At 56.9% G+C, this 111,618-nt stretch carries 117 protein-coding genes, 2 tRNA genes, 1 pseudogene and 1 riboswitch (1 of these 121 only partly in view); of the genes and pseudogenes, 90 read left to right on the forward strand and 30 right to left on the reverse strand.

Translation table 11 applies throughout. The features are described 5' to 3' along the window. Nucleotides 1–75 precede the first annotated feature (75 nt). Nucleotides 76–525: an NAD(P)H-dependent oxidoreductase gene (locus SHM7688_RS01205; RefSeq protein ID WP_058238208.1), complete on the reverse strand. Its 450-nt coding sequence runs from the start codon at nt 523–525 to the stop codon at nt 76–78. 236 nt (nt 526–761) lie between these two features. After that, nucleotides 762–989 carry a hypothetical protein gene (locus SHM7688_RS01210; RefSeq protein ID WP_058238209.1) on the reverse strand — a complete coding sequence of 76 codons (228 nt, stop codon included), beginning with the start codon at nt 987–989 and terminating at the stop codon, nt 762–764. A 191-nt stretch (nt 990–1,180) separates the two neighbouring features. Here SHM7688_RS01210 and SHM7688_RS01215 point away from each other — a divergent pair, with 191 nt between their 5' ends. Then, entirely contained in the window at nt 1,181–2,203 is a 1,023-nt protein-coding gene (locus tag SHM7688_RS01215; RefSeq protein ID WP_058238210.1) for an AraC family transcriptional regulator, read from the forward strand. Nucleotides 2,204–2,206: 3 nt separating this feature from the next. Here the strand turns inward: SHM7688_RS01215 and SHM7688_RS01220 are convergent, their stop codons facing one another. Both SHM7688_RS01220 and SHM7688_RS01225 read right to left on the reverse strand, forming a co-directional pair. Beyond that, entirely contained in the window at nt 2,207–2,869 is a 663-nt protein-coding gene (locus SHM7688_RS01220) for a hypothetical protein (RefSeq protein ID WP_058238211.1), read from the reverse strand. 47 nt (nt 2,870–2,916) lie between these two features. Further along, nucleotides 2,917–3,417 (reverse strand): Lrp/AsnC family transcriptional regulator, encoded by a 501-nt coding sequence (locus SHM7688_RS01225; protein WP_058238212.1) that lies wholly within the window; start codon nt 3,415–3,417, stop codon nt 2,917–2,919. A 217-nt stretch (nt 3,418–3,634) separates the two neighbouring features. Between SHM7688_RS01225 and trxB the strand changes: the two genes are divergently transcribed. From trxB to SHM7688_RS01240, 3 genes are all read left to right on the forward strand, one after another. After that, nucleotides 3,635–4,576: a thioredoxin-disulfide reductase gene (gene trxB / locus SHM7688_RS01230; protein WP_058238213.1), complete on the forward strand. Its 942-nt coding sequence runs from the start codon at nt 3,635–3,637 to the stop codon at nt 4,574–4,576. Nucleotides 4,577–4,762: 186 nt separating this feature from the next. Then, on the forward strand, nt 4,763–6,442 hold the full coding sequence (locus tag SHM7688_RS01235; protein ID WP_058238214.1) for an adenylate/guanylate cyclase domain-containing protein: 1,680 nt from the start codon (nt 4,763–4,765) through the stop codon (nt 6,440–6,442). Nucleotides 6,443–6,557: 115 nt separating this feature from the next. Beyond that, nucleotides 6,558–8,633 (forward strand): bifunctional sulfate adenylyltransferase/adenylylsulfate kinase, encoded by a 2,076-nt coding sequence (locus tag SHM7688_RS01240; protein WP_058238326.1) that lies wholly within the window; start codon nt 6,558–6,560, stop codon nt 8,631–8,633. A 129-nt stretch (nt 8,634–8,762) separates the two neighbouring features. Here SHM7688_RS01240 and SHM7688_RS01245 read toward each other — a convergent pair whose 3' ends face one another. Further along, nucleotides 8,763–9,263, reverse strand: coding sequence for a fasciclin domain-containing protein (locus tag SHM7688_RS01245; RefSeq protein ID WP_058238215.1), 501 nt, complete (start codon nt 9,261–9,263; stop codon nt 8,763–8,765). Nucleotides 9,264–9,606: 343 nt separating this feature from the next. On the opposite strand from SHM7688_RS01245, the gene SHM7688_RS01250 reads away from it, so the two are divergent. Both SHM7688_RS01250 and SHM7688_RS01255 read left to right on the forward strand, forming a co-directional pair. Further along, on the forward strand, nt 9,607–10,734 hold the full coding sequence (locus SHM7688_RS01250; protein ID WP_058238216.1) for a hypothetical protein: 1,128 nt from the start codon (nt 9,607–9,609) through the stop codon (nt 10,732–10,734). A gap of 92 nt (nt 10,735–10,826) precedes the next feature. Then, entirely contained in the window at nt 10,827–11,948 is a 1,122-nt protein-coding gene (locus SHM7688_RS01255; protein ID WP_199556604.1) for a linear amide C-N hydrolase, read from the forward strand. 69 nt (nt 11,949–12,017) lie between these two features. Here SHM7688_RS01255 and SHM7688_RS01260 read toward each other — a convergent pair whose 3' ends face one another. The 7 genes from SHM7688_RS01260 to SHM7688_RS01295 form a co-directional block, all read right to left on the reverse strand. After that, nucleotides 12,018–13,097 carry a BMP family ABC transporter substrate-binding protein gene (locus SHM7688_RS01260; RefSeq protein ID WP_058238218.1) on the reverse strand — a complete coding sequence of 360 codons (1,080 nt, stop codon included), beginning with the start codon at nt 13,095–13,097 and terminating at the stop codon, nt 12,018–12,020. A 43-nt stretch (nt 13,098–13,140) separates the two neighbouring features. Then, entirely contained in the window at nt 13,141–14,061 is a 921-nt protein-coding gene (locus tag SHM7688_RS01265; RefSeq protein ID WP_058238219.1) for an ABC transporter permease, read from the reverse strand. Continuing rightward, nucleotides 14,061–15,140: an ABC transporter permease gene (locus SHM7688_RS01270; RefSeq protein WP_058238220.1), complete on the reverse strand. Its 1,080-nt coding sequence runs from the start codon at nt 15,138–15,140 to the stop codon at nt 14,061–14,063. Before SHM7688_RS01270 ends, SHM7688_RS01265 begins: the two co-directional genes overlap by 1 nt. Beyond that, nucleotides 15,137–16,681 (reverse strand): ABC transporter ATP-binding protein, encoded by a 1,545-nt coding sequence (locus tag SHM7688_RS01275; protein ID WP_058238221.1) that lies wholly within the window; start codon nt 16,679–16,681, stop codon nt 15,137–15,139. Before SHM7688_RS01275 ends, SHM7688_RS01270 begins: the two co-directional genes overlap by 4 nt. A 392-nt stretch (nt 16,682–17,073) precedes the next feature. Continuing rightward, nucleotides 17,074–17,856: an HpcH/HpaI aldolase family protein gene (locus tag SHM7688_RS01280; RefSeq protein WP_058238222.1), complete on the reverse strand. Its 783-nt coding sequence runs from the start codon at nt 17,854–17,856 to the stop codon at nt 17,074–17,076. A 135-nt stretch (nt 17,857–17,991) separates the two neighbouring features. Continuing rightward, nucleotides 17,992–19,944, reverse strand: a complete 1,953-nt coding sequence (locus SHM7688_RS01285) for a Hint domain-containing protein (protein WP_058238223.1) — start codon at nt 19,942–19,944, stop codon at nt 17,992–17,994. A gap of 816 nt (nt 19,945–20,760) precedes the next feature. Further along, nucleotides 20,761–20,835, reverse strand: a tRNA-Thr gene (locus tag SHM7688_RS01295). A gap of 87 nt (nt 20,836–20,922) precedes the next feature. Between SHM7688_RS01295 and SHM7688_RS19820 the strand changes: the two genes are divergently transcribed. Genes SHM7688_RS19820 through hisD form a run of 5 tightly spaced genes read left to right on the forward strand, consistent with a single transcriptional unit; the run spans nt 20,923 to nt 24,696 of the window. Continuing rightward, nucleotides 20,923–21,099, forward strand: coding sequence for a hypothetical protein (locus SHM7688_RS19820; RefSeq protein WP_188128133.1), 177 nt, complete (start codon nt 20,923–20,925; stop codon nt 21,097–21,099). After that, on the forward strand, nt 21,099–22,367 hold the full coding sequence (murA, locus tag SHM7688_RS01300; protein ID WP_058238225.1) for a UDP-N-acetylglucosamine 1-carboxyvinyltransferase: 1,269 nt from the start codon (nt 21,099–21,101) through the stop codon (nt 22,365–22,367). The genes SHM7688_RS19820 and murA overlap by 1 nt, the downstream gene beginning before the upstream one ends. Further along, on the forward strand, nt 22,364–22,843 hold the full coding sequence (locus SHM7688_RS01305) for a DUF2948 family protein (RefSeq protein ID WP_058238226.1): 480 nt from the start codon (nt 22,364–22,366) through the stop codon (nt 22,841–22,843). The genes murA and SHM7688_RS01305 overlap by 4 nt, the downstream gene beginning before the upstream one ends. Beyond that, nucleotides 22,840–23,343, forward strand: a complete 504-nt coding sequence (locus SHM7688_RS01310; protein WP_058238227.1) for a GNAT family N-acetyltransferase — start codon at nt 22,840–22,842, stop codon at nt 23,341–23,343. The genes SHM7688_RS01305 and SHM7688_RS01310 overlap by 4 nt, the downstream gene beginning before the upstream one ends. A 51-nt stretch (nt 23,344–23,394) precedes the next feature. Beyond that, on the forward strand, nt 23,395–24,696 hold the full coding sequence (hisD, locus tag SHM7688_RS01315) for a histidinol dehydrogenase (RefSeq protein ID WP_058238228.1): 1,302 nt from the start codon (nt 23,395–23,397) through the stop codon (nt 24,694–24,696). A gap of 233 nt (nt 24,697–24,929) precedes the next feature. On the opposite strand, the gene SHM7688_RS01320 is transcribed toward hisD, so the two are convergent. Then, on the reverse strand, nt 24,930–25,700 hold the full coding sequence (locus SHM7688_RS01320) for an SDR family oxidoreductase (protein WP_058238229.1): 771 nt from the start codon (nt 25,698–25,700) through the stop codon (nt 24,930–24,932). A gap of 163 nt (nt 25,701–25,863) precedes the next feature. Between SHM7688_RS01320 and SHM7688_RS01325 the strand changes: the two genes are divergently transcribed. From SHM7688_RS01325 to SHM7688_RS01395, 14 genes are all read left to right on the forward strand, one after another. Then, complete coding sequence (locus SHM7688_RS01325) at nt 25,864–26,343, forward strand: UPF0262 family protein (RefSeq protein WP_058238230.1); 480 nt, start codon at nt 25,864–25,866, stop codon at nt 26,341–26,343. A 5-nt stretch (nt 26,344–26,348) separates the two neighbouring features. Further along, complete coding sequence (locus tag SHM7688_RS01330; RefSeq protein ID WP_223229275.1) at nt 26,349–26,843, forward strand: arsenate-mycothiol transferase ArsC; 495 nt, start codon at nt 26,349–26,351, stop codon at nt 26,841–26,843. 197 nt (nt 26,844–27,040) lie between these two features. After that, the gene (infA, locus tag SHM7688_RS01335) at nt 27,041–27,259 is read left to right on the forward strand and encodes a translation initiation factor IF-1 (RefSeq protein ID WP_007205486.1); all 219 of its coding nucleotides are present in this window, start codon (nt 27,041–27,043) and stop codon (nt 27,257–27,259) included. Between the two features lie 33 nt (nt 27,260–27,292). After that, nucleotides 27,293–27,868 (forward strand): Maf family protein, encoded by a 576-nt coding sequence (locus SHM7688_RS01340; RefSeq protein ID WP_058238232.1) that lies wholly within the window; start codon nt 27,293–27,295, stop codon nt 27,866–27,868. Nucleotides 27,869–27,880: 12 nt separating this feature from the next. Continuing rightward, nucleotides 27,881–28,915: a ribonuclease E/G gene (locus tag SHM7688_RS01345; RefSeq protein WP_058238233.1), complete on the forward strand. Its 1,035-nt coding sequence runs from the start codon at nt 27,881–27,883 to the stop codon at nt 28,913–28,915. After that, a complete protein-coding gene (locus SHM7688_RS01350; protein WP_058238234.1) occupies nt 28,912–29,094 on the forward strand; it encodes a DNA gyrase inhibitor YacG in 183 nt (60 codons plus the stop codon). The genes SHM7688_RS01345 and SHM7688_RS01350 overlap by 4 nt, the downstream gene beginning before the upstream one ends. 78 nt (nt 29,095–29,172) lie before the next feature. Continuing rightward, nucleotides 29,173–29,247, forward strand: a tRNA-Phe gene (locus SHM7688_RS01355). A 526-nt stretch (nt 29,248–29,773) separates the two neighbouring features. Next, nucleotides 29,774–30,772 carry a TRAP transporter substrate-binding protein DctP gene (gene dctP / locus SHM7688_RS01365; protein WP_058238236.1) on the forward strand — a complete coding sequence of 333 codons (999 nt, stop codon included), beginning with the start codon at nt 29,774–29,776 and terminating at the stop codon, nt 30,770–30,772. 82 nt (nt 30,773–30,854) lie between these two features. After that, nucleotides 30,855–31,409: a TRAP transporter small permease gene (locus SHM7688_RS01370; protein ID WP_058238237.1), complete on the forward strand. Its 555-nt coding sequence runs from the start codon at nt 30,855–30,857 to the stop codon at nt 31,407–31,409. After that, the gene (locus SHM7688_RS01375; protein ID WP_058238238.1) at nt 31,406–32,695 is read left to right on the forward strand and encodes a TRAP transporter large permease; all 1,290 of its coding nucleotides are present in this window, start codon (nt 31,406–31,408) and stop codon (nt 32,693–32,695) included. Before SHM7688_RS01370 ends, SHM7688_RS01375 begins: the two co-directional genes overlap by 4 nt. Nucleotides 32,696–33,228: 533 nt before the next feature. Further along, on the forward strand, nt 33,229–34,188 hold the full coding sequence (locus SHM7688_RS01380) for a dihydrodipicolinate synthase family protein (protein ID WP_058238239.1): 960 nt from the start codon (nt 33,229–33,231) through the stop codon (nt 34,186–34,188). Next, entirely contained in the window at nt 34,179–35,108 is a 930-nt protein-coding gene (locus SHM7688_RS01385) for a 4-hydroxyproline epimerase (protein ID WP_058238240.1), read from the forward strand. The genes SHM7688_RS01380 and SHM7688_RS01385 overlap by 10 nt, the downstream gene beginning before the upstream one ends. Nucleotides 35,109–35,212: 104 nt before the next feature. Next, a complete protein-coding gene (locus tag SHM7688_RS01390) occupies nt 35,213–36,457 on the forward strand; it encodes an NAD(P)/FAD-dependent oxidoreductase (protein WP_058238241.1) in 1,245 nt (414 codons plus the stop codon). Between the two features lie 32 nt (nt 36,458–36,489). Continuing rightward, entirely contained in the window at nt 36,490–37,515 is a 1,026-nt protein-coding gene (locus SHM7688_RS01395; protein WP_058238242.1) for a trans-3-hydroxy-L-proline dehydratase, read from the forward strand. A gap of 57 nt (nt 37,516–37,572) precedes the next feature. Here SHM7688_RS01395 and SHM7688_RS01400 read toward each other — a convergent pair whose 3' ends face one another. Then, complete coding sequence (locus SHM7688_RS01400) at nt 37,573–38,589, reverse strand: Ldh family oxidoreductase (RefSeq protein WP_058238243.1); 1,017 nt, start codon at nt 38,587–38,589, stop codon at nt 37,573–37,575. Between the two features lie 163 nt (nt 38,590–38,752). Between SHM7688_RS01400 and SHM7688_RS01405 the strand changes: the two genes are divergently transcribed. Together SHM7688_RS01405 and SHM7688_RS01410 are read left to right on the forward strand one after the other, a co-directional pair. Further along, entirely contained in the window at nt 38,753–39,433 is a 681-nt protein-coding gene (locus SHM7688_RS01405; RefSeq protein ID WP_058238244.1) for a GntR family transcriptional regulator, read from the forward strand. A gap of 126 nt (nt 39,434–39,559) precedes the next feature. After that, nucleotides 39,560–41,074 (forward strand): aldehyde dehydrogenase (NADP(+)), encoded by a 1,515-nt coding sequence (locus SHM7688_RS01410; protein ID WP_058238245.1) that lies wholly within the window; start codon nt 39,560–39,562, stop codon nt 41,072–41,074. A gap of 105 nt (nt 41,075–41,179) precedes the next feature. Here SHM7688_RS01410 and SHM7688_RS01415 read toward each other — a convergent pair whose 3' ends face one another. The 10 genes from SHM7688_RS01415 to SHM7688_RS01460 all read right to left on the reverse strand — a co-directional run bounded on the left by SHM7688_RS01415 (nt 41,180) and on the right by SHM7688_RS01460 (nt 51,072). Continuing rightward, entirely contained in the window at nt 41,180–42,025 is an 846-nt protein-coding gene (locus SHM7688_RS01415; protein WP_058238246.1) for an energy transducer TonB family protein, read from the reverse strand. Continuing rightward, entirely contained in the window at nt 42,022–42,405 is a 384-nt protein-coding gene (locus tag SHM7688_RS01420) for an ExbD/TolR family protein (RefSeq protein ID WP_058238247.1), read from the reverse strand. The genes SHM7688_RS01415 and SHM7688_RS01420 overlap by 4 nt, the downstream gene beginning before the upstream one ends. A 4-nt stretch (nt 42,406–42,409) precedes the next feature. Next, entirely contained in the window at nt 42,410–42,781 is a 372-nt protein-coding gene (locus SHM7688_RS01425) for an ExbD/TolR family protein (protein ID WP_058238248.1), read from the reverse strand. A gap of 5 nt (nt 42,782–42,786) precedes the next feature. Continuing rightward, on the reverse strand, nt 42,787–43,797 hold the full coding sequence (locus SHM7688_RS19315; RefSeq protein WP_083498825.1) for a MotA/TolQ/ExbB proton channel family protein: 1,011 nt from the start codon (nt 43,795–43,797) through the stop codon (nt 42,787–42,789). Then, nucleotides 43,794–44,834, reverse strand: a complete 1,041-nt coding sequence (locus tag SHM7688_RS01435; protein WP_058238249.1) for a siderophore-interacting protein — start codon at nt 44,832–44,834, stop codon at nt 43,794–43,796. Before SHM7688_RS01435 ends, SHM7688_RS19315 begins: the two co-directional genes overlap by 4 nt. 11 nt (nt 44,835–44,845) lie before the next feature. After that, nucleotides 44,846–45,628 carry an ABC transporter ATP-binding protein gene (locus tag SHM7688_RS01440; protein ID WP_058238250.1) on the reverse strand — a complete coding sequence of 261 codons (783 nt, stop codon included), beginning with the start codon at nt 45,626–45,628 and terminating at the stop codon, nt 44,846–44,848. Next, a complete protein-coding gene (locus tag SHM7688_RS01445) occupies nt 45,628–46,644 on the reverse strand; it encodes a FecCD family ABC transporter permease (protein ID WP_058238251.1) in 1,017 nt (338 codons plus the stop codon). Before SHM7688_RS01445 ends, SHM7688_RS01440 begins: the two co-directional genes overlap by 1 nt. Beyond that, nucleotides 46,641–47,669: a FecCD family ABC transporter permease gene (locus SHM7688_RS01450; protein ID WP_058238252.1), complete on the reverse strand. Its 1,029-nt coding sequence runs from the start codon at nt 47,667–47,669 to the stop codon at nt 46,641–46,643. Before SHM7688_RS01450 ends, SHM7688_RS01445 begins: the two co-directional genes overlap by 4 nt. Beyond that, the gene (locus SHM7688_RS01455) at nt 47,666–48,658 is read right to left on the reverse strand and encodes an iron-siderophore ABC transporter substrate-binding protein (RefSeq protein WP_058238253.1); all 993 of its coding nucleotides are present in this window, start codon (nt 48,656–48,658) and stop codon (nt 47,666–47,668) included. Before SHM7688_RS01455 ends, SHM7688_RS01450 begins: the two co-directional genes overlap by 4 nt. 203 nt (nt 48,659–48,861) lie before the next feature. Next, on the reverse strand, nt 48,862–51,072 hold the full coding sequence (locus SHM7688_RS01460; RefSeq protein WP_058238254.1) for a TonB-dependent siderophore receptor: 2,211 nt from the start codon (nt 51,070–51,072) through the stop codon (nt 48,862–48,864). Nucleotides 51,073–51,317: 245 nt separating this feature from the next. Continuing rightward, nucleotides 51,318–51,520: riboswitch (cobalamin riboswitch) on the forward strand. Between the two features lie 130 nt (nt 51,521–51,650). Here SHM7688_RS01460 and SHM7688_RS01465 point away from each other — a divergent pair. The 13 genes from SHM7688_RS01465 to SHM7688_RS01525 all read left to right on the forward strand — a co-directional run bounded on the left by SHM7688_RS01465 (nt 51,651) and on the right by SHM7688_RS01525 (nt 68,710). Next, on the forward strand, nt 51,651–52,436 hold the full coding sequence (locus tag SHM7688_RS01465) for a DUF4198 domain-containing protein (RefSeq protein WP_058238255.1): 786 nt from the start codon (nt 51,651–51,653) through the stop codon (nt 52,434–52,436). Between the two features lie 7 nt (nt 52,437–52,443). Further along, nucleotides 52,444–53,055 (forward strand): cobalt transporter CbiM, encoded by a 612-nt coding sequence (gene cbiM, locus SHM7688_RS01470; protein WP_058238256.1) that lies wholly within the window; start codon nt 52,444–52,446, stop codon nt 53,053–53,055. Beyond that, nucleotides 53,052–53,633: a NikL family nickel/cobalt ECF transporter subunit gene (locus SHM7688_RS01475; RefSeq protein WP_058238257.1), complete on the forward strand. Its 582-nt coding sequence runs from the start codon at nt 53,052–53,054 to the stop codon at nt 53,631–53,633. The genes cbiM and SHM7688_RS01475 overlap by 4 nt, the downstream gene beginning before the upstream one ends. Beyond that, the gene (gene cbiQ / locus SHM7688_RS01480; RefSeq protein WP_058238258.1) at nt 53,633–54,415 is read left to right on the forward strand and encodes a cobalt ECF transporter T component CbiQ; all 783 of its coding nucleotides are present in this window, start codon (nt 53,633–53,635) and stop codon (nt 54,413–54,415) included. The genes SHM7688_RS01475 and cbiQ overlap by 1 nt, the downstream gene beginning before the upstream one ends. Then, nucleotides 54,412–55,062 (forward strand): energy-coupling factor ABC transporter ATP-binding protein, encoded by a 651-nt coding sequence (locus tag SHM7688_RS01485; RefSeq protein ID WP_058238259.1) that lies wholly within the window; start codon nt 54,412–54,414, stop codon nt 55,060–55,062. Before cbiQ ends, SHM7688_RS01485 begins: the two co-directional genes overlap by 4 nt. A 355-nt stretch (nt 55,063–55,417) precedes the next feature. Next, entirely contained in the window at nt 55,418–56,872 is a 1,455-nt protein-coding gene (locus SHM7688_RS01490) for a methyl-accepting chemotaxis protein (protein WP_058238260.1), read from the forward strand. 135 nt (nt 56,873–57,007) lie between these two features. Beyond that, nucleotides 57,008–57,322 (forward strand): hypothetical protein, encoded by a 315-nt coding sequence (locus SHM7688_RS19925; protein WP_149687325.1) that lies wholly within the window; start codon nt 57,008–57,010, stop codon nt 57,320–57,322. After that, nucleotides 57,238–59,427, forward strand: a complete 2,190-nt coding sequence (locus tag SHM7688_RS01500) for a hybrid sensor histidine kinase/response regulator (protein ID WP_144432455.1) — start codon at nt 57,238–57,240, stop codon at nt 59,425–59,427. The genes SHM7688_RS19925 and SHM7688_RS01500 overlap by 85 nt, the downstream gene beginning before the upstream one ends. A gap of 385 nt (nt 59,428–59,812) precedes the next feature. Next, on the forward strand, nt 59,813–61,204 hold the full coding sequence (locus tag SHM7688_RS01505; protein ID WP_144432456.1) for an HlyD family secretion protein: 1,392 nt from the start codon (nt 59,813–59,815) through the stop codon (nt 61,202–61,204). Further along, entirely contained in the window at nt 61,197–62,783 is a 1,587-nt protein-coding gene (locus tag SHM7688_RS01510; protein ID WP_058238264.1) for a glycosyltransferase, read from the forward strand. Before SHM7688_RS01505 ends, SHM7688_RS01510 begins: the two co-directional genes overlap by 8 nt. Before the next feature lie 98 nt (nt 62,784–62,881). Continuing rightward, nucleotides 62,882–64,297: a mannose-1-phosphate guanylyltransferase/mannose-6-phosphate isomerase gene (locus tag SHM7688_RS01515; protein ID WP_058238265.1), complete on the forward strand. Its 1,416-nt coding sequence runs from the start codon at nt 62,882–62,884 to the stop codon at nt 64,295–64,297. Nucleotides 64,298–64,541: 244 nt separating this feature from the next. Further along, on the forward strand, nt 64,542–65,936 hold the full coding sequence (locus SHM7688_RS01520) for a nucleotide sugar dehydrogenase (protein ID WP_083498829.1): 1,395 nt from the start codon (nt 64,542–64,544) through the stop codon (nt 65,934–65,936). Nucleotides 65,937–65,983: 47 nt separating this feature from the next. Next, nucleotides 65,984–68,710: a calcium-binding protein gene (locus tag SHM7688_RS01525; protein WP_058238266.1), complete on the forward strand. Its 2,727-nt coding sequence runs from the start codon at nt 65,984–65,986 to the stop codon at nt 68,708–68,710. Between the two features lie 18 nt (nt 68,711–68,728). On the opposite strand, the gene SHM7688_RS01530 is transcribed toward SHM7688_RS01525, so the two are convergent. Continuing rightward, complete coding sequence (locus SHM7688_RS01530; protein ID WP_058238329.1) at nt 68,729–69,343, reverse strand: response regulator; 615 nt, start codon at nt 69,341–69,343, stop codon at nt 68,729–68,731. A gap of 342 nt (nt 69,344–69,685) precedes the next feature. Between SHM7688_RS01530 and SHM7688_RS01535 the strand changes: the two genes are divergently transcribed. The 3 genes and pseudogenes from SHM7688_RS01535 (at nt 69,686) to SHM7688_RS20205 (ending at nt 72,727) form a co-directional block, all read left to right on the forward strand. After that, entirely contained in the window at nt 69,686–70,183 is a 498-nt protein-coding gene (locus SHM7688_RS01535) for a putative pterin-binding protein (RefSeq protein ID WP_058238267.1), read from the forward strand. A gap of 423 nt (nt 70,184–70,606) precedes the next feature. Further along, a pseudogene (locus SHM7688_RS20200) lies at nt 70,607–71,221 on the forward strand (PAS domain S-box protein); the annotation flags it as partial. A gap of 24 nt (nt 71,222–71,245) precedes the next feature. Then, nucleotides 71,246–72,727, forward strand: coding sequence for an ATP-binding protein (locus SHM7688_RS20205; protein ID WP_370732979.1), 1,482 nt, complete (start codon nt 71,246–71,248; stop codon nt 72,725–72,727). Nucleotides 72,728–72,733: 6 nt separating this feature from the next. Here SHM7688_RS20205 and gnd read toward each other — a convergent pair whose 3' ends face one another. After that, nucleotides 72,734–74,134, reverse strand: a complete 1,401-nt coding sequence (gnd, locus tag SHM7688_RS01545) for an NADP-dependent phosphogluconate dehydrogenase (protein ID WP_058238268.1) — start codon at nt 74,132–74,134, stop codon at nt 72,734–72,736. Between the two features lie 145 nt (nt 74,135–74,279). Next, complete coding sequence (locus tag SHM7688_RS01550; protein WP_199556605.1) at nt 74,280–74,885, reverse strand: gluconokinase; 606 nt, start codon at nt 74,883–74,885, stop codon at nt 74,280–74,282. Between the two features lie 227 nt (nt 74,886–75,112). Here SHM7688_RS01550 and rpsJ point away from each other — a divergent pair, with 227 nt between their 5' ends. From rpsJ to rplP, 11 genes are all read left to right on the forward strand, one after another. Continuing rightward, nucleotides 75,113–75,421: a 30S ribosomal protein S10 gene (gene rpsJ, locus SHM7688_RS01555; RefSeq protein WP_044028221.1), complete on the forward strand. Its 309-nt coding sequence runs from the start codon at nt 75,113–75,115 to the stop codon at nt 75,419–75,421. Nucleotides 75,422–75,433: 12 nt separating this feature from the next. Then, entirely contained in the window at nt 75,434–76,159 is a 726-nt protein-coding gene (gene rplC / locus SHM7688_RS01560; protein ID WP_058238269.1) for a 50S ribosomal protein L3, read from the forward strand. After that, a complete protein-coding gene (gene rplD, locus SHM7688_RS01565; protein ID WP_058238270.1) occupies nt 76,156–76,773 on the forward strand; it encodes a 50S ribosomal protein L4 in 618 nt (205 codons plus the stop codon). Before rplC ends, rplD begins: the two co-directional genes overlap by 4 nt. Beyond that, nucleotides 76,770–77,066: a 50S ribosomal protein L23 gene (locus tag SHM7688_RS01570; RefSeq protein ID WP_058238271.1), complete on the forward strand. Its 297-nt coding sequence runs from the start codon at nt 76,770–76,772 to the stop codon at nt 77,064–77,066. Before rplD ends, SHM7688_RS01570 begins: the two co-directional genes overlap by 4 nt. 124 nt (nt 77,067–77,190) lie before the next feature. Next, complete coding sequence (locus SHM7688_RS01575; RefSeq protein WP_144432458.1) at nt 77,191–77,865, forward strand: sulfotransferase; 675 nt, start codon at nt 77,191–77,193, stop codon at nt 77,863–77,865. Nucleotides 77,866–78,055: 190 nt separating this feature from the next. Further along, nucleotides 78,056–79,156 carry a Hint domain-containing protein gene (locus tag SHM7688_RS01580; protein WP_058238273.1) on the forward strand — a complete coding sequence of 367 codons (1,101 nt, stop codon included), beginning with the start codon at nt 78,056–78,058 and terminating at the stop codon, nt 79,154–79,156. Between the two features lie 301 nt (nt 79,157–79,457). Beyond that, complete coding sequence (rplB, locus tag SHM7688_RS01585; RefSeq protein WP_058238274.1) at nt 79,458–80,300, forward strand: 50S ribosomal protein L2; 843 nt, start codon at nt 79,458–79,460, stop codon at nt 80,298–80,300. 3 nt (nt 80,301–80,303) lie between these two features. After that, nucleotides 80,304–80,582: a 30S ribosomal protein S19 gene (rpsS, locus tag SHM7688_RS01590; protein ID WP_058238275.1), complete on the forward strand. Its 279-nt coding sequence runs from the start codon at nt 80,304–80,306 to the stop codon at nt 80,580–80,582. Between the two features lie 3 nt (nt 80,583–80,585). Further along, a complete protein-coding gene (rplV, locus tag SHM7688_RS01595) occupies nt 80,586–80,966 on the forward strand; it encodes a 50S ribosomal protein L22 (protein ID WP_058238276.1) in 381 nt (126 codons plus the stop codon). Continuing rightward, entirely contained in the window at nt 80,966–81,673 is a 708-nt protein-coding gene (gene rpsC, locus SHM7688_RS01600) for a 30S ribosomal protein S3 (RefSeq protein ID WP_058238277.1), read from the forward strand. Before rplV ends, rpsC begins: the two co-directional genes overlap by 1 nt. A gap of 13 nt (nt 81,674–81,686) precedes the next feature. Continuing rightward, nucleotides 81,687–82,100 carry a 50S ribosomal protein L16 gene (gene rplP, locus SHM7688_RS01605; RefSeq protein ID WP_058238278.1) on the forward strand — a complete coding sequence of 138 codons (414 nt, stop codon included), beginning with the start codon at nt 81,687–81,689 and terminating at the stop codon, nt 82,098–82,100. 251 nt (nt 82,101–82,351) lie between these two features. Here the strand turns inward: rplP and SHM7688_RS01610 are convergent, their stop codons facing one another. Then, nucleotides 82,352–84,526: a methyl-accepting chemotaxis protein gene (locus SHM7688_RS01610; protein ID WP_058238279.1), complete on the reverse strand. Its 2,175-nt coding sequence runs from the start codon at nt 84,524–84,526 to the stop codon at nt 82,352–82,354. A 209-nt stretch (nt 84,527–84,735) separates the two neighbouring features. On the opposite strand from SHM7688_RS01610, the gene SHM7688_RS01615 reads away from it, so the two are divergent. Beyond that, nucleotides 84,736–85,356 carry a 2OG-Fe(II) oxygenase family protein gene (locus SHM7688_RS01615; RefSeq protein ID WP_058238280.1) on the forward strand — a complete coding sequence of 207 codons (621 nt, stop codon included), beginning with the start codon at nt 84,736–84,738 and terminating at the stop codon, nt 85,354–85,356. Nucleotides 85,357–85,626: 270 nt separating this feature from the next. Continuing rightward, entirely contained in the window at nt 85,627–87,210 is a 1,584-nt protein-coding gene (locus SHM7688_RS01620) for a BCCT family transporter (RefSeq protein WP_058238281.1), read from the forward strand. 76 nt (nt 87,211–87,286) lie between these two features. On the opposite strand, the gene SHM7688_RS01625 is transcribed toward SHM7688_RS01620, so the two are convergent. Next, nucleotides 87,287–87,913 carry a LysE family translocator gene (locus tag SHM7688_RS01625; protein ID WP_058238282.1) on the reverse strand — a complete coding sequence of 209 codons (627 nt, stop codon included), beginning with the start codon at nt 87,911–87,913 and terminating at the stop codon, nt 87,287–87,289. A gap of 122 nt (nt 87,914–88,035) precedes the next feature. After that, entirely contained in the window at nt 88,036–88,467 is a 432-nt protein-coding gene (locus SHM7688_RS01630) for a cupin domain-containing protein (RefSeq protein WP_058238283.1), read from the reverse strand. Nucleotides 88,468–88,717: 250 nt separating this feature from the next. Here SHM7688_RS01630 and SHM7688_RS19540 point away from each other — a divergent pair, with 250 nt between their 5' ends. From SHM7688_RS19540 to SHM7688_RS01805, 34 genes are all read left to right on the forward strand, one after another. After that, nucleotides 88,718–89,260 (forward strand): hypothetical protein, encoded by a 543-nt coding sequence (locus SHM7688_RS19540; RefSeq protein WP_144432459.1) that lies wholly within the window; start codon nt 88,718–88,720, stop codon nt 89,258–89,260. Nucleotides 89,261–89,419: 159 nt separating this feature from the next. Continuing rightward, the gene (rpmC, locus tag SHM7688_RS01645; RefSeq protein WP_058238286.1) at nt 89,420–89,620 is read left to right on the forward strand and encodes a 50S ribosomal protein L29; all 201 of its coding nucleotides are present in this window, start codon (nt 89,420–89,422) and stop codon (nt 89,618–89,620) included. A gap of 14 nt (nt 89,621–89,634) precedes the next feature. Next, complete coding sequence (rpsQ, locus tag SHM7688_RS01650) at nt 89,635–89,865, forward strand: 30S ribosomal protein S17 (protein WP_058238287.1); 231 nt, start codon at nt 89,635–89,637, stop codon at nt 89,863–89,865. A gap of 100 nt (nt 89,866–89,965) precedes the next feature. After that, nucleotides 89,966–90,334, forward strand: a complete 369-nt coding sequence (rplN, locus tag SHM7688_RS01655; RefSeq protein WP_005621870.1) for a 50S ribosomal protein L14 — start codon at nt 89,966–89,968, stop codon at nt 90,332–90,334. 1 nt (nt 90,335) lies between these two features. After that, a complete protein-coding gene (rplX, locus tag SHM7688_RS01660; protein ID WP_058238288.1) occupies nt 90,336–90,647 on the forward strand; it encodes a 50S ribosomal protein L24 in 312 nt (103 codons plus the stop codon). Next, the gene (gene rplE / locus SHM7688_RS01665) at nt 90,640–91,200 is read left to right on the forward strand and encodes a 50S ribosomal protein L5 (RefSeq protein ID WP_058238289.1); all 561 of its coding nucleotides are present in this window, start codon (nt 90,640–90,642) and stop codon (nt 91,198–91,200) included. The genes rplX and rplE overlap by 8 nt, the downstream gene beginning before the upstream one ends. Before the next feature lie 18 nt (nt 91,201–91,218). Beyond that, complete coding sequence (gene rpsN / locus SHM7688_RS01670; protein ID WP_010437098.1) at nt 91,219–91,524, forward strand: 30S ribosomal protein S14; 306 nt, start codon at nt 91,219–91,221, stop codon at nt 91,522–91,524. A gap of 12 nt (nt 91,525–91,536) precedes the next feature. Continuing rightward, nucleotides 91,537–91,926: a 30S ribosomal protein S8 gene (gene rpsH, locus SHM7688_RS01675; protein WP_058238290.1), complete on the forward strand. Its 390-nt coding sequence runs from the start codon at nt 91,537–91,539 to the stop codon at nt 91,924–91,926. A gap of 12 nt (nt 91,927–91,938) precedes the next feature. Beyond that, complete coding sequence (gene rplF / locus SHM7688_RS01680; RefSeq protein WP_058238291.1) at nt 91,939–92,472, forward strand: 50S ribosomal protein L6; 534 nt, start codon at nt 91,939–91,941, stop codon at nt 92,470–92,472. Nucleotides 92,473–92,483: 11 nt separating this feature from the next. Beyond that, on the forward strand, nt 92,484–92,846 hold the full coding sequence (rplR, locus tag SHM7688_RS01685) for a 50S ribosomal protein L18 (protein WP_058238292.1): 363 nt from the start codon (nt 92,484–92,486) through the stop codon (nt 92,844–92,846). 122 nt (nt 92,847–92,968) lie between these two features. After that, nucleotides 92,969–93,532 (forward strand): 30S ribosomal protein S5, encoded by a 564-nt coding sequence (gene rpsE, locus SHM7688_RS01690; protein ID WP_058238293.1) that lies wholly within the window; start codon nt 92,969–92,971, stop codon nt 93,530–93,532. A gap of 13 nt (nt 93,533–93,545) precedes the next feature. Further along, a complete protein-coding gene (gene rpmD, locus SHM7688_RS01695) occupies nt 93,546–93,734 on the forward strand; it encodes a 50S ribosomal protein L30 (RefSeq protein WP_058238294.1) in 189 nt (62 codons plus the stop codon). Between the two features lie 329 nt (nt 93,735–94,063). Further along, nucleotides 94,064–94,279: a DUF1127 domain-containing protein gene (locus tag SHM7688_RS01700; RefSeq protein WP_058238295.1), complete on the forward strand. Its 216-nt coding sequence runs from the start codon at nt 94,064–94,066 to the stop codon at nt 94,277–94,279. A 233-nt stretch (nt 94,280–94,512) separates the two neighbouring features. Continuing rightward, entirely contained in the window at nt 94,513–94,725 is a 213-nt protein-coding gene (locus SHM7688_RS01705; RefSeq protein ID WP_058238296.1) for a DUF1127 domain-containing protein, read from the forward strand. Nucleotides 94,726–94,961: 236 nt separating this feature from the next. Then, entirely contained in the window at nt 94,962–95,435 is a 474-nt protein-coding gene (gene rplO / locus SHM7688_RS01710; protein WP_058238297.1) for a 50S ribosomal protein L15, read from the forward strand. A 108-nt stretch (nt 95,436–95,543) separates the two neighbouring features. Next, a complete protein-coding gene (gene secY / locus SHM7688_RS01715) occupies nt 95,544–96,908 on the forward strand; it encodes a preprotein translocase subunit SecY (protein WP_058238298.1) in 1,365 nt (454 codons plus the stop codon). Beyond that, nucleotides 96,905–97,480, forward strand: a complete 576-nt coding sequence (locus tag SHM7688_RS01720; RefSeq protein WP_058238299.1) for an adenylate kinase — start codon at nt 96,905–96,907, stop codon at nt 97,478–97,480. The genes secY and SHM7688_RS01720 overlap by 4 nt, the downstream gene beginning before the upstream one ends. 186 nt (nt 97,481–97,666) lie before the next feature. After that, complete coding sequence (locus SHM7688_RS01725) at nt 97,667–98,251, forward strand: YceI family protein (protein ID WP_058238300.1); 585 nt, start codon at nt 97,667–97,669, stop codon at nt 98,249–98,251. Nucleotides 98,252–98,318: 67 nt separating this feature from the next. Further along, nucleotides 98,319–98,693 carry a c-type cytochrome gene (locus SHM7688_RS01730; RefSeq protein ID WP_058238301.1) on the forward strand — a complete coding sequence of 125 codons (375 nt, stop codon included), beginning with the start codon at nt 98,319–98,321 and terminating at the stop codon, nt 98,691–98,693. 76 nt (nt 98,694–98,769) lie between these two features. Further along, the gene (locus SHM7688_RS01735; RefSeq protein ID WP_223229276.1) at nt 98,770–99,255 is read left to right on the forward strand and encodes an RNA polymerase sigma factor; all 486 of its coding nucleotides are present in this window, start codon (nt 98,770–98,772) and stop codon (nt 99,253–99,255) included. Continuing rightward, nucleotides 99,245–100,003: an anti-sigma factor family protein gene (locus SHM7688_RS01740; protein WP_144432460.1), complete on the forward strand. Its 759-nt coding sequence runs from the start codon at nt 99,245–99,247 to the stop codon at nt 100,001–100,003. Before SHM7688_RS01735 ends, SHM7688_RS01740 begins: the two co-directional genes overlap by 11 nt. A 208-nt stretch (nt 100,004–100,211) precedes the next feature. Next, complete coding sequence (locus SHM7688_RS01745) at nt 100,212–101,228, forward strand: DUF1254 domain-containing protein (protein WP_223229277.1); 1,017 nt, start codon at nt 100,212–100,214, stop codon at nt 101,226–101,228. A 207-nt stretch (nt 101,229–101,435) separates the two neighbouring features. Continuing rightward, a complete protein-coding gene (gene rpsM / locus SHM7688_RS01750; RefSeq protein WP_058238304.1) occupies nt 101,436–101,804 on the forward strand; it encodes a 30S ribosomal protein S13 in 369 nt (122 codons plus the stop codon). 15 nt (nt 101,805–101,819) lie between these two features. Beyond that, the gene (gene rpsK / locus SHM7688_RS01755; RefSeq protein WP_058238305.1) at nt 101,820–102,209 is read left to right on the forward strand and encodes a 30S ribosomal protein S11; all 390 of its coding nucleotides are present in this window, start codon (nt 101,820–101,822) and stop codon (nt 102,207–102,209) included. Between the two features lie 116 nt (nt 102,210–102,325). After that, nucleotides 102,326–103,342: a DNA-directed RNA polymerase subunit alpha gene (locus SHM7688_RS01760; RefSeq protein WP_058238306.1), complete on the forward strand. Its 1,017-nt coding sequence runs from the start codon at nt 102,326–102,328 to the stop codon at nt 103,340–103,342. Nucleotides 103,343–103,506: 164 nt separating this feature from the next. Beyond that, on the forward strand, nt 103,507–103,926 hold the full coding sequence (gene rplQ, locus SHM7688_RS01765) for a 50S ribosomal protein L17 (RefSeq protein ID WP_058238307.1): 420 nt from the start codon (nt 103,507–103,509) through the stop codon (nt 103,924–103,926). A gap of 137 nt (nt 103,927–104,063) precedes the next feature. After that, entirely contained in the window at nt 104,064–105,233 is a 1,170-nt protein-coding gene (locus SHM7688_RS01770) for an NAD(P)/FAD-dependent oxidoreductase (RefSeq protein ID WP_058238308.1), read from the forward strand. Between the two features lie 75 nt (nt 105,234–105,308). Beyond that, a complete protein-coding gene (locus tag SHM7688_RS01775; RefSeq protein WP_058238309.1) occupies nt 105,309–106,691 on the forward strand; it encodes a trypsin-like peptidase domain-containing protein in 1,383 nt (460 codons plus the stop codon). 11 nt (nt 106,692–106,702) lie between these two features. Further along, nucleotides 106,703–108,025: a replication-associated recombination protein A gene (locus SHM7688_RS01780; RefSeq protein ID WP_058238310.1), complete on the forward strand. Its 1,323-nt coding sequence runs from the start codon at nt 106,703–106,705 to the stop codon at nt 108,023–108,025. Between the two features lie 114 nt (nt 108,026–108,139). Continuing rightward, a complete protein-coding gene (gene crcB / locus SHM7688_RS01785) occupies nt 108,140–108,529 on the forward strand; it encodes a fluoride efflux transporter CrcB (RefSeq protein ID WP_058238311.1) in 390 nt (129 codons plus the stop codon). After that, nucleotides 108,526–109,572, forward strand: coding sequence for an RluA family pseudouridine synthase (locus SHM7688_RS01790; RefSeq protein WP_058238312.1), 1,047 nt, complete (start codon nt 108,526–108,528; stop codon nt 109,570–109,572). Before crcB ends, SHM7688_RS01790 begins: the two co-directional genes overlap by 4 nt. Nucleotides 109,573–109,649: 77 nt before the next feature. Next, the gene (locus SHM7688_RS01795) at nt 109,650–110,324 is read left to right on the forward strand and encodes an HAD-IA family hydrolase (protein ID WP_058238313.1); all 675 of its coding nucleotides are present in this window, start codon (nt 109,650–109,652) and stop codon (nt 110,322–110,324) included. Further along, entirely contained in the window at nt 110,324–111,034 is a 711-nt protein-coding gene (locus SHM7688_RS01800) for an ATP12 family chaperone protein (protein WP_058238333.1), read from the forward strand. The genes SHM7688_RS01795 and SHM7688_RS01800 overlap by 1 nt, the downstream gene beginning before the upstream one ends. Nucleotides 111,035–111,233: 199 nt before the next feature. Further along, nucleotides 111,234–111,618, forward strand: partial view of an amino acid ABC transporter substrate-binding protein gene (locus SHM7688_RS01805; RefSeq protein ID WP_058238314.1) — the beginning only. 632 nt of this gene lie beyond the right edge of the window; only the first 385 of its 1,017 coding nucleotides appear in the window; its start codon is at nt 111,234–111,236; the stop codon falls past the right edge of the window.

The following is a 111,618-nucleotide window of genomic DNA, read 5'->3' on the forward strand; positions in this document are numbered from 1 at the left end:
CCGCTCAGCAGGCCTTGACCGCAACCTAATCACAAGAAAGAAACAGGAACGGATTCTACATCCAAACGGCCCGGATCAAGGGGCTGGGTCAAGTGCGGCACGCTGACCTGTGCTGTCGATCTCATCAGAGCTGGCACCGGCGGGGACCAGCAACAGCCCACTGCGCGGCGGCTGAAGGGAGGCGTCGGGCGTGTCGAGTTGGTCATAGGCCCAGCCCCAGCACCAGACCCGATCCACCCATCCCTTCATCATGGCAGGCATGCCCCACCAATAGAGCGGGAATACCAGACAGATCGCATCAGCCCGCGCGATACGCGCGTGTTCTTCAGGCAGATCCGGAGGCAGGTTTGTGGTGCCGTTGCTGCTGATGTCTTCCATCGACCAGATGGGGGAGAAACCTTCGGCGTGCAGGTCGGCCAGTTCGGTGGTGTGACCGGCGGCTTCGGCACCGGCCATGAAGCGACGTGCGGCAGCGGCGCTGAAGGCGTGTGGGTTTGGGTGATCCAGAACGGTGAGAACGTGCATTTTGACCTCTTTGACGTGCCGTGCAGATGCAATTGAGGGTAGCCTAGGATCTCAACCTAACTTGAGGGCAAGCTGAAAGTTTTATGGTTTTACAGGGGAGTAAAAGCCCGACCCCAACAAAGGAAACGACAGGACGTTGGGGTCGGGAGGAATGGTCGCACAGCGCCTGGGAAGCGCGGGAAGCGTGCGACCGGGATCGGGGCAGAGAAATGGGATGAAAACTGCCCCGAATGGGATCACTTGTCAGCGTCTCCGGGGATGAGGAGCGGGGGGCGTGGTCCGGAGGGGGCAGGCAATGCGGAGGTGGGGGCGGATGGCACATTGGCAGCGCAGGCATGTGCTGGATCTGCGCGCAGTGGGGTGCTGCCAAGACCAAGCACCAATGCGCCGGTGGCGATGGTCAGCCCGCTGCCGAAGATGGTCAGGACAACAGTTTTGGCGATGGTGGGCAGGGAGGGAAACATCTCTCAGTCCTTTCTTTTGTGCAGTTTGCTGCTGGAGTTACCGATCAGTAAACCAACGTTGGGTCACGAATATTGACAGGGCATGCCAAAGACTTGACAGCAGGCGTCAAAGCCTGTGATGCACGTCACATGCCCGTGATCGCGACAGGCGGGCGTGCTGTCAGATACAAGTTTTTTATGTGAGGTGGGCCGTGGCCGCCATTTCTTCGATTTATGCGAGAAAGCAGATTGCCAATGCGGTGCGTCTTTCAGACAAAGCGCCGCTTTATGAAATGGTCGATCTGACGCCTGAGACGGCACAGGACCCCGCTGTCATGGTGCCTTTTCCGCTGTATCTGGATCTGCTGGAGACCATCGCAGAAAGCGAATGGCCGGATTTGCAGTTTCACATGAAGACCTGCGCCAGCATGCGGTGTGACGAATTTGGGGTCTTTGGCTTGGCGTTCAAAACCGCGCCGACCATCCAGCAGGGGTTTCAGCGGATTTCGCAATACATTCGCCTGCACAACCGTGTGTCTGATTTCTATGCCGAGCAGAGGGGCGATCAATATGTCTGGTCGGTGAAGGGCCCGCCGGTGACACGGCTGGGGGCGGCGCTGTCGCATGAAGCGGCGCTGGCGACCACCTTGACCCTATGTCGGGAGGCGACAGGCACGGCGCTGACGCCCAGGCATGTGCAGTTTGTGCACGAGCGCGAAGGGTCGATTGAGACGCTGGTGACCCATTTCGGTTGTGAACCGCAGTTTGGGGCCGAAACAGATGCGATGATCTTTGACATGGCACAGGTGACGCAGGCCAGTGCGCTGGGTGATGTGGCGATCTGGGAATATATGACGCAGCAGCTTGATCAGGCGCTGGAGCAACTGGATGGCGAAGCCTTGCCATTCGAGGCGCAGGTGGTTGAGGAAATCGCCAAACTGCTGAGTGGCGGGGTGCCGCATTTGTCGGAGGTGTCTTCTCTTATGGGGCTGGGGGAGCGCACGTTCCAGCGGCGTCTGTCGGAGCGCGGCAAGACCTTTCAGGCGCTGGTGGATCAGGCGCGGCATCAATTGGCGCAGCAGCTTGTTGCGGCGTCGAGCTACTCTCTGGTGGAGATTGCGTTTTTGACGGGGTTTTCCGAGCAGAGCGCCTTTTCGCGGGCTTTCAAACGTTGGTCAGGGCAGTCACCCAAAGCCTATCGTTTGTCCCTTCAGGATGGGGCTTTGCGCCCTTGAGGGCTATGCTTGCGCGGCCTGTTCTTTGGCGGCCTTCTTAAGCAGCTTCCATGAGCGGGCAGAAAGATGGGGCCGGGCGTTTTGGAGGGGGATGTTGCGCCGGTGCAGGAAGCTGGCCAGCGCGTAGGCGCGGGTGGGTTGGCGCAGGTAGCCGGACCAGCCGAGGTCATCGGCATTTTGCAGCTGAATGACCCCAAACCCCGCAATGATACAGCTCAGGTCCGTGGCCAGCTCATGGGCTTGGATGCCGCCGGGAAAATCGTCGACCACATCATGAAGCTGTGCATGCATGACCTCATGGGCCAATGTGTTGATCAATGAGATCGGGCGATTGAGAAGCTCTGGGTCATAGGTGATCAGCGCGGTCTCACCGTCACTCTGAAACGTGCCAGCAACATCGCCTGTGGATTGATAGCTGTGGCGGTATTCGGCCGGTACAACCCCCAAGGGAGAGAGGGCGAGCGTCATCTGGTTGCCCAGATGGCGCTGTATGTCGGCGAGCACCTGTGCGGCGGTGTCCTGAGGTGCGCCTTTCCTGGCGGAGAAAAAGGCCGCTGTGGGCAGGATCAGCCTGTCCGGTGTGGGGAAGCGGGCCTCATACCAGTCAAAGCTTTCCGCGATCCACTCTGCCATGTCGTCTGATACGGTGGGGCGAGACCAAAACATGTCTCAGACTCCAAATACAGAAATACAGAGGGGCAGGCCGGGGTGCGTCAGGCGTCCCGGCTCAGGCGCTCTTCGAGCACTTCAAAGGGGACCCCGGGGGTGTCCTTGGCGCCGCGGATGACCAGAGAGGTTTTCACGCTGGCCACATTGTCCGCCTTAAGCAGCTCTTCGGTCAGGAAGGTTTGGAAGGTGGAGAGATCAGGGGCGACGCATTTCAGGATGAAATCCACCTCGCCATTGAGCATGTGACACTCGCGCACCAAAGGCCACTCGCGGCAGCGGCCCTCAAAGGCAGAGAGGTCTGCTTCGGCCTGGCTGACGAGGCCGACCATGGCAAACACCTGTACCTCAAAGCCCAGCTCGCGGCTGTCGACATCGGCATGGTAGCCACGGATATAGCCGGAGTCTTCCAGCGTGCGCACGCGGCGCAGACAGGGCGGGGCAGAGATGCCGACGCGTTTGGCCAGCTCCACATTTGTCATGCGGCCATCCGCCTGAAGCTCTGCGAGGATTTTGCGATCAATCGGATCAAGCCGGTGTCCGGGCATGTCTCTCGTCTCGTTTGTCAGATTTGCGGTTGTTATATCACTTAAGGGAGGTTGCGCAATTATGTTTCGTGATAGCGCAATATCCTTTTACGGTTTTCTCGAAGGTGGCGATTTTGCAGGCAGGTTGGTTCGCTTTTCCGTGATGGGCTTTTCCTGATGCGCCGGGATGGCTATATCGGCTGTCGACTTTGAATTTGCAACGCAGAAAGGTGCCGTCATGGCCGAGACAAAACACACCAAGGTTCTGATCATTGGGTCCGGGCCGGCGGGCTATACAGCGGGCGTTTATGCGAGCCGGGCCATGCTGGAGCCGGTGCTGGTGCAGGGCATTGAGCCGGGCGGGCAGCTCACCACCACGACGGAAGTGGAAAACTGGCCGTCCTTTGTGGAGGTGCAGGGGCCTGAGCTGATGATGAAGATGGAAGAGCACGCCCGGGCAATGGGCTGTGAGATCATTGGCGATATCATCACCGATCTGGATCTGAGCGCGCGCCCCTTCAAAGCCAAGGGGGACAGCGGCACGCTTTACACTGCTGACGCCGTGATCCTCGCCACCGGTGCGCGGGCCAAGTGGCTTGGGCTGGAAAGCGAAGAGGCGTTCAAAGGCTTTGGCGTGTCCGCCTGTGCGACCTGTGACGGGTTCTTCTATCGCGGTCAGGAGATCGTGGTTGTGGGCGGCGGCAACACCGCCGTTGAGGAAGCACTGTTTTTGACCAACTTTGCCTCCAAAGTGACGCTGATCCACCGCCGTGATGAGCTGCGCGCCGAGAAGATCCTGCAGGATCGTCTGTTCAAGAACGAGAAGATCGAAACGCTGTGGTTCCATGAGCTGGAAGAGGTTGTGGGCGATGAGATGCCCAAGGGCGTCACCGGCGTGAAGGTGAAACACGTGGAGACCGGTGAGATCACCGAGATCCCGGCAAAAGGGGTGTTCATCGCGATTGGCCATGCGCCGGCAAGCGAGTTGGTGAAAGATCAGCTGGAGCTGCACAATGGCGGCTATGTGAAGGTTGAGGCGGGAACGGCCAAGACCTCCATTCCCGGTGTGTTTGCGGCAGGCGATCTGACCGATCATGTGTACCGTCAGGCGGTGACCTCTGCGGGCATGGGCTGCATGGCGGCGCTGGATGCGGAGCGGTTCGTTGCTGAAAACAGCTGACGGCATGAACTGATGTGAAGGCGGGGGCGTGGCACGGGCTGCGCCCCCGTTTTTTGTGGTGCGCCCATGCGCCTTTCTCTCTGGAAGTTGATACCATTGTGCAGTCTTGCGGAGGTGTCTGTGCCTTGACCGAGGGCGGCGGCTTGGACAGGGTTGAGCAGGAGAATGAGGGAAGGACAGCGGCGTATGCGGGGCTTGTGGCAGGGCAATTGGCGGGTGAAGACGCGTATTGTGTCGGGGCTGATCCTGTTTGCCTATACGCTGTGGCATCTGATCAGTGTGGGGCTGGGGCTGTTCTCGGCGGAGTGGATGGAGCAGTCGCAGCGGGAGTTGTCGCGGCTGATCAGCAACCCTGTTGGTGGCGCGCTGCTCTACGGGGCGCTGCTGACGCATATGGGGCTTGCGCTGTATCGTCTGGCCATGCGGCGCACCTTGCGGATGCCGATGCATGAGGTTGCGCAGGTCATTTTGGGGGTGGCGATCCCATTTCTGGTGATGATCCATGTGGTGCACACCCGGTTTGCCACAAATTGGTTCGGTGTCGATCCTGATATGGGCTACATCACCGGGCTGATCTGGGACAGCAAGAGCGGCTGGCAGCAGGCAGCCTTGGTTCTGGTGGTTTGGATCCATGGCTGTATCGGGTTGCATATGTGGTTGCGGGTGGTGCCATGGTGGCGCAGGAACCTGCCGGTCTTGATGGGAGTGGCCAGCCTTTTTCCCGGCTTTGCCTTGGCGGGGTTTCTGACGCAGGGGCGCTTGCAGAAGCTGCGGTTGTTTGACCCGAACACAGGGGCGCAGCTGCGTGCGGATTATGGGTTTCCGACCGCAGAGGGCTTTGCCCGGCTGGCGGAGATCCACCGGATGGGGCTTGGCGTTTTTCTGGCGATTTTGGGCTGCGTGGCGACGATATATCTGGGGCGCAAGCTGCTTGGTGCGCGCCGGGCGGTGCGCATTCAATATGTGGATGGCCCCGAAATTCAGGGGCAGCCGGGGATGACGCTTTTGGAGATGTCGCGCACTGCCGGTGTGCCGCATATGGCGCTTTGCGGTGGGCGCGGGCGGTGCACGACCTGTCGTGTGATCGTTGAGGCGGGTCTTGAGGCGCTGCCGACAGCAGCGGCCAGCGAAGCCGCCAGTCTGGCGGCGGTGAATGCGCCCCCCAACGCGCGGCTGGCCTGTCAGTTGCGCCCCAAGGAGCCCGCCACGGTTTTGCGGGTTTATCGAAGCGACGGACAGCAGGCGCGGGCGCATCAGAGCCTTGGGCAGGAGCGTCAGATGGCGATCCTGTTTCTGGACATGCGTGGGTTCACAGCGCGGACGACAGGGCAGTTGCCCTATGATGTGGTTTTCCTTCTGAACCGGTTTTTTGACGCGATTGTGCCGTCGATCACCGGCGCCGGTGGCACGGTGGACAAATATCTCGGGGATGGGTTGCTGGCGGTGTTTGAGCAGGAAGATGAGGCGGCCAGCGCGCGGGCCGCCATGGAAGCCGCGATTGGCATCAGCTCTGCACTGGCAACATTCAATCAGGCGCTGCGATCGGAAAAGGCGCAGCCGGTGGCGATTGGCATGGGGGTGCATTCCGGCACTTTGGTTATTGGGGAAATTGGCGCCGCACAGCATGCGCCGCGCACGATCATTGGTGATACGGTGAATGCAGCCAGTCGTCTGGAGGGCGCGACCAAGGAGCTTGGGGTGGAGCTTTTGGTGTCTGAAAGTGCGTTGCGGGCTGTGGGGCAGGATGTGGATGTGCTGGATCTTGAGATTCTTGAGCTGCGCGGCGTCGCTGAACCGATGCTGGCGCTGCCGGTGCAGATTGGCAGTGACTTGCGTGAAATCCTGATGCCTGCCGCTGTGGCGTGACAGTCGCAGATGCTGCAGTTGCAGCATTTTTTCGCCGGTGGATGAAATAATGCTTTGAGAAATCGAGATCACAACATATGTGTTCATGCGTGAACACACTTTGAGTCGTTTGTTGATGTCGTTGCAGACCACAAATCCCAAGTCCGATGAGGAAGACCTGCTCTTCCGGCTCCTGCGCCAGCTAGATGTTGCGCCGGAAGCTTCTCAGCGCGCCACCGCGGCGGCGGTGGGCATCTCGCTGGGGCGGTTGAACGCGCAATTGCGTGCAGCGGCGGATGCCGGGCTGATCACCATTAGTGATCGTGCTGGCCCGGACAAGCGACAGAGGTTTGCCTATTCACTGACCGCGCGCGGCGCAGTGGAGAAAGTGCGGCTCACAGATCAATTCCTCGCCCGCAAACTTGCAGAGTATGACGCGCTGCATGCGGAACTGACAGGCTCGGCAAGCGGCCTCGTCCCTATCAAACACAGGACACATCCAATGCAAAATAATCTGGCTCCGATTCCTGAGCTTTATGTCTCCTATGAGAGCGCTCAGAAGCTGAAAGTCGAAGCGGGTGATCTGGTCAGCTGGGATCTGACCCCCCGCCAGATCTGCGATCTGGAACTTTTGATGAATGGCGGCTTCAACCCGCTCAAGGGCTTCCTGACCGAAGAAGACTATGACGGTGTTGTGGAAAACATGCGTCTGGCGGACGGCTCTCTGTGGCCCATGCCGATCACTCTGGACGTGAACGAAGATTTTGCTGCGTCTCTGGAAGCGGGCCAGGACATCGCGCTGCGCGATCAGGAAGGCGTGATCCTCGCCACCATGACCGTGACCGACAACTGGGTGCCAAACAAAGCGCGCGAAGCCGAAAAAGTGTTTGGTGCGGACGATGATGCGCACCCAGCGGTGAACTACCTGCACAACCACGCGGGCAAAGTATACCTCGGCGGCCCGGTGACCGGCATCCAGCAGCCTGTGCACTATGACTTCCGCGCCCGTCGCGACACACCAAATGAGCTGCGCGCCTATTTCCGTAAAATGGGCTGGCGCAAAGTGGTTGCGTTTCAGACACGTAACCCGCTGCACCGCGCGCACCAGGAGCTGACCTTCCGCGCCGCCAAAGAAGCGCAGGCCAACCTGCTGATCCACCCTGTTGTGGGCATGACCAAGCCGGGCGATGTGGATCACTTCACCCGCGTGCGCTGCTATGAGGCGGTTCTGGACAAATATCCTCAATCCACCACCTCCATGTCCCTGCTGAACCTGGCGATGCGCATGGCGGGCCCACGTGAGGCGGTCTGGCATGGTCTGATCCGCGCCAACCACGGCTGCACCCACTTCATCGTTGGCCGCGACCACGCTGGCCCCGGCAAGAACTCCGCAGGCGAAGACTTCTACGGCCCATATGATGCACAGGACCTGTTCCGCGCGCATCAGGAAGAAATCGGCATCGAAATGGTCGACTTCAAACACATGGTGTGGGTGCAGGAGCGCGCGCAGTATGAGCCTATGGATGAAATTCAGGACAAAGACGATGTCACCATCCTGAACATCTCCGGCACCGAGCTGCGCCGCCGTCTGGCCGAAGGTCTGGAAATCCCTGAGTGGTTCTCCTTCCCTGAGGTGGTGACAGAGCTGCGCAAAACCAAGCCGCCACGCGCGCAGCAGGGTTTCACCGTGTTCTTCACCGGCTTCTCCGGCTCCGGCAAATCCACCATCGCAAACGCGCTGATGGTGAAGCTGATGGAAATGGGTGGTCGTCCTGTAACGCTTCTGGATGGCGACATCGTGCGTAAGAACCTCAGCTCCGAGCTGGGCTTCTCCAAAGAGCACCGTGACCTCAACATCCGCCGTATCGGCTATGTGGCTTCCGAGATCACCAAAAACGGTGGTATCGCGATCTGTGCGCCAATCGCGCCTTATGCCACCACCCGCCGCGCCGTGCGCGAAGACATCGAAGCTTTCGGTGCCTTTGTGGAAGTCCACGTGGCGACCTCGATTGAGGAATGTGAACGCCGTGACCGCAAAGGCCTCTACAAGCTGGCGCGGGAAGGTAAGATCAAAGAGTTCACCGGTATCTCCGATCCATATGATGTGCCTGTTGATCCAGAGCTGAGCCTTGAAACCGAAGGCACCGATGTGGACAACTGCGCCCATCAGGTGATCCTGAAGCTGGAAAGCATGGGTCTGATCTCCGGCTGATCCGCCCCACAGTGAGATATTTGAAGAGGCCCGCAGCTGTTGCGGGCCTCTTTTTGTGACTGGCTTGGGGACAGAGCAACGTCGTACATGGGGATTGACGCGTTGCCTGTGCTTGCCAGTGAGGGGAGGTTAGCCCTCTGGGATCAGAACTTTGTCGATCACGTGGATCACACCATTGGACGCGCCGATGTCGGCGGAGACCACTTTGGCATCGTTCACTTTCACGCCGCTTTTGGCGTTCACGTTCAGACGGTTGCCTTCAACGGTCAGCACTTTGGCTTTTTTGCCTGCGATGTCACCGGACATCACTTTGGATGGCACCACGTGGTAGGTCAGGATGGCGACCAGCTGATCTTTGTTTTCGGGTTTCAGCAGGGTTTCCACTGTGCCCGCAGGCAGGGCTGCGAAGGCCTCGTCGGTCGGGGCAAAAACCGTAAAAGGGCCCTCACCTTTCAGGGTATCCACCAGACCGGCGGCCTGTACTGCGGCGACGAGGGTGGTGAAGCTGCCCGCGCCGACGGCGGTGTCTATAATGTCTTTTTTGCCGTGGCCATCTGCGAAGGCAAATGTCGCGCCGGTGACGGCCATGGCTACGCCCATTACGGAAGCGATAAAGGTGCGTCTGAACATGTTATTTCCTCTCCAATGTTGACGTGAAATCTACGGGGAGGGCAGTTCATTTGGATCAGGGAAAGATCTCAAAGGGATAGTTTTTTGTTTTTAAGTATATGAAATAAATGAATAAACGTTTTTGTGAAGCCTGCGTGATCAGAGGGGCCCTGTCAGTTGCCACGCGGTTTCCAAGGCGAAACCGCTTCGTCATGGCAGATCTTGATGCGTTAAGTGACGTGAGTGGACTGGTTGACGAAATAAGGGTTGCACAGGGATATGCGGCTGCGGTGACGAAAACTCTGGATCTGGATTGACGGGTGGGTATGGTCGGGGCATTGGGGAAACGCCAAGGACATATTTGATGACACTATTTGAACGCACCATCGCTTTGGTGTTTGGCGTATTTTGCGCCACTGGGCTGCGTGCAGCGACAATTGAAACCGTTGGAGAGTGGGACGATCGCTGCACCTATTATTACAGCGGAGACGTGGTTGCAGGGGATGCGGCGAAAGTGGAGGCGCTGAACACCTTTGGTGCGGGCGGGGCGACCCTCTGTCTGAACAGCGGTGGCGGGAATTTCCTTGAGGGGCTGAAGCTGTTTGAGGTGATCTGGAACAAGCAGATGAATACGCGTGTTCTTGCGGGCCACACCTGCGCCTCTGCCTGTGCTATTGCGTGGCTCGGCGGGAGTGTTTCGGAGGGATCTCTTGGGGTTGCGTCGTCGTCTCGCAATATCGAGCCCGGTGCCCGGCTGGGATTTCATGCGCCCTATCTCGTGTTGCCGGATGGGGGGAGCTATGATGACTCTGAGGTGGAATGGGCCTACCGCGTGGGCATTCGTCATTCTCAGGGGCTCTTTGATATCCATCTGACGCAATTTGATGAGGCGCGGGCGCTCAATCAATATCTCTATCGTCAGACCATTGCCACGCCGGGGGAGGAGATGCACTGGATCGACACGGTGGGAGAGGCCGTGATGAGCGATGTGCTTGTGGACAGTCTTGTCGCGCCCACGAGCATCAAGAAGGCCAATCTCGTGCATCTGTGTGAGGCGGCCTATATGCGGCATCTTGATCTCTCCCCAGGATTGACGGACGCGGCATCCCGCTTCGCAGATCTTCGCACAGGCAGCTACAAAGAAGATCAGGTTGGCAGCTATTTCAAAAACGATCAGGAATATTGGGCCATCCGTCTTTATGGTGAGAGACGGCAGCAATATGTCTGTGTTGTGAGCGATGACCGGATTGGTTCTCTTCTCAGCAATATGAAACGCTACAATGCGGAAAAGACCTATCCGTACAATGGGCGGGCAGAGGTGCCGCATATTCATGTTGATCTCCGCTTTGCGGATGTTTGGCCAGATGGGCCTCTGGAGGATGTTTTGGCGGATTTGTCCGGCGTGGATCCTTATGGGCAGTCAACCTCCGTGAAACTGCCATTCTATGCGCTTTATGATGCGGGCGTGCCACTGAGCGCGATTGCACGTTGAGGGGCTAGATCCCTATGCGACACTGCGGCGATTGATTGGAGGGTGTCACCCTCATACCGTGTGCTCAGTACCACAGTAATGAGGATAGGATGATGTTTTCCTTTGTTCGCAAGGGGCGCTTTGCGCCCATGGTGGCGGCACTTGCCATGGGCGTGCTGACCATGCCAAGCTTTGCTGATGCCTGTACCGGCATTCGGCTGACGGCGCAGGATGGCGGCGTTGTATATGGGCGTTCTATGGAATGGGGGGCGTTTGATCTAAATTCGCGCGTGGCAATTGTGCCGCGCGGTCATGTCTTTACAGGCAGCACACCGGAAGGGCCAAGCGGCAAGAGCTGGGAGGCCAAATATGGCGTTGTGGCGCTTGATATGCTGGAAAAGGACCTGCTGGCGGATGGGATGAATGAAGCCGGGCTGGCCGCGGGGATGTTTTACCATCCGGGCTTTGCCAGCTATGCGCCCTATGACGCAGCAGAGGCGGCCAATACGATCACGGCCGTGGATGTGCTGGGCTATATCCTGACGCAATATGCCACGATTGAAGAGGTGAAGGCGGGTCTGTCGCAGGTGCGTGTTGTGCCTGTGGTGGAAGAGGCGATTGGCATTCCTGTGGAGGCGCATTGGATGGTGGTTGAACCATCGGGCAAGGCGCTGGTGATTGAATATGCCGATGGGGCGGTGCAGTTTTTTGATGCGCCGCTTGGGGTGATCACCAATGCGCCGGAATATGACTGGCACATCACCAATCTGAACAACTATCTCAACCTCTCACCGGTTGCCCTGCCGTCTCGCAACCTGTCGGAGACGGATTTTGCGCCGCTTGGCGCAGGGAGTGGCATGATTGGCTTGCCCGGAGACAACACGCCGCCGTCGCGGTTTGTGCGAGCGGTGGCCTGGACACAGACAGCGCGGCCCACGTCGACCACTGCAGAAACCGCCTATGAGCTGTTCCGTATTCTGGACAATTTCAATCTGCCGCTGGGGGGAGCGGAAGGTTCTGACGGGGCCGTGGTCCCTGACGACATGCGCAGCTCTACGATCTGGACATCTGGCTGGGATCTGGCCGAGGGCAAGCTTTACTTCCATACGCAACACAATCGACGCCTGCGCAGTGTCGATCTGAACAAGGTGAGCTTTGAGGGGGAGGGGGTCACTCATATTCCGTTGGATCGCAACAAAGCGCAGGATGTGCTGGAGTTGACACCTGAGCCGTAAAACAGGTGCACGACCAAACAAAAAGGCCCGCCAGATTGGCGGGCCTTTCGTGTTTCAGAGAGAAACAGCTTAGTTCGGGATCTCGGCGGTGATGCCTTCGACGTAGAAGGACATGCCGGCCAGACCGTCGTCGCTGTAATCTTGCGCAACTTCGCCTTCGGCCAGCCATGGGGTGCCGTCCTGCTTGTTCAGCGGGCCGGTGAAGGCGTGGTAGGAGCCGTCTGCCAGTGCATCAACCAGTGCAAGTGCTTCGGCTTTCACGTCCGCTGGAACCGCGTCAGAGATTTCACCGATGCCAACCATGCCTGCGCCGATGCCGTCCCATGTGGAGACAGATTCCCATGTGCCGTCCATGACAGCCTGAGTACGTGCCACGTAGTAGGGGCCCCATTCGTCGATGATGGAGGACACGCGTGGGAAGGGTGCGTATTCGCCCATGTCAGAGGCCTGACCAAAGGTGATCACATTGCCTGCGGCCTGTGCCGCGGCCTGTGGTGCGGTGGAATCGGTGTGCTGCAGGATCACGTCCGCGCCCTGCTCGATCAGCGCCTTGGCAGCGTCGGCTTCTTTGGCTGGATCAAACCATGTGTAGGCCCAGATGATGGAGAATTCGACATCCGGGTTCACCTTCTTGGCGTGGATGTAGGCGGAGTTGATGCCGCGGATCACTTCTGGGATTGGGAAGGAGGCGATGTAGCCGATTTTGTTGGTCTTGGTCATGTGGCCCGCGATGTGGCCCTGAACCGCGCGGCCTTCGTAGAAGCGTGCGGAGTAGACAGAGACGTTGTCGGCCTGCTTGTAGCCAGTGGCGTGCTCAAACTTCACCTTTGGGAATTTTTTGGCGACGTTGATGGTTGGATCCATGTAACCAAAAGAGGTGGTGAAGATCAGGTCCGCGCCCTGCAGCGCCATCTGGGTGATCACACGCTCGGCATCGGCACCCTCTGGCACGTTTTCAACAAAGGTGGTTTCCACTTTGTCGCCAAACGCGGCCTCAACTGCCTTGCGGCCTTTGTCGTGCTCATAGGTCCAGCCGCCGTCGCCCACTGGGCCAACGTAAACAAAGCCCACTTTGGTTGGGTCGGCCATCGCAGTGGTTGCCAGACCCAGCGCCAGCGTGGCGCCTGTCAGAAGTTTGGTCAGTTTCATTTCGGGAAGTCCCCCTGTTAGTGGCAGTTTTTTGTAGTCTACCTCATTGCGAGGCATGGAAAGTGCGGCCAAGTGAGGCGGGCGCGCCGCTTTTGTCAGCCGACATGATGACCAGAACGAGGATGGTTATCAGATACGGTGACATTGCCAAGTATTCCACCGGTATGGCAATACCTGCCGCCTGTAGATTGAGCTGTAAAACGTTGATACCGCCAAAAAGATAGGCGCCCAGCAAAACGCGCCAAGGTTTCCAAGAGGCGAACACCACAAGGGCGAGCGCGATCCAGCCGATGCCAGCGGTCATGCCTTCGGTCCATTGGGGCACGCGGATGAGCGAAATATAGGCACCGCCAAGGCCTGCGCAGGCGCCGCCAAACATGATCGCCAGAATGCGCACGCGGATGACGTTATATCCCAGCGCATGGGCGGCATCGTGGCTTTCGCCAACCGCGCGCAGGATCAAGCCGCCACGGGATTTTTTGAGGAACCACCAGACAGCTGCGGTGAGGGCGATGCCGATGTAAAGCACCGGATCATGGGAGAAGAGGATCGGGCCGAGCACCGGGATGTCAGACAGCACCGGGATGTCCAGCGTGGCCATGGCGGGGGGTTTGATGCCCACATAGGATTGGCCCATGAGCGCCGACAGACCAAGGCCAAAGAGCGTGAGGGCGAGGCCGGAGGCCACCTGATTGGCCAGTGCGAATTGGGTCAGGAAGGCAAACAGCAGGGAGAGCACCGCGCCTGCGACCATGGCGGCCAGCAGGCCCATCATTGGAGAGGTGGTTTCCACCGCGATGGCAAAGCCTGCGATGGCGCCGATGATCATCATGCCTTCGACGCCGAGGTTGAGCACGCCGGCTTTCTCCACGATGAGTTCGCCAATCGCGGCCAGAAGGAGCGGGGTGGCCGCCACCATCAGGGAAGCGATCAGCAGGACGGGGTTGATGGCTGAGAGATCCATTATGCGGCTCCCTTCTTTTTCAGGACGACGCGATAGTTGGTGAGCAGGTCAAGCGCGAGTAGGAAGAACAGGAGCATGCCTTGGAAGACCTGAATGGCCGCAGAGGGCAGGCCCAAGTTGCCCTGCGCGAGATCGCCGCCCACATAGGTCAGCGCCATCAGCAGCGCCGCGAGCAGAATGCCGACCGGATGCAGGCGACCGAGGAAGGCCACGATAATGGCGGTGAAACCATAGCCAGAGGCGAAGTCGATGTTGATTTGTCCAGACGGCCCGGTGACCTCAAACAGCCCGGCCAGACCAGCCAGCGCCCCGGAAGTGCCAAGGCAGAAGAGGATCAGGCGGGTAGGGTTCACGCCGGCAAACCGTGCGGCGCGCGGGGCTTCACCGGTGAGCCGGATGTTGAAGCCAAGGATATGGCGGTTGAGCAGCACATAGGCAAAGATCACCGCGATAAAGGCAAAGGCCATGCCCCAGTGCAGGCCTGCGGCCTCATTGATCCAGCTGGAGGCGGCCGGGAAATCAGAGAAGTTGCGGGAGCCGGGAAAGCCCATGCCTTCGGGGTTGCGCAGCAGGCCAAGGGACATGGAGGCCAGAAGCTGATCGGCCACATAGACCAGCATCAGCGACACGAGGATTTCATTGGTGCCAAAGCGCACTTTCAGGAAGGCAGGAATCATGCCCCAGGCCCAGCCGCCCAAGGCCCCAGCCAAGATCATCAGCGGGAAGATCAGGCGGCTTTCGGTGGGATAGAAGGCCAGCCCCACGGCGGCGCCGCAGATGGCCCCGATGATGTATTGACCTTCGGCCCCGATGTTCCAGATGCCTGCCTTAAAGCCCAGCGAGAGGCCAATGGCGATCAGCACCAAGGGCGCGGCTTTCACCAGAAGCTGTGGGCGGTAGTAGAAGGCAAATTCGCCAAACACCGGATCATAAAAAATGGTGCGGATGGCTTCCAACGGGTTCTTGCCGAGCACGGCAAAGAGCGCGCCGCCCATGATCATGGTGATGAGCACTGCAATGAGGGGGGTGGCGAGCGAGAGCGCACGCGACGGGGTGGGGCGTTTTTGTAGCGCGATCATGCGCCTGCTCCTTCTTGTTGGTCACCAACATTGGCAACTTCCATGCCGTGGGCACCGCCCATCATCAGGCCGATTTCATCAATGGTGAGACCGGCGGCAGGGCGGATGTCGGACATGCGGCCTTCGTTCAGCGCGCCGAAGCGGTCAGAGATTTCCATGAGTTCGTCGAGGTCCTGAGAGATCACCACGATGGCGGCGCCACCGGCGGCGAGATCGAGCAGAGCCTGACGGATGGAGGCGGCTGCAGCGGCATCCACGCCCCATGTGGGCTGATTGACCACCAGAACTTCGGGCCGTTGCAGGACCTCGCGGCCAATGACAAATTTCTGCAGGTTGCCGCCAGACAGGGCGCGCGCAGCCACATGGTTGCCGGGGGTGCGCACGTCAAACTGTTTGATGATCTTATCGGCAAACTCTGCCGTCTTGGACCAGTTCACAAATCCCTTGTTAGAGAGGCCTTCGCGGATGGCGCCGGTCAGCAGGGCGTTTTCTGTCAGGCTCAGATCCGGCGCGGCGGCGTGACCGAGACGTTCCTCAGGTGCGGCGAGAATGCCCAGATCACGACGCGCGTTGGGGCCAAGGTTGGCCACATCCTTGCCGTTGACCTTGATGGCGTCAGGCCATGTCAGCGCTTCGCCTGACAGGGCGGCCAGAAGTTCATCCTGTCCGTTGCCTGCGACACCGCCGATGCCCAGAATTTCGCCCGCACGCACGGTGAAATGAATGTTCTTGAGCGTGGTGCCAAATGGATTGCTGGGCTCCAGAGTGAGGCCGGAGACATCCAACACCACATCGCCGGCTTTTTCGGTGGTGCGGGTCGGGGTTTGCAGCGTGTCGCCCACCATCATCTCCGCCATGTCGCGTGCAGAGGTTTGAGCAGGCACACATTCGCCAACGTTTTTGCCAAGCCGCAGAATGGTGGCGTGGTCACAGAGGGTGCGGATCTCTTCGAGCTTGTGAGAGATATAGAGGATCGAGGTGCCCTCTGCCTTCAGCTTGTTCAGGGTCTGAAACAGGATGTCGACCTCTTGCGGGGTCAGAACCGAGGTGGGCTCATCCATGATCAGCAGCTTGGGATCTTGCAGCAGGCAGCGGATGATTTCGACGCGCTGACGTTCCCCGGCTGAGAGATCGCCCACGGTGCGGTTAGGATCGAGCGGCAGGCCGTAGGTTTCGGACACGCGGCGGATGCGGCGGGCGAGGTCGCGCATGGACGGTGGGTTTTCCATGCCAAGGGCGACGTTTTCTGCCACGCTCAGTGCGTCAAATAGCGAGAAGTGCTGAAACACCATGGCCACGCCTGAGGCGCGGGCGGCTTTGGGCTCAGACGGGGCAAAGGGCTGGCCGTTCCATGTCATGGTGCCGCTGTCCGGCTTCACAAGGCCGTAGATCATTTTCACAAGTGTGGATTTGCCTGCCCCGTTTTCGCCAAGCAGGGCGTGAACCTCGTTGTGTCCGATGTCAAAGGAGACGTCATCATTGGCCACCACGCCGGGATAAGCTTTGGTCAGCCCCTTGATGGAGAGTAGCGGTGTTGTCATTGGCGTCCCCCTGCGGTGCGGTTCCGGCCAACCTCGCTAAACTGGCACACCGCTTGTTTTATAGCGCGCTCACCCTAAAAACGGGGCCCCGGAGTCTGCAAGACAAACTTCCCAAGCCCATTTCTGCATCAGGACCAGCAGGGCGCGACTCGTCCGCCAGCCACCCCTCATATCCTTGGTTTTTAAGGGGTACGCCAGTCTATTTTCAACAATTCCTATAAAGAGTTGCAGCTAGGGAAGTTGTGCTGTTGCGCAATTTTTATGCAAGTTCCCTTGGGGCAGGTGTCCTCAGACGGCCTCTCAAGCGTTGCCAAGTGACGCCATTTTCCGGGGCCGACTCCCTCAGGGCGCTTGGAGGCGGGGGTGAGGGGGCCGGGTGCGAGTAGCATGCGCTAGTCGTCGGAGATGAGGGATTTGGCATCGCGGGACAGCGCGCGGGCGGTGTTGGCCAGCAGCACGGTATCGATGCCAACCGCCACGAAGGTGGCGCCAAGATCGAGGTAGGTTTTGGCCCCTTCCAGAGACAGCGTGAGAATTCCGGCGGCTTTGCCTGCGGCGGTGATGCGGGTGATGGCATCGGCGATCACAGTCTGGACCTCTGGCGCGGTCAGATCGCCGGGGTAGCCCATATCGGCGGAGAGATCTGCTGGCCCAATGAAGACCCCATCCACGCCCTCTACGGCAAGAATGTCATCGAGATTGGCTATGGCGGCGCGGGTTTCGGCCTGTACCAGAACACAGATTTGCGCGTTGGCGGTGGTGGCATAATCCTCGATGGCGCCAAAGTTGGTGACACGTGCGCCGTAGCCGCCCATACCCCGCACGCCTTCGGGCGCGTAGCGGCAGGCGCGGACCACCCCGGCGGCCTGTTCGGCGGTGTCCACCATGGGCACCAGCACGGTTTGTGCGCCAGCGTCCAGCGCTTGTTTCAGCATCCAGTCCTCGCCGATCGGCACACGCACGACGGCGTGGCTTGAAGTGGGGGAGAGGACGCGCAGTTGATCTGTGATCGAGCGGATGTCGTTTGGACCGTGTTCGCCATCCACAACCAGCCAATCAAAGCCTGTTGTGGTCATCAATTCGGCGGCAAGGGCGTCGCCAAAGGTCATCCAGCAGCCGATTTGTGGTTTTTTCTGTGCCAAAGCGGCTTTGAACGGGTTGAGAGGTGCGGGCATGAGGCCTCCGGCAGTTGTGATCTTCTGTTGGAGGGAGTTGAGCGCGGAAGCAGGCCGGTGTCCAGACGTTGGGGCTGGAAAAGAAACAGGCCGACCCTTGGGCCGACCTGTCAAAAGACGCCTTTGTGGCAGTGATCAGCCCAAAAGCTGGGCTTCATGTCGCTTGAGCGAGAGGCGTGCGGCGGTGTAATTTGCCAGACCGGCCTCTTCGCGCAGCTCCGGGAAAATCGCGTAGATTTCGGCGCGCTGCTCTTTGCCCATGCCATCCATGGTGTATTCACCGGGCTGGAAGCTTTCGCTCCAGGCACCATCCGCGAGCACCACCTCATGGTTGTCACACATGAAGTGAATGTAATCGACACCGTCAACGACGGCTTTCTCAACACCATCAAGATGCAGCAGGTGTTTGGCCGCGACCAAGACTTCGCGCTCATCAAACATCAGTTCTGCCTGCTCGGACACCAACAGCATGCGGTGACTTGGAGAGACCATCATGTCGCGCTCTGGTTGGTTGGGGCCCAATGCGCCCTGTTTGATCAGGATTGGGCTCAGTTCTCTGCGTTCTGCCAGCTGTTGTGCAGTGAGATGCTTGCGGCCAGCCCAGCGAATAGGCTGCAACCCGTTGTCGCGGGTGACGACCTGATCGCCTTCTCGCAGGGTTTCAACAGCCACTTCGCCAAGAGGCGTAAGAATTTTGGTGCCCGGCGTGAAGCAGACGATGACCGCACCGGCTTCGATGTTTTCAAAATCCAGCGTGCCGGTCACACCGCCAACGCCATCGAGAAACTCAATGGTGCCGTCAAAGCCATTTCCGTCGCTGTCGGTGGTCAGGTCTCTGACGCGCCAGTCCACGCCACGTTCACCGTAGATGTCGATACGGTCAGCATCCAGGCCACCGTCGCCACCCAAAATAGTGTCGCCGATACCTTCTTCGGCAGAGTTGATGACAAAGAGATCCTGATCATCATTGCCTTCCAGCTGGTCTGCGCCTGTGCCCCCGGCGAGGGTGTCGTTGCCAGCACCACCGGAGACGGTATCATCGCCTTCCTGACCAAAGATCAAATCGTCGCCATCGCCGCCTGTCAGCAAGTCGCCGCCATCCACCGGAATGGCGCCATCTCCAGATTCAAAGAAGATGTCCGTGACGGTGACATCCGCGGGCGTGTCGCTGAGGTTGACGAGGCGGACCTCGATGCGGGCCACGGGACCGGGAATGTTGACCAGAACCGAATTGGCTGCGGTTTCAGAATCGCCCGTTGAGGTGCCGCCGGAAATCGCGGCTTCGCGCCCGCCGAACCCGTCAATGTCCACCAGATGCAGGTTTGACATGTCTTCGGCTGTCATGCTGACATCAATGAGGTTGCCGTCAGCATCCCATGCGATGACTTTCACAACCGCATTTTCATCCATGTCGTTGATGCGGAATTGAGCATTTTCCACAGTTTCAGAGAAGGCGAGCGTCTGTGACGTGGTTGCGCCTTCGCCTGCACCGGTGGTCGAGCGGACCGAGCTGTCGGTGTTGCCGGTTTCGGTGCCGGTATTCACGCCACCCAGCAGCTGTGTGTCATCTTCAAAGGTGCTGGAGCCGCCTGTGGTCGCGGTGGTTGTGTAAGTGACTGTGACAGAACCGGTGTCCTGTACGAAAGGGCCGGTCAGGCTGTCGCCATCCGCCGGTGTGCCAACGCCATCCCAGTTGAAGCTTTCGATACCACCCGAAGAAGGGACCGGAGTGGTGCCGGGAGCATAGCCGCCATAGATCGTGTCATCACCATCCATGCCGTCAATGGTATCACTGCCGCCTTCGCCAGCGAGCAGATCGTCCCCCGGTGTGTCGTTGCCGTCAGGCAGGCCCACTTCATCGCCCGCCACAATGTCATCACCGTCGCCAGCGCGCACAGTGTCATCACCGTCGCCGGCAAAGATCGTGTCATCGCCCGCGCCAGCGTGAATGCTGTCGTCGCCATCTTGAGCGCTAATGACATTGCCGCTGTTGTCGACAGTGTCGCCATTGGAATCGGTGAAACCTACATTGATCGTGTCGTCGGTTTCGGAACCATCCACGATTCCCGGACCGTTTGGATCAGCCATAATACCCTCTTTCTACCCGACCACGCCGCCACTGCGCGAACAGGATCAGGGTGCGCCCACTGCAATAGACACACGACGCTGAACAGCGTTCGCAAGCGACATCGTCAGGATGCCCTTCACAAAATCAGTTGGCTGCCCCAAGCCAGAACTCAGTCCCCCAGTGGACTTGAGTCAAATATGATTGAAACAGGGAGGTGAAGAAACAAAAACCTGCAAAATTTGAGGAAAAGCGGCTCTAAATACGCCCTGCATAGGTGTGGTTTTTGGTGGTCGCTCAATCTCTGCGCAGTGAGATTGTTTCTGCTCATTATAGGGCAGAGGCATGAAACTTGGGGGTTGGGCGCCTTGATTCTGCCATTGTTCGTTAATGGGTTGCTTCAATTCTGGCTAAGGTTGGGCGGTTGTTTCCAAATGCGCACCAATGCGTCTGGAGGGGGCGCTGGCTGGGCGGTGTTTCAAGCTAAGGTGATGTCGAAATTTAATTGTTTGAAATTCGCGAACAACTTGCCGGCATTTGGCAATATTGGATGAAATTCGTAAACTTTCGGGGAGGGTGCCTATACGAAATGAGGCGAATCGCTTTGCGACTCGTTTGACACTGTTTTGCGCATTCTCAGGCCAAATATGGATGCCGCTGCATTGGGGGAACGTGGTGCATGGGCGGAGCTTCGCCGATGCCCAGAGGAGCGTTGAGCGTTGGCGGCTGGCAAGTTGCGTGTTCTGCTGTGCAGTCATGCATGGCAGTGGATAAGCGAGTAACGCAAATCAAGCGCACTATCGCACGTATCAATAATCGAAGATGTTTGGAAAACTCGGTGGTGCTGCTGGGGAGGATTGAACTCCCGACCTCACCCTTACCAAGGGTGCGCTCTACCACTGAGCTACAGCAGCGTTACCGTGGCGCGGTGTTTAGGCGCAAATTTCGACGGGTGCAAGCGCAATCTGGACCCTTTTTTGCACCTCATGTATGGAAAGTGCATGGAACGCAAAACGACCCCTAAAAATAAAGCCCAAAAAACTGCTCAGAGCCGAGAAGATCGGCTGAAAGCGGCCTTGAAAGCCAATATGGGGCGCCGCAAAGCGCAGGCAAAAGCGCGTGCAGCAACAGATACGCCCCGCGACTCGGGCATAGAAGATACTAAAAGGCAGGATTAATGGATTCGATTATCGTACGCGGCAACGGGCCGCTCAATGGGCAGATTCCGATTGCAGGAGCGAAAAACGCTTGTCTGACGTTGATGCCGGCAACGCTTTTGAGCGAAGAGCCGCTGACATTGACCAATGCGCCGCGGCTGAGCGACATCAAGACCATGAGCCAATTACTTGGCTCTCTGGGGGCTGAGGTGACCAGCCTGCAGGATGGCAAGGTCTTGGCCATGTCGAGCCACGACATCAATAATCATGTGGCGGATTATGACATCGTGCGCAAAATGCGCGCTTCCAATCTGGTGCTGGGCCCGATGCTGGCGCGTCTTGGACATGCGGTTGTGTCCCTGCCTGGGGGCTGTGCGATTGGTGCGCGTCCGATGGATCTGCACATCTTTGGTCTTGAGAAGCTCGGGGCAGAGATTGAGCTGAAGGACGGTTATCTCCATGCCAAGGCACCAAACGGCCTGAAAGGTGCCGTGATGGAGCTGTCCTTTGCTTCTGTTGGTGCAACAGAGAACATCCTGATGGCCGCGACGCTGGCGAAGGGCACCACGGTGATCAAGAATGCCGCGCGCGAGCCTGAAATTGTCGATCTGGCCGATTGCCTGCGGGCCATGGGCGCACAGATTGAGGGGGATGGCACCAGTGAAATCACGGTGCAGGGGGTGGATCGCCTGCATGGGGCGACACACCCGGTGGTGACCGACCGTATTGAACTGGGCACCTTTATGCTCGCCCCCGCCTTCTGCGGTGGAGAAGTGGAACTTCTGGGCGGACGTCTGAATCTGGTCGAAAGCTTTGTGGCCAAGCTGCATGAGGCGGGTATCGACGTGGAGGAGACGGAGAAAGGTCTCAAAGTGGCCCGCAAAAACGGTCGTGTGAAAGCGGTGGATGTGACCACAGAGCCGTTTCCGGGCTTCCCAACCGATCTTCAGGCGCAGTTCATGGCAATGATGTGTACAGCGGAAGGCACATCGGTTCTGGAAGAAAAGATCTTTGAGAACCGCTTTATGCACGCGCCGGAATTGATCCGTATGGGCGCCAATATCGAAGTGCATGGTGGTACGGCCACGGTGCATGGGGTGGAGCGCCTCAAGGGGGCGCAGGTGATGGCAACGGATCTGCGCGCCTCTGTGTCGTTGATTTTGGCCGGACTTGCGGCGGAAGGCGAAACCATTGTGAGCCGGGTCTATCACCTTGATCGCGGGTATGAAAAAATCGAAGAGAAACTGGGCGGCGTGGGGGCCCATATTGAAAGGGTCAAGGATCAGTGACACAGGATGCACGGTTTGAAGACGGCGGTGACCGCCCGCTGAATCTCGGAGCGCTGGATGGGGAAGACCTCCAGGTGCTGTCGTCGTTGACGCAGGATGCGGTGTTTCCCGCATCCGAGATGCAGTGGCTGCCCAAAGAGCGCCGCTTTGCCGTGCTGCTCAATCGATTCCGCTGGGAAGATCTGAAGGCTGCGGAGCTGCGCAAGCGGACGGTGGAGCGGGTGCAAAGCCTTCTGGTGATCGACAATGTGCTGAGCGTGGCCTCTCAGGGCGTGGCGCGCGGGGATGCTGATACGATTCTGTCGCTGCTCTCGATTGCCTTTGAGCCGGGCGAAGATGCGGAGGGGGCTGTGATTCTGACGCTGGCGGGTGATGGGGCGATTCGCCTGAAGGTCGAGGCGCTTGAAGTTTCCGTAAAGGATGTGACGCGGCCTTACATGGCGGTGTCACGCAATGCGCCGCAGCATCCCGAATGATCCGGACCCTCACGGCGGCGGATCTTTCGGCCTATCGCGCGCTTTGGATGATGGGGGTTTCGCAGGAACCCTCGGCCTTTCTGCTGACGGCTGAGGAGGTGGTGGCCACCGGGGAAGCCGCGCTTTTGGCCAAGCTGGCTGGTGGCGAGGTGATCGGCTGGTTTCAGGACGAGGCGCTTATGGGCTTTCTGGCCATGCGGCGCGGGGGCGTGACACGGCTGCGGCATATGGCCGACATCGGCCCGCTCTATGTGCATCCGCAGGCCAGGCGGGCCGGTGCGGCCCGTGCTTTGATGGCGGCCGTAGAAGCAGAAGCCAGCGCTGCAGGGATCTTGCAGCTGGAGCTCTGTGTGGATGTAGAAAATGCGCCGGCGCGAGCTCTGTATGAGCGCCTTGGATTTGTGCAGATCGGGCTGAGGCCGCGGTCCGTTGTGATCGACGGTGTGCCCCGCGACGATTTGCTGATGCTCAAACAGCTGGATACGCCGCGCAACGCTTGAGGACAGGGCAGGCGCGGTCTAAGAAGGCGCAACGTTTTCGGAGAGATCGCAATGCCCGTTTTTCTTGATGCACAGGATGCCGACTTTGAGGCCAGCTTCACCGCGCTTTTGGGTGCCAAACGCGAAGACAGCCCGGATGTGGATGCCGTTGTGGCAGATATCATCGCAGATGTGCGCCATCGTGGCGATGCGGCGGTGATCGAACTGACAGCGAAGTTTGACCGTCTGGAACTGACGCCGGAAACGCTGCGGTTTTCCGAAGAAGAGATTGAGGCCTATTGTGCGCAGGTGACAGAGGCGGATCGTGCCGCGCTGGAACTGGCGGCAGAGCGGGTGCGTGCCTATCACGCGCGCCAGATGCCTGAGGATGCCAGCTGGACCGACGCAAGCGGAGCCATGCTTGGCTGGCGCTGGACGCCTGTGTCTGCGGCGGGGCTTTATGTGCCCGGTGGTCTGGCGAGCTACCCGTCCTCCGTGCTGATGAATGCGATCCCCGCCAAAGTGGCGGGCGTGGAGCGTTTGGCGATTGTGGTGCCAACCCCGAATGGGGTGGCCAATCCGCTGGTCCTGTTGGCCGCCAAACTGGCCGGTGTCGATGAAATCTACCGTATTGGTGGGGCGCAGGCTGTGGCGGCGCTGGCTTATGGCACGGACACCATCGCGCCGGTGGATAAGATCACGGGGCCGGGCAATGCTTTTGTTGCGGCGGCCAAACGGCGGGTCTTTGGCAAGGTCGGCATTGATATGATCGCAGGCCCCAGCGAAATTCTGGTGATTGCCGATAAGGACAACACGCCGGATTGGATTGCGCTGGATCTGTTGTCGCAGGCTGAACATGACGAAAGTGCACAGTCGATCCTGATTACGGATGATGCGGATTTTGGCAAAGCGGTGGCCGCGGCGGTGGATAAACGTCTGGAAACGCTGGAACGCCGAGAGATTGCGGGCGCGAGCTGGCGGGATTATGGCGCGGTGATCACGGTGCCAGATTTGGAGACTGCGGCCGCGCTTTCAAACCGGGTCGCGCCGGAACATTTGGAGCTTTGCGTGGCAGATCCGGATGCGCTGTCTGACAAGATCACCCACGCGGGCGCGATTTTTCTTGGCCAATATACGCCGGAAGCCATTGGGGATTATGTTGGCGGGCCCAATCACGTCCTGCCCACGGCGCGGTCCGCAAGGTTCAGCTCGGGCCTTTCGGTGATGGATTTTATCAAGCGCACCACGCTGTCCAAAATGACACCAGAAGCGCTTAAGGCGATTGGCCCTGCTGCCGAAACCCTTGCGATTTCTGAAAGTCTTGAGGCGCATGGGCTGAGCGTACGTGCGCGACTGGATGCGCTGAACTCCTGACGGGGCGCAGGGGCTTTGCCCCGTCACAGCAGGCTGTGACTCCCCAGGATATTTAGGGTCAAATGAAGGACGCCCCGGTCCTCTCAGACCAGGGCGCTTCACTTGACGCGGCCATCGGCATCCCTGCCTGTACCGCAGGGGGTATTGTTTGCGCGCTTGGTTAACAAAGCCTTACTTCATTTGACCCCAAATATCCTCGCCGAAGGCATAAAGGTGCTTGGCCTTGGGGCGGATCAGTAGTGGCTGGTATAACCGCCATCCACCGCCCAGATTTGCCCGGTCACATAACTGGCGGCGGGGCTGGCGAGAAAGAGGATGGCGGGGGCAAGCTCTTCTGGAGCGCCCCAGCGTTTGAGAGATGTGGCATTTTCCAGTTTTCTGGCCAGCGCAGGATCTTTGGCCGCTTCCGCATTGGGGGTGGTTTTGAAAAAGCCCGGCGCGATGGCGTTGACGTTGATGCCATCGGTGCCGAGCTCTGCGGCGAGGGCCTTTGTCATGCCGTTGAGGCCCGCTTTGGCAGCGGTATAGGCAGCATCGCCAGCCTGAGCGATCAGCCCGGCAATGGAGGAAATGTTGACGATGCGTCCATAGCCCTTGGTGGCCATCTGTGTTGCGGCCATTTGGCAGAGTTGGAAAGGGGCGATGAGATCCACATCCATCATGCGGGTGAGATCCGCATGTGTAAACGCCGGCAGCGCCCGGCGGTCGCGCAGGCCCACGTTGTTGACCAGAATGTCGAGGCCGCCGTGCTCTGCGAGTATTTTGAAAGCCTCCGCTCGGGCGCTGTGATCAGTGACGTCAAAGGGCAGCGCATGCGCTGTTTGGCCCGCGTCTGTGAGTGTCTTGGCGATGTCCTGACAGTGGGTCTCTGTGCGGCCATTGATCCAGACATGTGCGCCCGCCTGTGCCAGAAGCTCTGCGGCGGCGCGGCCCAGCCCATCGGTGCTGCCGGTGATCAGGGCGTTTTGACCGGACAGGTCGAAACAGGGGAGGGGCTGTGGCATGGTCTTTGGCTCCTGTTGCTGTGGTGTTCGATCTGGCGCGGATCAGATGGGGCTGTCAATTGGCAACGTTGCGCGGATCCTGCATCAGACGCGGCGTGCCGCATGGACAAGCTTGCGCTGGCTGCGTTAGTCATGGGGTATCGCAATTCTTTAAGAGACAGCCATGTCCCGGATCAGCCACATTCAGATCGATGACCGAAACCTGCCGCCGCCGACGCCTGAGATTGATCAGGAGCGTAAAGTGGCCATTTTTGATCTGCTGGAAGACAATAGTTTTTCCTTGCCCAGGCGCGATGATCGTGTGGTGCCGGAGGGGCCGTTTTCTGTGGATTTGGCCATTCGTGACCGGCGCTTGGTGTTTGATGTGGCCTCTGAAGGTGGCGAGAAAGCGGCGGAGTTTCATCTGAGCCTGTCGCCTTTCCGCCAAGTGGTAAAGGACTACTGGGCCATCTGTGAGAGCTATTTTGATGCGGTGAAAAACTTGCCGCCGAGCCAAATTGAAACCATCGACATGGCGCGGCGTGGGATCCACAACGAAGGCGCGCGGGTGTTGCAGGAGCGGCTGGAAGGCAAGGCAGAGGTGGATACGGATACGGCCCGTCGCCTGTTCACGCTGATTTGCGTTCTGCATTTCGGAGGGTGAGGCGCGTGTCAGGGGAGGGTCAAACGCAGCTTCAGTCTCAGCCATTGCCCCAATCGATTCTGTTTTGCTGTGATCAGAACGCCGTACGCTCGCCCATGGCTGAGGGCATCATGAAAAAATTCTACGGCCACGATGTCTATGTGCAATCCGCGGGTATCCGGAGTGATCTGGATATTGATGGCTTTGCCATCGCCGTCTGTGCGGAAATTGGCGTGGAACTTGATCGCCACCGTACCCGTAGCTTTGAGGAGATGGAAAAGCGCGGGGATGAGATGTCCAGCTTTGACATGGTGGTGGCGCTGACACCGGCGAGTCGCGCTGAAGCCGAAAAGCTCACCCGCTTTGACCATCTTGATCTGGAATTTTGGCCGGTCTCTGATCCAAGTGGCGCACAGGCCGGAGATGCGCGTGAGGCCAAGCTGGCGGCCTATCGCACGGCGCGTGATGAGATCGTGGCCTATCTGGAAGCACGCTGGGGCCTGCCGATTGCCTCACAATAACGCGCGTGAGCACGCGCTTTACGAGCGCGCTATGACAGGAAGATACCCTCCCTTGCTGGGCGCGGAATGTGCGTCCCTGTGGCAATTCTCCGGATAATTCGGGTTCTTTTGTTATTGGACCTTGAAAAAAAGGGAGAAAGCCCTCATTTAGGCGCACATCCTGCAGAATGCTGCGGGAGCAAACCAAAGGAGAGACCATGGCGAAGGAAGAACTGCTCGAATTTCCCGGTGTCGTGAAGGAACTCCTGCCAAATGCGACGTTTCGGGTCGAGCTGGAAAACGGCCATGAGATCATCGCACATACGGCAGGGAAGATGCGCAAGAACCGCATCCGTGTTCTGGCTGGCGACAAGGTTCAAGTCGAGATGACCCCTTACGATCTGACCAAAGGTCGGATCAACTACCGCTTTAAATAAGCATTTGCGCGGGCAGAAATGACGAGGTCCGGGATGAAATTGATCTTGGGCTCAGGCAGTCCGCGCCGCCGGGAATTGCTGGCACAGATTGGGGTTGTGGCGGATGAGGTCCGCCCGCCCGATATCAATGAAGACCCCCATAAAAACGAATTGCCGCGCCCTTATTGTGTGCGCATCGCTCATGAAAAGGCGGCGGCTGTTCTCGCTGCCCCTGACGATATTGTGCTCTGTGCGGATACCACTGTGGCGCTTGGGCGGCGTATTATGGGGAAACCGGCGGATGCGGCGGAGGCTGCGGCCTTCCTCATGGCGCTGTCAGGGCGTCGGCATCGGGTGATCACAGCGGTGGCGGTGAAACGTGGCGATCGGCTGTGGCAGCGCGATGTGGTGAGTGACGTGAAAATGAAGCGGCTCTCCAATGCGGAACTCAATGCCTATCTTGCCACAGGTGACTGGCAGGGCAAGGCAGGCGGCTATGCCATTCAGGGGCCTGCCGGGGCCTTTATTCCGTGGATCTCCGGATCCTTTACCGGCATTGTCGGGTTGCCGGTGGCAGAGACCGCAGGGCTTTTGCAGGCCGCAGGCTATCCGCTTTACACAACAGATTAAAGGAGCGCGCAGATGAAGGGGCGTCAGATCATTCTCGACCATATCAATGGGCGCGAGGCCGCAGCACTTATGGTGGATGGCTTGCTTGACGATCTGTTGATTGAGGGCGATGCGCCGCGTGTCGGCACCATCTATCGCGCGATTGCAGATCGCCCTGTCAAAGGACAGGGGGGGATGTTTCTGAAAACACCAGATGGCATGGCTTTCCTGCGGCAGGTAAAGGGCCTGGCTCCGGGCGATCGCATGCTGGTTCAGGTCACGGGATTTGCCGAACCCGGTAAGGCGATACCGGTGACCCAGAAGGTGCTTTTCAAGAGTCGCTATGTGATTGTGACCCCGGGTGCGCCGGGGGTGAATGTCAGCCGGTCGATCCGCGATGATGATACGCGCGATGCGCTTTTGGCGATTGCCCATGCGGAGGCCGGAGGGCTGCTGGCGGATGCCAATCTCGGGCTGATTCTGCGGTCGGCCTGCGATGGGGCGGACGCGGAAGAAATTGCTGAGGATATTCGCGCGATGCTGGACCTTTATGAGGCAGTGATGGCGGATGGTGAGGGAGATGCAGAAATGCTCTCTGAGGGCGATGGCCCGCATGTCTCTGCCTGGCGCGACTGGTCTGAACCTGCGGAGGTGGTGACCGAGGCGGGAAGTTTTGAAACCCACGGTGTGCTGGATGCGATTGAGATGGCGCAGGGGGCGCAGGTCACGCTTGAGGGCGGCGCATATATGTATGTGGAACCCACCCGCGCGTTGGTGGCTGTGGATGTGAACACAGGCCGGGATACCTCGCCAGCGGCAGGCACCAAGGCGAATTTTGCTCTGGCCAAAGCCCTGCCGCGGGCGTTGCGGGTGCGCGGGCTTGGTGGGCAGATTGTGCTGGATCTGGCCCCTATGGCGAAGAAAGACCGTCGCGGATTTGAAACTGCATTGCGGGCGGCGTTTAAGCGCGATGTGATCGACACCACTCTGGTGGGGTGGACACCGCTTGGCCATTATGAGCTGCAGCGCAAAAACGCGCGTCCTGCGCTGAGTGAGGTGCTGAAATGAGCTGTCCGATCTGTAAGAAGGCGACGGTGCAGTCCTATCGTCCGTTCTGTTCCAAACGCTGTGCAGACATTGATCTGGGCAAGTGGTTTGGCGGAGAGTACGCGGTGCCATCGCAGGATCCGGAGGAGGCGATTGAGGCTCTGGAAGAGATGGAAAAACAAACTTCGCAGTTGCACTGACTTTTTTGTCTTTTTCCTCTGGACAGCCCTGATTGGCTGACATAGAAGCACCCCACCCAAGGCGAGACGCCTTCCCGTGCCCGGGTAGCTCAGGGGTAGAGCAGTGGATTGAAAATCCTCGTGTCGGTGGTTCGATTCCGCCCCCGGGCACCATTTTTACAAAACATAAGAATGCCTTGGTAAATGTGCCTTCCCCATGCTGCGTGGGCTGGTGCGTTTTTTTGTGGGGGTGCTTTGGTTTTCTGAGGGCGGATTTGGGCTGTATCGTTCAAGGTATGTTGAGTTCCTCTCCAAAAGGCGTCAGAAGCGAGCGCGTATGCGCTGCCAGGCCTCCTGCAGGTTCGTGAGATTCGATCTTAGGGTCAGAAACTTACGGCAGGTCCTCGCCACGAAATCCACGAAAATGGAGTTGCCAAAACGCTGGTTTGGAGACGCTGCGTGAATTTACTATTGGATTTTGGATACAATTATTCTACAAGCCTGACAGATGCTGTAGGGAGGGTGCGGCAGATGTATGGTTTTACGCTGTTGCGCAGGGGGCTTTTGCGCGTTTGCGGGGCGAGACTCCTCCTTTCTGTTCAGATCCCAATACTTTGCGCGCAGGGCTTTAGCTTTGCCGCACACCAAAAGGGTGCCTTTGGCAGCCGACCCAAAATCTCACAACTTGGAGACGTTGATAATGAAACTTCTGATGAAAACCGCGGCAGCTGGTGCGCTCGCCATGCTGACCAGCACCGCTGCGTTTGCTGCTGACATCGACCTGCGGTTTGCGGGCGTGTTCCCGATTGATCACCAGGGCACCAAAATGATGGAACAGGTGGCTGCAGACGTGAACGCGGCGGGTGTTGGCCTGAACATGACCGTATTCCCAGCCAACCAGCTGGGCTCCGGTGAGGCGCTTTTTGAAGACGTGGCACGCGGCAACATCGATTTCGCCTCTGCGTTCATCTATTCTGACACTGACCCACGTCTGGAATTCCTGTCCATGCCTTTCCTTGTGAGCGGCTGGGACGATATGGACAGCGTGATGCGCAACCCTGAGTCTGAGTTCAGCAAGATCCTGCAGGAAATCACCGACGAATATGGCGTCAACGTGATTGCGGGCAACCCAGAGGGTTTTGTCGGCATCGTGGCCACCAAAGAGCCTAAGAACTGGAACACTCTGGAAGACAAAGGCATGAACATCCGTGTTTGGTCTTCTGCTGTTCTGAAAGAAATGATCGAAAGCTTTGGCTTCCAGGCGACCACCATGGCATGGGGCGACATCTTCCCTGCGCTGCAGTCTGGCATCGTGGATGGCGCGATCTGCTGCACCAAGACCGCGACCTATTCCATCTTCGCGAAATCCGATGTGGGCAGCCACTTCATCCAGTACAACACCATTCCTGAGCAGACCTTCTACTACGGTTCTGAGCGGACTCTGGCGAAGCTGAACGACGAGCAGCGTGCTGTGATCGAAGCCGCGATGAAGAAAGCCTCTGACGATTTCTTCGCATACAACCGTGAGAATGACTCTGTATTTGAGCAGAAGCTGGTCGACAGCGGCTACACCATCCTGAAGCTCAACGACGAAGAGCAGGCGGCCATGGTTGAGCATGTGCGCACCAACATCTGGCCAACCATGGAAGGCTCCGTTGGCAAAGACGTGATGGATCGTCTGCTTGCTGCTGGCAAATAATTGCCTTAGCTGGGCCGGTGGTCTCCACCGGCCCAACCTGTATTCAGCGACAAGCTAACGTGACGCAAAAGAGGCGCGCAGAATGAACATCACAGAGGAACTGCCCAGAGTGATCGGGCTGCCCATGAAATGGGCTATGATACTTATGAAGATTATCGTGACCATTTCAGGTCTTTTGATGGCCGTGACTTTTGGGCTTGTTGTGATCATCCGCTATGGGTTTAGCGGGGATCTTTTTGCTTATGAGGAATGGCTTCTGGCTTTCAGCATTGTGGGCTTTTTTGCCGGAGCCGTGCTGGCGTCTGAGCGCAAGTTGCATATCAATGCCGACATTCTTGGGATCGTGATTACCAACCCCCGCCTGAGCTGGTGGAGGGGGTTTGTTGTCCTGACCATCGAATTGGCTGTGACCCTGTTTATCATATATGCCTGCTATGTCTCGCTTGCGGATGATTTCTCCTTTCCGCGGTTCCGCTCGACACCTGCTTTGCGCATTCCGTTTGTGTCCTGGCGCATCGCGATCATGATTGCCTTTGGCTTCATGTCGATGTTCTCCGCTGCCTATCTCTATGTCCATATCCGCAAGGGCCTTGGCTTGCCATTGAAGTCGGAACGCTCTGAAGAGGCCACACAATGATCATCGTTGGAAGTCTGATTATCGTCTGCGTCATGCTGTTGCTTGGCGTCAGTGTTTATGTGGCCTTTGGGGCTGTGCTGGCCTTTATCGCTGTGGTTGGGGATCAGTCGATCTCTGGCTATCTGCCTACGGGATCCACGGGGATCCGCTCTCTGGTTCTGCTGGCGATTCCGCTGTTCATGATTGCGGGCGGTGTGATGGAGAAGGGCCGGATCGCGGCGCCTCTGGTTGCCCTTGCCGAATTGTTCATTGGCCATTTGAAGGGCGGGCTTGCGGCTGCGGCTGTTCTGGCCTGTGGGGTGTTTGGATCGATCTCCGGGGCGGCAAATGCCACGCTGACTTGTATCGGCGGCATTATGATGCCGCATCTGAAGCGGGCGAATTATCCGGCAGGGCAATCGGCGGCGCTTTTGGTCTCGGCGAGTCCTCTGGGGCTTTTGATCCCGCCCAGTTCCTCTCACATTCTGTATGGCTGGGTGGCGCAGCAGCACGTTCTGAAATGCTTCCTGTCTACGGTGATCCCCGCACTGATTTTGATCACGCTGCTGATCATCACCAACCAGTTCATGCTGCGTAAATATGACAATATCGAACTGAAAGAGCGGCCAGACCCCTTTATGCCCGCGCTTAAAGCGCAGGGGCGTGTGGCTGGCCCGGCATTGATGATGCCGATCATCATTCTGGGCGGCATTTACGGTGGTGTCATGACGCCCACCGAAGCTGCCGGGATTGCCGTGGTCTATGCCATTCCTGTGGCGATTTACTTTTATCGGGGGCTGACATGGAAAACGCTGGCGCAGACCATTCAGCAGTCTGGCATCACCATTGGTGTGGTGATGGTCATGATTTTCATGGTTGTGATTGTCTCTGACAATCTGATCGCGCAGGGCGCGCCGCGGATTGCCAAGGATATGGTGTATTCGGTTTCTGACAATCCGATTGTGATCCTGTTGATGATCAATGTGGTGATGATCCTGATTGGCATGCTGATGGATGATATTTCCGGTCTGCTGCTCTCCACGCCTATCTTGCTGCCAATTGCACAGAGCGTGGGGATGGATCCGATCCATTTTGCCGCTGTGATTGGGGTGAACCTTGGCATGGCAAACATCACGCCGCCTACCGCGCCTTTGCTCTATCTGGGGTCGCAGGTGACAGACACGCCGGTTGCGAAGATGCTCTGGCCCACTCTGATTTTCATCGTGTTTGCCTGGTTGCCGACGCTGATGTTGACCACATTTGTGCCCTCTCTGGCGTTGTGGTTGCCGGAGTTGCTTCTGGGCTAAGACTCGAGACCTGATCTAAAAATAACAAAAGCCGGCGTTTATGCGCCGGCTTTTATCGTTTTGGGAGCGGTGTTTTTGGGGTTGTTGTGGAGGTGCCCGTCATGAATGGGTCAGGATGGTGACCGCCGCGATCATGGCCATGCCTGCGGCGACAAAGCCTGCGTATTCCAGTGCGCCGAGCATTTTCTTGGTCATTGTGATTCTCCTTGTTTGATATCATCGGTGGGCCCGAGGAGACCCACTACGCCCAATTTTTGAGCGCGAGAAGATGATAGTCTGCATCTCCGCTATGCGTGTGCGTGTTGGCTCCTTGGCTCGGGCGTGGCGATGGTGTGGGCCTGATAAACTTTCTGCGGTCTGCTCAAAAATCTTATTGGATTTTGGATCCAATTATTGTACTTGAAGGGAGAAGCAGGGTGCCTTCTGCTCTAAGTGTAAAGTTTTGCGCGGTTTTTTAGAAGTCACCCTCGGAGGGCTCTCCTCCTTATCCGATCATGTTCAGGGCCATGTGCCCCCTTTAGACAGGAGTTCCCATGTCGAACACCATTTTCGCGGGCACGATGCCAGCCCTGATGACCCCTTGTAAGGAAGACCGTACGCCAGACTATGATGCGCTGGTGAAGAAGGGGCATGAAATGATCGCCGCGGGCATGTCCGCTGTGGTGTATTGTGGCTCGATGGGTGACTGGCCTCTGCTGTCTGACGAAGAGCGCATGACCGGCGTGGCGCGTCTGGTGGAGGCAGGTATTCCGGTTGTGGTCGGCACGGGCGCGATCAACTCCAAATCTGCAGCGGCTCATGCGGCCCATGCCCAGAAAGTGGGTGCGGCGGGTCTCATGGTGATCCCGCGCGTGTTGTCTCGCGGCACGTCCATTGCGGCGCAGAAGAACCACTTCAAAGCCATCCTTGAAGCGGCTCCAGATGTGCCTGCGATCATCTACAACAGCCCGGTTTACGGTTTTGCCACCCGCGCGGAGCTGTTCTTTGCGCTGCGTGCGGAGCATAAGAACCTTGTGGGCTTCAAAGAGTTTGGCGGCAAAGACGATCTGCGCTATGCGGCGGAGCACATCACAAGCCAGGACGATCAGGTGACCCTGATGGTGGGTGTGGATACGGAAGTGTACCATGGTTTCGTCAACTGTGGCGCGACCGGTTCCATCACGGGCATTGGTACGGCCCTGCCAAAAGAAGCACTTCTGTTGGCGGCGCTGTCGCAGAAAGCCGCGCAGGGCCATGCGGAAGCGCGGAAGCGTGCACAGGAGCTGGAAGAGGCTTTTGGTGTGCTTTCAAGCTTTGACGAAGGCACCGATCTGGTGCTCTACTACAAGTATCTTCTCGTTCTGAATGGCGAGGAAGAATATCGTCTGCACTTCAACGAAACCGATGTTTTGTCTGATGCGCAGCGCAACTATTGCGAACAACAGTACAGCCTGTTCCGCAACTGGTTTGCGGACTGGAGCAAGCAGGGCGGAGTGATCGCTGAATGCATGTGATTGACAGTCACACAGGTGGGATGCCCACACGGGTGATCCTTGATGGCGGTCCGGACCTTGGGTCTGGGCCGTTGGCCGATCAGGCGCGTGCTTTGGCGACGGATCATGAAGGCTTTTACAAATCCATTCTTCTGGAGCCGCGTGGCCAACCGGGGATGGTGGGGGCGCTGCTTGTTGCGCCACAGGATCCGACCTGTGAAGTGGGTGTGATCTATTTTGATGCCGATGCGGTGCTTGGCATGTGTGGTCATGGCACCATTGGCCTGGGTGTGACGCTGGCTCATATGGGGCGGATCGGCGTGGGCACCCATCGGATTGAAACGCCGGTTGGCGTGATCTCCATTGATGTGCTGGATGCCAATACGGTGCGTGTCACCAATGTGGAAAGCCGCCGTATCAGGGCCGATGTCACTGTGGATGTGGCAGGCTATGGTTCTGTGACGGGCGACCTTGCCTATGGTGGCAACTGGTTCTTCATCGTGGATCCCAGCCCGATGGCGGTGGATAGTACCAATATCCGTGCGTTGACAGATATGACCATCGCGGTGCGCGAGGCCTGTGTGGCGCAGGGGGTGTGCGGCGAAAACGGGGAGCTTGTGGATCACGTGGTCTTTCAGGGCACATCGTCCAATGCCGATGTGCACAGCCGCAACTTTGTTCTGTGTCCGGATGATGAATATGACCGGTCGCCCTGCGGCACCGGCAGTTCGGCGCGGCTGGCTTGTCTGGCGGCGGCAGGGCGACTGGCCCCGGGTGAAGAGATCATTCAGGAGAGCGTCATTGGCAGCCCCTATCGCTTGTCTTATCAACCCGGCCCAAGTGGGGGCGTGATCCCGACCATCACTGGGCAGGCCTTTGTGATGGCCGAAGGTCAGTTGATCTTTGGGGCTGAAGACCCTTTCAAGCTGGGTATTTACTAAAGCGTTTCGCCTTATTGTTGCGATGCAGCGATAAGGCGCAATGCGCCTGATTTTATGTAAGCGGCCTCCTCTGCCAGCGGGGGAGCGACCTTCAGGGGGATGAGATGTCGGACGTTTTGGACATTGTGGTCATTGGTGCGGGGATCGTCGGTATCAGCGCGGCACTTGAGCTGCAGAGCCGTGGGCGCTCTGTCACCGTGATTGACCGCGTGGGGGTGGCTGAAGAAACCTCCAAGGGCAATGCGGGCGCGTTTGCCTATACCGACATCGTGCCGCTGGCCACGCCGGGCATTATGCGCAAGGCGCCCAAATGGCTGTTTGACCCGCTGGGCCCGCTGTCGATCCCACCAAGCTATGCGGTGAAGATTGCGCCCTGGATGCTGCGGTTCTGGAGGGCGAGCTGGAAAGACCGCTATATGGCGTCACTGTCGGCGCAGTCCGCCATGATGGATTTCAGCCGCGCGGCGCTGGAGCGGCAGATTGCGGCGGTAGATGGTGAGCCGATGATGCAGCGTGATGGTCAGATCATGCTCTATGAATCTGAGGCCGAGTTTCGGGCGAGTCAGTCGTCATGGCAGCTGCGCAAAGAGCACGGCATTCCTTTTGATCTGCTCAAGAGCCCTGATGAGATTGCGGAAATTCAACCGGGCTTGAGCCGCCAGTTCACCTATGCAGGCTATACGCCGACGTGGATGAATACCATTGATCCGGCAGCCTGGACGCGCCATCTGGCGGCCGAGTTTGAGGCGAGGGGCGGCAAAATTCGACGAGCGGAGATCACGCAGGTCACGCCACTGGACGGTCAGCTGCGCCTGAGCAGTGCGGCGGGGGAGATCATGGCGGGAACGCTTGTGATCTGTGCCGGGGCCTGGTCTCACAAACTGGCAGCGCAGCTTGGCGATAAGATCCCGCTGGAAACGGAGCGCGGCTACAATACGACCCTGCCGGAAGGGGCCTTTGATCTGCGCACCCATGTGACCTTTGGTGGGCATGGGTTTGTAATGACGCGGATCAATGGCGGCGTGCGTGTTGGCGGCGCGGTTGAGCTTGGCGGTCTGGAACTGGCCCCAAATTATAAGCGTGCGGATACACTTTTGGCGAAGGTGAAACAATTTGCGCCCGCGCTTGAGACCTCTGGCGGCACGCAGTGGATGGGTTTCCGTCCGTCCTTGCCAGACAGCTTGCCGGTGATTGATCGTGCGCCACAGGCACCGCAGGTGGTCTATGCCTTTGGGCATGGGCATCTGGGGCTGACCCAGTCGGCGGGGACGGCAGAGCTTGTGGCTGATCTGTTGAGTGACAGCCCCGCGAAAATTGACATGTCCGCTTTTGCCGCGACGCGGTTTTAAGCGCAAACCACCAAGGAACTAGAGGACGCAGCATGCGCAGCAGCAAGACAATCCACGTGATTTCCGCTCATGCGGAAGGAGAGGTTGGCGATGTGATCGTAGGGGGCGTGATGCCGCCTCCGGGGGAGACGCTGTGGGAGCAGCGCCGGTTCATTGCAGAAGATCAGACTTTGCGCAATTTTGTACTGAACGAGCCGCGCGGCGGGGTGTTCCGGCATGTGAACCTGCTTGTGCCGCCAAAACATCCTGAGGCGGATGCCGCATGGATCATTATGGAGCCTGAGGATACGCCACCCATGTCCGGGTCTAACTCGATCTGCGTGTCAACAGTGCTTTTGGACGGCGGGCTGATCCCGATGCAGGAGCCTGTCACCCATATGACGCTGGAAGCGCCGGGCGGTCTGGTGCGGGTGCGTGCCGAATGCAAGGATGGCAAGGCAGAGCGCATTTTTGTGCAGAACCTTCCCAGTTTTGCAGGGCAGCTTGATATGTCCCTGGACGTGGAGGGCCTGGGCAAAATCACGGTGGACACGGCCTATGGCGGTGACAGCTTTGTGGTGGTGGACGCTCAGGCGCTGGGGTTTGATATTGTGGAAAGCGAAGCCAAGGACATTGCGCAGCTTGGGGTGAAGATCACCAATGCCGCCAATGAACAGCTTGGGTTCCATCATCCTGAAAACCCGGATTGGAAGCATATTTCCTTCTGTGCGTTCTGCGGCCCTCTGAGTGAGACAGAAGCTGGGCTGACTGGTAAGTCGGCGGTGGCCATTCAGCCGGGCAAGGTGGACCGGTCGCCAACGGGCACAGCGGTGTCGGCGCGGATGGCTTTGATGGCTGCGCGTGGGCAGATGCAGCAGGGGCAGACCTTTGAGGCCGTGTCCATCATCGGATCGCGGTTCACCGGGCGCATTCTGGAAACAACAACCGTGGGTGATCAGCCTGCGATCATTCCGGAGATTTCCGGCCGTGGTTGGGTCACGGGCATTCACCAGCATATGCTGGATCCTTCTGATCCCTGGCCTGGTGGATACCGTCTGCGCGATACATGGGGTGCGTAAGCAAAAGAGCACAGAAAGAAAACGCCCGGCTTTTGGCCGGGCGTTTTTGTTTTGGGGTCAGGCTTTTAGCTTCAAGAGGTCTTCATACAGCGCCTCTGGCACCTCGACATAGCCACGCTCCAGATTGCGGGCGCGGGCGGCAAAGCGACGTTGCGATGGCAGGCGCGCGCCCTGATCGACGATGTCCGCAAACAGGCGTTCGGCGCGCGCGTCATTGTCGGCCACGCGGCCATTGCTGAAATGCTCTGGGTCAAAGGCGAGCAGGATTTCCCCGTGGTAGGGCGCGCCGCCAGCGCCATTGGCGAAGGCCATGCTTTCCATGCTGGTCAGATCATCAATCAACGGGCCGGCAAGCAATTCGACCATGATCGACAAGGCAGAGCCTTTGTAGCTGCCAAAGGTGAGCATGGCGCCATCCATGGCGGCCTGTGCATCGGTTGTCGGCTTGCCGTCTTTGTCGATGGCCACACCTTCGGGCAGCGGTTTGCCTGCGCGCCGATAGAGTTCGATCTCGCCACGGGCAAAGCCGCTTGTGGCGAAATCAAATGTAAACGGATCTTTGCCGATACGGGGCCAAGAAAAGGCGATTGGATTGGTGCCAAGGCTGCCGCGCGTGCCGCCCGCAGGGGCCACCCATGCGTGGCTTGGCACCATGGCCAGACCGGCGAGGCCAGCATTTGAGAGGCGTTCCACTTCGGGCCAGAGCGCGGAGAAGTGGAAGCAGTTGTTGATCGCCATGGCGGCCATGCCATGTTTGCGGGTTTTCTCGATCAGCGCGGGCAGGGCCTTTTCGAAAGCGAGAAGAGACATGCCGCCCTTGGCATCTACGCGCACGATGGCATTGTCTGTTTCTGTGAGGGCGGGCAGGACATGGCCGTCAATCTGTCCGACCTGCATGGTCTGGGCACACATAAACAGGCGGAAAAGGCCGTGGGACTGGCAATCATCAAGCTGGCAGCGGTAGAGCATGTCTGTGATGGCTTCGGCGTGCTCAGGGCCATAGCCCACAGATGTCAGGACATCCTGACAGAGCGTTTTTATGTCGTCCAATTTGAGTTGTTTCATCGCGCTCATCAGGGATTCCCGGTCATGTTTTGCAAAGGGTTGGTCGTTTAGGATATTGGATACAAAAACCAGTCTATTGCGGCAATCCAGATTTCAGGTTTTTTTGCCAATGTTATCAGTGTATCACTTTGGTCGAGCATATTGCATCCAAAATACAAAAGCGAAAACTTGCATGCCAGCCAAACGCGCCGTCGTAAAACAAAGCTTGCCCGAACTGATCACCAATGATTTGCGCGAGCGCATTCTCAGTGGAGATCTCAAAGAGGGTGAAGCCATTCGTCAGGAACTTTTGGCGGATGAGTACGATGTGTCCCGCATGCCGGTACGCGAGGCGCTCAAGCGGCTGAGTGCGGAAGGGCTTGTGCATTGGGAGAACAATCGCGGCGGCTATGTGATGAAGCATTCCCTGCGCGAGATTGGCGAGATCTTTGATCTCAGGGTGCTGCTGGAAGTGGATTTGTTCCGGCATGCCATCCCGGAGATGGGGGAGGCGGAGTTTCAGCGCTGTGAAGAGATTATTGCGGCGATGGATGAGTCTTATCAAGAGGATGACGTGTCACGCTGGGGTAAGCTCAACTATGATTATCACTGTGCGCTTTACAGTGCGGCAGGACGGCGGCTTTCGGAAGAGATGCTGGCGCGCTTGAATGTGCATTCTGACCGCTATGTGCGTATCCATCTCAGCGTGATGGAGCAACGCGAACCGGCACAGGTGGAGCATCGCAATTTGTTGACTCTCGCGCGGGCCGGGGATGTGGAGGGGGCCTGTGATCTTCTGGTGCATCATATCACGCGTACCAAGTCAGAATTGCTTGAGATGATTGCGGCGCAACGCAAAGCCGAAGAGGCTTAGCCTCGGGGCATTAGTGTTTTAGCGCCGGTGCCAAAGGAGCGGATGGGGCATCTGTCATGCTTGCCAGGGCCTCTTGAATTGGATACAATATCCATAACTGAGATCCTTACCAATGGAACCAAGTCTATGTCTTTCAAACCTCACGGAAAACACCTGATCGCCGGCAATTGGGTGGCCGGTGCACAAAACTTCGCATCCAGCCCGGCGCATGGTCCCAGCCATGAGTATGCAGCGGGCAGCGTGGAGGATGTTGATGCCGCCGTGCAGGCGGCGGAAAAAGCTTTCTGGAGCTATGGCTATTCTTCCCGTGACGCGCGCGCCGCCTTCCTGAATGCCATCGCGGATGAAATCGAAGCACGTGCGGAGGCCATCACCGAGATTGGCACGCAGGAAACTGGCCTGCCAGAAGCGCGGTTGCAGGGTGAACGGGGCCGTACCACCGGGCAGCTGCGCTTGTTTGCCAGCCACATCTTGCAGGGGGACTATCTGGATCGCCGTCACGATGAAGCTCTGCCGGAGCGCGCCCCTCTGCCGCGGCCCGATCTGAAAATGGTGCAGCGCCCGATTGGCCCTGTGGCTGTTTTTGGAGCCTCTAACTTCCCACTGGCCTTCTCCACCGCCGGTGGTGATACGGCTGCCGCGCTGGCGGCGGGCTGTCCTGTTGTTGTCAAAGGCCACTCTGCGCATCCCGGCACGGGGGAAATCATCGCAGAAGCGATCCATGCGGCGATTGCGCGCTGTAATGTTGATCCCGGCGTCTTCAGCCTGATTCAGGGTGGCAATCGCGCGGTTGGCTCCGCGCTGGTGCAACACCCTCTGATCAAGGCTGTGGGCTTCACCGGCTCGCTGGCGGGTGGCCGTGCGTTGTTTGACCTCTGTGCACAGCGCCCAGAACCAATTCCCTTCTTTGGTGAGCTGGGGTCGGTCAACCCGATGTTCATTCTCGATCACGCCCTGAGCAATCGCGGTGCAGAGATCGGTGCGGGCTGGGCCGGTTCGCTGTCCATGGGGGCGGGGCAGTTCTGCACCAATCCGGGCATTGCGATTGTCAAAGCGGGTGCTGAGGCGGATGCTTTTGTCGCAGCGGCTCAAGAAGCGCTTGGCCAAGTGGGCGCGCAGACCATGCTGACGGATGGCATTGCCGCGGCCTATCGCGATGGGCAGCGCCGCATTGCGGGCACCAGCGGTGTGCAGGAAGTGTTGACCTCCGTGTGTGATCTGCGGGATGCGACGCCATATCTCTATAAGACCACAGCTCAGAACTGGTTGGCCAATGAGGCTCTGGCGGAAGAGGTCTTTGGCCCGCTTGGCGTGGTCGTTGAGGTCACGGACATGGACGAGGCGCGCGCGGTGGCGATGAGCCTGCAGGGGCAGTTGACCTGCACCTTGCATATGGATGACGCGGATATGGGCGATGCGCAAAGCCTGATGCCGATCCTGGAGCGCAAAGCCGGGCGTTTGCTGGCCAATGGGTTCCCGACTGGCGTTGAAGTGGCAGACACGATGGTACACGGCGGCCCATACCCGGCCTCCACCAACTTTGGTGCCACCTCTGTGGGTACGCTTTCGATCCGCCGCTTCCTGCGGCCTGTGTGCTATCAGAATCTGCCTGACGCGCTTGTGCCGGAAATGGGTGCCTGATTTTAGCGCTGTTGTCTGACGGCTGTGGCGGTCTCGGAGATCTCACTTGGTGAGGTTTCAGGGGCTGCCACAGTTTTTATAGGCGTAGCGGAGGATGTCTGCGCGTTAAGGTGTGAAATTCAGCGGCTGGTTGAAGCCAAAGCTTTCTCCTGAGAGTTTCTTAGGAGCTTTGGGCATTTTGCGGGCGTTCTTCACAGCGGCGATGGCGGCCCGGTCAATGTTGGGATTGCCGGAAGACCGTATGATTTTCGCACTCAGAATTCTGCCATCGCGGTGAATTTTCAGCTTCAGCGTCACCCGCCATGTGCCGGTTTCGCCGCGCGGAAACTTTTGATGACGCGCAATTCTGCTGCGGATTTTTGCGCCCCAGATCGCCTTTAGCTTCGCCTGTTTGCCCTTGGAGGCGGTGGCGACTGCGGCGCTTGCGTTGTCGCCTGCCTGCGTGCTCCCGCCACTGCCTGCGGCTTGTTTTTCCTGCCGACCTGCGGAAGATTTTTGCGCGACTTTGGCTTGGGTGACCTCTTTTTCAGGCTTTGGCGGTACCACCGGTGGCGGCGGAGCTTCAGGCTCCGGCTTTTTTTCTTCGGGTGGCGGAGGCGGCGGCGTGGTGATGTCAGCGGCCAGCTCAAAGCTCTCTGGTGGAGGCTCTTGCAGTGATGAAATACGCACGGCGGCTCTTGGCGCCACTGTGTCCAGTTGTGGTGTCTCCGGAAGATCTGGCACCGCGTCCGGCGGTGGCAAGTCTGTTTCTACAGCGGTCTGAGTTTCTGGCGGACGTTCCCAGGTGTGCACCATTTCTGTGATGGTCGGGGTGGCGCCTTGCATGGCGGCCATGGCGTCTCCCCCTTGTCCCCCGGCCTCAGCACCTGTGCTTGGAGCGGAGGCAAAGAGCACGACATGCACGAGAACGGCGATGCCGCCAGAGATACCTATTTCAATGGCGCGCCTCATTGTGGCACCACGATCAGTTCGACGTTGGACAAGCCTGCAACCGCGAGGTCAGAGAGAACTTTCGCCGCCAGCGACGAGGGCACACGTTGGTCGGCGCGAAGGCGGATGACAGCGGAGGTGCCGCTGATGGCCTTGACGTTTGCAATGGCGGCCTCTGCCTCGGCACCTTCAAAGGAAAGCGTTCCGTCCTTGTCCAGAAATATCACCGGTTCTGCTTCTGGTTTTTTCTCTGACGCGGCGGTTGGTGGCGTGACCTTAAATGGCGCTGGCTCCACCAAGCGGGACGTCATCAAGAAGAAGATCAAAAGCAGAAACACCACATTGATCATCGGAACGATGCTTTCGCCCTTGGGGCGTTTGTGGGGTTTGTCGATCTGCATGGCGTCACTCCACCAAAACGACCGAGGTGAAACCGGCCGATTGCAATTGTTGTGTCACATCGACAATGCGTTGCAGAGGGGTTTCCGGCCCGCCGCGCAGGATGAGCGTGTCCGTTGGGCTCTCTGTCAGAGGGGCAACGGCGGCTGCGATGTCGATGACCACAATGCCATTGAGTTTGAGGCTGTCGGGTTCCACTTGAATCAGGCGGGGAGGACCGGAGTATTCACCGCCTCCGGCTGCCAAAGGGAGCGTCAACATAGCGTCAGAACCAAAGCGAGAAGCCAGCATGAAAAACACCAGAAGCAGAAACACCACATCAATCATGGGGGTCAGGCTGGGTTTGCGCCGAGGGCGCGTGGGAGGAGCGAGCAACATCGCGCTTACTCAGCGACGAGATGCAGGGCCGGCTTTGGCTCCTGAGCCAGGAAAAGCCGTGTAACGCCATCTTCGACGTCGCGGTGAACACGATCGATCACGCTTTCAAACCACGTCAGGGCCGCCGATGCGGGGATCGCTACAGCCATGCCGGCAGCGGTGGTCAAGAGCGCTTCCCAAATACCGCCGGCCAACTGGGAAGGATCCGCATTAGACCCGGCAGATTGCAGAGCCTGGAAGGCGGCAATCATCCCCAAGACCGTTCCCAACAAACCCAAAAGCGGGGCAATTGTTGCAATCAGTTCCAAGGCGGACAGGCCAATGCGCGCTTCGGCGAGCTGGTTTTTGGCCACCCGCGCGGCATCTTCGCGCGCGCGCTCCTCATCCCATTTCTGCATAGCCTTGAGCGCTGCCGTAATCACCTTGGAGCGGATGCCACGGCGCTTTTCTACGGTCTGCATGGCGGTCTGCAGATCGCCGTTCTCAAAGGCGCGCACGGCCTTGCCTGCCTTGCCGCGCGACCATGCCCCCATCAAGGCCAATTGCCAGATTTTCCAGAGGATCAATGCAAGCGTGATGACGGACAAGGCGGCAATGGCCCAAATGCTGGGGCCGCCGTCGCGCAGGAAGGCATGGGCATCAGAGGCTGCAGTCTGTGCCATGGCAGTAAGCTGTTCTTGGGTGGTGACCGGCGCGATTTCTGCGTCGGTGATCTCATCAAAAGCGGTGGCCGGGTCTGACACAGCGTCAGCGCTGGGAGAATCGACGCCTGCGTCTGTTGCTTCTGCTGTGTCTGGTTGCTCAGGTTGGAGGGCCGGTGAGGTGGACGTCTGCGTGTTTACATCTTCGGCCTCTGGCGCCGCAGGCGTGGCCAGAGTTGGCGTTTCTATTTCGACTTGGGGTGCAACCAAAGCGGGCGCTTCTGGCGCTGTCAGAGGGGCGGTTTCTGCGGTGGTTTGGGCAAATGCCATGACCGGCAAACAAAGGGCGCAGGTCATCAGGGTGAGCGATTTCATGTGCGGCTCCAATATGTCGCGATGTAGTGATTTTTAACGTCGATGTCCTGGCTTTTGCAGAATGCGCGCATCTTCTGCGTATCTTCTTTTTCGGAAGCAAACCAGAGCATATGTTCTGGAAAAGAGGTGCGATCTGCGATGGCGACATCAGGGAGTGTCTGGTCAGAGTGAGGGCTGTGCCAAATCACCTTTAGGTTGGGATGATCCGGAAGTGGATAGTCTTGAGTGCCGGCTTGCAGTACCACGCGGCCCCCTACGGAATGTGGCAGTGCTTCCAGCAGCCGAGCAGTGGCGGGAAAGGCCGTTTCATCGGCATAGATTGTGATCGCCTGGGTGTCAGGTATGCCACCGCCTCCCGGGCCGGTGATGCCAATTTGCGTGCCGATCGTGACGTTCTGTGCCCACTCCGTGGTGCGACCGCCCTCGTGAACAAAGACGTCAAACACAAGTTCATTGCGATGTGTGTCGACGCTGCGAATGGTGTACACAGGGCGATGTAGGGCTTTGTCACCTTTGGGCCAGATCGTAACACCCTTATCGTTGAGGCGCGGCCATTGTGGGGCCTGATCCCCCTTTGGGGGCAGAATGATACGGAAATGAATGGCGTTTTGTGCGTAGCTGCTCAGATCTTGGGCTGACAGGGTCACGCGTAGAAAGCTTTTGCCGATTGGAGTAACTGCGGTCACTGTGGCGAGCTGGAAGTTTGGCGGGTGGCCTTTGTGCTGCGCGGCATCGGACCATGTGAGGCTTTCGGCCAATTGAGGGGCAAAGTGCTCGATGCTCTCAACAAGGCTTTCCTTCAGGATGAAAAGCTTGTCTGTCTGATCCGCCATGACACAGGCGTGCACGCCATTTTCCAGTGCATCAAATGTGAGATGACCGTATTCAGACACCATCATGACACGGGCGTCGCTATTTTCTGGCAACTCCAGACCGTGCTCTTGGGCTTCATGCACCAGCAATGCGCGGATGGCCGGAAAAGCCAGACCAATCAGGCGTGTCTCAGCGCGAAATGGGAATTTTGTTTGCTCGTTCATAAAGAGCGCCTTTACTTCGGAATGACGTGCGGGTGCCCGTGCACCGGGTCTTTGATCACGGTGGAAGGCAGATTGAAGATCTTGGACATCATGTCTTCGGTCACAACGTCCTCAGGAGAGCCCTGGATGTGAACGGTGCCATTTTTGAGAGCGACGATGTGGTCGGCAAAGCGCGCGGCCAGGTTGATGTCATGCAGCACCATGGCCACAGTGCGACCGGTGTCCTGATTGAGCTTTTGCACCAGTGTCAAAAGTTCGATCTGATGAGGAAGATCCAGATAGGTCGTTGGCTCATCCAGCAGCAGAATATCTGTGTCCTGTGCCAAAGCCATGGCGATCCATGCGCGCTGGCGCTGTCCTCCAGAGAGGGTTTCAAGTGCCCGATGGGCATTGGCGGTCATGCCGGTCAATTCGAGTGCGCGCGCAACGGCAGCCTGATCGATTGTTGACCATTGCTGAAGTGCAGATTGGTGTGGGGTGCGGCCTCTGCGGACCAGATCATGCACGGATAGTCCTTCGGGGGCGGCAGGGGATTGCGGGAGCACAGCAAGCTCCCACGCCACCTGTTTGGAGCGTTGCGACGAAATGGATTTGCCATCGAGCACGATCTGTCCGCTGTCGAGTTTTTGCAGACGCGACAGGGCGCGCAGCAGGGTGGATTTTCCGCAGGCGTTGGGGCCGACGATGACTGTCATCTTCCCATCCGGCAGGGACAGGGACAGCGCCTTCAGCACCTCCTGCTTTTGAAAAGCAACGGAGACCGTGTTGGCTTGCAAGCGATTGGAGGAGCGCATCAGAAGTTTCCTTTGCGGAATTGAATCACCAAAAGCCACAGGAGGACCGGTGCGCCAATCAAGGCGGTAAAGACACCGGCAGGCAATTGGATGAGAGGGACGGAGCGGGCGGCCAGATCGGCAATCAGGGTGACGGCTGCGCCGACCAAAGCGGCTGCGAAAATCGCGGGTCGCCCTCCCCGGATGATGCGCCGCGCAATCGGGCCGGCGACAAAGGCCACAAAAGGCAGGGGGCCAGCAACGCTGACGCTTAAGGCGACCAGAGCGACCGACGTGCCAGCAACGGCAAGCCGGGTTGGGGTGAGCGCAATGCCGAGACCTGTTACGGTGTCGTCATTCATAGCCAGCCGCGCGAGGGGGAATTGCAGCCACGCCAGAAGCGGTGTCAGCAACGCGATGCCGCCCCAGATCATAGCCACATCGCCATAAGAACGCGTATTCAGAGAGCCTGTGAGCCAACGCGCCATATCGGCAGCAATGCGTTCGTCGGTCCAGCTGAGCAGTAGATCAGCCCCCGCGCCCAAGGTGAGGTTGATGCCGATGCCAACGAGGATCAGACGCGTGGTGTTCAGCCCATTTTGCCAGGCCAGCAGGGTCACAAGGATGGCGGCACCCAAGCCGCCAAGCAATGCCCCCATGACCACCATGCCACCTGTTATCAGCACGCAAAGAAGTGCGCCAAAATTGGCGCCTGCGGTGAAGCCAATGACATCGGGGGAAGCGAGCGGGTTGCGCAGCATGCTCTGCATCATGGCCCCGGCCATGCCGAAAGCCGCCCCTGCGCCAATGGCGACCAGAATACGAGGCAGGCGATGTTCGCGCACGATCATGTTTTCCAGATCATCAAGGTGCCCGATCAGGCCCCGGAAGAGGTCGCTCACACTCAGCGGATATGCTCCTGCTTTCAAAGAGAGGAACGCAACTGCCAGAGTTATTGTGAGCAGGAGCAGGCAGGCGAAAACCGCGCGCCGGGTGGTTTGAAAAGACAGGGCCTTGGTTTGCAGGGTTACGTTCACAGGCGGCGCCCTCCGCCCTTACGCACCATCACAATCAGCGCGGGACCGCCGATCAAAGCCGCCATGACGCCCGCCTGCATGTTGCCGCCTAAAATGGGAAGGCGTCCGATGAGATCCGCGCTCAGCAAGAGGCCAGCGCCGATCAGAGCGCTGAATGCCACCATCCAGCGCATGTCCTGTTGTGCCAGTGGGCGCGCGATGTGGGGGACCATCAGGCCAATGAAGGCGATGGGGCCGGCGAGGGCCACGGTGGAGGCCGCCAGCAAGACAATGGCAAGGCCGCTGATCAGTTTGGCGGCCCCAACATTGACGCCGAGGCTGCGGGCGGTGTCTTCGCCAAGCATAAGCGCGTTCAGTAGAAATGCCGCGACAAGAGCCACCAGAAACCCTCCTGCGAAGAAGGGCATCAAGGCGGTGATGTCAGCAAAGCTGATGCCATCCAAACCACCGAGAACCCAGAAGCGATAGACGTCCAAACTCTGGCGGCTCATGAGCAGGACGCCCCGTGTGATTGCAATGAAGAAGGCGCTGATTGCAGCGCCTGCCAAAAGCAGGCGCACAGGGCTGGCCTGTGCGCCGCCGCCAAGGCTGAACACCAATACCGCGCCGATGGCGCTTCCGAGCATGGCCACCCAGATGAACTGGCTCGGGTCAGACCAGCGCAGGGCAAAGACCACAATGACCACGCCAAGACCTGCGCCCGCATTGATGCCAAGGAGCCCCGGATCGGCAAGCGGGTTGCGGGTCATGCCTTGGATAAGCGCCCCGGCCACGCCAAGCGCAGCCCCTGTCAAAATCGCGGCCAGAAGACGTGGCAGGCGAATGTCCCGAATGACGATCTGTTCCGGGACCGACGGGTCATAAGCGCCAAAGGCCGCGCCGATATCTGCCCACGTCAGGTCACGCATGCCAAATCGCAGGGCGAGCACAGCGAGGCAGGTAACGCCAAGCAGCGTGATGAGCAAATGAAGCGGTCGCATGTCCTTGGGCATGGGGAGAACGTTGGTTTCGGCCTGTAGGCTCATGGCGTGATCTCCGGCAGGATGCCCGCTGCGCGTGAGGTGGCGACTTCGGTGTGTGGATCGCCGTCCATGGAGGCTTCGAGCAGAGGCACCAAAGCGTCCAGCGTGTATTCAATACTGAGCGGGCTGGAGTGCGACATGGCGGCGGTTGTGTCGAGGCCCAGGTAGATTTCCCGACCTTCTTTATAGGCGCGCATGGTGTGGCGCAGGGGCAGTGTATTCAGCCGCTCGACATTGTTGCCCGCGTCAATCCAGATCAAAGCGTCGGCATCAATTGGGGCTGTGACCTCTTCGGGAATAATCTTGTAGAGGCTGTCAAAGATGCCGATATCCTCAAGGCCTTCAGGTTCCTGAAAGCCGAGTTCAGCCATGAAGCGACCGCGGATGTCGCCTTGCGTGTAGGCACCGGTGCTGCCTGACCAGACCACGACGGCGCTGGCGCCCTGCCATTCTGGATGGGCCTCGCGGATGGCTTCGAAGCGTCCCTCAATTCTGGAGATATGCGCTTCGGCCAGTTCCTGTCGCCCGGTGGCAAGGCCGAGGGTGCGCAGCATGTCCGCCCAGGGTGCGCCATAGTCTCCCCAGTCTTCTTGGGGGGCGATGGTGGGGGCAATCTGACTGAGCAGGGCATAGTCGCTTGCACTCATGCCGCTCCACTGGCCAACAATCAGGTCAGGTTTGAGTGTGGCGATCTGTTCAATATTGATCTCACCCCACATCACAACGGGGGTGCCGTCCCCAAGAGCCTCTTGTGCCCATGGCCAGACGCCGTAGGGGTGCGGGCCGTACCACTTGCGCAGCGCTTGAGGGATGATGCCAAGAGACAGCAAAAAGTCATGGCCGATGAAGCTCAGAGAGACGATATTCTTTGGCTCTTCAGGGATGTGGGCTGTGCCGTAGCGATGGGTTATTTCAACCGGAAATGGTTCGGCTGATAGGCCAAACGGGCAGAGCAATCCCGCCGAAATGATCAATGAACGTAGCGCGCGCACCAGTGCTGTCCCTGTCTCATTGCCCCATGTGTGGCCCCTATGTGGGCGGAGCAATCTTGGAAACCTTTGGGCTGGCTGCGATGTTGAAAGTGTCTCAACACGACAGTGGCTAGGTGGGTTCGATTAACTTTTCAGATGGTTTCTGTCAAGTTTTCACATATTCAACTCAGCCGGGAAAGCCCCGGCTGAGTTTGTTTTTGAGATCAGAAGGCTTTGGTGACCGATAGCTGCACATTGCGTCCTTCGCCGAAGTAGCATGTGAAGGTGGCGCAGCCGGTAATGACACGTTTGTCGGTCAAGTTGCTGACATTCAAAGCCACACGCCAGTCGTTCTTTTGGTAGCTGATGGCTGCGTCGAGCAATGTATAGGATTCGGTTTCGAATTCCGTTGGAAGGCCTGGCACTGCAAAGCCAGCAGAGCCTTTGGTTTTGCCTGTGAAGCGCGCTCCCAATCCGAAGTTCCATCCATCGAGGGATTTGGGTGCATAGTTGATCCATGCCGAAGCCATTTGTTCAGGCACCAGATCAATGTAGTCCTGTGTTTCTGTCTCCGTATCGAGGAGTGTATAGGAGGCTTGCACGGACACTTCACCGAAGTTGTGGAAAGCTTCCAGCTCGATGCCTTTGGAAGAGGCTTCGCCCGTCTGGATGCGTTGGGATGGATCGTTGGGGTCAGTTTGCAGCAGATTAGACTTTGTGATGTCGAATGCGGCAGCCGACAGCAGCGTATTGGTGCCTTTAGGCTGATACTTTACACCGATCTCATACTGTCGCCCTTTGGTGGGTTCAAAGGCTGTGCCGTCTGCTTGTGCTCCAAGCGTCTCTTGCTGAAAGCTCGTGGCCCAACTTGCATAGGGAGCAAGACCATTGTCCAAAACATACATGATCGCTGCGTTGCCAGTCCAATCGCTGTCTTTGGCCGCAGGGTCGACGCTATTGTTGTTGGGGTCAGTGCTTTCGCCACGCTCAATCTGGCTGAAGCGCAAACCAAAATCGAGGAAAAGCCTATCCTCAATGGTTGCGCGGTTTTGGTTGTAGACGCCCCATTCCGTTACCTTGACCGCAGGCGTGTCGATGATGGTTGGATTGATGATCGTGCCATAGTTGGGATCAAAAGGGTTGATCGGAGCGCCATGGTTGGCTGGATCTGTGTTGGCAGAAGAGTCTTTGTCAAACTTGGCCCGGTTGTAGTTGAAGCCCACAATGCTGCGCATTTCGACGCCGCCTAAACGGTATTCTGCGGTGGCGTAGGCATCAGCAGCTGCGGTTTTGAGCGTATTCCGGGATTTGTAGAACGTTCTGTTGATCGTGCCGTCCGCATTGTAGCGGCCAAGATAAAGATATTGCGCAACTGCAGGTATGTTGCCCGCTGCGATCAGGTCTGTCGCACCGTACCAGTAGGCGTGATCATAATCACCTTTAGAATCGCTGTAGCGTGCATTCGCATTCAGAGACCAAACCTCATTGAAGCGATGTTGGAAGTTGGCGGAGATGCTGCCAGATCTCGCATCATAACGATCAAACCCGGGCTCACCGACATATAGATCTGAGTCAAACTGGCGACCAGCGTGGGGGGAAGGGACCGCACCGAAACCCGGAATGACAAATTGGTCTGGTACCGGCTGCAAGGTGCCAATGTAGGATGCGAACTGAGACGCAGGAGTTGCGTTGTTTTTTTGATACTCAGCAAGGATAGTGACCTCGGTATCTGCGCCAAGCTTCCAGGTGAGCGAGGGCGCAATCGCTATGGCATCATCTTGAGAGTAGGCTAGAACATCGTCTGAATCGCGGAGCAAGCCGACAAAGCGGTACTTGAGCGTTCCGTCTTCATTCCCATCGCCACTGAAGTCTACTGCAACCTGCTTGCGCTTATTGGTTCCAATCTGTGCTTGAACAATATTGGGTGCGTCTTGTGCAGAGGTTTTGGAGGTTGTGTTGATCACGCCACCTACGGAGCTATCGCCATAAAGGCCAGACGCCGGGCCGCGCAGTACTTCAACACTGTTCAGGAGGAAGGTTTCGGGACGTGGGCTGTTGTAGAAGCCATAGCGGGTTGGGAGGCCATCCCGCAAGAAACTTGGATTGAAGCCACGGACGTAGGACCAGTCTGCGCGGTTATCCATGCCAAAGGCACCGGCGCGCACGCCGGGCGTGTAGGCGAGCACTTCTTCCAGATCGCGTGCGCCGCGTTCTTGGATCTGATCTGCGGTGATGACGCTGACCGAGCGGGGTGTTTCCGCAATCGCATCGCCGGTTTTCGCGACTGTACCGGTCTGCAGAGAGATGGTTTCGCCAAAGAAGCCTTCGGTATTGGCTCCGCTTACATTGATATCTTCGAGATCGATGTCCTGTGCAAAGGCCGGGAGGGCCGCAACCAGCGCGCACAGGGACACAGTCGTACGTCGCAAGAGCATGACACGTTTCCCATTCCTGTTGGTGTGTGATGCCTGGCGATGCGCTGGGTTGTGAAGGCGCGATAGGAAGGCTCGGGGGAAACGTCAATTTGCTCACATGTGAACGAATGTGAAATGTTGCTTTGTGGGCACATCTTTATGATGTGTCGCTGGGGCAGGTGGGGGCGGCGCGATATCTGCACAGGTTTCGTGTTCAGGGAGCGTGATGTCGCAATCGAGTATTGACCGTGCAATTCGACTTCTGGCATCTACCCCTCATGTCCGGTTCTGGGAGGAATCTCAGAAGCAATAGGGAATGCAGTGCGGTGTCTTGACGCCAATTCTGCAACTGCCCCCGCAACTGTAGGCGGAGAGCACGGCTGATACATGCCACTGGGAGTGCCCGGGAAGGCCAGCCTGAGTGTTTTGACCCGCAAGTCAGGAGACCTGCCAGACATGCGCCCTCGGAAGGGGCGTTCATCATTGGCGACGGGGTGCGCGCCAGATCCATGTCTGTCCTTGGGGCACATTGGGGCGCGCGTCTTGGCGGTATTTTAGGAATGCGCCGGGGAAGGCGCGACGTGATAAGGACCTGATTTATGAAAAAACTGCTTTTGGCGGCCACTGCTGCTTTGTCGATCCCGGCAATGGCGCAGGCGCATTTTCTGCTTGAGTACACAGAAAATACTATGATCGAGCGTCCGGGGGATGTTCCTGTGAAGCTGATCTTCTGGCATCCGCATGAAGCCGGTCACGTGATGACGCTTGAAAAGCCCGAAGAGTTTTTTGTCATCCACAATGGCGAAAAAACCGATCTGATGGACACGCTGGAAGAGACCACTTTTGATGGCCCAGACAACAGTGCCAAAGCCTTTCTCGGCTCCGTGCCTGTGAAACGCTCCGGTGACTATGTGGTCGTGACTGTGCCTGCGCCTTACTATGAAGAGTCCGAAGACATCTTCATTCAGCAGATCACCAAAACCTATCTGAACCGCAATGCGCTGCCGACCGACTGGGATCAGCCTCAGGGGCTGGCCACGGAAATTCTGCCGCTTAACAAGCCCTACAACATTGTGGCAGGCTCCACCTTCACCGGCCGTGTGTTGAGCGAAGGCAAGCCCGTTGCAGGCGCAGAAATCGAAATCGAGTATATGGCCGCAGAACCTGATCTGGCGGGCACCGGTGCCAAGGCGGCAACCGTTGGTGCGTTGCCGGGTGGGGCCATCGTGGCGATCTCCGATGACAACGGCTATTTCTCCTTTGGTGTGCCAAAAGCAGGCTACTGGGGCTTTGCGGCGCTGGGCTCTGGGCCGGCAACCGAGCATGAAGGTAAGGAACTCAGCCAAGATGCTGTGATCTGGATCCGCGCCTGGGATCTGGAGTAAGCCTAAAATGCACATTGTTGACGGAGCCTTGTCAAACCCTGTGGTGATCGGTGGCGCTGTCGCCGCGGTCGGGGGGATCGCCATTGGCCTGAGATCGCTGGATCTTGACCGCATTCCCACAGCGGGTGTGCTGTCTGCCAGTTTCTTTGTGGCCTCTTTGATCCATGTGCCAATTGGCCCGTCCTCTGTGCATTTGATACTCAACGGTCTGGCCGGGCTTTTGCTTGGCTGGGCCGCCTTTCCGGCCTTGTTTGTCGGTCTTCTGTTGCAGGCTGTGTTCTTTGGCTTTGGTGGCCTGACCGTGCTTGGGGTCAACACCGTGAATATTGCTTTGCCTGCTGTCTTGGCCTGGATGATTTTTGGGGGCCTGATTGGGCGAGGCTCTCCGGTTCATGGTGCCATCTGGGGCGGGATTGGTGGCGCTTTTGCCATCGCCGCGACCACGGGATTTGTGGCGATTTCGCTTGCCTTGTCCGGTGATGAATTCCTGCCTGCTGCCAAGCTTGTCTTTTTTGCCCATATTCCGGTGATGGTGATCGAAGCTGTGTTGACGGGATTTGCCGTTCTGCTCGCACGTAAGGTCAAGCCGGAGCTTTTTGTGAAAGGGGCTTCCGCATGAAATCGTGGGTCGTGATTGCCTGTCTCATCTGTGCACCTTTGCCAGCCTTGGCGCATAAAGTGATTGCCGGCGTGTTTCCCGCCGGCGATGCCATTGAGGGAGAGCTTGGGTTTTCCAATGGCGATATGGCAGTGGATCAGGAAGTGATTGTCTATGGTCCTGATGGGGCCGAACTCGGCCGCACTGTGACGGATGCCGATGGTTTTTTCCTTTATGTCCCTAAGCAGCCTGTCGCGCATAGGTTCACTGCGGATCTGGGGGCAGGGCATGTGGCCAATGTCACCATGAATGCGCAGGAGGTTGCCGAAATTATGGGCGTTGCAGCGGAGGTTGTCGAAACCTCCGAGGTTCAGGCCACCGTAGCAGGGCCTGAGGCGGTTATCTTCGCTGGGCTATCGGATGAAGAGCGCGCCGCAATTGCCAAGGCCGTGCGTGATGAACTGCGCCCTTTGCGACGTGAGATTGCGGCCTACCGGGAACAGAATGATCTTCAGACCATCCTTGGGGGTATTGGGTATATCCTTGGTCTGTTTGGGATTGGATTTTACATCGCGGCCCGCAAGAAGTTGGCTGGCTGATGGCACATGTGCTGGAACCCCAAGCTAAGACGCTGGCTGAGGCAGAGCAAGATGCGCCTTATGGCCTGATTGCGGATATTGATCCGCGTGTGCGTATTGTTATGGCCTGTGTGTTTGCAGTTGTGACGGTTGCGCTGGGCTCCGTGCCGGGCTTGCTCGCCGCGTTGAGCATCGCGATTGGGTTGCTTCTTCTGTCGCGTTTGCCGATCCGGCGCACGCTAAAGCGTATGGCCATGATGGATGGTTTCATCATTTTTATGCTGGTTTTAATGCCGTTTTCCATGCCCGGAGACGTGATGTTCACGGTGTTTGGCTTTCCTGCAAGTTGGCAGGGGCTTTGGAAAGCTTTCGAGATCGCATTGACGGCCAACGCCGTTATTCTGACCCTGATGGTTCTGGTGGGCACGATGGAGCCCGTAACACTTGGCCACGCGTTACATCGGCTGCGGTGTCCGGAAGTTCTGGTGCATTTGATGATGTTCACCATCCGCTACATTGAGGTGCTACGGGAAGAGTATTTACGGCTGCGCAGCGCGATGAAAATTCGCGGATTTCGGCCCGGTACCAACTGGCATACATATCGCAGTTTTGGCTATCTCGTCGGTATGATGATGGTGCGGGCGATTGAGCGATCCGAGCGCATTCTGGGGGCCATGAAGTGCAGAGGTTTCTCTGGGCGGCTGATGTTGCTACAAGAGTTCTCTATGAGCAGGCGCGACCACGTGTTTGCCGCTCTCTTGGGAGCCGCCTGTATCGGACTACTGATTGTGGATTTTGCATGACCATCTTGCAGCTCGATGACATCCATTTTGCCTACGCGGGACAGGCGCCGATTTTGGCCGGGGCTTCTATGCAGCTTGAGGCGGGGCAACGGCTCTCAATCACGGGGCCCAATGGTGCCGGTAAATCCACGTTGTTTCGCATCTCCCTTGGCTTGCAGAGCCCGACTGCAGGGCAGGTGACAGTGTTTGGCAAACCTCGAAACGTAGAGGCGGATTTTTTGGATGTCCGTCGTCGTGTTGGTCTGGTGTTTCAGGATCCTGATGATCAGCTTTTCTGTCCCACGGTTGCGGAAGACATTGCCTTTGGTCCGCTGAATTTGGGGCGTAGCAAGGAAGAAGCCCTGCAGATTGTTGACCGTGTTCTCACGGATCTGGATCTGATGCATCTGAAGGAGCGGATCACGCATAAGCTGTCTGGCGGGGAGAAGCGTTTGGTGACCTTGGCAACCGTTTTGGCCATGGAGCCGGAAGCGCTGTTGTTGGATGAGCCAACCAATGCGCTGGATACAAAAAACGAAGCGCGTTTGCTGGAGATTTTGCAAGCGCTTCCGCAGGCGATTTTGCTGGTGAGCCACTCTCCTGCTTTCCGGCAGGCTTTGGCTCCGGACTCACTGATTCTAGAAGATGGGCAGCTGATCTCGGCGTGAGCTGAACGGTGGTGGGCAGAAGGAGTTTTGACGGAAAACACCTCTTTGCGGGCGATCACATACACCTGAAAGCCAGGTTTTTGGGGAGGTGTGGCGGCTCACTTCATGATTGCGTTGCGGCGTTCGTAGATTTTGCGTGGCTCTTGGATTGCTTTTTCGTGCGGGTCTGCAACTATATGAATTATAATAACATATAGGCGTTTTCTGTATCTATCGTTGTCTCTTCATTATGGAGATGAACAACCTAGGGTTTTTGCCTTGCGACACGTCAAGTGTCGTTTTTCGTACCTGTAAACGCAAATTTAAGAGCTGAAAACACAGGCTCAGGCGCGAACAGTAACAAGGGCCGCCCGATATGAGCAATGTCACCGACAACCTCCCCGAACGATTTTCTCTGACCAATGAAAGTCTGGAGGACCTCCAAGAAGCTGGGGTTTTTTTGACCCCAATGTTGGATGAGGCGCTGGATGATTTCTACGCATTTGCCTTGCAGGATGAAACGATGGCGGCGTTTTTCACGCAAGATGGCGTTCTGGAGCATGCGCGCGGGCGGCAGAAGGCCCATTGGGCGATGATGATCAATGGGGACTTTTCCGAGGCATATCTCGCTTCAGCCGAGGCCATCGGTAAAGTGCATTTTCGTATTCAGCTTCCGTTTGAGTTGTATTTGTCTGGTTACGCCCGTGCGACGACCTTCATGCAAGATGCATTGGTTCGAGCATGGTCAAAGAGATATGGACAACGTGTGCGCCTGAAATTGGCGCGGCTTGTGCCTGCGCTGTCGCGTGCCTTCGCAATGGACACGACTTTGGTGATTGCAGCGTATTTCCGGGCCCAGAATGAAGAACAGCGTCGCGCCTTCGGGCATTTGCAGCGTGGCATGGAACGTGTGTCTGCCAAAGACCTCTCTCAGGATATTCCGTCGCCAGATCAAAGTGATTACCCCGCCCGCTACGACGACATCCGTGAAGCTTTCAATTTGCTGTCTGGCGCGATGCGAGAGATGGTGCAGACCATTGCAGAAACCTCTCGTGGTCTCGATCAGACAGCAGACCATGTAAAGGTGGCAAGCAATGATTTGGCACGGCGTACTGAGGCGCAGGCGGCGACGCTGGAACAGACAGCTTCCGCAGTGGAAGAGATCAATACCCATGCCAAAGCTTCCAGCAAAGCCACAGAGCAGACCAACAATGCGGTTACTGCGGCAAGAGATGCGGCCGAGCTTGGGGTCAGTGTTGCGCGTGAGAGTATTGATCAGATCGGAAATATTGCGACTGCGTCCAAACAGATTGCGGAAGTTACGGGGGTAATTGATGATATTGCCTTTCAGACCAATCTCTTGGCCTTGAATGCCGGCGTGGAAGCTGCGCGTGCAGGTGACGCGGGACGTGGTTTTGCGGTCGTGGCCTCTGAAGTGCGCGGGCTGGCACAGAAGGCTTCTGATGCGGCCAAAGAAATTGATACGTTGATACAACGCTCATCCTCCATGGTGGAGCAGGGTGTTGTTTTATCACAGCGGGCGGGGCAGGCATTGGAGACGATCCTCAAGGAGGTTGAAAATGCGGCTCAACTGACGGGAGAGGTGTCCACAGCATCTCAAGAGCAATCCGTAGCCCTTTCCGAGATTGCGGAAAGCGTTTCGCATTTGGATGTTGTTACGCAAAAGAACGCTGCGATGGTCGATCAAACGGCTACAGCCATGACGGGAATGCGTGAAGATAGCGCGGCGATGTCCCAGATTGTAAGTGAATTTCAGCTTCAGAAACTGGACGGCACGTCAGAGTGGCATCCCAGTGCCGGTGTGGCATAGTCCGGCGCCGGTGTGTGTTGGAGGATCGTGTCTTTTCGGCACGCTCTATTAAATTTTCCGAGTGAATGTATCAACTTTTGGTTGCGGAGCGGTGTCGTGCCAAAGTTCTATGAATGTATGTTCAGTGGGTGAATGATGGCGGAAGATGTGCCGCTCAATAATGGAAAACTGTGCGCTCAAGTGGGAACGGCTTTGGTGCGCGCTGAAAAACTCTGGGGTGAAATGTGGTTACGGCTACACAAAATGTGTTTGCAAAATATACAGACGGTCGGATTCGTGTGGAAAGGGCTCCTGGGGGTGCTTTTGCGGGCATTTGGCAGGTCGATTTTGTTTCAAAATCGGTCTGGTGGAGCCGTGAAGCGCAAATGCTTCATGGGGTTGATGCAGCTTATCAGCCAACCTTTGAGAATGCTTTTGAGTATTGCCTACCTGAGTATCGCGATGCGCTAAAATCAAGCCTGTTGCAAGCCATAGATCAGGGAAATGAGTGGCAATGCAAGTTCGATGTTCAACTGAGTGATGGATCCCGAAAACGGGTGAAGGCGGAGGGGCGACCCATTGTTGAGGGTGGGCATGTTACGGCCTTCATGGGCTGTTTTGAAGAACTCGACGCGCAGGTGAATTTCCCTCTGTGTTCCCCCGCAACTCCGGTTGCCATTGAAGCGCGCATGCGAGAATTGTTTGAGTTACGCGCAATCATTGATGAGGCCGCGATTTTCTCAGTATCAGACAAACATGGCAAGATTCTGAGCGCCAATCAGAACCTGATCGAGATATCTGGCTATTCGGAAGACGAGCTGCTGGGGCACAGTCACAACATCATGAATTCTGGATTTCATGGTCCTGAGTTTTTTGCACGGATGTGGGAAAAGATCGCCTCGGGTGAGGTGTGGCGCGGCGAGATTTGCAACAAGAACAAATCTGGTGATTTGTTGTGGTTTGATACCATCATCTATCCTGTGCTTGATCAAAACGGGCAACCTGATCGGTTTTTATCGCTTCGTTTGGATATTACGGAGAAAGTGCAATCCTCGCATCTTGTCTCGGAATTTTTTGATGTGTCAAACTCTCCGAGTTTTGTTTTGGATGGCCGGGGCTACCTGCGCAGAGTCAATGAGGCCTTCTGTGGCTCGTTGGGGTACTCTTCGAGCGATTTGATGCACACGCCTCTGCTGAACCTGATCAAGCCAGAAGAACGTCATGCGGCGACCGATGCGTTCCGAAAGATTGTGGTTGGGCGGCCAGGGGCCAGTCTTGAGTTTACCTGTTTGCATGCCAGTGGAGCTGAGAGGGTTTTAACCTTCCGTGCCAATCGGTTTGAAGGGCAGATTTTTGGATCTGCTGTTGATGTCACTGAGGAGTTTGAGCGCAAGAAGTCTCTCCAACAAGCAAAGCAGGCGGCGATCGAGGCCAATCAGTCCAAGTCCGCATTTCTTGCAAATATGAGCCATGAAATTCGCACGCCGCTCAACGCGATTATTGGGGTGGCTGATGTTCTGTCCAGGGATCAGCACTTGGAGAACCATCAGCGAGAATTGGTGGATATGATCTATGATGCTGGCAGCATGCTGGAAGGCTTGCTGACGGATATTTTGGATCTTTCTAAGATTGAAGCCGGTAAACTGAAGCTTGAAGAAACCACGTTCTTGCCGATGGAAGAGGTGCGGTCGGCATTGCGTCTGCATATGCTCAGGGCCCAAGAGCATGGAGTGTTCTTTGCTTGTACCGAGGATATGGCTGAGGGCGTGCAGCTTGTGGGGGATCCGCTGCGGCTACGTCAGATCATTTCCAATCTGGCCTCCAATGCTGTGAAGTTCACCGAAAAGGGCAGCATTCAAGTGCATGCAGCCGTCAAGATGAATGAAGCTTTGCCGATCTTGGAGCTTTATATCCAAGACACTGGCATTGGGTTTCCGGTCGAAACAGCGGGCGAAGTTTTTGAGAGATTTGAGCAAAGCCGGAGTAGCGACACACGAGTGTTTGGCGGCACCGGTTTGGGACTGGCGATCAGTTCGTCCCTCGCGCGTGACATGGGGGGCAGTTTGCGTGTGCGCTCCAAGCCCGGTGCTGGCACGCGATTTGATCTGAGTATTCCTTTTGTTGTGGCGCCGTCTAAAACCACTCTGAAGGAAGCTGTGAAGTCTGACGCTACGGTGCCCGATCTTTCGACCAAGAAAATTCTTGTGGCGGAAGACAGCATGGTTAACCAGAAAGTGCTCCGCCTAGTTCTGCGCCCGACACAATGTGACATTGTTTTTGTCGAGAATGGAGAGGAGGCAGTAAGAGCCTTTCAGGAGGCCGAAAGGGCCTTTGATTTGGTGCTGATGGATATGCGTATGCCGAAGATGAATGGCCATGACGCTGTGAAGCTCATTCGCTCCTTTGAGGTTCGGAATGCCTTGGTGCCGACGCCCATAATCATGGTGTCCGCCAATGCAATGGGGCACAATGTGCAAGAAGCGATGCAGGCAGGGTGTAATACGCATATCGCTAAGCCTATTCGACAAAAAACACTGTTTGCCGAGATTGCGCGATTTTTGCCCGATCCGGGATAGGACTGCGGCTTTGGTCCATCTGAAAAAACGACTCAGCATTCGGCAATGCCATCTCGCAGCGGTATGGGGTTTGGGCAGTCAGTTTGGGCGGACCTTGAGCTCAAGGCTATGAAGCAGATGACGCCGCGTTTCAAAGGAGAGCAGCCCGAGCCGGATGTGACGGCGCCGGTGTTTCCGTGACTCCAAAGTGCGCGCAGCTATCCTTATGAGTGCGCCCTGAAACGGGATTTCAGGATGATTTCTATACTTTGGGTTAGTGCCACACGCTTTTTGTGTGGCGCACATACCTGCGTGCTGCGGTCGCAAACGGATAGGGCCGTTAGGTTGAAGGCGTTTAGTGATCGAGGTTGCCGTGAAGATTCGCCATCAAAACCCAAGTGCAGATTTGAGCTGGACAGTTCAAGCGCCGCTGACGTTGGAAACCCCAACGGGCGAGCAAGTCGGCATCTCGGCTTGGTCCCTGGCGGGATTGGAGTGGCCGGAAGATGCTGGAGAGTGCCCGCAAACGGGCGTTCTGAGCGTTCCGTTTCAAGGCGTAGACGTGCGTTTCCCTGTGCGTCTGGTGCAAAAAGAAGCGGGCGCGCTGGTGGCTTTTGAAGGGTTGAGCGGGCGCCAGCGCGAAACTCTGGCAATTTTCTATCGGTCGCTCTTGTCCGGGAAAATGGCCAGCAGTGGTGAGGTGATCACGAGTTTGGATACACCTGTTGATCTGGTGCCCATGGGAGAAACAGAGGAAGAGGTGGCTGCCAGCTCACAGAAAGGGCTGCCCGCCCCGCTGCGCATTGCGATCAATGTCACGATGTATGTTTTGGTGGCCGGCCTTATCTTGAGTATTTTGGGCGCGTCATTGTTCAAGAGCGTGACCCGAATTGATGTACAGCATGGTCGTGTGGTTGCCCCCATTGTTGAGCGGCTGCCATCCAATGAGGGCTATGTGAAATCCATACATGTCGAGGCTGGGCAGGCTGTTGAAGCCGGGCAGATCCTTGTGCGTTTGACCGATCCAATTGCTCAAGGTGCTTTGACGGAAACTCGGGCCAAGCTGACGCTGGCGCAGAAAGAATATCTGGATGTGCAGGCCGCCATTGCGCAGTTGGAAACAGAGCGCCCCGATCTCACATTGGAAACACGCGGCGCATTGTTTTCCCAGACCTATGCCCGGTTTGTTGGGGATCGAGGCTTTGACACCCTTTGGGCGCGCTGGCTCAAGCTGCGTGAGAGCGACCCGCTGGCGGCTGAAGGTATTGATCCTTTCGCCTTTGCCATTGCGCGACTGCGCGAAATTGAAACAGCATTGCTTGCAAAAGTGCGCAGCCTGCGCGCGGCGCGGGATGGGCAAAAGAGAGGTCTGTCCCTCAATCATGTGCGTGCGCCTTCTGACGGTATTGTGCATGAGGTGCTGGTGCGCAAAGGCCAGTTCTATGGCCCCAAAGATTTGGCCGTGGTGTTTGAAAGCAATGCCCCCCGCGTTGCCATGGGGTGGGTCAGTGAGCGTTATGCAGAAACGCTTTTTATTGGCATGCCTGCTCAGATCGGTGTGAACGTCGCCGGAGAACGCCAAAGTATTTCCGGAGAAGTCAGCGATGTGCGGGCCGGCAGTGATCCGCGTCGCCCCGGGGAATTCGGAATTATTGTGACGGTCACCCCCTTGGGCATGGAGGCGGAAGAGACCAAAGCAGTCCTGCGGATGGATGCGCCGGTGAGTTTGGAAACGCGTCGTCCCTTTGCGCAGAAAATCTTCAACCGTGTGAATGAATGGGTGAAACGCAATGGCTGATCTGTCTTCGGAATATGCTTTTGACAAGGATCTGACAGAGCGGCTGCGAGATTTGCAGACGCCCATTAAACCCTATTGGGAGCGTTGGACTGCGCCCCATTTGATCGCTTTGATGGCTGTCTTTGTTGCGCTGTTTTGGCTTTTGACCAACGTGCCCAATCGATTTGTGGATCCAAATGCGGCGCATATCACCGTGGTGCTTGGTACGCTGGGCATCTGGCGCTTTGGCTGGTGGTTTACACATGCGGTTCGGGCAATGATCTATGCCCGTTTCAAATGGCCGGAAATGCGCCGTCAGGCAGACGCGCTCTGGGATGCAGGTTGGCGCCCTAAGCGGCTGCATATCCAGATGACCACCTATTATGAGGAGCCTTCGATCACCAAGCGGGTCATCGGCTCCATTCTGGGCCAGATCCGCCGTGAGCGTATTCCCACCACCCTCTACATCGGCACAGGCAGTTCCTATGATGAAACCATCATCCGGGAGTTTGTGGAGACCTATGCGCAGGACATTCCAGATGATCTCGCAGAGCTGGTTTTTGTGCGTCAAAACCAGCCCGGCAAACGCATGGCGATTGGCCTGATCCTGCGGGCCATTTGCCGGACCGCGGCGAACCCCGATGACATGGTGATTTTTATGGATGGGGATGCGCTTTATGGGGGGGATGTGCTCAAAAAGACTCTGTCGATGTTTGCCTACGATCCGGAGCTGCAGGCACTGACCACAGATGAAGAGGTCATCTGTTATGGGCCAACATGGATCGCAAAGTGGCTTGATATGCGGTTTGCACAGCGCCGCCTGGCGATGCAGAGCCATGCGATGTCCAATCGGGTGCTGACCCTCACCGGTCGGATGAGCGTCTTTCGCGCACAGCATATTCTGGATCCGAAGTTCATCCGCACCATCGAGGCGGATCACCTCAATCACTGGCTGTGGGGGCGGTTTCGTTTTCTTTCGGGTGACGACAAGTCGACCTGGTATCGTCTGCTCAGTGTCGGTGCCAAAATGACATATGTGCCGGATGCGACCGTCTACACGATTGAGGTGATCAAAGAGAATGGTCTCTTGCGGATGATCCAGAACTTTCGCCGCTGGTCGGGCAACATGTTGCGTAATGGAAGCCGTGCGATCGCGCTGGGCCCGCGCCGGATGCCTTTCTTCATTTGGTGGTGCGTGGTCGACCAACGGCTTGCCATGTGGACGATGATGGTCAGCCCCATTTTGGCCGTTTTGGGCAGCATGATTGCACCGGGGTATTTTTGGAATTGTCTGATCTGGGTGTTGTTCTCCCGCGTGGTGCTTTGCCTGTTTTTGATTGGCTACAGCCGACGCGCAGACATGACGTGGCCCTTCATTCTGTACCTCAATCAGGTGATCAACGCGTCGGTGAAGATCTACATGATTTTCCATCTGTCCAAACAGAAGTGGTCCAATCGGGGCAATCAGAGCTCTGGAGAAGGCACGGGCCTTGTGGAAAGACTTCGGAATGGGTTTGCCAAATTCCAGCTGGTGACAGCAGTCTCAGGATTTTTGACCCTGCTGATGATCTATATTGGTCTGATTGAAATGCCCTTTTGATCGGGATCTATCCTTTTTCGTAAACAGATGACCCTCCGCCCAATCCTGTGTGTTGGCTGGCTTTGTAGAGTGAAGCCAGATGAAAATGAGAGGTTTCAATGATCTATCCAGTCATTCTTGCAGGCGGCGCGGGCGCGCGTCTATGGCCAGTATCTCGCCGCAGCTTTCCCAAACAGTTTGCAAGCCTTATGGACGGGCCAAGTCTGTTTCAGCGTACGGTGGAAAGGGTGATTGCGCCTGGTTTCGCCGCTCCAACAGTGATCGCGGCCGAAGACTATCGCTTTCTGGCGCAAAAGCAGGTCGATGACATTCAAGCACCTTTGGGGCAGCTGATCGTGGAGCCGGTTGCGCGCAATACAGCGGCTGCCATTTTGGTTGCGGCGCTGACACATAAAGATACGCCAGACGCGGTACTCTTGGTTTTGCCCAGTGATCATCACGTAGAGGATGAGCGTCTTTTTTTGCGTACGGTCAATAAGGCGGCAGCCGTGGCGCGCAAAGGATTGATTGCGGCATTGGGTGTACAGCCAGCCAAGGCATCAACGGAATACGGCTACCTAAAGGTCGAAGGTGGCAACGACGACGCGCTTGTCATCTCTCGCTATTTTGAAAAGCCAGAGTCTTGCCATGCTGAAGCGATGGTTGCTGAAGGGAACTGGCTTTGGAATACGGGCATCTATTTGTTTCGCGTGGATACAATTTTGCGCGCGTTTGAAAGCCACGCTCCGGATTTGATCGGCCCAGCCGAAGCAGCGCTTGCTTTGAGTGGGGAGGATTTGGGGTTCCGGAGGCTGGATCGGAAGGCATTTGGTCGCTGCGCCGATCTGCCTTTTGGCAAAGCGGTGATGGAAAACCTGGACGAATGTACCGCTTTGCACCTTGCCTGTGGGTGGGCTGACCTGGCTGATTGGCATGCTGTGAAAGAGGTGTGTGAGACCGATGGCGCTGACAACCTTGTCGCGGGCAATGCCTCTGCATTTGAATGCACAGGGAGTATTTTGAAATCCGCTGATCCAGACACAAAGATCGTTGGTATGGGACTGAAAGATATTGTGGCGGTCGCGACAGATGATGGAATTCTGGTTGCTGACCTGTCCCATAGTTCTGACGTGGGGGAAATGGTTGAAACGCTGCGGGCGGAAGGGGCCGTGCAGGCAGATGGCTTTCGGCGCTGCTATCGTCCATGGGGATATTATGAAACGCTTTCCTTGGGTGAGCGATTTCAGGTGAAGCGCATTATGGTCGATCCCGGTGCGAAGTTGTCGTTGCAAAGCCACGTACATCGCGCGGAGCATTGGGTTGTTGTCAGTGGTGCGGCACGTGTGACGGTGAACGAGGATGTGCGGCTGCTTGGTGAAAACGAAAGCACGTATATCCCACTGGGGGCGGTGCATCGTTTGGAGAACCCAGGAAAACTGCCTTTGCATCTGATCGAGGTCCAATCTGGCTGCTACCTCGGGGAGGACGATATCGTGCGCTACGAGGACGATTACCAAAGGGATGAGGTGGCCTGACGCAATTCGTATTCACTGTTGTCTTCTTGCTTACCCGGTTCAGTGGATACGGCGAACCTGCATGGGAAACCATGCAGGTTTTCGCATTTGGAGACGGCGCTTAGCAGAGCTTTGGGGCGGGAAAGGCGAAAGCTTATGACCCAAGGTATAGGTGCATGCCCCTTCGCGAGGTAATGCTGATCCTTCGCCTTAAAATTTAATGAAAACATTCGGTTAAATTCTCTTTAATCAGGAGGACAGACACATGGAATACCGGAAGTTTTCTACTCAAGACGCGGAAATCATCATCCCAGCCCCGCGTGTGAAGCCAAGCATTAGCATTGTTGGTCTGGGGTATGTTGGTGCCGTCTCTACTGCGTGCCTTGCTGCACTTGGCCATGAGGTGATTGGCGTCGATCTGGACCAGCAGAAGGTGGATCAGATTGGTCGCGGTGAAAGCCCTATTCACGAAGCGGACCTTACCGAGACTTTGAGCGCTGGCGTAAAAGACGGGCTGATCAACGCGACGCAGGATCTGCGGCAAGCTGTACGGGACACGGATGTGACCTTCGTGTCCGTTGGCACGCCTACGGCGGTAGATGGTGGATGTGATTACACCTACATTGAACAGGCAAGTGAAGCGATGGCCGAGGGATTGCGCGGCAAAAAGGGCTTCCATGTCTTTGCGATGCGCTGCTCCATTCCACCGGGCACCACTATGGGTGTTATGGCGCCAATCCTGGAGCGTATCTCTGGCAAAGTGGCCGGCCGTGATTTTGGGATTTGCTTCAATCCTGAATTCCTGCGTGAAGGCGTCGCGATTGATGATTTTCATAATCCGCCTAAAACCGTCATCGGAACCACCGATTTTGCCACCGCTGAAATCATGCGGCGCATTTACGAGCCTGTGGATGCGGATCCCATTCTGACGACCATCGAAGTGGCTGAAACCATCAAGTATGTGGACAATGTTTGGCATGCGACCAAGGTCTGCTTTGCCAATGAGGTTGGTCGCCTGTGCAAACCTTTGGGTGTCGATAGCCACGCTGTGATGGATATTTTCACACAAGATCAGAAGCTCAATCTGTCCGCCTATTATCTGAAGCCAGGCTTTGCCTATGGTGGCTCCTGCCTGCCCAAGGAAGTGCGGGCTGTACAGCATGTTGCCAGCACGCTGGGCGTCAACCTGCCCATGATTAGCAGTCTTGAGACATCCAACTCCGAGCAGATCCAGCAGGCTGTTGAAATGGTACGCAAGACCAAGGCAAAGCGGGTGGGTATTCTGGGGCTGGCTTTCAAACCCGGCACGGATGATCTGCGTGAAAGCCCAATTCTTGAAGCGATGGCGGAGCTGCAGCGGGATGGCGTCGAGCTGATCGCGCATGACGCGGCCGTGACCAAAGACACGCCGCTTGGTGGGCTGGCCAGCTACACAAAATACGGCAGTCAGGGGCTGGCAACACTTGCGGTGGGGCTGAAGGACATGCTGCGCGAAGATGTGGATGCTGTGATGGCGGAGGCGGACGCGGTGATCGTGTGCCATTCCAGCGATGAATATCGCAACGCCGTATCTAAGCATAATGGAGTGCCGGTGATCGACGTTGTCCGACTGTTTGGCAGCGCGCCCAGCGATGTTGCAATCGATGGTATCGGCTGGTGAGCCGCCATCTGCTTTCCGCAAATTTTGAGAACAAGTGAGGGTACGACATGTCTAACAGCAACCTTTCCGCCATAATGGGCACGGGTCTTTCAGACACCAGAACAGGCACGGGGGCCGATGATGTGATCATTGGTCTGGCTGGCGACGATACGCTGTCTGGTGGTGCAGGAAATGACGAGATTTATGGCGACTATGCCGAAGCAAACCTGCTTGATGGCACGTCCAGCGCCACCGGCTTTCAGGATTATGCGGATAGCGGCAGTTGGACCATCACCGCATTAGAAGGCGGTCATCAAGCGATGACGCAGACCGTCGAGACCGAAGCGGGCGGTGTCTACAATATGAGCTTCGACCTTGCTGCAAATTTCGCAGCGGGCCTTGCCAATGCTGCGATTGAGGTCCTCGTGGATGGTGTCGTCGTGGGCACGTTTACATCTGACAGTGGGGCGTATGCGACGTTTGATGTCTCATTTGCCGCTGACGATGACAGCTCTGAAATCACGATTCAATCTGTGCAGGCTGAGGGCAACGGTCCGATCATTGATACCTCCGGCCCCGTGTTTCACTATGCGCGAGAAATGGAAATTGGGGGCCAGACCGTTGAGGTGGCGGCCTTCGCCGACGGTCAAGCCAACCTGTATCAGGTACTAAATGGCACGCTGCATGTTTTTGATGTGGAAACGCAGACCTACGAAGTGGCGGGGGCCGCGGGTACGGTCAATGTCAACTCCATGGGCTACAATGCGGAAGATGATCTGCTCTATGCCATTGCTGTCAGTGATGGTGTGGACTCTCTTGGCCAGACAGTCGCGCGCTCAGATCTTATTATGTTGGATGCCGAGGGGAACAGTTATCGCATTGGTGAGACGCCGTATCGGGCGTGGACTGGCGATTTTGATGATCAGGGTAATCTCTGGTCGTTTCAATCCAGCATGGACCATATTTCTGTGATCGATGTTGATCAGTTTGATGCGGAGGGCAACCCTGTTGCCACGGTATACCGCTTGCCAAATGAGTTGGTGCAGCATCGGGTCTACGATGTGGCCTTTGATGCCAATACCCAGCGGTTCTATGGTGTTGCGCGGCCAGCGTCTGAAGGGGCGGATACAATTCTGCTTGTTGTTGATGTGTCCACAGGGTCTCCTGAATTTACCACGGTGCCTGTGACCTCAACTGTTGTGGATGGCGTGACGCTGGACGGTGTGCCCTTGGTGACCTTTGGGGCCGCGATCATGGATGCAGAGGGCAACCTCTTTGTTGGCGGCAATTCTGGCGATCATGATATGAACAATGCCACGGGGAATTCCGGTGGTATTTATCAGGTGATCATCGACCAGGATACCGGTGCGGCGAGCCTCCACCTGGTTACATCAGCACCGGGATCCTATTCAAATGACGGCGCTGCGGATCCGACTGCAGAAAGCCCCTTTGTTGAAGTGGATCTCAACTCTTCGGTTCTGATCCGGGATCTTGCGCTTGTGGCCACCACCGAAGGCGCTTTGACGTATGATGACTCTCTTGTTGGAGAGGCCGGCAATGACACGCTTGATGGCGGCATCGGCGACGATGAACTGATTGGTGGCGGTGCGGGGGACACCCTGATTGGCGGCAGTGGCGATGACTATCTGGACGGAGGGGCTGGGCCCGGTTGGGTGGGTGACCTGATTTCCGTGTATGACAGCAATGGTTTGCGGTTTGACCAATTTGGCAATCCACTTCCTGAAAATGATGATGTGCTTTTAGGTGGCGCCGGAGACGACACGCTGCGCGGTTCTGCAGGGCATGACACGCTTGATGGTGGCGAGGCCAATGACCAACTGAGTGGCGGCTCCGGCTCAGATGTGCTGTTTGGAAGCGGTGGCAATGATACGCTGCTCGGCGGCGGTCAGGACGATACGCTGTCCGGTGGAGCAGACAATGACGATCTGACCGGCGGGTCTGGCAACGATGATATGTCTGGCGATGACGGCGATGACATTCTTGCCGGTGGATCTGGCTCCGACACTTTGGATGGCGGTCAAGGCGCAGACATCCTTGGCGGCGGCACCGGGGATGACATTTTGGACGGAGGCAGCGGTGCGGATTCTCTGGCAGGCAGCTCCGGAAATGACGTGCTCAACGGTGGAAGCGGCGCAGATACGCTCAGCGGTGGCAGTGGCAACGATACTTTGGATGGGGGCTCTGATGCGGATAATCTGATTGGAGGGTCTGGAGAAGATGCCCTTGCGGGGGGAGACGGAGCAGATACGCTGTCTGGCGGCAACGGGAATGATGTGCTTGAGGGAGGTGCGGGTGCAGATAGTCTCCGTGGGGGCGTCGATGATGACGTGCTGCGTGGTGGCGAAGGCCGGGACCAGCTACGTGGTGACAGTGGCGATGATCTGATCGAAGGTGGGAATGGCAACGATTACTTGTCTGGTGCCTCCGGCAGCGATACGCTGGATGGGGGATCCGGCAATGATCGCCTTTATCTGGGCGCAGGCGCAGATCAAGCTGCTGGGGGAGCTGGTGCAGATCGGTTCATTTTCCGCAGTGATGATTTGGATGGCTCAACGGACATCATCACAGATTTCGACGTCACTCAGGGTGACCGGCTGGATCTGCGTGCTCTGGGGCTGGCAGATGACGAAGCGGATTTTTCCACCTGGTTTAGCTCCAACGCTCTGGTTGTCGGCGAGGATCTCCATCTGGCACTTGGCAATAGCACAACACTTGTCCTCAGAGATGGCGGGGATGACGCCCTCTCTATCTATGACAACATTCTTTTTGGATGATTGTCGTAAGAAGCAGGCTTACTCAAAGCCTGCTTCTTTTGCCACCAAAGCCGCCTGAGTGCGGTTTTTTGCGTTCAGCTTTTTGCATACGGTGCGGACGTGGAGTTTGATTGTCACTTCCTGAAGATCCAGATCTCGAGCGATCTCCTTGTTGGAGGCTCCTTTGCACAAGCCAGACAACACTTGCTTTTCACGTTGACTGAACTGTTTGGCAAAATCGCTTTCCTCAGTCGCCCCACCATCCGCAAGTACGGTTGCAGGTACAAAGGTCTCTCCAGCAATCATGAAGCGCACCGCGTTCACCAGAGATTTGGCGCCCATTGTTTTTGGCAGGAACCCAATCGCTCCTATTTCAAGAGCTTCATGCGCGATCTTGTTAGGGGCGGTGCCACTGACAATTGCGAAGGCTTGGTCAGGATGCTTTTGAATAGCGTCAGTCAACCCCTGAAGGCCGTTCATTCCGGGCATGCTGAAATCCAAGAGCACCAAGTCAAAAGGCCCCTTTTGCTCAAGTGTCTTCATGGCTTCAAAATAGTCAGAGGCGGCAACGACGGCTGCGCGACCTTCTGTTGTGAGGTAGGCCGAAATGGTTTCACGAACCATGCCGTGGTCATCTGCCAATAAAATGCGCATTGATACCGGGCGTCCTATATGGCGATCATCAATTGAGTTTACCGGCGTGCCTTCATTGGTGCCAGTACTGCCAACCATACCTGAAGAGTGTGAAAATTGCATTGCCAACCTCTCTTTTGAAAATCAGGCAGCGCTTTTGGAAGCTTGCGCTGCATCTGTATAAGCTCTCGTAAATTCGCACAGGTGACCGCTATTTGGCGTACGCAAGGGACGTGAATATTTGGCGATTGGTCACGTGAACTATACGAAAGGTTAGTCCAATGACCCTATGCACTGGAGGCGATCTGACTGTGATGTGCCACTACTCAGGGCAACGCAGATTTGTCAAAGGAGTGCCCTGCCATGTTCCACGTTAAAAAGATTGCCGCCGCCGCAATCCTCGCCATTGGATTGCCGTCGCTGGTGCATGCGGCTGATGTGCTGTTGACCGTTTCTGGTGAGGTCGGGCCTTCAGAGCAGGGCGATGCTTGGGTCTTCACTATGGACGAATTGCGTGCCTTGCCGACAGCGTCATTTGAAACAGAGACGATCTGGACTGACGGCGTCCAAGTGTTTGAGGGTGTTGCGTTGAATGTCTTGTTGGATCACGTAGATGCGGAAAGTGGCACCATTCGTGCGACTGCGGCCAATGATTATGCCATCACCATTCCCTTTTCGGATGCGGTTTCAGGAGGACCGATTGTGGCCTATCTGCGCAACGGGCAGGAAATGTCGCTGCGTGATAAGGGCCCTTTGTGGATCGTTTACCCATTTGATGATAACGAAACATACAAGTCTGAAGAGTATTATTCTCGGAGTATATGGCAACTGAACCGTATTGAGGTTGTTGCAGGTGAGTGATTTGAGGTTGGTATAAGACAAGTAGGCAAACCGATTATGATTGGCCGTTGGCCCTTCGTCCTGTTTGCGGGCCTATTGGTGGCAAGTCTATTTGCCATCGGTGGGTTGGGGCGCACGGTTTTTGCAGACTTGCGGGCGCTTTCCACCGCCCAAAATGACGATATCAGCTGGACGATGTCCCAGCTGGAAGTGGAACTGTTGCGTCTGCAAAATGCAACGCAACAGGCCCAATTGCAGGAGGGCGGCGATCTTGCCATCGTTAGAAAACGCTTTGATATCTTCTATAGCCGCATCACGACATTCCGTGAGGCGGCGTTTTTTCAGTCTTTTGAACCGAGCCCAAAGACGCGCGCGCAACTTGCGCAGGTTGTGACTTTTCTGGAAGATACAGCGGTTCTGATCGACTCCGATGATGCAACGTTGATGGCAAAGCTTGATGTCCTGCATGTGTCGATCAAAGAGATCGCACCAGCTGTGCGCGGTTTGGCTCTGGCTGGGGTTGGTATCTTTACAACGCAGGAGGCAGAGCGCCGAGAGGCGTTGTCATCCACGCTTTCAGCCTCTGCGATCGGGTTGATATGCTTGATTGTGCTATTGTTCTTTGCGGTTGGCATTCTGGTGGCGCTTTTTCGGCAGGGGCAGCGTTTCGGTCATGTCAGCGAAATCGCGCGCGCCCGATTTGAATCTGCTATTGCTTCCTCGTTGGATGCCGTACTTGTTGTGGATGTGAACGGCCATATCATTGAGTTTAACGGCGCGGCCGAGACCGTGTTTGGCTACAGGCGTGAGGAAGCGCTGGGCGCCGATATGGTGGAACTCGTTATTCCTCATAATATGCGTAAGGCGCATCGCGCAGGCATGAGACGGTTTCTGAGGACTGGGAATGCAAAAGTTCTTGGGGCAGGCCGTATTCGCTTGGAAGGGCTGCGAAAATCGGGGGAGGTGTTCCCGGTTGAACTTTCAATTGCGATTTCAGAGGCGAGCGGAGAGAAAGTCTTCGTATCTTATCTGCGCGATATCACCAGCGAATTGCAGGCGGAAGAAGAATTGCAAAACGCCCTTTTGAAGGCGCAGGAGGGGGAAAAGGCCAAATCTGATCTTCTCATGGTGATGAGCCATGAAATGCGCACGCCGCTCAATGGCATTCTGGGCTCTTTGGAAATGATCGATCAGGCTGGTTTGAGTAACAAGCAGCGACATCACCTAAATTCTATTGCGGTATCCGGGGAGTTACTCCTGTCACATGTCAACGATGTGTTGGATCTGTCACGTGCCAGCGCCCAAAATGGCGATACACATGACAGCATTTTTGACCTTGGGGCTTTGGTCAACAATATATGTGATAGTCTTCGTGCGCATGCAAAGGCCCGCGGGAACGATCTGATTGTCGAGGTTTTAACGCCGGACCTCGGATATGTTTCTGGCAATCAGGCAGCCTTACAGAGATGTCTGATAAATCTCGTTGGCAATGCAATCAAATTCACAGAGGACGGCGCCGTTATTGTGGAAGCCGAGCGTTTGGCCTCTGAGGAAATGGTTGAGATCAGGGTGGCGGACACCGGCGTGGGCATTGCCCAAGAGGATTTGGATCGTATCTTTGAAGAATTCGTCACGGTGGATACGGCCTATGATCGCGAGAATGCAGGGACGGGTCTCGGGCTCGCGATCACCAAGGGCTTGGTGCAGGAGATGGGCGGGGATATTTTCGCCGACAGCGAGCTGGAGGAAGGAAGCCTGTTTACCATTCGTGTGCCCATGCCCGTTGTCCAAAAACAACGTGTAATGACCCCGCGCAATACCGAACAGACCCTTCCGGACTTGCCTGACGGGATCAGCTGTTTGGTGGTGGATGACAATCAGATCAACAGAGATATCCTGACGGCCATTCTGGAAGATCTGGGTGTTGCTGTGGACGAAGCCAGCGGTGGCTTTGAGGCTATTGCGCTTGCTGAAACCAAGGGTTTTGATTTGTTGTTGCTCGATATCAGCATGCCGGAAATAGATGGTATCGAGACATTGGCGCGGATCAGAGCGGGGGGCGGAGCGTCTTGCGCGACGCCGGCCATAGCAGTGACTGCCCATGCTGCGGCGCGGGACCATGAGAATATTCTTCAAGCCGATTTTCACAGCATACTTGTAAAGCCGCTCAGCAAGGCCGGGGTGCATCAGCGTTTGGCTGTGCTCTTTGACCTCATGGATGATACGCAGGGGGCTGAGAACGAGCAAAGCGATATGCCAGAGTTCTTGCAAAGGTTTGGGGTTGCGCGTTTTGAGGCCGCTTTGGAAGAGGCCCTGGAGGAAACCGAGTCTTTTGTTGACGCGCTTGTGGTGGCTGAAGGTTTGACCGAGGGGTTACGTGAGGAGGCGCATCGGCTTTCCGGTTCTGCGGCGATCCTTGGGCAGCAGGCGCTGTGGCGCGCGCTGCAAGACATTCAAAATGTAGCGCAGACAGACTGGTCAGATGCGCGCAGCACTTTGCTTGAGACGGTCAGAACAGAGCTCAGGCATGCGCGGTCTTCCTGGATCGCGTCAGAAGAGGCCTAGCTGGTTTTAGCTGTCCCAAGGGCCGTGATGCCCGGTGCCGCCATCCAAGCGGGCAAAACCATGACGGCCAAAGAAATCCCTTTGTCCCTGAATAAGGTCGGCGGTGCCTCGGGCCTGTGTCATGCCGTCAAACCAAGCCAGCGCAGCTGTCATAACAGGGATAGGGTGTCCGGCCTTGATGCTTTCGGCAACCACCGTCCGGAGCGCCGGTAAGGTAGTTTCCAACAGAGGCACCATGGCAGGCGCAAAGGCCAGTATTGTGGTCGCTGGTTGGGCCTCATAGGTCTGCGCTATTTCTGTAAGCAGGCGGGAGCGAATGATGCAGCCCGCACGCCAGATTTCTGCACAGCGAGCCAATGCCAGGGACCAGCCGAATTCCTGCGAGGCAGTTGAGAGCAAACCGAACCCCTGACTGTGGCTCAATATGCGCGCGGCCAAGATCGCCTGTTCAAGCTGCGCTGTATCCAAAGCGACCTCGCCCCGCTGGACCTCAAACAGGGCTTGGCCGGTATGGCGCGCCTCTGGATGTGCCGACCAGATACGCGCACCAACTGCAGCTTCGATTGTTGAGGCTGAGACACCAAGCTTTTGCGCTTCAATTGCCGTCCAGCGCCCTGTGCCCTTTTGGCCCGCCGTGTCCACAATCATATCGAGAATTGGTTTGTCGGTGGCTGGATCTATAGCGCGCAGAACCTCTGCGGAGATTTCCACGAGATAGCTTTGCAATCGGCCTTCGTTCCACGTGGCAAACACGTCCCCAATTTGGGGTGGCGTCATGGACATGCCGTTGCGCATAAGCCCGTAGGTTTCTGCCAGTATCTGCATGTCGGCATATTCGATACCGTTATGGACAGTCTTTACAAAATGCCCTGCTCCATCTGGACCTACGCGATCAACGCAGGGCGCACCTTCAAAATCTGCGGCAATCGCCTCCAGCATAGGACGCAAGGTTGTCCAAACGGATTCTGTTCCGCCCACCATCATGGCCGGGCCTTTGCGAGCCCCTTCTTCACCGCCGGAGACCCCCATGCCCATGTAGCCAAGCCCTTCGGCCTCCAGTGCCTGCGCCCGGCGGCGTGTATCGTGAAAATCCGAGTTGCCCGCGTCGATCAGAACGTCGCCGGGCCGCATATGCGGCTTGGCCTGCGCGATGCTGTCATCAATGGCGGCGCCCGCAGGGATCAACATGATGATAGCGCGGGGGCCGGGCATGGCCGCTGTCATATCTGCAAGGCTACGATGCCCCGTAAACATCGGTTTTTGAGCGCCAGCATTGGCAACGAAGTGTTCTGTGTCTTCGGGCTTGTATGAGGCGACGTGCAGATGGAAGCCCTTGTCTGCGATATTCTGTGCCAGCGCGCTGCCCATTGTGCCAAGCCCGTAAAGGCCAAAGTTCGCGATTTCCATGAAGCATTCCTATTTGCGAGTGCGCGCGGCGCGCGGATGATGTGCCTGGCGGTAGCGGCTTGGACCTAGCGTTGATCTTGTGTGACCTGCATCTGGGGCAAGTGTCAATGCAGCGGATGTCGCAAAGAATGGCGTTGCAGCAGGGTCAGTTCAGATGGTGGGATCGGCTCAATAGAAAGAGCACGCGTTTCATGATGTCTTTCGGGGGCAAAGTGGCGTCAATTAAGAGGTGATCTTCGTCTTTGGTGAGCGGCTCTAGCGCTGCAAACTGACTGGATAGGAGGCTGGCGGGCATGAAGTGATCCTGCCTCTTGGCCATCCGATGCAAAATGACGTCCTTCGGGGCTGTAAGGTGCAGAAAGGTCGTTTGCGGATTGTTGGTTTTTAGGAGGTCGCGATATTGACGTTTCAGGGCGGAGCAGGTCGCGACCAAATCTTTGTCCGGGTGGTGGTGATGGTGCTCTGATATGGCACTCCGAAGAGCCTGTAGCCAGGGAATGCGCATCTCATCGGTCAGCGGTAGACCTTGCGCCATTCTGTCGATGTTGGATTTAGGATGTAGGTCGTCTGCCTCAAGATATTGAGCCTTCAGCGCTCGTGCGAGTGCCTGTGCGAGTGTGCTTTTGCCAACACCACTCACGCCCATGACGATGAATGTCTGCCCCTTGGAGGCGGCTGCCATTTCTAACATTCCCTCTATATGCTTCTGCTGATCATGGTCGTGTCCGTGCGGCGAAAGAGCAACTGCCAATGTGCAGTTATATCTCGTCCTCGAGGCACGCCCTTGACCCGAGGCGCGCGGACGGACGGAGAGCTTTTGCAGGATACCCCTTGCCAGACATGCAAATCAGCTGTAGAGGGCGCGGGTTCCTTACTGGAATCTTGAGGCGGGGTGATTCCCGCCTTTTGGGTTCGATGAGGGTTTGCGGTGGTCGCGGATCCTCCTCTCAACTCCAACGCCTAAAAAAGGCTGACGAAATGCAAAGTCAAAACATTCGCATTCGGCTGAAGGCTTTTGATTACCGTGTGCTGGACGCAAGCACTCAGGAAATCGTGAACACTGCAAAGCGCACCGGCGCGCAGGTTCGTGGCCCGATCCCGCTTCCCAACAAGATTGAGAAGTTCACCGTTCTGCGTGGTCCACACGTAGACAAGAAATCCCGCGATCAGTTCGAGATCCGTACGCACAAGCGTCTTCTCGACATCGTTGATCCGACCCCGCAGACCGTAGACGCGCTGATGAAGCTCGATCTGGCGGCCGGCGTGGACGTGCAGATCTCTGTTTAAGGAGAACATCTGATGCGTTCCGGTATTATCGCAAAGAAAGTGGGCATGACCCGCTTGTTCATGGAAGACGGCAAGCAGATCCCTGTGACCGTTCTTTCGCTCGACGGCCTGCAGGTTGTTGCTCAGCGCACCGAAGAGAAAGACGGCTACACCGCCGTTCAGCTCGGCGCTGGCACTGCAAAAGCCAAGCGTACCTCCAAAGCCATGCGTGGCCACTTCGCAGCAGCGAAAGTGGAGCCAAAGCGCAAGATGGTTGAGTTCCGCGTTCCAGCAGACGGCCTGATCGAAGTGGGCGCGGAAATCTCCGCAGAGCACTTCCTTGAAGGTCAGAAAGTGGACGTTGCGGGCACCTCCATCGGTAAAGGTTTTGCCGGTGCGATGAAGCGCCACAACTTTGGTGGTCTGCGCGCTACTCACGGTGTTTCCATCAGCCACCGTTCCCACGGTTCCACCGGTCAGTGTCAAGACCCGGGCCGCGTGTTCAAGGGCAAGAAGATGGCTGGTCACATGGGTGCGGTTCGCGTAACCACCCAAAACCTCGAAGTCGTGAAAACCGACGCCGAGCGTGGTCTGCTCTTCATCAAAGGTGCCGTTCCTGGCTCCAAAGGTGGTTGGGTTTCCGTTAAGGACGCCGTGAAGAAAAAAGCACCTGAAGGTCTGCCTTTCCCGGCAGCCGTGAAAGCAGCAGCGACCGAAGCTCCGGCTGAAGAAGCACCTGCGGAAGGCGGTGAAGCATGAAACTTGACGTGATCAAACTCGACGGCTCCAAGGCCGGTTCTGTTGAACTGTCCGAAGACCTGTTCGGTCAAGAGCCACGTGCGGACATCCTGCACCGTGTGGTTCGTTGGCAGCGCAACAACGCGCAGGCCGGCACTCACAAGGTGAAGACCCGTTCCGAGACTTCTTATTCCACTAAAAAGATCTATCGCCAAAAAGGCACCGGCGGCGCACGCCACGGTGACCGTAACGCGCCGATCTTCCGCGGTGGTGGTATCTACAAAGGTCCAGTTGTGCGTAGCCACGGCCACGACCTGCCGAAGAAGTTCCGCAAGCTCGGCCTGAAGCACGCCCTGTCCGCGAAAGCGAAAGCAGGCGAGCTGGTTGTGATCGAAGATGCAGCGTCTGAAGGCAAGACTGCCGCTCTGGCCAAGCAGGTGAAAAACCTGGGCTGGAAACGTGCTCTGGTCATCGATGGTACGTCCGTGAACGAAGGCTTCCTGAAAGCATCGCGCAACATCGAAGGTCTGGATATCCTGCCGACCATGGGCGCGAACGTTTATGACATCCTCAAGCGTGACACTCTGGTGATCACCAAAGCGGGGATCGAAGCACTGGAGGCTCGTCTGAAATGAGCGCGAAGGCAGAACACTACGATGTGATCCGCAAGCCGGTCATCACCGAGAAATCCACAATGGCGTCCGAAAACGGTGCAGTGGTTTTTGAAGTGGCGATCGACAGCAACAAACCACAGATCAAAGAAGCTGTTGAAGCTCTCTTTGGTGTGAAGGTCAAAGCGGTCAACACCACCATCACCAAGGGTAAAGTCAAACGTTTCCGCGGCCAGCTTGGCAAGCGTAAAGACGTGAAAAAGGCTTATGTGACCCTTGAAGAAGGCAACACGATCGACGTGTCCACCGGACTGTAAGATCTTGCCTAAAAAATTGGAGCTGTCCGGGAAATCGGGCAGCTCATTTTCTTTATGTATTGCGCATTTTTAAGCTCACACTAGTTTTGTGTTGGCAAAGAATTTTTAATGGCAGGGCAAGCGCGTGTATTCTCACACCATTGCGTTTCGCGACGACGAGACTCTCCGTACCGGAAAACAACGCACTCTGATGATCTACGGGGTTAACCGTGGTGGTACCACAGCTGTTGCAGGTGGTATCCGCCGTATGGGCGTCTTTCTGGGTGATGATATGGAGGGCAACCTCGAAGATAAGTGTTTTCGGTTCAAACATGGGCTCGATGCTATTCGTGGCACAGTCGCGCAGCGCAACGCGGACTATGATGTATGGGGGTGGAAGCACCCTCATCCTCATCAGTACATCGATGATATTTTGCCCGAGCTGCGCAATCCTCGTTTGATCCTCGTGACGCGTGACATGACGGCCAATACTTTAGGCGTTTCATCTTGGGATCAAGAGGCGCTTGGTAAGGGTGTGGGGCTATATATGGGGCAAACCCGCAAGAATGTAGATCTTATGTGGAATGCGAAATGTCCTGTGATGCTGGTCAGCTATGAGAAGTTGGTTCTTAAACCCGAGGCGGTCTTGAAAGAGCTTGCGCATTTTTGTGGGTTGAACCCGAAGAAGGCGCTCGTTTCGCATGCTGCTGAATTTATCAAGCCCGGAGCCTATCAGCCCGAAGAGGCGAAAGCGCTGACGTTTTCCGAGTATTGCCGTCACCGTGGTAGCCTTATCAAGCGCCGATTTTTTAAGCGCTAACTCTCTGGGAAACAAACCTTCCCGTTGGGAGGCCTCGGTTTTGAATTTCGCTTCGCTTGCAGCTGTTGTGCGATAGAGAGCGTATTCAGCGAATTGTTGCTCAATGCCTAACAAATGACATGGTTTCCGCATGGTCTGTCCACAGACCGCGGATTACATGGGGAGGCTTAGGTAAAGAATCGAGCGCAGAATGCCACCTATCAATCTGATTTTGAACGGGACTTTTGACCAAGGTTCAACGCACTGGTCTGGGTCGGATTTGGAAACCAATCACAGAGAAGGCGCATACCTCGGAAATGGATCGCGCAACCGTGTTGCTGAGATTGATGGGCGTCGTGGACAGACCACGGTTATGGAGCAAAGCTTTGTTGTGTCGCGGGGCACTTCCACGTCTCTGAATTTTGACGCGGCTTTGCGGACTGCCTCTAATGGCAATGCTGGGCGAGAAGGCTTCGATGTCGAAATTCTAGACAGCGACAACAATGTAATTGCTTTCCTTGCGGTGCGCCCGACTCAAAACGGTTTTGTCGAGTTTTCGCTCCCAGTCACGTTTCCTGAGGCGGGCACCTATAAGCTCAGAATGACAGAGCGCGGCCCGAATGACAGTCTCGGTGCCATTGTTGACAACATCGAGTTGATGGTCTGCTTTCATGGCAATACCGGGCTTAGAACAGCCACTGGGGCAAAGCCTGCTCGCGACATCCAAGTGGGTGACCTGGTGCACACAGCCAATGGATTGCGCCCTGTGCGTTGGGTAGGGCGGCGCAGGCTGCATTCTGGAGATCTCAGGGCTGACCCCAAATTGTTGCCAGTTAAGATCACTGCCGGTGCGTTAGGAGGAGGCTTGCCCCAGCGTGATCTCTGGGTTTCCCGCCAGCATAGAATGCTGGTTAACTCCCCTGTATGTGAGCGGATGTTCGGCGCATCAGAAGTGCTTGTAGCCGCAGTGCGGCTTTGCGGCTTGCCTGGCATCGAGATTGACACTTCCATGCAAGAGCTGGACTACGTCCATCTTTTGTTCGACGCTCATGAGGTTGTTTATGCAGAAGGCGCTCCAAGTGAAAGTCTGCTGTGGGGGGCGTTTACTCGCGCGGCGCTGAGTGATGCTGCCGTCGAAGAAATTTTGAAGCTCTTCTCGGAGTTACAAAGAGCAGAGAGCAGCCCGCAACCGGCTCACGTCATTCCAGACATCAAACAGCAAAAGCGTCTTGTGTGGCGGCTTGCTAAAAATGGGCGAGATGTTTTGGAGAGCTATTCACCCGTCAGTGAAACTCTACGTAAAGCAGGGTAAGCGCGTCTCCTCGAAATTCTTTTAGGTCTTTGCAGCGCGTAGGTCACATGGCATGCGGGGCAGGCGTTTGCGGGCCGCGCCGCCGGACTTGAGCCAAGAAAAACAAGCGGTCCTATAGACAGCCTTACCCAACCCTGTTACATCGCGCGGGTCGTGTGGCCTCAGATTCGTTCTGGGGCTGCTCGCCTTTTGAACCGGGGACCTTCGGGGCCCTATACATCTGGCACCTACGGGGGCCTTTAACATCGCTGGACCAAAGACAATAACCTAAGGTCTGGCTGCTATACGGAAGACAGAAAGCATGGCACTTAAGTCGTACAAGCCGACGACGCCGGGCCAGCGTGGGCTGGTGCTGATCGACCGTTCGGAACTTTGGAAAGGACGTCCCGTCAAAGCTCTCACCGAGGGTTTGACGAAATCGGGCGGCCGGAACAACACCGGACGGATCACCTCGCGTCGTCGTGGTGGTGGGGCGAAACGCCTTTACCGGATCGTTGACTTCAAACGGAACAAATTTGATGTTGCGGCAACCGTTGAGCGGATCGAATATGACCCGAACCGGACTGCATTCATCGCACTGGTCAAATATGAAGACGGTGAGCAGGCGTATATCCTCGCACCTCAGCGTCTGGCAGTTGGCGATCAGGTGATCGCGTCTGCAAAGGCCGACATCAAGCCGGGCAACGCAATGCCGTTCTCTGGCATGCCGATCGGTACCATCATTCACAACATCGAACTGAAACCAGGCAAAGGCGGCCAGATCGCCCGTGCAGCTGGTACCTATGCTCAGTTTGTTGGTCGTGACGGTGGCTACGCTCAGATCCGCCTGTCCTCTGGCGAACTGCGCCTCGTGCGTCAGGAATGCATGGCCACCGTTGGTGCCGTGTCCAACCCTGACAACTCCAACCAGAACTTCGGTAAGGCCGGCCGTATGCGCCACAAAGGCAAGCGTCCGAGCGTTCGTGGTGTGGTTATGAACCCGATCGATCACCCTCACGGTGGTGGTGAAGGTCGTACCTCCGGTGGTCGTCACCCAGTGACACCATGGGGTAAGCCGACCAAAGGTGCACGTACCCGCAACAAAAACAAAGCGTCGCAAAAGCTTATTATCCGCTCGCGTCACGCCAAGAAGAAGGGGCGTTAATAGATGTCTCGCTCTGTATGGAAAGGCCCTTTTGTGGATGCTTACGTGCTTAAAAAAGCCGAAGCAGTTCGCGAATCCGGTCGCAATGAAGTGATCAAAATCTGGTCCCGTCGTTCCACCATTCTGCCCCAGTTCGTGGGTCTGACCTTTGGTGTGTACAACGGCAAGAAACACATCCCTGTCAACGTCACTGAAGACATGATTGGTCAGAAGTTTGGTGAGTACTCCCCAACTCGGACCTACTACGGTCACGCAGCTGACAAAAAAGCGAAACGGAAGTAAGTCATGGGCAAGGTAAAGAACCCCCGCCGCGTGGCTGAAAACGAAGCAATGGCGAAAACCCGCATGCTTCGCACCAGCCCGCAGAAACTGAACCTGGTTGCTGGCATGATCCGCGGCAAGAAAGTTGAGAAGGCTCTGACCGACCTGACTTTCTCCAACAAGCGTATCGCAGCAGACGTGAAGAAATGCCTTCAGTCCGCAATTGCCAACGCCGAGAATAACCACAACCTGGACGTCGACAGCCTGATCGTTGCCGAGGCCTATGTGGGCAAGAACCTGACTATGAAGCGCGGCCGTCCGCGGGCTCGTGGTCGTTTCGGCAAGATCATCAAGCCGTTCTCTGAGCTCACCATCAAGGTGCGTCAAGTTGAGGAGCAAGCCTAATGGGTAATAAAGTCAATCCGATTGGCATGCGCCTTCAGGTGAACCGCACCTGGGACAGCCGTTGGTACGCCGACACCAAGGACTACGGTGATCTTCTGCTGGAAGACATCAAAATCCGTGAGTTCATCAAGGCAGAGTGCAAACAAGCCGGTATCGCACGTGTGATCATCGAGCGCCCTCACAAGAAGTGCCGTGTGACTGTTCACACTGCGCGTCCGGGCGTGATCATCGGCAAAAAAGGCGCGGACATCGAGACACTTCGTAAGAAGATCGCTGCGATGACCGACTCCGAGCTGCACCTCAACATCGTTGAAGTGCGCAAGCCGGAACTCGACGCTCAGCTGGTAGGCGAGTCCATCGCTCAGCAGCTGGAACGCCGTGTGTCTTTCCGTCGCGCGATGAAGCGTGCTGTTCAGAACGCAATGCGCATGGGCGCCCTGGGTATCCGGGTGAACGTCGCTGGTCGTCTGGGTGGTGCCGAAATCGCACGTACTGAATGGTATCGTGAAGGCCGTGTGCCTCTGCACACTCTGCGTGCCGACATCGATTACGCACATGTGGAAGCGACCACCGCTTACGGGATCATTGGTATCAAAACCTGGATCTTCAAAGGCGAGATCATGGAGCATGATCCACAGGCGCGTGACCGTCGTGCACAAGAAGTCCAGGATGGCCCTGCACCACGTGGTGCCGGTGGTCGTCGCTAAGGGAGACTGATCAATGCTTCAACCAAAGCGTACTAAATTCCGCAAGATGCACAAAGGCCGCATCAAGGGCGATGCGAAGGGTGGCTCCACCCTGAACTTCGGTTCTTTTGGCCTGAAGGCAACCACACCGGAACGCGTGACAGCTCGCCAGATCGAGGCAGCACGTCGTGCAATGACCCGTCACATGAAACGTCAAGGGCGTGTTTGGATCCGTATCTTCCCAGACACTCCTGTGACCTCGAAGCCTACCGAAGTCCGTATGGGTAAAGGTAAAGGTTCCGTGGACTATTGGGCGTGCAAAGTGAAGCCGGGCCGCGTGATGTTCGAAATCGATGGTGTTGACGAAGACATCGCACGTGAGGCTCTGCGCCTTGCAGCGATGAAACTTCCGGTCAAAACCCGCGTTGTCGTTCGCGAAGACTGGTAAGGATTTGGTGGGCTGAGCCCACCGTCTCCAACTAAATTTGAGCCCCCGCCTGTTTGGTGGGGGCTTTTTTGTGGTTTTGGGGGCGGGGTGTTGCGTGGGGAAATCGCATGTCGGTAACACGTCGGTATTCCCACGGTATCGCGACGGTGGAATTCCGCGCTTTTGCGGCGCAGCCCTGTGTTTATGATGTATATACGAAAGCCCCGGCGAGTGCCGAGGCTTTACGCAACGAACCTTACAGGGGCAGTTGGCTAGGCCGCATCCCAGGCGTCGTCCAGATCCGCCTCAATTTCTGACGGGTGCCCTGCCGATGCCGTGTGTTTCAGAGTGAAGCCTTCAACGGCACGTACGAGGTTTTGGGCTTCGCCGAGCAGGACCTGACCAGAGGCGGCGGTTTCTTCGAGCATGGCTGCACTCTTCTGGCTGTCGCTGTCGAGGTTTTCAACAGCGGCATTGACCTCAGACAGGCCTGCGGACTGATCCACAGCGTTTTCTGCAATCTCATTCACTTTGCCAACCACCTGTTCAACAGCCTGCATGATCTCACCTAGCGAATTGCCGGTTTCATCCATCAGGTTCACACCATTGGCCACTTCGGTTTGCGAAGAGGTGATCAGCGTGTTGATTTCATGCGCCGCCTCGGAGGAACGTTGGGCCAAAGCCCGAACTTCAGAGGCCACCACGGCAAAGCCGCGACCAGCATCACCGGCACGGGCGGCTTCCACCCCAGCGTTCAAGGCAAGTAGGTTGGTTTGGAATGCTACATCCTCGATCAGGCCTGAGATTTGGGAGATGGCGTCGGAGCTTTCCTTGATTTTTTGGATGGCGGCCACAGTTTGGTCCGCCACATCGCGGGTGGCTTCTGCTTTCTTCTGAGCGTCGTTGACGTGAGAGCGGGCTTCTTGCGCACTGTTTGCGGTATGATTGACCGTTTCGGCCACCGTCTGCAGCGATGAAGACGTTTCTTCCAAAGAAGCTGCAGAGATTTCGCCGCGCCGTGAGGCGTCTTCGACGGAAGAGGAAATTTCCTGAGAGGTGCTGTTGAGCACCTGACTGCTGGCGGAGAGCTGACGTACCATGCCATCAAGGCTACCGGTGAGATGGGTGATGGTGTCAGAGATGTCTTTGAACACACCTTTCTGACCATCTGGCATGTCGTGGGTCAAATCTCCGGTGGCAAGCACCTCCAGAGCGTCTCTCACATCACCCAGACCTTTTTCTGCCACGTCCCCAATGGTGTTGACCCCTTTGCCAAGTTCGGCAAAGGCCCCCTCAGCGCCGTTGATGTCGATCCGGCGTGAGAAGTCGCCTTCGCCGCAGGCATCAATGACTTTGGTGATTTCTTGGGTCAGATGAGATTTGGTTTCTTCTGATTTGCGGAAGAAACCGACCGCATCTGAAATTGCAGAGAGTTCCCGAATGCGTGATTTGGGCAGTTCTTTGGAGAAGTCCTCGGCCATTATGTCTTTGAGAACCTCATCAATGCGGCGGAGTGGTTTCGAAATGCCTCGCGCCAAGAGAAGGGCGAAAATGGCAAATAGACCACCGCCGATGATGGCAGCCCATCGGGCGCTGGCCTGTGCCTGTGCACTGACAGTTTCGCTTTCGGCGACGATGGCTTCTGCTGCTGCGTGAATTTCGGTCAGGATCGCCCCCATCACAGGTTCAGCAGCTGCAAAGTGAGAGGAGACATCACTGCGTGCGCCACGTTCAGTCAGGGTTTCCTGAACGAGTGAGGCGAATGAGGTTTGATAGGCGTCCATCATTGGAATGATCGCTTCGCGCTGTTCCGCGCTGTCATAGAAGAATACCGGGAAGCCTTTGAATTCTTCTATGCGTGCTTTCACCTCGTTGAGCCACTTGGAGTCCGGATCCAGCAGGAAGTCTTTTTCATGTTGGCGCATGGTGAGCACTTTGACGTGCAAAACCGGAATCGCGACGCCTTCAAGGCTGGTTTCCATGGCAGATACGGCAGCGGCCAGTTCTCCCTTCAGACCGTCTGAGGGAGAGAGACCAAGGCGCAAGTTGGCATCGCTGACATCTTTGAAGCTCGCCTCATACTGACTTGTGTGCTCTTTCAACAGGGCGAGGTCTTCGGCGGCCTGTTCCAAGCCTGACACTTGGGACAATAGTCCTTCCAGCGTACTGATATAGCCGTTCATGCGGGTCATGACTTCGGCGTGCTGAGCGATATAGTCCTTTGAGAGTCGCAGCAGAAAGTCCTTCTCGGCACGGCGGGCAGAGAGGAATTCAATCTTCAGATTTTCGACAGCGTAGTTTGCGTCGCCAATCAAAGTGACCCGATGCTGCATGTCATCGCGCATCTTGTGGGAATAAAGAGAAATGCCCGCGAGGCCCGCCATCACACCAATGGCCATGACGATGATCGAGAGGATCGCGAAATTGACTGTGATTTTGCGTTTCATGATCTGGTACCTTGGCTCCCAAGCGAGGGTTTTGTTGCAAGTGTGATCAAGAGGTTTATCAAGCAGGCGTTAAAAGAGTGTGCTAGACCTTATTTTTAAGGGCTTTCACTACAACCTCAGGTTTTTTATTGAATGATCCGAGGGGGCTATGGCACGGAATCTGTGGCCTTGGTCTCGCCAATCGTGACTGAGAAGGGTAGGAGGCCCGCATGTCTACAATCGAATCTCTCTTTGTGACGCGCCTCTATCGCGCGCGTCTTTCGGAATTTGGTCCCAGCGTGGATACCAACGAGTTGGAAGTGTCTTGTTTCTCCATCGCCGAAGATGATGAAGCTGGGCAGGAGTGGTGTGAGGAGAATGCCTATCCGGGCTATACCTCATATGCCTCTCTGACGGATTTGCCTTGGCGCTTTCCGATTTTTGCAGATGTCGTGTCGGCGTTGGATCAGCATGTTGCAGCTTTTGCCAAGGACCTTGAGTTCAACCTAGATGGGCGTGCGCTCAAGCTGGAAGACATCTGGATCAACATCTTGCCTGAAGGTGGGATGCACGCGTCGCATATCCACCCGCATTCAGTGATCAGTGGCACCACCTATGTGTCGATGCCTGAAGGTGCCAGCGCGCTTAAACTGGAAGATCCCCGCTCTGGCCGCATGATGGCATCGCCTGTGCGCCAGAAGGATGCCCGGCGGGATCTGCAGCCGTTTATCTATATGAAGCCTGATGTCGGGGATGTGCTCCTCTGGGAGAGCTGGCTGCGTCATGAGGTGCCGATGAATATGTCCGAAGATGAGCGGGTGAGCGTGAGCTTTAACTACGTCTGGGAATGACGAGTGCGGAGCCGTGCAGGGCCGTTATTTAGGGGATGCAAATCGCACGCTCCCAATGGGGACGCCTGATCTGGCTGAGACTATTCAGGATCATGACGTGCGCCCGCCCTCTTGAGGTGTCGGGCATTTTGATTTGGCGCACAGCTTTGCTTGGACGCGACAATTTCATACGGCACGGCGATTACGTCCGTTAAGAGGTCGCATTTTAGGGGTTTGGGATGTCGTATTTGACCACTGTGCCCGCTATGGCATGAAAAAAGGGAGGAGCCTATGTCAGACGATACCGATTATGAAGTCGGTCAGGACAACGTTCAGGTTATGGGATTGGACATACACAATCCGGTCTTTGCGATATCCGGAGTGACGATTGTTGCCTTTGTCTTTTTCTCGCTGGTGTTCCGCGAACAGGCGGCCGAATTCTTTGGCTGGCTGCGGCCGACGCTGACGAGCAACTTTGACTGGGTGTTTATGATCGCCTGCAACCTGTTTGTGGTGTTTTCTCTGTTCTTGGTGATTTCGCCTTACGGCAAGATCCGCCTTGGGGGCGAAGATGCAAAACCTGACTACAGCTATATGGCATGGATCGCGATGCTGTTTGCCGCGGGCATGGGCATTGGGCTTGTGTTCTGGGGCGTGGCCGAGCCGATCTCGCATTATGGCTCGTCCATGGGCGGCGTTGCGGTTGGCGAAGATGGCGTGCGCACGGACTGGGCGCCGCTGGGCGCTGCAGCCGGTGATATGGCTGCGTCACGTGATCTGGCGATGGCGGCGACGATTTTCCACTGGGGTCTGCACCCCTGGGCGATCTACGCGATTGTCGCTCTGGCGCTGGCGTTCTTCAGCTTCAACCGCGGCCTGCCGCTGACCATGCGCTCTGTGTTCTATCCCCTGCTTGGGAAGCACACATGGGGTCCATTGGGGCACATCATTGATATCCTCGCTGTGTTTGCCACGATTTTTGGTCTGGCAACCTCTCTGGGTCTGGGCGCGTCTCAGGCGCTGGCGGGTCTGAACTATCTGTTCGGCGTGCCGATCAGCGATGGTATGAGCGTTGTGCTGATCATTCTGATCACCATCTTTGCACTGGTGTCGGTTGTGGCCGGTCTGGAAAAAGGCGTGAAGCGTTTGTCTGAGGCCAATATGATCCTGGCGGCGGCGCTGTTGCTGCTGGTGCTTCTGGTGGGGCCAACAATGGCAATTCTGTCCGGCTTCTTTGGCGGCATGGCGGATTACATTGTGCAACTGCCGGCACTGTCCAACTGGGTTGGCCGTGAAGACACCAACTTCATGCAGGGCTGGACGGCCTTCTACTGGGCATGGTGGATCAGCTGGTCACCTTTCGTGGGTATGTTCATTGCGCGTATTTCGCGCGGCCGGACCATCCGCGAGTTCATCATCTGTGTTCTGATCATCCCAACCATCGTGGGGGCTCTGTGGATGAGCGTCTTTGGTGGTGCGGCTCTGGAGCAGGTCACCGGTGGTGCAGGTCAGGCGCTGTCTGATGCGGCGCTGGAGCTGAAGATGTTCAAGATGTTTGAAGCTTTCCCAATGACCGGGTTGCTGTCTTTCATCGGCATCATTCTGGTGGTGGTCTTCTTTGTAACCTCCTCTGACTCTGGCTCGCTGGTGATCGACACGATCACCGCAGGCGGCAAGACAGACGCCCCAACCGCACAGCGCGTGTTCTGGTGTGTGCTGGAAGGGGCGATTGCGATTGTGCTTCTGCTGGGTGGCGGCCTTGGTGCGCTGCAGGCGGCGTCGATTGCGACCGGCTTCCCGTTTGCCATCGTGCTGATGCTGATGTGTGTGTCGGTGATGATTGGCCTGATCCGCGAGCGCAAGCGTCTGAAGTGATGCCTGCGACATGACAAAAGAAACGCCGCTCCGAAGGGGGCGGCGTTTTGCATTTTCTGGGGCGTTTATTGGGGTGTCAGCGTTCTGCGGTGACCAGCTTGAGCGCCAGAGCGATGAAGACCACACCGGCGAGACGATTGAGCCAGATCTGCGCGGTGGGGGAGTTTTTCAGCCAATCCCCAAGCCAGCCTGCCGCGAGGGCGACACTGCCAAAGACCAGAAGCGTGGCCAGGATCATCAGAAGGCCCAGTTGGTAGAATTGCGGCACAATGGGGCCATTGGCCGGATCGACAAATTGCGGGAGGAAGGCGAGGAAGAAGATCGTCACCTTGGGATTGGCGATGTTCATGATCAGGCCGCGCGCATATTGTTTGGCACTTGTTTCGGGGGCAGGCGCGCCGCCGTCCAGATTGGATTTGGCCGCGGTGAAGGCTTTGAACGCGAGATAGGCCAGATAGACCGCGCCGATGTACTTCAGAATAGCAAAGGCGATTTGCGAGGTTTGAAAGATCACCGCCACGCCCAGTGCCACTGCGGTGGTGTGAAAGATCAAGCCACTGGCAAGACCGAGCGTGACGGTGAGGCCCGCAACGCGGCCGTGCAGGGCCGATTGAGTCAGCACAAAGATATTATCCGGCCCCGGCACCAAGGCCAGCGCGATGGCTGCGCCCATAAACAGGATCGCTACGTCGATTGGTATCATGGTCACTCCTCCCAAACTGCGCGCTTTGGCTCGCGCCGCGCATAGTGATTGCGGATGTGTAGGGGAGGGGGGCGATGTGCGCCAGAGAAATCCGGCGCACATGTCTGAGGCCTTTGGAGGCTCTAGTTCAGTTGTTTGGCAACGCCGGGTGTTGGCGCGTCATCCGGCATGACCACAAGCTGAAGCCTCAACGCGCCCTCGCGGGCGGCGAGCCAGTGCATCTCACCTGGGCGGACCATGAGGATGGAGCCTTGCGGATATACGGTTTCTGCGCCAGCGTCGATCTTGTCACCATCCCCCCAATAGAGCGTGCCATCGACCACGGTCAGCATCCGCAGCCCGGATTTGGTGGCATGTGCGGGCACCACCGCATTGGCGGGCACTTCAAGTAGGACGCTGAGCGGTTTGCCATCCTCCGTCAGGGCCAGCGGTTTGAGGGTGGCGGTGTCATGCACGGTTTTGCCGGGCAGGGCGTCGAGGTCGATTTGTTGTGTGCCTGCGTGGGCGAGCGCGGGAAGGGCGGCCAGCAGCGCGGCGGTGATCAGGTGTTTCATCCTGAAACTCCAATGATGTGGGGCTGGCGGCCAGGCTGGCATATGAATTTGGCCATATCATTTGCGTCATACAAATGTGGGGAAAGTGTAGGATGTGGGGAAGGGGGCGGCAAGCGGCACAGATGCGGCGAATTGGCTCGTCTTTTTGAGGGCGGGTGCAACGGATGTGCGGTGGCGGACATGGCCTCCGCCTTGACATGCGACTGAGCACAGGTTGAATGCGGGCCAACGGATTAAAAAGGACGATGGTGTGAGAACCTTTTTCAGAATGGCAATTGCCTGCTTTCTTGCTACAGGATCAATTGCCCATGCACAGGATCGTCCGTCTGTTGCGGTGCAGTTATTTGAGGACGTTTGTCTGCCGATAGTTTCTGGCGTTCTTCCAGCAGCAGTATCTTCGACGGATGGGCAAAAACAGTTTTCTGATGGTGACCATACGTCCACCAGATGGTACTGGCCTCATCTCCCATCAGGGTTTTCTGTCGAAGTGATCGAGTCTCTGGATGGGCGTCTGTATTGCAAGATAACAGACAGAGAGAATGAAATGCCCAAATTAGAGCGGCGGATTTTTGAAAAGAAGGTTTCCGAGTGGATGGCGCGTAAAATGCCAATGCTTGCACAGGAGTCTTCCGAGCCGCTTGAGGGCTTTGAGTATTACAATAGCTGGATGGATCCGCGTTACCCGAGGGGAGACAGTCGGCGATGGGGCGTGCTAAATTTTCGGTTGAACGCAGAGTATGATCATACGACATCGCTGATCCTGGTGTATATTGGAGAGCGACCAACCTCTTAACTCATCTTTCCCTTGCCATCCCAGCGACTCCCCCGTATAGAGCGCCATCTCATGGATTCCGTGACTGCGGGATTCGTGTGTTTGTCATATGTCCATCAGGCAAAAGGGTCACCCCGCACATACTCGGGCGCCCTCTGATGTATGAGAAAGGAAAAGGCGATGAACGCCAACGAACTGCGTGAAAAAACGCCGGATCAGCTTCGTGAAGAGCTGGCCAACCTCAAGAAAGAATCGTTCAACTTGCGTTTCCAGGCGGCCACTGGCCAGCTGGAAAACCCGGCTCAGATCCGTGCAGCGCGTCGTAACGCAGCACGTGTGAAGACGATCCTGAACGAAAAAGCCGCGTCGGCAGCTGAGTAATAGGAGCTAGATAGATGCCCAAACGTATCCTGACAGGCACCGTTACTTCGGACGCCAACGCCCAGACCGTCACTGTGTCCGTAGAGCGTCGCTTTACACACCCGGTTCTGAAGAAGACCATTCGTAAGTCCAAAAAATACCGGGCTCACGATGAGAACAACGCCTACAAAGTAGGTGACTCTGTTCGCATTATCGAATGCGCACCGCGTTCGAAAACCAAACGCTGGGAAGTTCTGGAAGCCTAAGAGTCTCACTTTGAGACTCCTGGCGACTAGACTTAACAGTTAGTCGAAACCCTGGGGGATATCAGCACGCATCGCTGCCCCATAGGTCGGGAGAAACCACATGATCCAGATGCAAACCAATCTGGATGTTGCTGACAACTCCGGCGCTCGCCGAGTTCAGTGCATCAAGGTTCTGGGTGGCTCCAAGCGTAAATACGCATCCGTAGGCGACATCATTGTTGTCTCGGTTAAGGAAGCCATTCCACGTGGTCGCGTTAAAAAAGGTGACGTCCGTAAGGCCGTTGTCGTGCGCACCGCAAAAGAAGTCCGTCGTGAAGATGGCACCGCGATCCGTTTTGATCGCAACGCAGCCGTTATTCTGAACAACAACAACGAGCCAGTGGGTACACGTATCTTTGGCCCAGTTGTTCGTGAGCTGCGCGCCAAGAACTTCATGAAGATCATCTCGCTCGCGCCGGAGGTGCTGTAAGATGGCTGCTAAGCTGAAAAAAGGCGACAAGGTCGTCGTTCTGGCCGGTAAGGACAAAGGCAAAGAGGGCACGATCTCCTCTGTTGACCCCAAAGCCGGTAAGGCCATCGTGGACGGCATCAACATTGCCATCCGCCACACCAAACAGAGCCAAACCGCACAGGGCGGCCGCATCCCTCAGGCGATGCCGATCGAACTGTCCAACCTGGCTTTCCTGGACGCAAACGGCAAACCAACCCGCGTTGGCTTCCGCATGGAAGGTGACAAGAAGGTGCGTTTTGCAAAGACTACAGGGGACGTGATTGATGCTTGATAACGCAGACTACACCCCACGTCTGAAGTCGCTCTACAAGGATTCCATCCGCGCCGCTCTGAAAGAAGAGTTCGGCTACAAGAACGACATGCAGATTCCTTCGCTGGAAAAAATCGTGCTGAACATCGGCTGTGGCCGTGCAGCCGTTAAGGACAGCAAAAAAGCCAAGTCGGCACAGGCAGACCTGACTGCAATCGCAGGCCAGAAAGCTCTGACCACCGTGGCAAAGAACTCTATCGCTGGCTTCCGTGTACGTGAAGGCATGCCGATGGGTGTCAAGGTGACCCTGCGTGGCGACCGTATGTACGAATTCCTCGATCGTCTGATCACCGTTGCGATGCCCCGCATCCGCGACTTCCGTGGTGTGAAGCCGAGCTTTGACGGCCGTGGCAACTTCGCCACCGGTCTGAAAGAGCACATCGTGTTCCCAGAAATCGACTTTGATAAAGTGGATGAGAACTGGGGCATGGATATCGTCATCGCCACCAATGCTGAAACCGACGCCGAAGCGCAGAGCCTGTTGAAGCATTTCAACATGCCCTTCATCGCGTAAGGCTGAGAGGATTACGACATGGCTAAAAAAGCAATGATCGAGCGCGAGAAGAAGCGCGAGCGTCTGGTAGCGAAATACGCTGCTAAGCGCGCCGAGCTCAAAGAGATCGCAAACGATGAGTCCAAGCCAATGGAAGAGCGTTTCAAAGCGCGTCTGAAACTGGCGAAACTGCCGCGCAACAGCTCGGCAACTCGTCTTCACAACCGTTGCCAGCTCACCGGCCGTCCACACGCTTACTACCGTAAGCTGAAGGTCAGCCGTATTGCGCTGCGCGAGCTGGGTTCTGCTGGTCAGATCCCTGGCATGGTTAAGTCCAGCTGGTAAGGAGAGAACGATATGAACGATCCTATCGGTGATATGCTGACCCGTATCCGTAACGGTCAGATGCGTGGCAAGTCCGTGGTCTCCACCCCGGCGTCCAAGCTGCGTGGCTGGGTTCTGGATGTGCTGGCCGACGAAGGCTACATCCGCGGTTACGAAGCATCTGAAGAGAACGGCCACGCGGCCTTCGAAATCAGCCTGAAGTACTACGAAGGCACTCCTGTTATTCGCGAACTGAAGCGGGTCTCCAAACCCGGTCGTCGCGTGTACATGAGCGTCAATGACATCCCAACCGTCCGTCAGGGCCTGGGTGTGTCGATTGTCTCCACCTCCAAAGGTGTGATGTCGGATGCAAGCGCACGCTCCAACAATGTTGGCGGCGAAGTGCTCTGCACTGTCTTCTAAGGAGAGCTGACAATGTCTCGTATTGGTAAAAGACCGGTCGAGCTGCCCAGCGGCGTCACTGCCTCTGTCTCCGGCCAGACCATCGAAATCAAAGGCCCGAAGGACACTCAGTCCTTCACCGCAACTGACGACGTCACTCTTGCAGTGGAAGACAACGCTGTGACCGTGACACCACGTGGCATGTCCAAGCGTGCTCGTCAGCAGTGGGGCATGTCCCGCACCGTAATCGCCAACATGGTGACCGGTGTGACCCAAGGTTTCAAAAAAGAACTCGAAATCAACGGTGTTGGTTATCGTGCGCAGATGCAGGGCACTGTCCTGAAGCTGTCGCTCGGTCTCTCTCACGAAGTGAACTTCGAAGTTCCTGCAGGCATCACTGTGACTGCGCCGAAGCCAACTCAAATCATCGTTGAAGGTACTGACAGCCAGCTGGTTGGCCAGGTTGCGGCAAACATCCGCGAATGGCGTAAACCTGAGCCTTACAAAGGCAAGGGCATCAAGTACAAAGACGAATATATCTTCCGCAAGGAAGGTAAGAAGAAGTAAGGACCAGACAGATGGCAAACAGCAAACGGGAACTGTTCCTCAAGCGCCGCCTGCGCGTCCGGAACAAACTTCGCAAGGTCAATGGCGACACCAAACTGCGCCTGTCCGTTCACCGCAGCAACAAGAACATCAGCGTTCAGCTGATCGACGACCGTGCTGGCGTGACCGTGGCATCCGCATCCACCCTGGAAAAGGATCTGGGTTTGGTCGGCAAAAACAACGTCGAAGCAGCTACCAAAGTGGGTGCTTTGATTGCCGAACGTGCGACCAAAGCAGGCGTGAGCGAAGCATATTTCGATCGCGGCGGCTTCCTCTTCCACGGCAAAGTGAAGGCTCTGGCCGACGCTGCGCGTGAAGGTGGCCTGAAAGTCTAAGACTTGTGGGGGACAGGCCAGTGGTTTGTCCCCCCGATGATCCGGGAAGTCCGGCTTTGTGTTGAGCTTCACTGGGATCGGAATTAACAGGCGCCACGCGCCAGTAGATAAAGGAATGCCAAATGGCAGAACGTGAAAACCGCCGGGGCCGCGGTCGCAACCGCGAAGAAGAAACCCCGGAATTCGCCGATCGTCTCGTTGCGATCAACCGTGTTTCCAAGACCACCAAAGGTGGTAAGAACTTTGGCTTCGCAGCTCTGGTTGTTGTTGGTGACCAAAAAGGCCGTGTAGGCTTCGGCAAAGGTAAAGCGAAAGAGGTCCCTGAGGCCATCCGCAAAGCCACCGAGCAAGCCAAGCGTCAGATGATCCGCGTGCCTCTGCGCGAAGGTCGTACCCTGCACCACGATATGGAAGGCCGTCATGGCGCCGGTAAAGTGGTTATGCGTACCGCACCTGAAGGTACTGGTATCATCGCCGGTGGTCCAATGCGTGCCGTTTTCGAAATGCTCGGCATCAAAGACGTTGTTTCGAAATCCATCGGTTCTCAGAACCCATACAACATGATCCGCGCCACCATTGACGGGCTGAAGAAAGAAGCCAGCCCACGTCAGGTTGCGGCTCGCCGTGGCAAGAAAGTTGCTGACATCCTGCGCAAGGATGAAGCACCTGCCGAAGCCGCAGAGTAAGGAGTAACGAGACATGGCAAAAACCATCGTAGTTAAGCAGGTCGGTTCGCCGATCCGTCGTCCTCAAGACCAGCGCGCCACTCTGGTGGGCCTGGGCCTGAACAAGATGAACCGCACCCGTGAGCTGGAAGACACTCCGGCGATCCGTGGGATGATCCGCAAGGTTTCCCACATGGTGGAGATCATCGAAGAGCGCGACTAAGCCTTTTTGATCTTGAAAATGAGAAACGCCCTCGGATTTTCCGGGGGCGTTTTTCGTTGGATTTTACGGGCTTTGTTCAGGATCCATTTACCCTCGCCTGAGCAGTTCTTGGCGCGTGCGTCATGTAGTGGCGGAAACGTCGATCACCGCAAAATACGCCATCGCAAAATGGAATGAGTCACATCTCCTTCAGAGATATTCCCAAAGTGCATATCCGAGATGCTGTTTTGGGTCTATCTGGCCGTAAATTTGGGCACTATGTGAACGCGCATGAACAGCAACGCGCGCTAGAGCCGAAGTGGCGCATCGGCATTTGAAGGAAATTACTCATGCAACATGCACCATCTCTGCACATCGAAGCCGTTGATTTTGTCGGCCGTATCAACCGTATGATCGAGAACTGGCGTCTGAACCAAAAGCGTCAGGCGTCTTACGCCCGCACTGTCAAAGAGCTGAACAAACTGACTGCACGCGAGTTGGCCGACATCGGCCTGAGCCGCGGCGATATTGAAGTGGTTGCCCGTCGCGGTGCCGACGCTGAGTAACATCAGCAGCTTCACTCCCCCTTTGATGATGGCCTCGGATCTTATCCGGGGCCTTTGTCTTTTCAGGAGCAGTGGATCCTAAAGGGTAAGACGTTATGCCCTAAATGCATATCCGCCAGACCGATCCAGCATTTGTTAGCGATAACGCCGCTGCCTATGTAGGGCGTGAAAGAGGAGACATCATAAACACCGCCGGAAAATACGTTTCGGCACAGACGTAAGGAGCCAGATACATGGCACATGTAACGACCAGCTATTCCAGTTCTTTCAGCCTTATGGCCCGCATTGAGGCCGCTTTTGCGCGTTTCAAAGAAGCCCGCACACTGCGCCGGAAATACAATGAAACGGTTCGGGAAATGCGACAGCTCTCCGATCGCGAGCTAAACGACATCGGCATCAGCCGCTATGATATCCATTTCATCGCACAAGAGCATGTCTACGGCTAAGACCCACGCGAACATACTTCTGTTGCCTCGTAGCGCCTCTGTAAATCGCAGGGGCGTTTTGTTTTGAGAGAGGCGGTAGTGGATGGCAGGTGCCGAAGCTATCTTCAACATTGCAAAGCGTGCAGCCAGCGTCTATACGCGCCCGGTGGCGTTCTGCGCCGCATAGAATCAAAACCAAGAAAAGCCGTGTTTGGCCCGATACGCTTCGTGGGTCAGTTCCGGCAAGGAGAAGCGATATGAAACTGAATGAACTGCGCGACAATCCTGGCGCAACTAAGAAACGCATGCGCGTTGGCCGTGGCCCCGGTTCCGGTAAAGGTAAAATGGGTGGCCGTGGTATCAAAGGTCAGAAATCCCGTTCAGGTGTGGCCATCAATGGTTACGAAGGTGGCCAAATGCCATTGTACCAGCGTCTGCCTAAGCGTGGCTTCAACAAGCCAAACCGCAAGGCATTTGCTGTTGTAAACCTGGGCCTGATCCAGAAATTCGTCGACGACAAGAAACTGGACGCAGCTGCAGCGATCACCGAAGATGCACTGATCTCTTCCGGTCTGGTACGTCGTAAACTGGACGGTATCCGCGTTCTGGCCAAGGGCGACGTGACTGCCAAGCTGACCATCGAAGTGACCGGTGCCTCCAAAGCAGCCGTTGAAGCTGTCGAAAAAGCAGGCGGCTCTCTGACGGTCAAAACCGCGCCAGCGGCTGAATAAGAGGTTGTGAGCGGGCCATTCCCCGCTTACATAATCTTCCAAGTTTTCCTAACGCCGCCAAACCGGAAAACGGTTCTGGCGGCGTTTCCAGTTTAAGAGAGAACCTACATGGTATCTGCAGCAGAGCAAATGGCGGCCAACACCAGCTGGGCCGCGCTTGGAAAAGCCACCGATCTGCGCAATCGCATCCTCTTCACCTTGGGTTTGTTGATTGTCTATCGTCTTGGCACCTGGATCCCGGTTCCCGGCATCGATGGTGTGGCGCTTCGTGAATTCATGGAAAGCGCAGGCGCAGGGATTGGCGGCATTCTGTCGATGTTCACCGGCGGCGCATTGGGCCGTATGGGGATTTTTGCTCTCGGCATCATGCCATATATCTCGGCCTCCATTATTGTTCAGCTTCTGGGCTCCATGGTGCCCGCCCTTGAACAGCTCAAGAAAGAGGGGGAACAGGGCCGGAAGAAGATGAACCAGTACACCCGCTACGGCACGGTGTTTCTCGCTACGCTGCAGGCCTATGGCCTTGCGGTGAGCCTTGAGGCTGGCGATCTGGTGACTGATCCGGGCATGTTCTTCCGCTTCAGCTGTCTGGTGACACTGGTGGGGGGCACCATGTTCCTGATGTGGCTGGGTGAGCAGATCACCGCACGCGGCATCGGCAACGGCATCTCTCTGATCATCTTTGTGGGCATCGTGGCTGAACTGCCAGCGGCGCTGGCACAGTTCTTTGTTTCTGGCCGTACCGGTGCGATCAGCGAATTTGTGATTGTGGCTGTGATTGTCATGGTGATTGCCACCATCGCCTTTGTGGTCTTCATGGAGCGGGCGCTGCGCAAGATCCACATTCAGTATCCCCGTCGTCAGGTGGGTATGAAAGTCTATGACGGCGGTTCTTCTCACCTGCCGGTGAAAGTGAACCCAGCGGGCGTGATCCCGGCGATCTTTGCAAGCTCTCTACTGCTGCTGCCAACCACAATTTCGACGTTCTCCGGCAGCCAGACTGGCCCGATCATGTCGACGCTGCTGGCGTATTTTGGCCCCGGTCAGCCTCTCTATCTGCTGTTCTTCGTGGCGATGATCGTCTTCTTTGCCTACTTCTATACGTTCAACGTGAGCTTCAAACCTGATGAAGTGGCCGACAATCTGAAAAATCAGAACGGCTTTGTGCCTGGCATCCGCCCTGGCAAGCGTACCGCTGAGTATCTTGAATATGTGGTGAACCGCATTCTGGTGCTGGGCTCCATGTACCTTGCGGCAGTTTGTCTCCTTCCGGAAGTTCTGCGTGGTCAGTTTGCGATCCCCTTCTATTTTGGCGGCACCTCGGTTCTGATTGTGGTTTCCGTGACCATGGACACCATTCAACAGGTGCAGAACCATCTGCTGGCCCATCAGTATGAGGGGCTGATCGAAAAATCGCAGCTGCGCGGCAAAGGTAAAAAGCGCGGCGCACGTAAGGGAGCTTCTCGTCGATGAACATTATTCTGCTTGGCCCACCCGGCGCCGGTAAAGGAACTCAGGCTGGCCGTCTCGTTGAGAAGCGTGACATGATCCAACTGTCCACCGGAGACATGCTGCGCGCGGCAAAGACTTCGGGCACGGAAATGGGCAAAAAGGTCGCTGAGGTCATGGACCGTGGCGAGCTTGTCACCGACGAGATCGTGATTGGCCTGATCCGTGAGCAGCTTGAAGGCGACAAAAAGGGAGGCTTCATTTTTGATGGTTTCCCCCGGACGTTGGCTCAGGCAGATGCGCTGGCAGCGTTGCTGGAAGACTGTGGCGAAACACTGGATGCGGTGATCGAAATGCAGGTGAACGATGAGGTTCTCGTGGACCGCATCGTCAACCGCGCCAAAGAGGCGGTTGCAGCAGGTGGCACCGCGCGGGCAGATGACAATGAAGAGAGCCTGAAAGTGCGCCTGATGGCGTATTATAAGCAGACCTCTCCGCTGATTGGCTATTACCATGCCAAAGGCAATCTGACCGCGATTGACGGGCTGGCTTCAATGGAAGAGGTGGAAGCCTCGATCTCTGCCATTCTCGGATAAGACCGGCAGTTCTGAATTTTAAAAGCCCTCGGTCATGCCGGGGGCTTTTCGCTTTTGGCGGGACAACGGCAGTAAGATGGCGGCGGTTTCGTTGCACGGAAAAAAGTTGAAAAACTTTTGAATAGTTTTCGGCGGGGGCGCGTTACCCTCTTGAATAGGCAATTTCGCCTAGAACAGGAGGACGAAATGAAGACCCTAGTGAAAACAGTTGCAGCGATGATGATGTTGGCCAGCCCGGTATTGGCTGGTGGTCACGAAAAATGGTCGGCTGTGGAAGCGGAAAGCGTGATCGCTTTTGGCTCGATCAAAGGCAATGAATTTGGCGAAGTGCACACTTTTGACGGGGTGACCGGCAAGGTGAATGAGAAGGGTGAAGTGGCTGTGTCCATTGCGCTGTCTTCCATTGAAACCAACATTGATATCCGCAACGAGCGCATGATTGAGCATGTGTTCAAGGCGGCGGATGCTAAGGCGCAGCTTAATGGTGAAATCGACTTTGATGAGGTGCATGACCTGAAGGTTGGCGACACCACTGTTGTGGATTTTGAAGGGGTGCTGAGCCTTGTTGGCGTAGAAGCCGATGTGGAGGCGGAGCTGTTTGTGGCGCGCATTGCTGAAGATCGCGTGCTGGTGACCACCGCAAACATGATCATGCTCTCCACCGAAGATTTGGGCATCACGGCCGGTGTCGACAAGCTTAAGGAGCTGGCAAGCCTGGACAGCATCACGCGGGTGACACCGGTGACCGTTCGCATGGTTTTTGCGAAATAAGCCGCTGAGCTACTGAGCCACGGGCGCGGGGCATTTGCCGCGCGCCTTTCGCAAGGAGAATTTGGAAATGCACAAGACGGCCATGGTGGCTTTGGTTCTGACTCTGGGCGGGGGCATGGCCTTCGCGGAGGGGGATGCCAAGGCAGGAAAAAAGGTTTTCAAAAAATGCAAAGCCTGTCACAGCCTTAAAGAAGGGCAGAACAAAGTGGGTCCGACATTGTATGGTGTTTTGGGGGCTGAGGCAGGCGCAGTAGAAGGCTTTCGCTACTCTAGTGCGCTTCAGGAGGCAGGCATTGTCTGGGACGATGAGGCACTTTCCGCCTTTCTGAGTAAGCCCAAGGCATTTGTGCCGGGCACGTCGATGGCGTTTCCTGGATTGAAAAAGCAAGATCAGATTGACGATCTCCTGGCCTATTTGCAGAGTGAGCAGAGCGAACAGTAAAGCAAACAGTCAGGTGACACTCTAGATGTTGACCCCATGGAAGCGGCGCTCAGCTCAAGGTGAGGTTGAGGCGGGCTTGCCCCAGATTTTTCCGCGCGTGTGGCGCTATGCCTATTCCCTGTCAGGGACGCGGGATGGCGCAGATGATCTGGCGCAGGCGGCCTGCCTGCGTGCGATGGAGCGAGCGCGTCAGTTTCAATCGGGCACACATTTGGACCGATGGGTTTTTCGGATCACGCGGAACCTCTGGGTGAGTGAACTGCGCAAGGCGCAGGTGCGTAAGCAGGGTGGTCTGTCGGTGGTTGATGCCGAAGAGATCGCAGATCCTGGGCAAAATCCGGAGCGTGATTATGACCGGCGGGAAGTGCTCCAAGCGGTGCTTGACCTGCCGGAAGCCCAACGAGAGACCGTGTTTTTGGTCTATATCGAGGGCTATTCCTATAAGGAGGCAGCGGAGCTTCTGGAGATTCCGCTGGCCACCGTTATGAGCCGCCTTGCCACCGCGCGAGGGCGTTTGAGCCAAAAGTTTCGCGACCAAGAAGGTGTGAGCGATGCAAAATGAAATGATCTCTGATGAAGATCTGGTTGCCTATCTGGATGGGGAGGCGGATCCGGCAACCATTGGCCGTATTGAGGCGGGCTTGCGTCGGGAGGCAGATGTGCGGCGGCGGCTTGATCATCTGCGGTTGGATGTAGAGGCCCTGAAGGACAGCTTCGCGCTGCTGGAACCGCCCGTTTTTACCATGCCTGAAGCAGCCCCTGCGCGCGGGCGCGCGGCCGCGGCGGCTGTGCCTGTGTGGGGAACGGTGGCGGCGGCCTGTGTGGCGCTGGTGGTTGGTTTCGGTGCGGGGCACTGGCAGCAGGAGGTGGAAGCGCCCAAAGGCTGGATGGCCTATGTGGCGGCCTATCAGGCGCTCTATAGCCCAGCGACGCTTGCGGCCATTGATCAGCCGCAGGAGGCCCTGCGCAGCGAGTTGGCGCGTGTGTCTGATGCGGTGGGCAAAGACATTGATCTGGCGCAGTTGGAGGGATTGGCAGATGTCACCTACAAACGTGGACAGGTGCTGAGCTTCAAGGGGCGGCCCTTGGTGCAGCTGGCCTTTGCCACGCCAACCGGGGTGCCGATCGCCTTCTGCATCATCGAAAAGAAAGAGGCCACAGCCCCGTCAGATCAGATCGCGACCCTGGAACTTGAAGGTCTGAGCGCAGCGCAGTGGACGGATGGCGTGCATGATTATGTGATCATAGGTGGACAGGACACGGCTTTGATCGAGCGGCTGGGCGGGCAGTTGCAGGCGATGCAGATTTAAACGCGTCGCCGATAGGGGGGGGAGGCGAGTCGTCCCCACAAGTGTAGGGTGTCGCCCTCAGAGGCTGCAATGTTCGTTGATCGCGATCTGTGTGCCGAGACACAGGATGGCCTTAGCGGTCCTGAGGTCACCTCTCTTGGTAATTGAACGCGGGTCTTCGACAGGCTACTGATCTAGCCAATGCGCGTATTTTTGTTTGGAGAGAGTTATGAACCTGTCGCTGAAAATGCTCCTCGTAACGTCCGCTTTGACTCTTGCAGCCTCTGGTTCTGTTGCGGAAACGACTCCTGTTACCATTGATAATTTTGTCCGCGCTGCGACGGATATCGAGTTTCGAAAGTATCTGGTGAACTCCGGGGGCATTAACAAGCTGTTTCATGTGCGCGAACCCACACCGCTGGATATGCAGCCAACGATCCGCATGAATCGGGATACACTCTATAGCATGGCAGTGGTCGATATTTCGGAAGGGGCGGTATTGACCGTGCCGGAGACCGGAGACCGCTATGTTTCGGTTCAGGTGGTTAATCAGGACCACTACGTTAACGAGGTGTTCCTGGGCGGTGGCACCTATGATCTGAAGGTAGATCAATTTGATACGCCTTATGTGGTCCTGTTGTTTCGGTATCTCGTTGACTCGGAAGACCCCGACGACATAGCCAAGGTGACTGCCTTGCAGGACGGGGTCAAACTGCAGGCCAATTCAGCCCGCCCTTTTGATGATCCACACTATGATAAGATTGCTTTCGACGAAGTTTTGAGTGCTGTGCTGGAGCTTGCACGGTTTGCTCCTGACAGCGCAGGCACATTTGGCTCAAAGGACGCGGTTGATCCTGTGAGGCATTTGCTGGGAACCGGGTTTGGCTGGGGTGGTTTGCCGGAGGAACAGGCATTTTATCTGAATGTCGAACCTGGTCTGGCGCTGGGGGCGTATAAAATTGAGGTCCCTGCCAAGGTTCCTGTGGGCGCATTTTGGTCTGTCAGCCTATATAACGCGGCCGGTTTCTTTGAGGAGAATAATCTTGGCGTGTATGTGATTAATTCTGTCACGGGGGAGGTCAACACGGACGGGTCGATGACCGTACATTTCGGCGCTTGTGAGGACGGGCGGGTCAATTGCCTGCCGATCATGGAGGGCTGGAACTACGCCGTGCGTTTGTATCAACCCGCGCCCGAAGTGATTGACGGGACGTGGACCTTTCCAGAGATCACTGTTGCGAAGTGAATTCCGGATCAATGCGCGATCTGCGCTTGACGTGCGTGGCCTGCGCCACTACTTGACGCTATCTCGCAAGAGAATCGAATTGTGCGCGGGTAGTCCGTTCACATGATCATATCTTAAATACTGAGCGCGCTGACATCGTTGTCACTGTTCAGTGTTGTGAAAAAAGGTTCTGGAATGACGGAACCGCAACGAAAAGGAAAGTGACACGTGGCACGTATTGCCGGCGTAAACATCCCGACCCACAAACGGGTCCCGATCGCCCTGACTTATATCACTGGTATTGGCCCAGCCTCTGCCAAAGAAATCTGCACTGCCGTGAACATCGACGAAACCCGTCGTGTGAACGAGCTGTCTGATGCAGAAGTTCTGTCCATTCGCGAGCACATCGATGCGAACTTCACTGTTGAAGGTGACCTGCGTCGTGAAGTGCAGATGAACATCAAACGTCTGATGGATCTCGGCTGCTACCGCGGTCTGCGCCATCGTCGTAACCTCCCGGTCCGCGGTCAGCGTACCCACACCAACGCACGTACCCGTAAAGGTCCTGCGAAGCCGATCGCCGGCAAGAAGAAGTAAGGGAGGGTTTGATCAATGGCACGCGATAAGACTCGTACGAAGAAAAAAGAGCGTAAGAACATTGCTTCTGGTGTTGCGCATGTGAACTCCTCGTTCAACAACACCAAGATCCTGATCTCTGACGTTCAGGGCAACGCGATCTCCTGGTCCTCCGCTGGTTCCATGGGTTTCAAGGGCTCCCGTAAGTCCACCCCATATGCCGCTCAGATGGCTGCAGAAGACGCAGGCAAAAAAGCGCAGGATCACGGTGTGAAGACGCTGGAAGTGGAAGTTCAGGGCCCAGGTTCTGGCCGTGAATCCGCGCTGCGCGCTCTGGCTGCAATCGGTTTCAACATCACATCCATCCGTGACGTGACCCCGATCGCACACAACGGCTGCCGCCCTCCAAAGCGCCGCCGCGTCTAAGCGACACAGAATTCCTTTGGGGCCGCGTGTTTTTGCACGGCCCCATTTCGTCATTTTGAAACCTCGGGCGTCTGGTTCATTTGGAACATGGGAGCCAGACAAGAATGGAGGGACGCATGATCCACAAGAATTGGGCAGAATTGATCAAGCCGACCCAGCTTGAAGTAAAGCCGGGCAACGACCCTGCGCGCCAGGCCACTGTTGTGGCAGAGCCGCTGGAGCGTGGCTTTGGTCTGACATTGGGCAACGCGCTGCGCCGCGTTCTGATGAGCTCGCTGCAAGGCGCGGCCATCACCAGCGTTCAGATCGACAACGTACTGCATGAGTTTTCGTCTGTTGCCGGTGTGCGTGAAGACGTGACCGACATCATCCTGAACCTGAAGGGCGTGTCCCTGCGCATGGAAGTGGAAGGCCCTAAGCGTCTGTCCATCAATGCAAAAGGTCCGGGTGCGGTCACTGCTGCGGACATCTCTGACAGCGCAGGCATCGAAGTGCTGAACAAAGAGCATGTGATCTGTCACCTGGATGACGGCGCAGACCTCTATGTTGAACTGACTGTGAACACCGGCAAAGGCTATGTCTCTGCAGACAAGAACAAGCCGGAAGATGCGCCTATTGGTCTGATGCCAATTGATGCGATCTACTCCCCGGTCAAGAAAGTGTCTTATGACGTGCAGCCGACCCGTGAAGGTCAGGTGCTGGACTATGACAAGCTGACCATGAAAGTGGAAACCGATGGTTCCATCACCCCTGAAGATGCCGTGGCTTTTGCTGCGCGCATTCTGCAGGATCAGCTGTCCATCTTCGTGAACTTTGATGAGCCAGAATCTGCGGGCCGTCAGGAAGAAGATGATGGTCTGGAGTTCAACCCGCTTCTGCTGAAGAAAGTGGACGAGCTGGAACTGTCTGTACGCTCTGCGAACTGCCTGAAGAACGACAACATTGTCTACATCGGCGATCTGATCCAGAAGACCGAAGCAGAGATGCTGCGCACCCCGAACTTCGGCCGCAAGTCTTTGAACGAGATCAAAGAAGTGCTGTCCGGCATGGGGCTTCACCTCGGCATGGACGTCGAGGACTGGCCACCAGACAACATCGAAGATCTGGCCAAGAAGTTCGAAGACAACTTCTAAAGGTGCGCCCAGAGGGCACACCCTACGTAGGGTGCGCATTCATTGCGCACCTTCACAGACAAATGCCCGGATGTGCCGGGGAAGACTGGGCTTTCCGCCCCAAGGTGAACCGGTGACACGCATCACTGGTCTGACAAAGCAAAACGCGAATTAGGAGACATCAAATGCGTCATGCTCGTGGCTATCGCCGCCTGAACCGTACTCACGAACACCGTAAAGCCCTGTTTGCCAACATGGCGGGTTCCTTGATCGAACACGAACAGATCAAAACCACCCTGCCTAAGGCAAAAGAACTGCGCCCGATCGTTGAAAAGCTGATCACGCTTGCAAAGCGTGGTGACCTGCACGCCCGTCGTCAGGCGGCTGCACGTCTGAAAGAAGATCAGTATGTTGCAAAACTGTTCGACGTTCTGGGCCCACGTTACGCAGAGCGTAAAGGTGGTTACATCCGCATCATGAAAGCCGGCTTCCGCTATGGTGACATGGCGCCGATGGCGATCATCGAATTTGTGGATCGTGACGTTGATGCAAAAGGCGCGGCCGACAAGGCCCGCGTGGCAGCGGAAGACGCCGCCGAAGAATAATCTCCATCTGGATCAACCAGATGCCTGGACCCCTGCCAGAATGGCGGGGGTCTTTTTGTTTGAGGATTTGTGTTTGCCCATGGCGTTTTTTTCGAGAGCACGCCATGGTTGCGCCGTCAACTTGAGGGAGTGGCACCATGGCATGTGATGTGATCGTGATTGGGGCGGGGCTCTGGGGCAGTGCTTGCGCGCGCCATCTGGCAGAGATGGGGGCGGATGTTGTGTTGGTTGGCCCGGCTGAACCCGCCGACGGCGCAACTCACAGCGGCGTGTTTGGCAGCCACTATGATGAGGCGCGGATCACGCGCCGTCTGGCCAGCGACCGGGATTGGGCGCGGTTTGCCGATGTGGCCATGACCCGCTACCCGGTGTTGGAGGGCGCGGCGGCAAAGCCGGTGTTCCATCCGGTGGGGGCCTTGATGGCGGGCGTTGAAGAGGGTGTGGGCAGCGCCTTTATACGCGATACGGTTGCCGTGGCGGATGACCTCGGCACGGTCTATGAAAGCTATCAGGGGCAGGGTTTGAAGGCGCGCTTCCCGTTTTTCTCCTTCCCAGACGGGGTGCGCGCGCTTTATGAGCGCGACGGCGGCTGGATCAATCCGCGTGCGCATGTGGCTGCGGAAATTGCGCTGGCGCAAGCCAATGGGGTGATTTGGTATCAGACAGAAGCTGTCGGAGTGGCGGAGAGCGCGGCCCATGTGGAGGTGCGCTGCGCCAATGGTGCGCGTTTCAAGGCCGCGCGGGTGGTGATCGCCTGCGGGGCATTCTCCAAAGCAGACACACTGTTGCCCGCGCCTGTGCCTCTCACATCTTATGCGCGCACCATTGCCTTTCTGGAGATCGATGCGGCAGAAGCGCGGCGGCTGCAAGAGATGCCATCGCTGGTCTATGTGCCGCCGGGCACGGATCGGGACAGCTATGTGTTGCCCCCGGTGCCCTATCCAGATGGGAAGACCTATCTCAAAATCGGCGGGGATCCTGAGGATCATGCTCTGGACACGGTTGCGGAACTCAAGGACTGGTTCCGCGGAGGCGGCGATGCGGCTGTGGCGGCAATGCTGGCTGCGCAATTGCAGGATCTGATGCCCGGATTGGCCTGTCGCGGTGTGCGCCATGGCAGCTGTGTCACCTCCTTCAGCCCATCTGGCAAGCCTTTGATCTATTCGGCGTCTGAGCGCAGTGTGGTGTTAACGGGCGGCAATGGTGCGGGGGCCAAATGTGCGGATGAGATTGGCCGCTTGGGGGCCATACTTGCACAGGGCGGTGATCTGGCTGCTCAGGGATATGACGCGGATTTTCTGCCTTGATCAGCGACGGGAGCGCGCTTGCAATCACGGTAACGGCTGCGCATATCTGAGGCTGGACCAAAGAGAGGACTTTGCATGATCCGTTCTGCGTTGATCGCCTGTGTTCTAGCGGTGGCGACACCGCTGATGGCGGAGACAAAAATTCCGCAATCACAGGCGGAAATTTCCCTTGGGTTTGCGCCTCTGGTGAAAGAAGCGGCTCCGGCGGTGGTGAATATTTTTGCCAAGCAGATTGTGCAGGTGCGTCAGAGCCCTTTTACGGGGGATCCGTTTTTTGACCAATTCTTCCGGGGCTTTGGCAATAGTCAGCCGCGGGTTGAAAACTCGCTGGGGTCTGGTGTGATCCTGTCAGAGGATGGCATTGTCGTGTCCAACTATCACGTGGTGGGCATGTCGACGGATATTCGGGTTCAGCTCAATGATCGGACGGAATACACCGCCGAAGTGCTTTTGTCGGATGAAGAGAGCGATCTGGCCATTCTGAAGCTGAAGGATGCGGAGGGTCTGCCGTTTCTCACATTGCGTGACAGCGACAATGTGGATGTGGGCGAGTTGGTGATGGCGATTGGCAACCCCTTTGGGGTCGGGCAGACTGTGACCAGCGGGATTGTCTCAGGGCTGGCGCGCTCCGGCGTGGCGACGGGCAATGCGCGTGGCTATTTCATTCAGACCGATGCGGCGATCAACCCGGGCAATTCTGGCGGTGCGCTGATTGACGTCAACGGTGATCTGATTGGCATTAACACCTCTATTCTGACGCGTTCTGGCGGCTCGAATGGGATCGGTTTTGCGATCCCCGCGCGGCTTGTGGCGCAATTTGTCGAGCAGGCTCGCAGCGGCTTTGAGAGTTTTCAGCGGCCTTGGGCGGGCATGTTTGGTCAGCCCGTGGATGCGGATATGGCCGAAGGTCTGGGGCTGCGGCGCGCGGGCGGCATTGTGGTCTCTGCGCTGCATGACGCGAGTCCCTTTCTGGCCGCAGGTATGGAGCCGGGTGATGTGATTGTGGCGCTCGATGGTTTGCCGGTGAATACTCCTGCGGAGATGATTTTCCGCATGTCTGTGGCCGGGCTTGGCAGCGATGTGAATGTGGAAATGGTACGGGATGGCGAGGTGCAAACGCGGGTGGTGAAGATGGCTGTTGCGCCTGACACGCCTGCGCGCGAGACGGTGGAGACCGGGCGGCGGTCAGCCATTCCCGGGATGGTGATGTCCAACATCAACCCGGCGGTGCTGGGAGAATTTGGTCTGCCGCTGAACCTTGAAGGCGTGGTGGTTGAAACGCCCGGCGATGTGGGCGCGCGTCTGGGCCTTGGGGCTGGGGACGTACTGCGTGAAATCGACGGCACGCCGATTGTGACAACAAAAGACGCCGAAAAAGCGCTGCGCGATGCGCGCAAGCGGCTGACTTTGGAAGTGCAGCGCGGCACCCAGCGCGTTGTCATGCGGTTTAGACTGTAAGGACCGGCGGTATGGCGGATCTGTTTGATAGCCCCTCTGCGGACAATGGTGTGGTGGCGCAAGGTGAAGCGCCCCGGCCGCTGGCCGATCGACTGCGGCCCAAGGCTTTGGGAGAGGTGATTGGACAGCAGCAGGTTCTGGGCGCGGAGGCGCCTTTGGGGGTGATGCTGTCGTCAGGCTCCCTCAGCTCGCTGGTTTTCTGGGGGCCGCCGGGTGTGGGCAAAACCACGATTGCCCGGCTTCTGGCGGATGAGACGGATCTGCATTTTGTGCAGATCAGCGCGATTTTCACCGGAGTTCCGGAGCTGCGCAAAGTCTTTGAAGCGGCCAAGCTGCGGCGTGCCAACGGCAAAGGCACGCTGTTGTTTGTGGATGAAATCCACCGCTTCAACAAAGCCCAGCAGGATGGGTTTTTGCCTCATATGGAAGATGGCACCATTCTTCTGGTGGGGGCCACAACGGAGAACCCGTCTTTTGAGTTGAATGCGGCGGTGCTCTCTCGTGCACAGGTTCTGGTGCTGGAGCGGCTGTCGCTGGCCGATCTGGAGCATCTCGCGCAGCGCGCGGAACAAGAGGTTGGCAAAGCGTTGCCACTGGATGGCATGGCGCGCGAGGCGCTTTTGGAAATGGCGGATGGCGACGGCCGTGCCTTGCTCAATTTGATTGAACAGGTCATGGCCTGGTCGGTGCCGGGGAAGCTTGACAGCGATGCGCTGGCGACGCGGCTGATGCGGCGGGCGGCGAAATACGACAAATCTGGCGATGAGCATTACAGCCTGATTTCTGCATTGCATAAATCTGTGCGTGGCTCAGACCCGGAGGCGGCGCTGTATTGGTATGCGCGCATGCTGGAAGGGGGCGAAGACCCGCGCTTTCTGGCGCGTCGGATCACCCGTATGGCCTGTGAGGATATTGCGCTGGCTGATCCGCAGGCGCAGGGGGTCTGTCTGAATGCCTGGGAGACCTATGAGCGGCTGGGCAGTCCGGAAGGTGAGTTGGCGCTGGCGCAGGCGGTGATTTATCTCGCGCTCGCTCCCAAGACCAACGCAGGCTATGCAGCCTATAAGGCGGCGCGGGCCTTGGCCAAGAAGACCGGATCAGAACCTCCGCCCAAACATATCCTGAACGCGCCGACCTCTCTGATGGCGGATCAGGGCTATGGCGAGGGCTATCAGTATGACCATGACGCAGAAGATGGGTTTTCGGGACAGAACTATTTCCCGGAAGGGATCAAACGCCCGGTGCTCTATACGCCGGTGGAGCGTGGCTATGAGCGCGAGTTGAAACGGCGCATGGAGTATTTCGCGAAACTGCGCAGCAAGCGGCAGGGCTGAGGAGGGGCCAGCCCCTCCGGCACAGCGGTGCTGTGCCTCCTCCCCGGGATATTTACAGTCAAATGAAGCAGGGGTTTTCTTGACATTGCGGGGCAAAGCGCACAGAGACGCTGGATGATTTTGAACCTTGTATATGTGGCCTTGGGCGGTGCGGTGGGCGCCGCGTTGCGCTATCTTGTCGGCATTGGCGTGATACGGCTTGTCGGGCAGGGGCTCTGGCAGGGTTTTCCGCTGGCGATCGTGACGGTGAATGTGGTGGGCTCTTTTCTGATGGGCGCTTTTGTGGTGCTGGCTGCACAGCGTGGTCTGACGCATTTATCCCCTTTGATCATGACCGGGCTGCTTGGCGGGTTTACGACGTTTTCGGCGTTCTCGCTGGAAACGGTGACTTTGATGGAGCGCGGTGCCTATGGGACTGCGACGCTCTATGTAGGGCTGTCCGTGGCGGGCGCGGTGGGCGCGCTGATGCTGGGGATGGTTGTGACACGAGGAATTTTGGCATGAGCCGAGTACAGACTGTGACCGTGGATGCGGATGAAGGAGAGCAGCGGTTGGACCGGTGGTTCAAACGGCGTTTTCCGCATGTGGGGCAGGGGCAGATTGAAAAGATGTGCCGCAAGGGCGAAATCCGCGTGGATGGGGGTCGGGTCAAGGCCAACAGCCGCGTGCAGGAGGGGCAATCTGTGCGGGTGCCGCCTTTGCCTGCTCCGGGAGAGAAGCCAGCGATGCCTGCCAAGCCCAAGGTCTCTGCTGCGGATGAAAAGCTGATCCAGAGCTGTGTGATCTATCGCGATGATCAGATCATTGCGCTTAACAAACCTCCGGGACTGCCGACGCAGGGGGGCAGCAAACAGACCCGTCATGTGGATGGGCTTGCAGAGGCACTGCGGTTTGGCTTTGAGGAGAAACCGCGTCTGGTGCATCGTCTTGATAAGGACACCTCTGGGGTTTTGTTGCTGGCGCGCACGCGGGCGGTGGCGCAGGCGCTGACTGAGGCGATCCGACACAAGCAGACCCGTAAAATCTACTGGGCTGTGGTTGCTGGGGTGCCAACGCCCTATCTGGGCGAGATCAAATATGGTCTGGTCAAGGCCGCTGGCCATGGCGCGCGGGGCGAAGGCGAGAAGATGATTGCCGTGCATCCGCGTGAGGTGGACCGGACACCGGGTGCCAAACGGGCGATCACGCAATATGCAACGCTCTACCGTGTGGCCGGGCGTGCGGCCTGGGTTGCGATGGAACCGATCACCGGACGCAGCCACCAGTTGCGGGCGCATATGGCTGAAATTGGCCACCCCATTGTGGGCGATGGCAAATATGGCGGCTCTGGTCAGGAGAACCTTGGTGATGGCTGGGGGGCCAAGCTTGGTGGGATCATTTCCAACAAGCTGCACCTGCATGCGCGCTCGATGTCCTTTGAACATCCGGTGACGCGCAAGCATGTGACCGTCACAGCGGGCCTGCCCGATCATATGAAGCTGACCTGGGACACCTTTGGCTGGACCGAGGATCTGGCGGCGGAGGATCCGTTTGAGAGCCTGCGCTAGACGTGGTGTTGGTGGCTGCAGCGGGCCGCCTTTGCGGAGCTGAGAGGCGGCGCACGGCAGGGGAATGAGGTGATGATATGCGGCTGAAGCTGGTTATCTTTGATGTCGATGGCACGCTGGTGGACAGTCAGGGCCTGATCGTGGAAGCCATGGATCTGGCTTTTACGGGGGAAGGGCTGACACCGCCTGCGCGGCAAGCGACATTGGGCATTGTCGGGCTGTCGTTGGATGCGGCGATCTTCAAGCTCTATCCCGAAGGGGCGCCGGACCTGCGGGCGCGTTTGGTTGAGGGCTACAAGGCGGGCTATATGCAGCGCCGTGCGGCTTTGGGGGTGGCGCAGTCCTCTCCGTTTTTTGAGGGCGCGCGAGAGACGTTGATGCGCCTGAATACCCGCGAAGATGTTGTGTTGGGCGTGGCCACTGGCAAATCCCGGCGTGGTCTGGACAAGCTGATTGAGGGCCATGATCTGAAAGGAGTTTTTGTGACCACGCAGGTGTCAGACGATCATCCTTCCAAACCCCATCCCTCTATGATTGAGACTGCGCTGGCGGAAGCGGGTGTTGCGGCGCAGGACGCGGTGATGATTGGCGACACCAGTTATGACATGGATATGGCAGCGGCGGCCGGTGTGACGGGCATTGGTGTGGATTGGGGCTATCACCCCAACGCAGAGCTGCGCGCGGCACAGAAAATTGTGGCAAGCTTTCAAGAGCTTGAGGACACATTGACGGGCATTTGGGAGCATCAATGATGAGCGGTTGGGCAAAGAAACGGTTTTGGAAAGAGACCAGCTGGCAGGCGGTTGACGGAGGCTTCGGCGTTTTCCTTGATGGGCGCGCGGTGAAAACCCCCGCCAAAGCGGCGTTGGTTGTGCCAACCGAGGCCATGGCGCAAGCCATGGCGGCGGAGTGGGAGGCGCAAGAGGGGGAGATTGACCCAACGACGATGCCGGTGACACGCGCAGCCAACGCAGCGATTGATAAAGTTGCCGTCCAGCATGCGGAAGTGGCTGATATGTTGGCCGAATATGGCGGCAGTGATCTGTTGTGCTACCGCGCGACCTCTCCGGCGGAATTGATTGCGCGACAGGCGGAGGCTTGGGATCCGCTTTTGCTCTGGGCCGCAGAAGAACTGGGTGCGCAGTTGACCTCTGTTGCTGGGGTGATGTTTCAACCCCAAGACGAAGGCGCGCTGGAGCTGTTGCGCCAAGAGGTGCATGGCTTTGATAACTTTGAACTCGCAGCCTTTCACGATCTCGTGGGGATCTCCGGTTCGCTGATCCTCGGATTCGCTGCAGCCCGTGATTTTATGGATATTGACGCGCTTTGGGAGCTGTCGCGTGTGGATGAGCGCTGGCAAGAAGAGCAGTGGGGCCGCGACGAAGAGGCTGCGGTTGAGGCAGGTAAGAAATTTGAAGCATTCACAAATGCTTATGCCTTTTTCAAAATGGCCAAAACCTAATCAAACATTGTGCCCGGAAGCGTGCTCAGGCCTTTTGAGGCGGCATTGATTGTATTCCGTGATGGACCTCTTGACGTTTGGCGATGAATGGGATCACACTGCCCTTGATGTGAGGGGGGTGTTGTCTCTGAGCATCTATCTACGGCCGGGAGTGGCCTAAAACCACCTTCAAAGGGTGGGTAAACAGGAAGAGGTAAAAATGAAAAAATCCGTAGTTTTTGGTGCGTTGACTGTTGCGGGCCTGGCGGCCGGTGCAGCTGCCGCTGGCACGCTCGATGACGTTAAAGCACGCGGCAAGCTGAACTGTGGTGTGACCACCGGTCTGGTTGGCTTTGCAGCACCTGACGCCAATGGCGAGTGGGGCGGCTTTGATGTCGGCATCTGCCGCGCGGTTGCTGCTGCTGTGCTGGGAGACCCAAAAGCGGTTGAGTTTGTTCCAACCACCGGTAAGACCCGCTTCACCGCGCTGGCGTCCGGCGAGATTGATATGCTGGCCCGTAACACCACCTGGACCTTCAGCCGCGACGTTGACCTGAAGTTCACCTTCGTTGGCGTGAACTACTATGACGGCCAGGGCTTCATGG

This window comes from Shimia marina (genome assembly GCF_001458175.1).
In the GTDB taxonomy this organism is placed as follows: domain Bacteria; phylum Pseudomonadota; class Alphaproteobacteria; order Rhodobacterales; family Rhodobacteraceae; genus Shimia; species Shimia marina.

Excerpts from the sequence above, each read along its gene's own strand:
- SHM7688_RS01205 (WP_058238208.1), bottom strand. The coding sequence starts at position 525 with ATGCACGTTCTCACCGTTCTGGATCACCCAAACCCACACGCCTTCAGC.
- SHM7688_RS01210 (WP_058238209.1), bottom strand. The coding sequence starts at position 989 with ATGTTTCCCTCCCTGCCCACCATCGCCAAAACTGTTGTCCTGACCATC.
- SHM7688_RS01220 (WP_058238211.1), bottom strand. The coding sequence starts at position 2,869 with ATGTTTTGGTCTCGCCCCACCGTATCAGACGACATGGCAGAGTGGATC.
- SHM7688_RS01225 (WP_058238212.1), bottom strand. The coding sequence starts at position 3,417 with ATGCCCGGACACCGGCTTGATCCGATTGATCGCAAAATCCTCGCAGAG.
- trxB (WP_058238213.1), top strand. The coding sequence starts at position 3,635 with ATGGCCGAGACAAAACACACCAAGGTTCTGATCATTGGGTCCGGGCCG.
- SHM7688_RS01235 (WP_058238214.1), top strand. The coding sequence starts at position 4,763 with ATGCGGGGCTTGTGGCAGGGCAATTGGCGGGTGAAGACGCGTATTGTG.
- SHM7688_RS01240 (WP_058238326.1), top strand. The coding sequence starts at position 6,558 with ATGTCGTTGCAGACCACAAATCCCAAGTCCGATGAGGAAGACCTGCTC.
- SHM7688_RS01245 (WP_058238215.1), bottom strand. The coding sequence starts at position 9,263 with ATGTTCAGACGCACCTTTATCGCTTCCGTAATGGGCGTAGCCATGGCC.
- SHM7688_RS01250 (WP_058238216.1), top strand. The coding sequence starts at position 9,607 with ATGACACTATTTGAACGCACCATCGCTTTGGTGTTTGGCGTATTTTGC.
- SHM7688_RS01255 (WP_199556604.1), top strand. The coding sequence starts at position 10,827 with ATGTTTTCCTTTGTTCGCAAGGGGCGCTTTGCGCCCATGGTGGCGGCA.
- SHM7688_RS01260 (WP_058238218.1), bottom strand. The coding sequence starts at position 13,097 with ATGAAACTGACCAAACTTCTGACAGGCGCCACGCTGGCGCTGGGTCTG.
- SHM7688_RS01265 (WP_058238219.1), bottom strand. The coding sequence starts at position 14,061 with ATGGATCTCTCAGCCATCAACCCCGTCCTGCTGATCGCTTCCCTGATG.
- SHM7688_RS01270 (WP_058238220.1), bottom strand. The coding sequence starts at position 15,140 with ATGATCGCGCTACAAAAACGCCCCACCCCGTCGCGTGCGCTCTCGCTC.
- SHM7688_RS01275 (WP_058238221.1), bottom strand. The coding sequence starts at position 16,681 with ATGACAACACCGCTACTCTCCATCAAGGGGCTGACCAAAGCTTATCCC.
- SHM7688_RS01280 (WP_058238222.1), bottom strand. The coding sequence starts at position 17,856 with ATGCCCGCACCTCTCAACCCGTTCAAAGCCGCTTTGGCACAGAAAAAA.
- SHM7688_RS01285 (WP_058238223.1), bottom strand. The coding sequence starts at position 19,944 with ATGGCTGATCCAAACGGTCCGGGAATCGTGGATGGTTCCGAAACCGAC.
- SHM7688_RS19820 (WP_188128133.1), top strand. The coding sequence starts at position 20,923 with ATGGAACGCAAAACGACCCCTAAAAATAAAGCCCAAAAAACTGCTCAG.
- murA (WP_058238225.1), top strand. The coding sequence starts at position 21,099 with ATGGATTCGATTATCGTACGCGGCAACGGGCCGCTCAATGGGCAGATT.
- SHM7688_RS01310 (WP_058238227.1), top strand. The coding sequence starts at position 22,840 with ATGATCCGGACCCTCACGGCGGCGGATCTTTCGGCCTATCGCGCGCTT.
- hisD (WP_058238228.1), top strand. The coding sequence starts at position 23,395 with ATGCCCGTTTTTCTTGATGCACAGGATGCCGACTTTGAGGCCAGCTTC.
- SHM7688_RS01320 (WP_058238229.1), bottom strand. The coding sequence starts at position 25,700 with ATGCCACAGCCCCTCCCCTGTTTCGACCTGTCCGGTCAAAACGCCCTG.
- SHM7688_RS01325 (WP_058238230.1), top strand. The coding sequence starts at position 25,864 with ATGTCCCGGATCAGCCACATTCAGATCGATGACCGAAACCTGCCGCCG.
- infA (WP_007205486.1), top strand. The coding sequence starts at position 27,041 with ATGGCGAAGGAAGAACTGCTCGAATTTCCCGGTGTCGTGAAGGAACTC.
- SHM7688_RS01340 (WP_058238232.1), top strand. The coding sequence starts at position 27,293 with ATGAAATTGATCTTGGGCTCAGGCAGTCCGCGCCGCCGGGAATTGCTG.
- SHM7688_RS01345 (WP_058238233.1), top strand. The coding sequence starts at position 27,881 with ATGAAGGGGCGTCAGATCATTCTCGACCATATCAATGGGCGCGAGGCC.
- SHM7688_RS01350 (WP_058238234.1), top strand. The coding sequence starts at position 28,912 with ATGAGCTGTCCGATCTGTAAGAAGGCGACGGTGCAGTCCTATCGTCCG.
- dctP (WP_058238236.1), top strand. The coding sequence starts at position 29,774 with ATGAAACTTCTGATGAAAACCGCGGCAGCTGGTGCGCTCGCCATGCTG.
- SHM7688_RS01370 (WP_058238237.1), top strand. The coding sequence starts at position 30,855 with ATGAACATCACAGAGGAACTGCCCAGAGTGATCGGGCTGCCCATGAAA.
- SHM7688_RS01375 (WP_058238238.1), top strand. The coding sequence starts at position 31,406 with ATGATCATCGTTGGAAGTCTGATTATCGTCTGCGTCATGCTGTTGCTT.
- SHM7688_RS01380 (WP_058238239.1), top strand. The coding sequence starts at position 33,229 with ATGTCGAACACCATTTTCGCGGGCACGATGCCAGCCCTGATGACCCCT.
- SHM7688_RS01385 (WP_058238240.1), top strand. The coding sequence starts at position 34,179 with ATGCATGTGATTGACAGTCACACAGGTGGGATGCCCACACGGGTGATC.
- SHM7688_RS01390 (WP_058238241.1), top strand. The coding sequence starts at position 35,213 with ATGTCGGACGTTTTGGACATTGTGGTCATTGGTGCGGGGATCGTCGGT.
- SHM7688_RS01395 (WP_058238242.1), top strand. The coding sequence starts at position 36,490 with ATGCGCAGCAGCAAGACAATCCACGTGATTTCCGCTCATGCGGAAGGA.
- SHM7688_RS01400 (WP_058238243.1), bottom strand. The coding sequence starts at position 38,589 with ATGAGCGCGATGAAACAACTCAAATTGGACGACATAAAAACGCTCTGT.
- SHM7688_RS01405 (WP_058238244.1), top strand. The coding sequence starts at position 38,753 with ATGCCAGCCAAACGCGCCGTCGTAAAACAAAGCTTGCCCGAACTGATC.
- SHM7688_RS01410 (WP_058238245.1), top strand. The coding sequence starts at position 39,560 with ATGTCTTTCAAACCTCACGGAAAACACCTGATCGCCGGCAATTGGGTG.
- SHM7688_RS01415 (WP_058238246.1), bottom strand. The coding sequence starts at position 42,025 with ATGAGGCGCGCCATTGAAATAGGTATCTCTGGCGGCATCGCCGTTCTC.
- SHM7688_RS01420 (WP_058238247.1), bottom strand. The coding sequence starts at position 42,405 with ATGCAGATCGACAAACCCCACAAACGCCCCAAGGGCGAAAGCATCGTT.
- SHM7688_RS01425 (WP_058238248.1), bottom strand. The coding sequence starts at position 42,781 with ATGTTGCTCGCTCCTCCCACGCGCCCTCGGCGCAAACCCAGCCTGACC.
- SHM7688_RS19315 (WP_083498825.1), bottom strand. The coding sequence starts at position 43,797 with ATGAAATCGCTCACCCTGATGACCTGCGCCCTTTGTTTGCCGGTCATG.
- SHM7688_RS01435 (WP_058238249.1), bottom strand. The coding sequence starts at position 44,834 with ATGAACGAGCAAACAAAATTCCCATTTCGCGCTGAGACACGCCTGATT.
- SHM7688_RS01440 (WP_058238250.1), bottom strand. The coding sequence starts at position 45,628 with ATGCGCTCCTCCAATCGCTTGCAAGCCAACACGGTCTCCGTTGCTTTT.
- SHM7688_RS01450 (WP_058238252.1), bottom strand. The coding sequence starts at position 47,669 with ATGAGCCTACAGGCCGAAACCAACGTTCTCCCCATGCCCAAGGACATG.
- SHM7688_RS01460 (WP_058238254.1), bottom strand. The coding sequence starts at position 51,072 with ATGCTCTTGCGACGTACGACTGTGTCCCTGTGCGCGCTGGTTGCGGCC.
- SHM7688_RS01465 (WP_058238255.1), top strand. The coding sequence starts at position 51,651 with ATGAAAAAACTGCTTTTGGCGGCCACTGCTGCTTTGTCGATCCCGGCA.
- cbiM (WP_058238256.1), top strand. The coding sequence starts at position 52,444 with ATGCACATTGTTGACGGAGCCTTGTCAAACCCTGTGGTGATCGGTGGC.
- SHM7688_RS01475 (WP_058238257.1), top strand. The coding sequence starts at position 53,052 with ATGAAATCGTGGGTCGTGATTGCCTGTCTCATCTGTGCACCTTTGCCA.
- cbiQ (WP_058238258.1), top strand. The coding sequence starts at position 53,633 with ATGGCACATGTGCTGGAACCCCAAGCTAAGACGCTGGCTGAGGCAGAG.
- SHM7688_RS01485 (WP_058238259.1), top strand. The coding sequence starts at position 54,412 with ATGACCATCTTGCAGCTCGATGACATCCATTTTGCCTACGCGGGACAG.
- SHM7688_RS01490 (WP_058238260.1), top strand. The coding sequence starts at position 55,418 with ATGAGCAATGTCACCGACAACCTCCCCGAACGATTTTCTCTGACCAAT.
- SHM7688_RS19925 (WP_149687325.1), top strand. The coding sequence starts at position 57,008 with ATGGCGGAAGATGTGCCGCTCAATAATGGAAAACTGTGCGCTCAAGTG.
- SHM7688_RS01500 (WP_144432455.1), top strand. The coding sequence starts at position 57,238 with ATGCTTCATGGGGTTGATGCAGCTTATCAGCCAACCTTTGAGAATGCT.
- SHM7688_RS01510 (WP_058238264.1), top strand. The coding sequence starts at position 61,197 with ATGGCTGATCTGTCTTCGGAATATGCTTTTGACAAGGATCTGACAGAG.
- SHM7688_RS01515 (WP_058238265.1), top strand. The coding sequence starts at position 62,882 with ATGATCTATCCAGTCATTCTTGCAGGCGGCGCGGGCGCGCGTCTATGG.
- SHM7688_RS01520 (WP_083498829.1), top strand. The coding sequence starts at position 64,542 with ATGGAATACCGGAAGTTTTCTACTCAAGACGCGGAAATCATCATCCCA.
- SHM7688_RS01525 (WP_058238266.1), top strand. The coding sequence starts at position 65,984 with ATGTCTAACAGCAACCTTTCCGCCATAATGGGCACGGGTCTTTCAGAC.
- SHM7688_RS01530 (WP_058238329.1), bottom strand. The coding sequence starts at position 69,343 with ATGCGCATTTTATTGGCAGATGACCACGGCATGGTTCGTGAAACCATT.
- SHM7688_RS01535 (WP_058238267.1), top strand. The coding sequence starts at position 69,686 with ATGTTCCACGTTAAAAAGATTGCCGCCGCCGCAATCCTCGCCATTGGA.
- gnd (WP_058238268.1), bottom strand. The coding sequence starts at position 74,134 with ATGGAAATCGCGAACTTTGGCCTTTACGGGCTTGGCACAATGGGCAGC.
- rpsJ (WP_044028221.1), top strand. The coding sequence starts at position 75,113 with ATGCAAAGTCAAAACATTCGCATTCGGCTGAAGGCTTTTGATTACCGT.
- rplC (WP_058238269.1), top strand. The coding sequence starts at position 75,434 with ATGCGTTCCGGTATTATCGCAAAGAAAGTGGGCATGACCCGCTTGTTC.
- rplD (WP_058238270.1), top strand. The coding sequence starts at position 76,156 with ATGAAACTTGACGTGATCAAACTCGACGGCTCCAAGGCCGGTTCTGTT.
- SHM7688_RS01570 (WP_058238271.1), top strand. The coding sequence starts at position 76,770 with ATGAGCGCGAAGGCAGAACACTACGATGTGATCCGCAAGCCGGTCATC.
- SHM7688_RS01580 (WP_058238273.1), top strand. The coding sequence starts at position 78,056 with ATGCCACCTATCAATCTGATTTTGAACGGGACTTTTGACCAAGGTTCA.
- rplB (WP_058238274.1), top strand. The coding sequence starts at position 79,458 with ATGGCACTTAAGTCGTACAAGCCGACGACGCCGGGCCAGCGTGGGCTG.
- rpsS (WP_058238275.1), top strand. The coding sequence starts at position 80,304 with ATGTCTCGCTCTGTATGGAAAGGCCCTTTTGTGGATGCTTACGTGCTT.
- rplV (WP_058238276.1), top strand. The coding sequence starts at position 80,586 with ATGGGCAAGGTAAAGAACCCCCGCCGCGTGGCTGAAAACGAAGCAATG.
- rpsC (WP_058238277.1), top strand. The coding sequence starts at position 80,966 with ATGGGTAATAAAGTCAATCCGATTGGCATGCGCCTTCAGGTGAACCGC.
- rplP (WP_058238278.1), top strand. The coding sequence starts at position 81,687 with ATGCTTCAACCAAAGCGTACTAAATTCCGCAAGATGCACAAAGGCCGC.
- SHM7688_RS01610 (WP_058238279.1), bottom strand. The coding sequence starts at position 84,526 with ATGAAACGCAAAATCACAGTCAATTTCGCGATCCTCTCGATCATCGTC.
- SHM7688_RS01615 (WP_058238280.1), top strand. The coding sequence starts at position 84,736 with ATGTCTACAATCGAATCTCTCTTTGTGACGCGCCTCTATCGCGCGCGT.
- SHM7688_RS01620 (WP_058238281.1), top strand. The coding sequence starts at position 85,627 with ATGTCAGACGATACCGATTATGAAGTCGGTCAGGACAACGTTCAGGTT.
- SHM7688_RS01625 (WP_058238282.1), bottom strand. The coding sequence starts at position 87,913 with ATGATACCAATCGACGTAGCGATCCTGTTTATGGGCGCAGCCATCGCG.
- SHM7688_RS01630 (WP_058238283.1), bottom strand. The coding sequence starts at position 88,467 with ATGAAACACCTGATCACCGCCGCGCTGCTGGCCGCCCTTCCCGCGCTC.
- rpmC (WP_058238286.1), top strand. The coding sequence starts at position 89,420 with ATGAACGCCAACGAACTGCGTGAAAAAACGCCGGATCAGCTTCGTGAA.
- rpsQ (WP_058238287.1), top strand. The coding sequence starts at position 89,635 with ATGCCCAAACGTATCCTGACAGGCACCGTTACTTCGGACGCCAACGCC.
- rplN (WP_005621870.1), top strand. The coding sequence starts at position 89,966 with ATGATCCAGATGCAAACCAATCTGGATGTTGCTGACAACTCCGGCGCT.
- rplX (WP_058238288.1), top strand. The coding sequence starts at position 90,336 with ATGGCTGCTAAGCTGAAAAAAGGCGACAAGGTCGTCGTTCTGGCCGGT.
- rplE (WP_058238289.1), top strand. The coding sequence starts at position 90,640 with ATGCTTGATAACGCAGACTACACCCCACGTCTGAAGTCGCTCTACAAG.
- rpsN (WP_010437098.1), top strand. The coding sequence starts at position 91,219 with ATGGCTAAAAAAGCAATGATCGAGCGCGAGAAGAAGCGCGAGCGTCTG.
- rpsH (WP_058238290.1), top strand. The coding sequence starts at position 91,537 with ATGAACGATCCTATCGGTGATATGCTGACCCGTATCCGTAACGGTCAG.
- rplF (WP_058238291.1), top strand. The coding sequence starts at position 91,939 with ATGTCTCGTATTGGTAAAAGACCGGTCGAGCTGCCCAGCGGCGTCACT.
- rplR (WP_058238292.1), top strand. The coding sequence starts at position 92,484 with ATGGCAAACAGCAAACGGGAACTGTTCCTCAAGCGCCGCCTGCGCGTC.
- rpsE (WP_058238293.1), top strand. The coding sequence starts at position 92,969 with ATGGCAGAACGTGAAAACCGCCGGGGCCGCGGTCGCAACCGCGAAGAA.
- rpmD (WP_058238294.1), top strand. The coding sequence starts at position 93,546 with ATGGCAAAAACCATCGTAGTTAAGCAGGTCGGTTCGCCGATCCGTCGT.
- SHM7688_RS01700 (WP_058238295.1), top strand. The coding sequence starts at position 94,064 with ATGCAACATGCACCATCTCTGCACATCGAAGCCGTTGATTTTGTCGGC.
- SHM7688_RS01705 (WP_058238296.1), top strand. The coding sequence starts at position 94,513 with ATGGCACATGTAACGACCAGCTATTCCAGTTCTTTCAGCCTTATGGCC.
- rplO (WP_058238297.1), top strand. The coding sequence starts at position 94,962 with ATGAAACTGAATGAACTGCGCGACAATCCTGGCGCAACTAAGAAACGC.
- secY (WP_058238298.1), top strand. The coding sequence starts at position 95,544 with ATGGTATCTGCAGCAGAGCAAATGGCGGCCAACACCAGCTGGGCCGCG.
- SHM7688_RS01720 (WP_058238299.1), top strand. The coding sequence starts at position 96,905 with ATGAACATTATTCTGCTTGGCCCACCCGGCGCCGGTAAAGGAACTCAG.
- SHM7688_RS01725 (WP_058238300.1), top strand. The coding sequence starts at position 97,667 with ATGAAGACCCTAGTGAAAACAGTTGCAGCGATGATGATGTTGGCCAGC.
- SHM7688_RS01730 (WP_058238301.1), top strand. The coding sequence starts at position 98,319 with ATGCACAAGACGGCCATGGTGGCTTTGGTTCTGACTCTGGGCGGGGGC.
- SHM7688_RS01740 (WP_144432460.1), top strand. The coding sequence starts at position 99,245 with ATGCAAAATGAAATGATCTCTGATGAAGATCTGGTTGCCTATCTGGAT.
- SHM7688_RS01745 (WP_223229277.1), top strand. The coding sequence starts at position 100,212 with ATGAACCTGTCGCTGAAAATGCTCCTCGTAACGTCCGCTTTGACTCTT.
- rpsK (WP_058238305.1), top strand. The coding sequence starts at position 101,820 with ATGGCACGCGATAAGACTCGTACGAAGAAAAAAGAGCGTAAGAACATT.
- SHM7688_RS01760 (WP_058238306.1), top strand. The coding sequence starts at position 102,326 with ATGATCCACAAGAATTGGGCAGAATTGATCAAGCCGACCCAGCTTGAA.
- rplQ (WP_058238307.1), top strand. The coding sequence starts at position 103,507 with ATGCGTCATGCTCGTGGCTATCGCCGCCTGAACCGTACTCACGAACAC.
- SHM7688_RS01770 (WP_058238308.1), top strand. The coding sequence starts at position 104,064 with ATGGCATGTGATGTGATCGTGATTGGGGCGGGGCTCTGGGGCAGTGCT.
- SHM7688_RS01775 (WP_058238309.1), top strand. The coding sequence starts at position 105,309 with ATGATCCGTTCTGCGTTGATCGCCTGTGTTCTAGCGGTGGCGACACCG.
- SHM7688_RS01780 (WP_058238310.1), top strand. The coding sequence starts at position 106,703 with ATGGCGGATCTGTTTGATAGCCCCTCTGCGGACAATGGTGTGGTGGCG.
- crcB (WP_058238311.1), top strand. The coding sequence starts at position 108,140 with ATGATTTTGAACCTTGTATATGTGGCCTTGGGCGGTGCGGTGGGCGCC.
- SHM7688_RS01790 (WP_058238312.1), top strand. The coding sequence starts at position 108,526 with ATGAGCCGAGTACAGACTGTGACCGTGGATGCGGATGAAGGAGAGCAG.
- SHM7688_RS01795 (WP_058238313.1), top strand. The coding sequence starts at position 109,650 with ATGCGGCTGAAGCTGGTTATCTTTGATGTCGATGGCACGCTGGTGGAC.
- SHM7688_RS01800 (WP_058238333.1), top strand. The coding sequence starts at position 110,324 with ATGAGCGGTTGGGCAAAGAAACGGTTTTGGAAAGAGACCAGCTGGCAG.